This is a genomic window from Escherichia sp. MOD1-EC6842, assembly GCF_002965705.1.
GTDB classification, from domain to species: Bacteria; Pseudomonadota; Gammaproteobacteria; order Enterobacterales; family Enterobacteriaceae; genus Escherichia; species Escherichia ruysiae.
Genome location: NZ_PTRF01000007.1, coordinates 1 through 111,397, shown reverse-complemented (window position 1 = coordinate 111,397; position 111,397 = coordinate 1). Strand labels below are relative to the sequence as shown.

The 111,397-nt window shown below is 48.7% G+C and carries 123 protein-coding genes, 2 tRNA genes, 9 pseudogenes and 1 other annotated feature (1 of these 135 cut by a window edge); of the genes and pseudogenes, 57 read left to right on the top strand and 77 right to left on the bottom strand.

What is annotated here, in order from left to right; translation table 11 throughout:
• The 16 genes and pseudogenes from A7Z29_RS10865 to hokD form a co-directional block, all read right to left on the bottom strand.
• On the bottom strand, positions 1-721 hold the 5' portion of the coding sequence (locus tag A7Z29_RS10865; RefSeq protein WP_105290205.1) for a terminase small subunit. 365 nt of this gene lie to the left of the window's left edge; only the first 721 of its 1,086 coding nucleotides appear in the window; the start codon lies at positions 719-721; its stop codon lies beyond the left edge, outside the window.
• Between the two features lie 3 nt (positions 722-724).
• A complete protein-coding gene (locus A7Z29_RS10860) occupies positions 725-934 on the bottom strand; it encodes a hypothetical protein (protein WP_000126790.1) in 210 nt (69 codons plus the stop codon).
• Positions 912-1,844 carry a GREB1-related protein gene (locus A7Z29_RS10855; RefSeq protein WP_105290252.1) on the bottom strand — a complete coding sequence of 311 codons (933 nt, stop codon included), beginning with the start codon at positions 1,842-1,844 and terminating at the stop codon, positions 912-914. Before A7Z29_RS10855 ends, A7Z29_RS10860 begins: the two co-directional genes overlap by 23 nt.
• 526 nt (positions 1,845-2,370) lie before the next feature.
• Positions 2,371-2,628, bottom strand: a pseudogene (locus A7Z29_RS24050) (ParB/Srx family N-terminal domain-containing protein); the annotation flags it as partial.
• A 268-nt stretch (positions 2,629-2,896) separates the two neighbouring features.
• Positions 2,897-3,265: a hypothetical protein gene (locus tag A7Z29_RS10845; protein ID WP_001009468.1), complete on the bottom strand. Its 369-nt coding sequence runs from the start codon at positions 3,263-3,265 to the stop codon at positions 2,897-2,899.
• A complete protein-coding gene (locus A7Z29_RS10840; RefSeq protein ID WP_001602400.1) occupies positions 3,255-4,040 on the bottom strand; it encodes an enterotoxin A family protein in 786 nt (261 codons plus the stop codon). The genes A7Z29_RS10845 and A7Z29_RS10840 overlap by 11 nt, the downstream gene beginning before the upstream one ends.
• Positions 4,041-4,228: 188 nt before the next feature.
• Positions 4,229-4,782: pseudogene (locus A7Z29_RS10835) on the bottom strand (glycoside hydrolase family 108 protein).
• A 1-nt stretch (position 4,783) separates the two neighbouring features.
• Positions 4,784-5,062, bottom strand: a complete 279-nt coding sequence (locus A7Z29_RS10830; RefSeq protein WP_000950563.1) for a phage holin family protein — start codon at positions 5,060-5,062, stop codon at positions 4,784-4,786.
• Positions 5,056-5,445: a putative holin gene (locus tag A7Z29_RS10825; RefSeq protein ID WP_001602399.1), complete on the bottom strand. Its 390-nt coding sequence runs from the start codon at positions 5,443-5,445 to the stop codon at positions 5,056-5,058. Before A7Z29_RS10825 ends, A7Z29_RS10830 begins: the two co-directional genes overlap by 7 nt.
• Before the next feature lie 2,102 nt (positions 5,446-7,547).
• Positions 7,548-7,622, bottom strand: a tRNA-Gly gene (locus A7Z29_RS10820).
• Between the two features lie 3 nt (positions 7,623-7,625).
• Positions 7,626-7,701, bottom strand: a tRNA-Thr gene (locus tag A7Z29_RS10815).
• 347 nt (positions 7,702-8,048) lie between these two features.
• Positions 8,049-8,591, bottom strand: a complete 543-nt coding sequence (locus tag A7Z29_RS10810) for a DUF1133 family protein (protein WP_105290203.1) — start codon at positions 8,589-8,591, stop codon at positions 8,049-8,051.
• Positions 8,588-8,878, bottom strand: a complete 291-nt coding sequence (locus tag A7Z29_RS10805) for a DUF1364 domain-containing protein (protein WP_105290202.1) — start codon at positions 8,876-8,878, stop codon at positions 8,588-8,590. Before A7Z29_RS10805 ends, A7Z29_RS10810 begins: the two co-directional genes overlap by 4 nt.
• Complete coding sequence (locus A7Z29_RS10800) at positions 8,878-9,477, bottom strand: DUF1367 family protein (RefSeq protein WP_105290201.1); 600 nt, start codon at positions 9,475-9,477, stop codon at positions 8,878-8,880. Before A7Z29_RS10800 ends, A7Z29_RS10805 begins: the two co-directional genes overlap by 1 nt.
• A 38-nt stretch (positions 9,478-9,515) precedes the next feature.
• Positions 9,516-9,804: pseudogene (locus A7Z29_RS10795) on the bottom strand (hypothetical protein).
• Positions 9,805-10,139: 335 nt separating this feature from the next.
• Positions 10,140-10,295: a type I toxin-antitoxin system toxin HokD gene (hokD, locus tag A7Z29_RS10790; protein ID WP_000813255.1), complete on the bottom strand. Its 156-nt coding sequence runs from the start codon at positions 10,293-10,295 to the stop codon at positions 10,140-10,142.
• Positions 10,296-10,709: 414 nt separating this feature from the next.
• Between hokD and A7Z29_RS10785 the strand changes: the two genes are divergently transcribed.
• The 3 genes from A7Z29_RS10785 to A7Z29_RS23475 all read left to right on the top strand — a co-directional run bounded on the left by A7Z29_RS10785 (position 10,710) and on the right by A7Z29_RS23475 (position 11,943).
• The gene (locus tag A7Z29_RS10785) at positions 10,710-11,066 is read left to right on the top strand and encodes a helix-turn-helix domain-containing protein (RefSeq protein ID WP_105290200.1); all 357 of its coding nucleotides are present in this window, start codon (positions 10,710-10,712) and stop codon (positions 11,064-11,066) included.
• A 14-nt stretch (positions 11,067-11,080) separates the two neighbouring features.
• Positions 11,081-11,638, top strand: a complete 558-nt coding sequence (locus A7Z29_RS10780) for an ImmA/IrrE family metallo-endopeptidase (protein WP_105290199.1) — start codon at positions 11,081-11,083, stop codon at positions 11,636-11,638.
• A gap of 161 nt (positions 11,639-11,799) precedes the next feature.
• Positions 11,800-11,943 carry a hypothetical protein gene (locus A7Z29_RS23475; RefSeq protein ID WP_000206095.1) on the top strand — a complete coding sequence of 48 codons (144 nt, stop codon included), beginning with the start codon at positions 11,800-11,802 and terminating at the stop codon, positions 11,941-11,943.
• 4 nt (positions 11,944-11,947) lie between these two features.
• On the opposite strand, the pseudogene A7Z29_RS10775 reads toward A7Z29_RS23475, so the two are convergent.
• The 9 genes and pseudogenes from A7Z29_RS10775 to A7Z29_RS10735 form a co-directional block, all read right to left on the bottom strand.
• Positions 11,948-12,187, bottom strand: a pseudogene (locus A7Z29_RS10775) (hypothetical protein).
• A 323-nt stretch (positions 12,188-12,510) separates the two neighbouring features.
• Positions 12,511-12,822 carry a hypothetical protein gene (locus A7Z29_RS10770; RefSeq protein WP_105290198.1) on the bottom strand — a complete coding sequence of 104 codons (312 nt, stop codon included), beginning with the start codon at positions 12,820-12,822 and terminating at the stop codon, positions 12,511-12,513.
• A complete protein-coding gene (locus A7Z29_RS10765) occupies positions 12,815-13,072 on the bottom strand; it encodes a hypothetical protein (RefSeq protein ID WP_000004330.1) in 258 nt (85 codons plus the stop codon). Before A7Z29_RS10765 ends, A7Z29_RS10770 begins: the two co-directional genes overlap by 8 nt.
• Positions 13,069-13,491: a DUF977 family protein gene (locus A7Z29_RS10760; RefSeq protein ID WP_105290197.1), complete on the bottom strand. Its 423-nt coding sequence runs from the start codon at positions 13,489-13,491 to the stop codon at positions 13,069-13,071. Before A7Z29_RS10760 ends, A7Z29_RS10765 begins: the two co-directional genes overlap by 4 nt.
• A 15-nt stretch (positions 13,492-13,506) precedes the next feature.
• The gene (locus A7Z29_RS10755) at positions 13,507-14,268 is read right to left on the bottom strand and encodes a DUF1627 domain-containing protein (protein WP_105290196.1); all 762 of its coding nucleotides are present in this window, start codon (positions 14,266-14,268) and stop codon (positions 13,507-13,509) included.
• Positions 14,269-14,302: 34 nt separating this feature from the next.
• Positions 14,303-14,764, bottom strand: a complete 462-nt coding sequence (locus tag A7Z29_RS23230; RefSeq protein WP_286135326.1) for a replication protein P — start codon at positions 14,762-14,764, stop codon at positions 14,303-14,305.
• Positions 14,757-15,821 (bottom strand): DUF1376 domain-containing protein, encoded by a 1,065-nt coding sequence (locus A7Z29_RS23225; protein ID WP_000962020.1) that lies wholly within the window; start codon positions 15,819-15,821, stop codon positions 14,757-14,759. The genes A7Z29_RS23230 and A7Z29_RS23225 overlap by 8 nt, the downstream gene beginning before the upstream one ends.
• Before the next feature lie 12 nt (positions 15,822-15,833).
• Positions 15,834-16,256: a toxin YdaT family protein gene (locus A7Z29_RS10740; RefSeq protein ID WP_001585636.1), complete on the bottom strand. Its 423-nt coding sequence runs from the start codon at positions 16,254-16,256 to the stop codon at positions 15,834-15,836.
• Positions 16,240-16,470 carry a Cro/CI family transcriptional regulator gene (locus A7Z29_RS10735; RefSeq protein ID WP_001585634.1) on the bottom strand — a complete coding sequence of 77 codons (231 nt, stop codon included), beginning with the start codon at positions 16,468-16,470 and terminating at the stop codon, positions 16,240-16,242. Before A7Z29_RS10735 ends, A7Z29_RS10740 begins: the two co-directional genes overlap by 17 nt.
• 82 nt (positions 16,471-16,552) lie before the next feature.
• Here A7Z29_RS10735 and A7Z29_RS10730 point away from each other — a divergent pair, with 82 nt between their 5' ends.
• Positions 16,553-16,960 carry a helix-turn-helix domain-containing protein gene (locus A7Z29_RS10730; RefSeq protein WP_001585633.1) on the top strand — a complete coding sequence of 136 codons (408 nt, stop codon included), beginning with the start codon at positions 16,553-16,555 and terminating at the stop codon, positions 16,958-16,960.
• Positions 16,961-17,214: 254 nt separating this feature from the next.
• Here A7Z29_RS10730 and A7Z29_RS24045 read toward each other — a convergent pair whose 3' ends face one another.
• Positions 17,215-17,391: an ECs_2282 family putative zinc-binding protein gene (locus tag A7Z29_RS24045; RefSeq protein WP_459251559.1), complete on the bottom strand. Its 177-nt coding sequence runs from the start codon at positions 17,389-17,391 to the stop codon at positions 17,215-17,217.
• Between the two features lie 245 nt (positions 17,392-17,636).
• Between A7Z29_RS24045 and A7Z29_RS10720 the strand changes: the two genes are divergently transcribed.
• On the top strand, positions 17,637-17,792 hold the full coding sequence (locus tag A7Z29_RS10720) for a YdaF family protein (protein WP_105290251.1): 156 nt from the start codon (positions 17,637-17,639) through the stop codon (positions 17,790-17,792).
• Here A7Z29_RS10720 and A7Z29_RS10715 read toward each other — a convergent pair.
• Entirely contained in the window at positions 17,789-18,277 is a 489-nt protein-coding gene (locus tag A7Z29_RS10715; protein WP_105290193.1) for a superinfection exclusion B family protein, read from the bottom strand. The genes A7Z29_RS10720 and A7Z29_RS10715 overlap by 4 nt on opposite strands.
• 440 nt (positions 18,278-18,717) lie before the next feature.
• Between A7Z29_RS10715 and kilR the strand changes: the two genes are divergently transcribed.
• The 10 genes from kilR to ttcA all read left to right on the top strand — a co-directional run bounded on the left by kilR (position 18,718) and on the right by ttcA (position 26,745).
• Positions 18,718-18,939, top strand: coding sequence for a killing protein KilR (gene kilR, locus A7Z29_RS10705; RefSeq protein WP_000560228.1), 222 nt, complete (start codon positions 18,718-18,720; stop codon positions 18,937-18,939).
• Entirely contained in the window at positions 18,933-19,109 is a 177-nt protein-coding gene (locus A7Z29_RS10700) for a YdaE family protein (RefSeq protein ID WP_000241145.1), read from the top strand. Before kilR ends, A7Z29_RS10700 begins: the two co-directional genes overlap by 7 nt.
• 73 nt (positions 19,110-19,182) lie before the next feature.
• The gene (locus A7Z29_RS10695; protein ID WP_000632298.1) at positions 19,183-19,458 is read left to right on the top strand and encodes a hypothetical protein; all 276 of its coding nucleotides are present in this window, start codon (positions 19,183-19,185) and stop codon (positions 19,456-19,458) included.
• Positions 19,459-19,559: 101 nt separating this feature from the next.
• On the top strand, positions 19,560-22,703 hold the full coding sequence (recE, locus tag A7Z29_RS10690; RefSeq protein WP_105290192.1) for an exodeoxyribonuclease VIII: 3,144 nt from the start codon (positions 19,560-19,562) through the stop codon (positions 22,701-22,703).
• Between the two features lie 11 nt (positions 22,704-22,714).
• The gene (locus A7Z29_RS10685) at positions 22,715-23,767 is read left to right on the top strand and encodes a RecT family recombinase (protein ID WP_105290191.1); all 1,053 of its coding nucleotides are present in this window, start codon (positions 22,715-22,717) and stop codon (positions 23,765-23,767) included.
• A gap of 63 nt (positions 23,768-23,830) precedes the next feature.
• Positions 23,831-24,025, top strand: coding sequence for a type I toxin-antitoxin system endodeoxyribonuclease toxin RalR (gene ralR / locus A7Z29_RS10680; RefSeq protein ID WP_021500490.1), 195 nt, complete (start codon positions 23,831-23,833; stop codon positions 24,023-24,025).
• Positions 24,018-24,206: a DUF1187 family protein gene (locus tag A7Z29_RS10675; protein WP_001602382.1), complete on the top strand. Its 189-nt coding sequence runs from the start codon at positions 24,018-24,020 to the stop codon at positions 24,204-24,206. The genes ralR and A7Z29_RS10675 overlap by 8 nt, the downstream gene beginning before the upstream one ends.
• A 99-nt stretch (positions 24,207-24,305) precedes the next feature.
• Positions 24,306-24,521 carry an excisionase XisR gene (gene xisR / locus A7Z29_RS10670; RefSeq protein ID WP_000079604.1) on the top strand — a complete coding sequence of 72 codons (216 nt, stop codon included), beginning with the start codon at positions 24,306-24,308 and terminating at the stop codon, positions 24,519-24,521.
• Between the two features lies 1 nt (position 24,522).
• Positions 24,523-25,758, top strand: coding sequence for a tyrosine-type recombinase/integrase (locus tag A7Z29_RS10665; RefSeq protein WP_105290190.1), 1,236 nt, complete (start codon positions 24,523-24,525; stop codon positions 25,756-25,758).
• Positions 25,759-25,809: 51 nt separating this feature from the next.
• Entirely contained in the window at positions 25,810-26,745 is a 936-nt protein-coding gene (gene ttcA, locus A7Z29_RS10660; RefSeq protein ID WP_105290189.1) for a tRNA 2-thiocytidine(32) synthetase TtcA, read from the top strand.
• A 94-nt stretch (positions 26,746-26,839) separates the two neighbouring features.
• Here the strand turns inward: ttcA and dbpA are convergent, their stop codons facing one another.
• The 3 genes from dbpA to zntB all read right to left on the bottom strand — a co-directional run bounded on the left by dbpA (position 26,840) and on the right by zntB (position 29,674).
• Positions 26,840-28,213: an ATP-dependent RNA helicase DbpA gene (gene dbpA / locus A7Z29_RS10655; protein WP_000123765.1), complete on the bottom strand. Its 1,374-nt coding sequence runs from the start codon at positions 28,211-28,213 to the stop codon at positions 26,840-26,842.
• A gap of 29 nt (positions 28,214-28,242) precedes the next feature.
• A complete protein-coding gene (gene ynaL, locus A7Z29_RS23685; RefSeq protein ID WP_032225105.1) occupies positions 28,243-28,416 on the bottom strand; it encodes a proline-rich small protein YnaL in 174 nt (57 codons plus the stop codon).
• Positions 28,417-28,690: 274 nt separating this feature from the next.
• Positions 28,691-29,674, bottom strand: a complete 984-nt coding sequence (gene zntB / locus A7Z29_RS10645; protein WP_016158374.1) for a zinc transporter ZntB — start codon at positions 29,672-29,674, stop codon at positions 28,691-28,693.
• Between the two features lie 257 nt (positions 29,675-29,931).
• On the opposite strand from zntB, the gene A7Z29_RS10640 reads away from it, so the two are divergent.
• Positions 29,932-31,164: a sensor domain-containing diguanylate cyclase gene (locus A7Z29_RS10640; RefSeq protein WP_000207188.1), complete on the top strand. Its 1,233-nt coding sequence runs from the start codon at positions 29,932-29,934 to the stop codon at positions 31,162-31,164.
• 20 nt (positions 31,165-31,184) lie between these two features.
• Here A7Z29_RS10640 and smrA read toward each other — a convergent pair whose 3' ends face one another.
• The 3 genes and pseudogenes from smrA to A7Z29_RS10625 all read right to left on the bottom strand — a co-directional run bounded on the left by smrA (position 31,185) and on the right by A7Z29_RS10625 (position 34,470).
• On the bottom strand, positions 31,185-31,748 hold the full coding sequence (gene smrA, locus A7Z29_RS10635) for a DNA endonuclease SmrA (RefSeq protein ID WP_105290188.1): 564 nt from the start codon (positions 31,746-31,748) through the stop codon (positions 31,185-31,187).
• Between the two features lie 232 nt (positions 31,749-31,980).
• Positions 31,981-33,439: pseudogene (locus tag A7Z29_RS10630) on the bottom strand (DHA2 family efflux MFS transporter permease subunit).
• Positions 33,440-33,441: 2 nt separating this feature from the next.
• On the bottom strand, positions 33,442-34,470 hold the full coding sequence (locus tag A7Z29_RS10625) for an HlyD family secretion protein (RefSeq protein WP_000587193.1): 1,029 nt from the start codon (positions 34,468-34,470) through the stop codon (positions 33,442-33,444).
• Positions 34,471-34,566: 96 nt separating this feature from the next.
• Here A7Z29_RS10625 and A7Z29_RS10620 point away from each other — a divergent pair, with 96 nt between their 5' ends.
• Positions 34,567-35,382, top strand: a complete 816-nt coding sequence (locus A7Z29_RS10620; protein ID WP_000156571.1) for an AraC family transcriptional regulator — start codon at positions 34,567-34,569, stop codon at positions 35,380-35,382.
• Positions 35,383-35,554: 172 nt separating this feature from the next.
• Here A7Z29_RS10620 and A7Z29_RS23675 read toward each other — a convergent pair.
• A pseudogene (locus tag A7Z29_RS23675) lies at positions 35,555-35,750 on the bottom strand (LysR family transcriptional regulator); the annotation flags it as partial.
• 20 nt (positions 35,751-35,770) lie between these two features.
• Between A7Z29_RS23675 and A7Z29_RS10610 the strand changes: the two are divergent.
• The 4 genes and pseudogenes from A7Z29_RS10610 to uspE form a co-directional block, all read left to right on the top strand.
• A pseudogene (locus A7Z29_RS10610) lies at positions 35,771-35,902 on the top strand (hypothetical protein); the annotation flags it as partial.
• A 17-nt stretch (positions 35,903-35,919) separates the two neighbouring features.
• Positions 35,920-36,435 (top strand): methylated-DNA--[protein]-cysteine S-methyltransferase, encoded by a 516-nt coding sequence (gene ogt, locus A7Z29_RS10605; protein ID WP_000945016.1) that lies wholly within the window; start codon positions 35,920-35,922, stop codon positions 36,433-36,435.
• Between the two features lie 194 nt (positions 36,436-36,629).
• Positions 36,630-37,382, top strand: a complete 753-nt coding sequence (fnr, locus tag A7Z29_RS10600) for a fumarate/nitrate reduction transcriptional regulator Fnr (protein ID WP_000611911.1) — start codon at positions 36,630-36,632, stop codon at positions 37,380-37,382.
• A gap of 151 nt (positions 37,383-37,533) precedes the next feature.
• Positions 37,534-38,484, top strand: coding sequence for a universal stress protein UspE (gene uspE, locus A7Z29_RS10595; RefSeq protein WP_001262134.1), 951 nt, complete (start codon positions 37,534-37,536; stop codon positions 38,482-38,484).
• 49 nt (positions 38,485-38,533) lie between these two features.
• Here the strand turns inward: uspE and A7Z29_RS10590 are convergent, their stop codons facing one another.
• Positions 38,534-38,791, bottom strand: a complete 258-nt coding sequence (locus A7Z29_RS10590; RefSeq protein ID WP_000605087.1) for a DUF2534 family protein — start codon at positions 38,789-38,791, stop codon at positions 38,534-38,536.
• Positions 38,792-39,034: 243 nt separating this feature from the next.
• Here A7Z29_RS10590 and ynaI point away from each other — a divergent pair, with 243 nt between their 5' ends.
• Positions 39,035-40,066 (top strand): low conductance mechanosensitive channel YnaI, encoded by a 1,032-nt coding sequence (gene ynaI / locus A7Z29_RS10585; RefSeq protein ID WP_000559884.1) that lies wholly within the window; start codon positions 39,035-39,037, stop codon positions 40,064-40,066.
• A 57-nt stretch (positions 40,067-40,123) separates the two neighbouring features.
• Here ynaI and A7Z29_RS10580 read toward each other — a convergent pair whose 3' ends face one another.
• From A7Z29_RS10580 to mppA, 3 genes are all read right to left on the bottom strand, one after another.
• Positions 40,124-42,049 (bottom strand): GH25 family lysozyme, encoded by a 1,926-nt coding sequence (locus A7Z29_RS10580; RefSeq protein WP_024165076.1) that lies wholly within the window; start codon positions 42,047-42,049, stop codon positions 40,124-40,126.
• Between the two features lie 3 nt (positions 42,050-42,052).
• The gene (locus A7Z29_RS10575; protein ID WP_286135325.1) at positions 42,053-43,105 is read right to left on the bottom strand and encodes a glycoside hydrolase family 25 protein; all 1,053 of its coding nucleotides are present in this window, start codon (positions 43,103-43,105) and stop codon (positions 42,053-42,055) included.
• 214 nt (positions 43,106-43,319) lie between these two features.
• Positions 43,320-44,933 (bottom strand): murein tripeptide ABC transporter substrate-binding protein MppA, encoded by a 1,614-nt coding sequence (gene mppA, locus A7Z29_RS10570; RefSeq protein WP_105290187.1) that lies wholly within the window; start codon positions 44,931-44,933, stop codon positions 43,320-43,322.
• A 182-nt stretch (positions 44,934-45,115) separates the two neighbouring features.
• Here mppA and mpaA point away from each other — a divergent pair, with 182 nt between their 5' ends.
• Positions 45,116-45,844, top strand: coding sequence for a murein tripeptide amidase MpaA (gene mpaA / locus A7Z29_RS10565; protein WP_010344731.1), 729 nt, complete (start codon positions 45,116-45,118; stop codon positions 45,842-45,844).
• Here mpaA and ycjG read toward each other — a convergent pair.
• Positions 45,819-46,784, bottom strand: a complete 966-nt coding sequence (gene ycjG, locus A7Z29_RS10560; protein ID WP_105290186.1) for an L-Ala-D/L-Glu epimerase — start codon at positions 46,782-46,784, stop codon at positions 45,819-45,821. The genes mpaA and ycjG overlap by 26 nt on opposite strands.
• Positions 46,785-46,902: 118 nt before the next feature.
• Between ycjG and tpx the strand changes: the two genes are divergently transcribed.
• Positions 46,903-47,409 carry a thiol peroxidase gene (gene tpx, locus A7Z29_RS10555; RefSeq protein ID WP_000078460.1) on the top strand — a complete coding sequence of 169 codons (507 nt, stop codon included), beginning with the start codon at positions 46,903-46,905 and terminating at the stop codon, positions 47,407-47,409.
• Between the two features lie 44 nt (positions 47,410-47,453).
• Here tpx and tyrR read toward each other — a convergent pair whose 3' ends face one another.
• The 8 genes from tyrR to pspA form a co-directional block, all read right to left on the bottom strand.
• Complete coding sequence (gene tyrR, locus A7Z29_RS10550) at positions 47,454-48,995, bottom strand: transcriptional regulator TyrR (protein ID WP_010344747.1); 1,542 nt, start codon at positions 48,993-48,995, stop codon at positions 47,454-47,456.
• A gap of 150 nt (positions 48,996-49,145) precedes the next feature.
• Entirely contained in the window at positions 49,146-50,204 is a 1,059-nt protein-coding gene (locus A7Z29_RS10545; RefSeq protein WP_105280516.1) for a YcjF family protein, read from the bottom strand.
• Positions 50,201-51,598 carry a YcjX family GTP-binding protein gene (locus A7Z29_RS10540; RefSeq protein ID WP_105290185.1) on the bottom strand — a complete coding sequence of 466 codons (1,398 nt, stop codon included), beginning with the start codon at positions 51,596-51,598 and terminating at the stop codon, positions 50,201-50,203. The genes A7Z29_RS10545 and A7Z29_RS10540 overlap by 4 nt, the downstream gene beginning before the upstream one ends.
• Before the next feature lie 118 nt (positions 51,599-51,716).
• The gene (gene pspE, locus A7Z29_RS10535; RefSeq protein ID WP_000473117.1) at positions 51,717-52,031 is read right to left on the bottom strand and encodes a thiosulfate sulfurtransferase PspE; all 315 of its coding nucleotides are present in this window, start codon (positions 52,029-52,031) and stop codon (positions 51,717-51,719) included.
• 74 nt (positions 52,032-52,105) lie between these two features.
• Positions 52,106-52,327: a phage shock protein PspD gene (pspD, locus tag A7Z29_RS10530; RefSeq protein ID WP_001295585.1), complete on the bottom strand. Its 222-nt coding sequence runs from the start codon at positions 52,325-52,327 to the stop codon at positions 52,106-52,108.
• An 8-nt stretch (positions 52,328-52,335) separates the two neighbouring features.
• Positions 52,336-52,695 (bottom strand): envelope stress response membrane protein PspC, encoded by a 360-nt coding sequence (pspC, locus tag A7Z29_RS10525; RefSeq protein ID WP_000907390.1) that lies wholly within the window; start codon positions 52,693-52,695, stop codon positions 52,336-52,338.
• Complete coding sequence (gene pspB / locus A7Z29_RS10520) at positions 52,695-52,919, bottom strand: envelope stress response membrane protein PspB (RefSeq protein ID WP_085460748.1); 225 nt, start codon at positions 52,917-52,919, stop codon at positions 52,695-52,697. Before pspB ends, pspC begins: the two co-directional genes overlap by 1 nt.
• Positions 52,920-52,972: 53 nt before the next feature.
• Complete coding sequence (pspA, locus tag A7Z29_RS10515) at positions 52,973-53,641, bottom strand: phage shock protein PspA (protein WP_000511032.1); 669 nt, start codon at positions 53,639-53,641, stop codon at positions 52,973-52,975.
• A gap of 166 nt (positions 53,642-53,807) precedes the next feature.
• On the opposite strand from pspA, the gene pspF reads away from it, so the two are divergent.
• Positions 53,808-54,785: a phage shock protein operon transcriptional activator gene (gene pspF, locus A7Z29_RS10510; protein WP_105290249.1), complete on the top strand. Its 978-nt coding sequence runs from the start codon at positions 53,808-53,810 to the stop codon at positions 54,783-54,785.
• Between the two features lie 109 nt (positions 54,786-54,894).
• On the opposite strand, the gene puuE is transcribed toward pspF, so the two are convergent.
• From puuE to puuD, 5 genes are all read right to left on the bottom strand, one after another.
• Positions 54,895-56,160, bottom strand: coding sequence for a 4-aminobutyrate transaminase (gene puuE / locus A7Z29_RS10505; RefSeq protein WP_105290184.1), 1,266 nt, complete (start codon positions 56,158-56,160; stop codon positions 54,895-54,897).
• A 37-nt stretch (positions 56,161-56,197) separates the two neighbouring features.
• Positions 56,198-57,478, bottom strand: a complete 1,281-nt coding sequence (puuB, locus tag A7Z29_RS10500) for a gamma-glutamylputrescine oxidase (RefSeq protein WP_105290183.1) — start codon at positions 57,476-57,478, stop codon at positions 56,198-56,200.
• A gap of 1 nt (position 57,479) precedes the next feature.
• Positions 57,480-58,967, bottom strand: coding sequence for an aldehyde dehydrogenase PuuC (gene puuC / locus A7Z29_RS10495; protein WP_105290182.1), 1,488 nt, complete (start codon positions 58,965-58,967; stop codon positions 57,480-57,482).
• Positions 58,968-59,116: 149 nt separating this feature from the next.
• Positions 59,117-59,674 carry an HTH-type transcriptional regulator PuuR gene (gene puuR, locus A7Z29_RS10490; RefSeq protein ID WP_001278727.1) on the bottom strand — a complete coding sequence of 186 codons (558 nt, stop codon included), beginning with the start codon at positions 59,672-59,674 and terminating at the stop codon, positions 59,117-59,119.
• Between the two features lie 26 nt (positions 59,675-59,700).
• Positions 59,701-60,465, bottom strand: a complete 765-nt coding sequence (puuD, locus tag A7Z29_RS10485) for a gamma-glutamyl-gamma-aminobutyrate hydrolase (protein ID WP_010344757.1) — start codon at positions 60,463-60,465, stop codon at positions 59,701-59,703.
• Between the two features lie 212 nt (positions 60,466-60,677).
• Between puuD and puuA the strand changes: the two genes are divergently transcribed.
• From puuA to A7Z29_RS10415, 13 genes are all read left to right on the top strand, one after another.
• Positions 60,678-62,096: a glutamate-putrescine ligase gene (gene puuA / locus A7Z29_RS10480; protein WP_000449634.1), complete on the top strand. Its 1,419-nt coding sequence runs from the start codon at positions 60,678-60,680 to the stop codon at positions 62,094-62,096.
• Positions 62,097-62,246: 150 nt separating this feature from the next.
• Entirely contained in the window at positions 62,247-62,411 is a 165-nt protein-coding gene (locus A7Z29_RS23220) for a YmjE family protein (protein ID WP_123058409.1), read from the top strand.
• Entirely contained in the window at positions 62,401-63,786 is a 1,386-nt protein-coding gene (gene puuP, locus A7Z29_RS10475) for a putrescine/proton symporter PuuP (protein ID WP_024212412.1), read from the top strand. The genes A7Z29_RS23220 and puuP overlap by 11 nt, the downstream gene beginning before the upstream one ends.
• A 133-nt stretch (positions 63,787-63,919) precedes the next feature.
• Positions 63,920-64,165 (top strand): YmjA family protein, encoded by a 246-nt coding sequence (locus A7Z29_RS10470; protein WP_001015108.1) that lies wholly within the window; start codon positions 63,920-63,922, stop codon positions 64,163-64,165.
• A gap of 239 nt (positions 64,166-64,404) precedes the next feature.
• Positions 64,405-66,045 (top strand): ABC transporter substrate-binding protein SapA, encoded by a 1,641-nt coding sequence (sapA, locus tag A7Z29_RS10460; protein WP_105290181.1) that lies wholly within the window; start codon positions 64,405-64,407, stop codon positions 66,043-66,045.
• Positions 66,042-67,007, top strand: a complete 966-nt coding sequence (gene sapB / locus A7Z29_RS10455) for a putrescine export ABC transporter permease SapB (protein ID WP_000583301.1) — start codon at positions 66,042-66,044, stop codon at positions 67,005-67,007. The genes sapA and sapB overlap by 4 nt, the downstream gene beginning before the upstream one ends.
• On the top strand, positions 66,994-67,884 hold the full coding sequence (gene sapC / locus A7Z29_RS10450; RefSeq protein ID WP_001146145.1) for a peptide ABC transporter permease SapC: 891 nt from the start codon (positions 66,994-66,996) through the stop codon (positions 67,882-67,884). Before sapB ends, sapC begins: the two co-directional genes overlap by 14 nt.
• On the top strand, positions 67,884-68,876 hold the full coding sequence (gene sapD, locus A7Z29_RS10445) for a peptide ABC transporter ATP-binding protein SapD (RefSeq protein WP_001128858.1): 993 nt from the start codon (positions 67,884-67,886) through the stop codon (positions 68,874-68,876). The genes sapC and sapD overlap by 1 nt, the downstream gene beginning before the upstream one ends.
• Position 68,877: 1 nt before the next feature.
• Positions 68,878-69,684, top strand: a complete 807-nt coding sequence (gene sapF, locus A7Z29_RS10440) for a peptide ABC transporter ATP-binding protein SapF (RefSeq protein WP_000573415.1) — start codon at positions 68,878-68,880, stop codon at positions 69,682-69,684.
• Positions 69,685-69,754: 70 nt separating this feature from the next.
• Positions 69,755-70,117, top strand: a complete 363-nt coding sequence (locus A7Z29_RS10435; RefSeq protein ID WP_000357908.1) for a DUF559 domain-containing protein — start codon at positions 69,755-69,757, stop codon at positions 70,115-70,117.
• Between the two features lie 489 nt (positions 70,118-70,606).
• Positions 70,607-71,395: an enoyl-ACP reductase FabI gene (gene fabI / locus A7Z29_RS10425; protein WP_000506490.1), complete on the top strand. Its 789-nt coding sequence runs from the start codon at positions 70,607-70,609 to the stop codon at positions 71,393-71,395.
• Positions 71,396-71,538: 143 nt separating this feature from the next.
• Positions 71,539-72,678, top strand: a complete 1,140-nt coding sequence (locus A7Z29_RS10420) for a CMD domain-containing protein (RefSeq protein WP_105290180.1) — start codon at positions 71,539-71,541, stop codon at positions 72,676-72,678.
• Between the two features lie 67 nt (positions 72,679-72,745).
• On the top strand, positions 72,746-74,680 hold the full coding sequence (locus A7Z29_RS10415) for an exoribonuclease II (RefSeq protein ID WP_000485025.1): 1,935 nt from the start codon (positions 72,746-72,748) through the stop codon (positions 74,678-74,680).
• Between the two features lie 65 nt (positions 74,681-74,745).
• Here A7Z29_RS10415 and A7Z29_RS10410 read toward each other — a convergent pair whose 3' ends face one another.
• On the bottom strand, positions 74,746-74,868 hold the full coding sequence (locus A7Z29_RS10410) for a hypothetical protein (protein WP_000221851.1): 123 nt from the start codon (positions 74,866-74,868) through the stop codon (positions 74,746-74,748).
• Between the two features lie 53 nt (positions 74,869-74,921).
• On the opposite strand from A7Z29_RS10410, the gene pdeR reads away from it, so the two are divergent.
• The gene (gene pdeR / locus A7Z29_RS10405) at positions 74,922-76,907 is read left to right on the top strand and encodes a cyclic di-GMP phosphodiesterase (RefSeq protein ID WP_000859925.1); all 1,986 of its coding nucleotides are present in this window, start codon (positions 74,922-74,924) and stop codon (positions 76,905-76,907) included.
• On the opposite strand, the gene A7Z29_RS24040 is transcribed toward pdeR, so the two are convergent.
• A complete protein-coding gene (locus tag A7Z29_RS24040; protein ID WP_225762567.1) occupies positions 76,889-77,017 on the bottom strand; it encodes a hypothetical protein in 129 nt (42 codons plus the stop codon). The genes pdeR and A7Z29_RS24040 overlap by 19 nt on opposite strands.
• A gap of 36 nt (positions 77,018-77,053) precedes the next feature.
• Here A7Z29_RS24040 and A7Z29_RS10400 point away from each other — a divergent pair, with 36 nt between their 5' ends.
• The 3 genes from A7Z29_RS10400 (at position 77,054) to osmB (ending at position 78,552) form a co-directional block, all read left to right on the top strand.
• Positions 77,054-77,227, top strand: a complete 174-nt coding sequence (locus tag A7Z29_RS10400; RefSeq protein ID WP_001288366.1) for a YciZ family protein — start codon at positions 77,054-77,056, stop codon at positions 77,225-77,227.
• An 88-nt stretch (positions 77,228-77,315) separates the two neighbouring features.
• Positions 77,316-78,065 carry a DNA-binding transcriptional regulator YciT gene (gene yciT / locus A7Z29_RS10395; RefSeq protein ID WP_001088636.1) on the top strand — a complete coding sequence of 250 codons (750 nt, stop codon included), beginning with the start codon at positions 77,316-77,318 and terminating at the stop codon, positions 78,063-78,065.
• 268 nt (positions 78,066-78,333) lie between these two features.
• Positions 78,334-78,552: an osmotically-inducible lipoprotein OsmB gene (osmB, locus tag A7Z29_RS10390; protein WP_000498252.1), complete on the top strand. Its 219-nt coding sequence runs from the start codon at positions 78,334-78,336 to the stop codon at positions 78,550-78,552.
• 126 nt (positions 78,553-78,678) lie between these two features.
• Here the strand turns inward: osmB and yciH are convergent, their stop codons facing one another.
• The 5 genes from yciH to pgpB all read right to left on the bottom strand — a co-directional run bounded on the left by yciH (position 78,679) and on the right by pgpB (position 82,334).
• Complete coding sequence (gene yciH, locus A7Z29_RS10385; RefSeq protein ID WP_010344773.1) at positions 78,679-79,005, bottom strand: stress response translation initiation inhibitor YciH; 327 nt, start codon at positions 79,003-79,005, stop codon at positions 78,679-78,681.
• Positions 79,005-79,742: an orotidine-5'-phosphate decarboxylase gene (gene pyrF / locus A7Z29_RS10380; RefSeq protein ID WP_105290179.1), complete on the bottom strand. Its 738-nt coding sequence runs from the start codon at positions 79,740-79,742 to the stop codon at positions 79,005-79,007. The genes yciH and pyrF overlap by 1 nt, the downstream gene beginning before the upstream one ends.
• Positions 79,743-79,936: 194 nt before the next feature.
• The gene (gene lapB, locus A7Z29_RS10375) at positions 79,937-81,106 is read right to left on the bottom strand and encodes a lipopolysaccharide assembly protein LapB (RefSeq protein ID WP_105280527.1); all 1,170 of its coding nucleotides are present in this window, start codon (positions 81,104-81,106) and stop codon (positions 79,937-79,939) included.
• A gap of 6 nt (positions 81,107-81,112) precedes the next feature.
• The gene (lapA, locus tag A7Z29_RS10370) at positions 81,113-81,421 is read right to left on the bottom strand and encodes a lipopolysaccharide assembly protein LapA (RefSeq protein ID WP_000876289.1); all 309 of its coding nucleotides are present in this window, start codon (positions 81,419-81,421) and stop codon (positions 81,113-81,115) included.
• 148 nt (positions 81,422-81,569) lie between these two features.
• Positions 81,570-82,334, bottom strand: a complete 765-nt coding sequence (pgpB, locus tag A7Z29_RS10365; protein ID WP_032225073.1) for a phosphatidylglycerophosphatase B — start codon at positions 82,332-82,334, stop codon at positions 81,570-81,572.
• A gap of 169 nt (positions 82,335-82,503) precedes the next feature.
• On the opposite strand from pgpB, the gene ribA reads away from it, so the two are divergent.
• Positions 82,504-83,094, top strand: a complete 591-nt coding sequence (ribA, locus tag A7Z29_RS10360) for a GTP cyclohydrolase II (protein ID WP_001176295.1) — start codon at positions 82,504-82,506, stop codon at positions 83,092-83,094.
• Between the two features lie 63 nt (positions 83,095-83,157).
• Here the strand turns inward: ribA and acnA are convergent, their stop codons facing one another.
• The 6 genes from acnA to topA all read right to left on the bottom strand — a co-directional run bounded on the left by acnA (position 83,158) and on the right by topA (position 90,622).
• Positions 83,158-85,833 carry an aconitate hydratase AcnA gene (gene acnA, locus A7Z29_RS10355; protein ID WP_105290178.1) on the bottom strand — a complete coding sequence of 892 codons (2,676 nt, stop codon included), beginning with the start codon at positions 85,831-85,833 and terminating at the stop codon, positions 83,158-83,160.
• A gap of 163 nt (positions 85,834-85,996) precedes the next feature.
• Positions 85,997-86,092 (bottom strand): small membrane protein YmiC, encoded by a 96-nt coding sequence (gene ymiC / locus A7Z29_RS23215; protein WP_016158389.1) that lies wholly within the window; start codon positions 86,090-86,092, stop codon positions 85,997-85,999.
• Between the two features lie 116 nt (positions 86,093-86,208).
• Positions 86,209-86,379 carry a hypothetical protein gene (locus tag A7Z29_RS10345; protein WP_000261429.1) on the bottom strand — a complete coding sequence of 57 codons (171 nt, stop codon included), beginning with the start codon at positions 86,377-86,379 and terminating at the stop codon, positions 86,209-86,211.
• Positions 86,380-86,382: 3 nt separating this feature from the next.
• Complete coding sequence (locus A7Z29_RS10340; protein WP_105290177.1) at positions 86,383-86,523, bottom strand: YmiA family putative membrane protein; 141 nt, start codon at positions 86,521-86,523, stop codon at positions 86,383-86,385.
• Between the two features lie 318 nt (positions 86,524-86,841).
• A complete protein-coding gene (gene cysB / locus A7Z29_RS10335; RefSeq protein WP_000776255.1) occupies positions 86,842-87,816 on the bottom strand; it encodes an HTH-type transcriptional regulator CysB in 975 nt (324 codons plus the stop codon).
• Between the two features lie 208 nt (positions 87,817-88,024).
• Positions 88,025-90,622, bottom strand: a complete 2,598-nt coding sequence (gene topA / locus A7Z29_RS10325) for a type I DNA topoisomerase (protein WP_024212414.1) — start codon at positions 90,620-90,622, stop codon at positions 88,025-88,027.
• Between the two features lie 379 nt (positions 90,623-91,001).
• Here topA and A7Z29_RS10315 point away from each other — a divergent pair, with 379 nt between their 5' ends.
• Positions 91,002-91,253 (top strand): YciN family protein, encoded by a 252-nt coding sequence (locus A7Z29_RS10315; RefSeq protein ID WP_001031530.1) that lies wholly within the window; start codon positions 91,002-91,004, stop codon positions 91,251-91,253.
• Positions 91,254-91,288: 35 nt separating this feature from the next.
• Here the strand turns inward: A7Z29_RS10315 and sohB are convergent, their stop codons facing one another.
• The gene (gene sohB, locus A7Z29_RS10310) at positions 91,289-92,338 is read right to left on the bottom strand and encodes a protease SohB (protein ID WP_105290176.1); all 1,050 of its coding nucleotides are present in this window, start codon (positions 92,336-92,338) and stop codon (positions 91,289-91,291) included.
• Positions 92,339-92,556: 218 nt separating this feature from the next.
• Between sohB and A7Z29_RS10305 the strand changes: the two genes are divergently transcribed.
• Both A7Z29_RS10305 and cobO read left to right on the top strand, forming a co-directional pair.
• Positions 92,557-93,315 (top strand): YciK family oxidoreductase, encoded by a 759-nt coding sequence (locus tag A7Z29_RS10305; protein WP_085460781.1) that lies wholly within the window; start codon positions 92,557-92,559, stop codon positions 93,313-93,315.
• Positions 93,312-93,902, top strand: a complete 591-nt coding sequence (gene cobO / locus A7Z29_RS10300) for a cob(I)yrinic acid a,c-diamide adenosyltransferase (RefSeq protein WP_105280531.1) — start codon at positions 93,312-93,314, stop codon at positions 93,900-93,902. The genes A7Z29_RS10305 and cobO overlap by 4 nt, the downstream gene beginning before the upstream one ends.
• Positions 93,903-93,941: 39 nt before the next feature.
• On the opposite strand, the gene rluB is transcribed toward cobO, so the two are convergent.
• From rluB to rnm, 4 genes are all read right to left on the bottom strand, one after another.
• Entirely contained in the window at positions 93,942-94,817 is an 876-nt protein-coding gene (gene rluB, locus A7Z29_RS10295; protein WP_001291217.1) for a 23S rRNA pseudouridine(2605) synthase RluB, read from the bottom strand.
• A 211-nt stretch (positions 94,818-95,028) separates the two neighbouring features.
• Positions 95,029-96,918, bottom strand: coding sequence for a DUF2207 domain-containing protein (locus A7Z29_RS10290; RefSeq protein ID WP_105290175.1), 1,890 nt, complete (start codon positions 96,916-96,918; stop codon positions 95,029-95,031).
• Positions 96,919-96,945: 27 nt separating this feature from the next.
• Complete coding sequence (locus A7Z29_RS10285) at positions 96,946-97,566, bottom strand: L-threonylcarbamoyladenylate synthase (protein ID WP_001295575.1); 621 nt, start codon at positions 97,564-97,566, stop codon at positions 96,946-96,948.
• Positions 97,563-98,444 carry an RNase RNM gene (gene rnm, locus A7Z29_RS10280; RefSeq protein ID WP_105290174.1) on the bottom strand — a complete coding sequence of 294 codons (882 nt, stop codon included), beginning with the start codon at positions 98,442-98,444 and terminating at the stop codon, positions 97,563-97,565. The genes A7Z29_RS10285 and rnm overlap by 4 nt, the downstream gene beginning before the upstream one ends.
• A 137-nt stretch (positions 98,445-98,581) precedes the next feature.
• On the opposite strand from rnm, the gene trpL reads away from it, so the two are divergent.
• The 9 genes from trpL (at position 98,582) to A7Z29_RS10235 (ending at position 106,945) form a co-directional block, all read left to right on the top strand.
• Positions 98,582-98,626: a trp operon leader peptide gene (trpL, locus tag A7Z29_RS10275; protein ID WP_001700591.1), complete on the top strand. Its 45-nt coding sequence runs from the start codon at positions 98,582-98,584 to the stop codon at positions 98,624-98,626.
• Positions 98,603-98,696 (top strand) — a sequence feature (Trp leader region). (Overlaps the previous gene by 24 nt.)
• Before the next feature lie 21 nt (positions 98,697-98,717).
• Positions 98,718-100,280, top strand: coding sequence for an anthranilate synthase component I (trpE, locus tag A7Z29_RS10270; protein ID WP_001194557.1), 1,563 nt, complete (start codon positions 98,718-98,720; stop codon positions 100,278-100,280).
• Positions 100,280-101,875 carry a bifunctional anthranilate synthase glutamate amidotransferase component TrpG/anthranilate phosphoribosyltransferase TrpD gene (gene trpD / locus A7Z29_RS10265; RefSeq protein WP_105290173.1) on the top strand — a complete coding sequence of 532 codons (1,596 nt, stop codon included), beginning with the start codon at positions 100,280-100,282 and terminating at the stop codon, positions 101,873-101,875. Before trpE ends, trpD begins: the two co-directional genes overlap by 1 nt.
• The gene (gene trpCF, locus A7Z29_RS10260; RefSeq protein ID WP_198599422.1) at positions 101,876-103,237 is read left to right on the top strand and encodes a bifunctional indole-3-glycerol-phosphate synthase TrpC/phosphoribosylanthranilate isomerase TrpF; all 1,362 of its coding nucleotides are present in this window, start codon (positions 101,876-101,878) and stop codon (positions 103,235-103,237) included.
• Positions 103,238-103,248: 11 nt separating this feature from the next.
• Positions 103,249-104,442: a tryptophan synthase subunit beta gene (trpB, locus tag A7Z29_RS10255; RefSeq protein WP_000209511.1), complete on the top strand. Its 1,194-nt coding sequence runs from the start codon at positions 103,249-103,251 to the stop codon at positions 104,440-104,442.
• Entirely contained in the window at positions 104,442-105,248 is an 807-nt protein-coding gene (trpA, locus tag A7Z29_RS10250) for a tryptophan synthase subunit alpha (protein WP_105290172.1), read from the top strand. Before trpB ends, trpA begins: the two co-directional genes overlap by 1 nt.
• A gap of 379 nt (positions 105,249-105,627) precedes the next feature.
• Positions 105,628-105,807 carry a con-10 family general stress protein gene (locus A7Z29_RS10245; protein WP_000134812.1) on the top strand — a complete coding sequence of 60 codons (180 nt, stop codon included), beginning with the start codon at positions 105,628-105,630 and terminating at the stop codon, positions 105,805-105,807.
• 85 nt (positions 105,808-105,892) lie between these two features.
• Positions 105,893-106,393: a YciE/YciF ferroxidase family protein gene (locus tag A7Z29_RS10240; RefSeq protein WP_001056502.1), complete on the top strand. Its 501-nt coding sequence runs from the start codon at positions 105,893-105,895 to the stop codon at positions 106,391-106,393.
• Positions 106,394-106,438: 45 nt separating this feature from the next.
• The gene (locus tag A7Z29_RS10235) at positions 106,439-106,945 is read left to right on the top strand and encodes a ferritin-like domain-containing protein (RefSeq protein ID WP_032225064.1); all 507 of its coding nucleotides are present in this window, start codon (positions 106,439-106,441) and stop codon (positions 106,943-106,945) included.
• Between the two features lie 42 nt (positions 106,946-106,987).
• Here the strand turns inward: A7Z29_RS10235 and A7Z29_RS10230 are convergent.
• Positions 106,988-107,128 (bottom strand): annotated as a pseudogene (locus A7Z29_RS10230) (OmpW family outer membrane protein); the annotation flags it as partial.
• A gap of 968 nt (positions 107,129-108,096) precedes the next feature.
• On the opposite strand from A7Z29_RS10230, the gene A7Z29_RS10225 reads away from it, so the two are divergent.
• Positions 108,097-108,639: a cytochrome b gene (locus A7Z29_RS10225; protein WP_105290171.1), complete on the top strand. Its 543-nt coding sequence runs from the start codon at positions 108,097-108,099 to the stop codon at positions 108,637-108,639.
• Positions 108,640-108,713: 74 nt separating this feature from the next.
• Here A7Z29_RS10225 and A7Z29_RS10220 read toward each other — a convergent pair.
• Together A7Z29_RS10220 and A7Z29_RS10215 are read right to left on the bottom strand one after the other, a co-directional pair.
• Positions 108,714-109,221 (bottom strand): annotated as a pseudogene (locus A7Z29_RS10220) (DUF2514 domain-containing protein).
• Entirely contained in the window at positions 109,218-109,751 is a 534-nt protein-coding gene (locus tag A7Z29_RS10215; RefSeq protein WP_105290170.1) for a lysozyme, read from the bottom strand. The pseudogene A7Z29_RS10220 and the gene A7Z29_RS10215 overlap by 4 nt, the downstream one beginning before the upstream one ends.
• Before the next feature lie 127 nt (positions 109,752-109,878).
• Between A7Z29_RS10215 and A7Z29_RS10210 the strand changes: the two genes are divergently transcribed.
• Complete coding sequence (locus tag A7Z29_RS10210; protein ID WP_105285784.1) at positions 109,879-110,196, top strand: hypothetical protein; 318 nt, start codon at positions 109,879-109,881, stop codon at positions 110,194-110,196.
• Here the strand turns inward: A7Z29_RS10210 and A7Z29_RS10205 are convergent.
• The 4 genes from A7Z29_RS10205 to A7Z29_RS10190 form a co-directional block, all read right to left on the bottom strand.
• Positions 110,189-110,386 carry a hypothetical protein gene (locus A7Z29_RS10205; RefSeq protein WP_105290169.1) on the bottom strand — a complete coding sequence of 66 codons (198 nt, stop codon included), beginning with the start codon at positions 110,384-110,386 and terminating at the stop codon, positions 110,189-110,191. The two genes, A7Z29_RS10210 and A7Z29_RS10205, sit on opposite strands and share 8 nt — an antisense overlap.
• Before the next feature lie 40 nt (positions 110,387-110,426).
• Entirely contained in the window at positions 110,427-110,642 is a 216-nt protein-coding gene (locus A7Z29_RS10200) for a class II holin family protein (protein WP_105285782.1), read from the bottom strand.
• Positions 110,643-110,719: 77 nt separating this feature from the next.
• Entirely contained in the window at positions 110,720-111,025 is a 306-nt protein-coding gene (locus A7Z29_RS10195) for a DUF826 domain-containing protein (RefSeq protein WP_105290168.1), read from the bottom strand.
• Between the two features lie 58 nt (positions 111,026-111,083).
• A complete protein-coding gene (locus tag A7Z29_RS10190; RefSeq protein WP_105290167.1) occupies positions 111,084-111,227 on the bottom strand; it encodes a DUF1378 family protein in 144 nt (47 codons plus the stop codon).
• Positions 111,228-111,397: the final 170 nt, after the last annotated feature.

Below are 111,397 nucleotides of genomic sequence, written 5' to 3'. Positions count from 1 at the left end.
CCGGATTGGGTATGGCGTTATCAACAAAGCCAAGGCCTCCATATTCCGGTTCGGGTTTGCCATCTCTGGAAGCCTGCGCCGCTGCCTTGTCGAATTCTGCTATATCGCGCCACTGGTAGAGATGATTCTCGCCCCAGCAATAACGGCAGTTAACACGGCGAAATTGTGCAAGCTGATTGGGGTCGGCCTGGACAATGGCCATCAACTGACTCACCAGTAAATCCAGGTCTGCGGTATAGCGTTTCTGGTACTGATTGCGGAACCATGAAATAGCCCGATAAACCTTAGGATTTCTTAGGAGCTGGCTGGCAGTTACGTAGGCCGCATTCCCCTCTGACTCGTATCCTGCCAGGCGATATGCCTCAACGAGTTTTCTCCCCTGTGCAACCAGCATCGCAAATTTCGTCTGCTGCTCTGAGATGCCGAATTCATCGGGATTGAATAAAATTTCCTGATCATTTCCTGCAACGGGAGAAACAACCACTCTGGATTTTTCCTTCCCCGTTTTGCCGGTTCGCTTTTGCGCAGTTTTCTTTTGCGCACCTTTTTGCGCAGTTTTGCGCACTTCTGCCTGCGCATTTTTCGGAGGTTTTTTGATGTAACGACGGGCTGTTGCGTAATTCAGTCCCCTTGCTTCACACCATGCCACCGGAGATATACCGGAGCGGGTGTATTCAGCAATATACTCCTGCTGCAACGCCCCCCAGTCCGGTCTGCTCATCAGTTAGTCCTGATTTTTATCCACCCTGAGTAGTTCGCGCAGAGCAAAGGCATCCCCTTTTCTGGCAAGCTTAAACAATGCCGCCCGTAACTCGGCTTCACCTTTCGCTCTGCCCTTACGGATGGACGCATAAAAATTTGTCATTGCTTCCCGATTTTCTTTCAGTCGATTCAGATCAACATCCAGAACGTCAGCGATTTGTTGTGCAGTCATCCGGCACGCTGCCAGAGACTCGACTTTCGAATACGGAATCATTTGTCACCCCCATTGATATGCAGGGTGTCTTCTTCCTGTATTTTTCGTGAAGAATTTTTACTGCAGCGTTGTTCCAGGTGACCTGGTGGTGAATGCGTTTATGGCTGGCGCCCATCAGTGAGATTTTTACGCACGACGGTGCATACATGACGGAGTAAAAACTTTTAACGTAGGTTCCGGAATCCAGATACAGCTCGGTCATTCCGCCACTGTTTTTCTGCGTCTGTTTCTGCCCTAACTGGACAGCACCGATCGTCATAAACAATTCTCCACGGCGACCGAGATTCGTGTACGTATTCACATCCTCGTTAATGCGTCCCATGAATGAGAACGGTCGGTCAACCGAACAGATAAAGCTGTTCATTGCCTTACGTTTCACCCATGAAGCATGAGCGCCATTGTCACCAAGAAAATCCCCGCCCTGCGACATAGCGATGGAAAGCGCGGGTATTGATTCGTAATACGCCAGCATTTCAGAAAGGATCGCATCCAGTTTCCTTATCGGAAAATAGGCCTGGTCATAGTTGCGATCCACCCGAAACTGGAACTCGTGATAATCATCATCGAGCTGAATGAAGTATTTACACCCGACCATTTTTGCCAGGTCGAAACAGGCATTACGGGCGTAAAAAATTGAACGGCGGTCACCGAGATTATCGGCTTCGTCAAAACGACTGGCGATATCGGCTTTGGAAAACACCAGCACCTGTTCACCAAATTCAGCTACGTACTGATGCCAGGTCTTGTCTTCATCATCGACAATGATAAAAATTTTCCCGGTATAGCCAGCACGACGCAACGTCCGGTAAGTCAGAACTTTGTCCGGTCGCCCGTGAGTCAGAATAAAGGCGCAAAAATCATCACGCACATTCATCCTCCTCCCCGCCATGCATGATCTCCACCATACGCTGCGTCATCCGGACAAATCCATTTTCAATAGCCTGCTGATAATCAATGATCACCAGCGCCGACTCCTCGAAAAGACACTGAATTTCAGCGGGGGCGTGAGCGTAATAGTCCGCAATTCTGCTGAAATTAAACACCGTGTGACGTTCTGCCGCACACAGGAGGAATTTCTCAATATCAGGAGCAAGGGGCGCCGAACGTATCCGGTTGATCAGCTCCTGAGTTTTCGTATCGTCGTACAGTTCACTGATATCCGGTTTACCGCCCGATGGCTCATAAACAGGCGTATCAATTTTCGTCGTATACGGCTCATCCTCATTTCCTGTACCTGGCAAAACATCCGTCAACAGCTCATCAATTTCTGTCGGGCTGAAGCCTGTCAGGGAGACATCAAAATCAGCATTGATTAACTCCGACAGCTCCATCCGTAACAGTTCTTCATCCCAGCCAGCGTTCAGTGGCAAGCGATTATCTGCCAGGCGATACGCCTTTTTTTGGTAATCCGTCAGACCAGACAGAACAATGACCGGAACGGAATCCATTTTGAGCACTTCAGCCGCCATAACGCGACCGTGACCCGCAATAATTTCGCCCTTTTCATCAATCAGCACCGGATTAGTCCAGCCGAATTGCTTAATGCTTTCTACCAGTTGTGCCACCTGCTCAGGGCTGTGTGTCCTGGCATTGTGTGCATACGGAGACAGTTCTTGTAACGGGCGATAGACGATCTTCAATTTCTCGCTCATACAGCCTCGCTTGATGAATAAAAAAGCTCGCCAACAGCCAGTGCGCTGGGTGCGCGGCGGGTGCTGTTGGTGAACCATGGCATTATAACAGCCCCTCACTAAAGAGCTGTTATAATGCTGATGTGTGGTTACAACATTAATATTTTCAATGCTATATATCCGCTTATATTCGTCCCCTTCAATAATAACATTCACACAATCAACACTTCATAAGCTCATAGAAATAAAAATGCCCCACTCTGGGGCAATAAAACAAAAAACAGCTTAATTATTCCGCATCTAATTCTATAGCCCATATATGATTCGGACTATATGCTTCGCTTGCGCATAAATTCACTTTCATATCTGAAAGTATAGCAGCCATTGCAATTTTCCTCATTTCATCAGCGACATAATTGTCCGGATAGTTTTGCGCCCCAGGAATAATCCAAACACCGCCAGTTGAACTGACAACATATATACCTTTCCTATTAACATTTGCGTCAGCAAAATATTGAGTCAATTTGACTCCCTCTACAATTCTGGCTGTGGTTCCTCCACAGTTAGTTCTAAACTCCTGGCTAACACCTGCAAATGTTTGGATAGATACCAAACTTATCATAAAAACAAAAATTTTAATCAATGCCTTAAAGTTCATCTTTATCTCCATTCTTTACCAGAAAATCATCAATACTTTGCAAAGTCAACAAAGTGGATTTGCGTTTTATGAGCTTCTTAAATTTTAATAAATCAGCTTGCGATAGTTCATTAGTGATAAAATCACAGGTTAAAAAACTATTAGTTTTATTATTTTGATGGCATTGATCTGGCGCAAACTCTATCCAAGGGTACTCTCTCCAGGCTGGGAATTCATCAGGGAATCCCGCAAGATGATACCCATCTTCATTCGGTGCAACAGATAATCCACGAAATAAATCTCTTCGATAATTTCTGTTTCTGTGCATCCCCCCCTCTATCGCACCAAAAGTTACTCTATACCATCCAATTATTTGTGATAATGGAACACCACCTAATGCTGCATACTCATTTTCACTTGGGTATGGGCTGTATGTACCGAGTATGCCGTTCACATCAAATAAATTAGGCGCTGGTGCAATGACATAAATATAATACTCGTTAAAGCTCCCAAGCATATTTTGCCCGATCAAATGAGCCTGTCTTAATGTCGTTGTTGTAGATACATAACCATCATTATATCTGGTATTCCCTGTTACAGTTCCTCGGGCGTGATCATATAAATTAATATTGATTGGCGTACCACGTTCATACGCTTCATCTTGTCCTCGGGGTATTAACCCACCAGAACGTCTCACTTCATCTGGTGATCTGGAGTCTGCTCTATAAAAATCATTAGCATAAGACGTAGAAGATATGAAAACCAAGGTGACAAACCAAAAAACAATTCTATTCATGATACTTATTGTGCGCTCTGAACTATGTACAATGACATTAACGCATCTGCAAAAAAGATAATTGATGCAAATCAATAAATAGAATTAATCAAAAACATAAGACATATATAATTTATCCTGAGATTATAATTTCAGCTATTACGCAAATTTTTTATTTAATTTTGTAATTTCCAACTAAAGTATAAATATCAACAATTGATTCCTGATACGCGCTCTTTAATCCAGCCATATACAAACGACTCGTTAGCCTCCCGTTTCTCTGCCAGCTCCAGGTAACGGTCACCCTGCGTACAGTTCAGTGCGGTCAGCATTACCCGTTCGCCATCCCTGCCACGATTTTTCAGATATGCCCGTAACGCATTAATAGTTCGTGGGCCGATACGTCCGTCTGCATCCATATCCGGATACAGTTTCCCGCGCAGGTTGAAAACGTTCAGCCAGCGTTGAAACATTTTTGACGCCACGGTTGGCCCCATGTTGACGCCTGTGTCGCACAGCTCTGCGGCAATATCCGGGGACAAATTTGCCACTTGGTCAAAACGTGGGCCGTACCAGTAATCCGCCTCGAGTATTTCCAGCGCCTGCCCGCGCGTCAGGTCACGCATATCGCCCTGATATCCGTGCGCCCGGGCGACTTTTTCAGTAATGCCCATTTGGTCGGACCACCTTTATCATCCGGATGGTTGACGTAACCGCCCTCTTTTCCCAGAACTTCGTCAAAAATTTCATCTTTCGACTTCATTTCAGTACCTTCGTAATGCAAGGATTTTTGAAACATTCCCACGTGCACGTATCACCAGCACGCAGAACAGCAGATTAAAAAACACCACCAGCCAGTTCGCCGCTAACAGACGACCACACAGATAGCTGAGTGGCGCAAGGGCATAAAGCAGCATCAGCAGCCAAGCCAGCCATGACATCAGCGGTTTATGCGTGGAATCTTTACGTCGATAAAAAAAGAGCGTCAGCACGATAACCATGCATAACGCCACGTTCAGCAATCCGGGAAGGTTACTTAACATTTGCCGCCTCCTCCGCCCCGCAGGCGGGAGAACAGACCGGACACCAGTGATGCAATATCCTGCTGGTGGATGAACGACAGAATCTTCACCGACACCACTGACACCAGCACTGCACACAATGCGTCGACAGGCGCTCCGTCAAACCCTGTATGCTTTACCAGCCAGGATGCCAGAACCTCTGCACCCAGCACGCCGATAATGAACGACACCAGAAAATGCGCCGCCACACGCCAGGCTGAAAGCGCCTGCGGTATCGTTGCCACAAATAACGCCCCGGCGAACGCACCAAACACAATCCCGAAATCCGTTCCGGTAAAGAGCCCGAATACCGTCGCCCCGCCGAGCGCCGCAGCCGTGCCGGAACCGGATAAGGGTTCAGACATACTTTTTCTCCTGTAAATAAAAAAGGCCACCAGCGGCCCGTAAAAAACAACATCCCATCGAAGGAATCCGCAAATGCCTTTTGTGTGACATAGTCTGATATGAAAAGCGAAGAATTAATGTACGGGAATAAGGATTACCAGAAATTCAGATTAACTTTCCTGTTTAAACGAGAAAAATTAATTTATATACTTTTTGCACTTCCCGAACGGGGGGAGGAACGGAAATTCGTTATGTTTCACGGACTTTGTCCAGCGACCTTAATCCGACGGTCGCGTTTTTTTTGCGTCATATTCATCGTTGACTTACATGGCATTGCCACACGGACATTATCAGTGTCCGTGTATTTTTTTGAATTCAACACAAAAAAAACCGCCTAGTGCGGCGGTTGAACAATGCTGAAGATGAATCATTTTTATTGTAGCGAAATTGAGATGTTGCGGACTTCCCTGAATATCTGACTTTATGCCAGATATTGTGGTTCCAAAAGCAACAATGTAAACCACTCTCATACCGGGAAACATCTCTTTGGTGTTATTTACAACACCGGAATGATGTATTTCCGACTCTCCAAAGAAACACAACATTTCTACCGAAAATACACCATCCCGCTATTGTAAAATAACAACACCAACACCGTGATATTTTGTTTTTATTACAAAACAAAAAGCGACAGTTACGAAAACTTACCACGAATAAAGCGTCAGTACTTAATATAAGTGAGTCTCATCTACTGCCAGAGCGATTCCAGCCACTGACTAGCCAATTACAAATCAGCGATCCTGTTTCCTGAACGATTTTTACTCTTCATATGGATTCTTATCGGGGAATAAGATAACTCTCCCAGAAGACAGGTGTATAATAACAAGGAATAAAATCACTTCAACTGTAATAATCTGAAAAATGATTCTTGCCACATGAAAACACCCACCGGCCGCCCATTATCACGTAGTTTTCCATCATCTTTATTTCAACAATGGGCTTACGGGTTTTCTTTTGAAAATCCCAAACATCGTGACGTTTCCTTTTAGTGGATGAGCCTCCGCCCGGAGTGACCAGCTCAAGTCACACTGATCATCCCGTAAGCTCACCCCTGAAAGGTTATGTGGTTTTTGATGTGCGCCGGGTGTGCGCGAAAAAATGAAATAAGCCTTATCTGAAATTAAGGTTAATCTGAGGATTTAAACCATTCTAAATGCTTAGTAGTATAAACATGTCTCCTGAAGGAGGCAGATACTTATTCTTCTTCATGGACTTTGTCCCGCGGCTTTAATCCGACAGCCGCGCCCTTTTTCGCCAATATAAACCGGATTAAACTCATACAAAATGCTCACCGAAGCGAGCCTGTTAAAAGTATATTTACCATTACAAGTGGACCGTCACCGGGGACTCGAACCCTGCACCACAAAACAACAATATGTGTTATGCACTCTTACCCAATGAGTTAGTGACGGCTTTTTGTTCTGCGGGAATCCAGTCTGACGAACAGAACTATCGGAACACCTTGCAAAAAAAAGCCAGCCACCAGAGACTGGCTGGCAAATTACAAAGTTTAAATGATTCATCATACAAGCGTCGTTACAGGGAAAACCTGCGGTGCAGCAAGATACAGAAATGTAAGCAAACTAACAATAAGCAAGCACAGCATATTCGGAATAAGTTATAAATTTAACGATGTAATGCTTATTCAGCGTACAATTCTGCAAATTATCGAAAAAAAACCGCCTGTTAAGGCGGTGGTCAAATCAGTAAGTGCTGAAGAGTATTATTATAATATAGGTGAGGTGTCGGGTGCCTCCCGAAATACCTGACATACCATCAGATACTGTAGTTTCCCCGCTAAACAACCACTTAAACCACCCCCGCACATGGGGCTCACCTCATTTTGTGATGTTAACAACATCGGGATAGTGCATAATCAGCCCCTGCCAGGAAACATCAAAAAAATCCCACCAATAATGCACTATTCCGATAGTATCAAAAAACACAGCACCGAAATCATAACTGGTCTCCATTATAATTCGGGAGAGCGATAAAGGATATACGAGACCTTTCCCGCGAAAAAAACGCCAGTGCTGAAAAACCTATACCTCATTTGTTTTGCTGGAGCGGGCAGCGGGAATCGAACCCGCATCATCAGCTTGGAAGGCTGAGGTAATAGCCATTATACGATACCCGCATATGGTGCCGACTACCGGAATCGAACTGGTGACCTACTGATTACAAGTCAGTTGCTCTACCTACTGAGCTAAATCGGCATTATTTCCTCAGACAGGAATATATCGCAATTACTCCCCCCTGAAGAACTGCGGCAAATAATACGTTTAAATAATAAAACTGCAATACATCGCAGCGTCAAGTTTTGTAAATTTATTTTTAGATTTCTATTTTGTCAACTTTTTATATAAATTTAAAAACAGTCATAAATGTACACAAAATATATTTTATACGACTATTTAATCGCGCATTTTTTAACCAGGATCCAGAAATAAAAAAACCCGCCAGTGGCGGGTTTTTAAGTTCACGTTTCTGGTTAACCTCGCGATACAGCTTTGCGAAGCGTAACTGAATTGAAGCAGTTTATTGGCAAAAACGCAATGATTTTTTATTGGCTTTCTATGCTTAACGCCAATTTCATTGGTATATACAGAATGTGTTCTGCAACATTTAGCCACGCGTCAATACGATTTCTGCAAGTTTTCAGACTCCAGTCATCGCGATACTCATTTAACTTCTCTGCCATTTTCAGTTTGCTCATCCCCCGCCCTTCATATCGTTGTCGGAGGATGCTAATTAATCCCGGATACTCGACCAGCACTTCGCTAATTACCCGATCAATACATAACGCCTCGGCATCAGTACAATGAGACAACCAGCTTTTCTGCTTACCGTCGAGCATTTCCCGCAAAAATGCCTCCAGTTCCGTCTTATCAATCCCCGCTTTTTTCATCCTGCGCAGAGCTTCATTGATGGCTGTTTTCGTCAATTTTTTGGATGCCAGCAACTGGTTAAACATATTCCCCGTCTTACCGCCGCCAATATACGACCAGCGCCCCCACATGCGCAGTTTTCCCTGAATCCAGACACTTTCCAGCGTGGTGAGACGAAGGTGTTCCCCGCTTTTGCCTGTATTTGTTGGGTAAATCATAAATAACCTTCCTTTCTCCAGATTTCTTGCGTGCGAAAGACACCTTCTGCGTGCATCAGGCGCAATTCTTCTTTGGTGTAATCGCTGGTTTTTGCCCGCCCGTCGATTAAATCGTGGCATGAGCTACAGGCAATTGCAGCCTGCATATCGTGTGGCTTTGTCGCTGTTCCACACGTCCCCGCCAGTCTGTAATGCGCCAGCACGGAAGTTTCGGGATTGTGATTGCAGTAGCCAGGAATTCTGACCTGACACATCTGGCCCCGCGCCGCTTTACGTAAATCTGCCATCACGCAAACTCCAGCAGCTGTGCAGCCACATTTTCGACTTGTTCCGGAGAGGAAAATTTACGGAACAGAATCCAGTTCCACAGCACATTCAGTACAGATTTATAAACCTGCTGAAACTCGGTTTCGTCCATATTCGCAAACGCGATGGATTTCGCCCGACGCCCGCGGTTACCGTCCGGATAAAAATGCTCAGTGTAAAATCCGGCCTGAATGGTTACCCATTCACGGAAGGCGTCAAATGACTTGAGTAATGCCGTATCCTGGGTTCTGCGTGTCGCAACTGTATTCAGATATTGCTCTGCGGCTTCGCTCAGAGCTGGCGTATGTTCCCGACCTACTGATTCGCACAGGTAATCAACGAAACCGGACACCAGTTCTCGTTCGCGAGGCGTGATCGCCCCACCGACCGGAGTCCAGTAATCGAATCCGAGTTGCAGGAGTTTGAAAAAACGCTTGTGGAATGCGTAGTTACGAATACGCTTAAAGTCAGCGTGTATCCACTCGCCTATTTTGATTTGATGCAGAAAATCGCAACTCTCCGGCGTCGCCGGGAGAAGTAAACCAGAAGAAGTTTGTTTGACCAGTTGTATATGTGCCATCGGTTTTCTCCGGTGGCACGGTGTTACTCAGCAGGGGGTCAACCCTGTGCTGAATTGTAGATGAATTCACTCAGTCTCAAAAGCAAAAAATCCAGCCTTAAGTCCTATCTCTTTCAAAGCCTGTAATGATGTGACAAATTCATCTTCACGTAAAATAAAACCGTCCACCATAAGTCCATCCACAAAATAAATTAACACAGCACCGCTCTTCCTTTGCTGGGATTGTAAACATTTAATGCGGCAGTGACTGACAATAGTTCCATTCTCAACGCGCACAGCATAGAGGCCATTTTCACTAAACAATTCATGCAATTCTTCGATTTTCATCTTCAGAATCCTTCCAAATAAATAGCTCTCCCCTTTTCAGGGTTCCATCCATCTTCTCCCTGCGCGCTACTCAAAACGGATGAATTCTAATTAATCTTTATTTCGAAGCAATCGCAAAAGATAAAGCCGAAAATAAAAACAAATACGACAAATACGACAAATACAACAATATCGAAAATTAACTAACCATTCGGACAACAAGGCAATATAATTTCAGTTAAAATTATTAATCCCTTATTCATGAAAAACAAAACCCGCCGAAGCGGGTTAAGTGCGGGTGCGTTGAGGATACCTGACACATCAGAGGTGGCGGGGATTTCTCCCCGCCGAGTCTCTTACTCCTCAGATTCGTAAGCTGTGAAGACAGCGACCTCCGTCTGGCCGGTTCGGATTCGTACCTCGCAGAGGTCTTTCCTCGTTACCAGTGCCGTCACTATGACGGTTAAACAGATGACGATCAGGGCGATTAACATCGCCTTTTGCTGCTTCATAGCCTGCTTCTCCTTGCCTTCCGGCGCGTAAGAGGCTAACCTACATGTGCAAAGCATGAAATTGGCCTCAGATTAATGTTAAGCGTCTTGCCGGACGCGTAATGTTAACTGGGGCTTTTCTCTGTCTGCCTTACAGTGGCATGCCCGAGGCAGACAGCCTCAAGCACCCGCAGCCATTCTACTTAACCTTTTAGCTGTTTCCAACATTTTATCTTTGCACCAAAATTCGCTCGCAACCTATCGATAAATCTAGAATTTTTAAATTAATAGATTGCAATAACATGCGATGTTCTCTTTAACCAAAATCAGGTCACACAAATCCATTCTACAATTTTTGTTGACTAATTATCTGATAATGGTTTAATGTATCTTCAATGGTAGTAAAAGACTACCTCCCTTGATTAGGAGGTCACAATGCAAGTTACAGCTCTTGGTAGGTTCTTACGGAAAATCCGTATTGATAAAGATCAGATATTGAAAGACATGGCAGAAAAACTTGGTGTGAGTGTCGCTCAACTTTCTGCAATTGAATTAGGTAAGCGTTCAATATCTGCTGATTTTGTAGACAAATTCATGAACGTTTATGCAGACACAGTCATCAGCAGAGATGATTTTCAATGTCTTGTGGACGTATCTCAACCAGTTCATAAAGAAGATTTTAAGAATACTTCTGACAAGCACCGAGAATTGTTCGTCACCTTTGCGCGTAAGTATAAAGAGCTTCCAGAAAGTGAAGCAAATGACTGGCTTGAGAAGATAAAAAAAATGTAAGGTCAAAGTCAAAGATGAAACAAAAGCGATTACTGTGTAATAAAGTAAATTTTATTGCTCCTCAAACCATATGGAAAGTTGCTGCCGCCGCGCGCCAAAAAGCAAGGCAGTATCTCCCAGCGACATCGGATCCTTCAATTGACATTGTTAGGTTATTAGACAGGCTAAACGATACCGGTGCAATTTCGATGGAAATTTGTGAAATTCATGAAATGCCGCATGAGTATGCTAAGGCAAGACCTGCAATAGGCGAGTTATACGTACGTAAAGACACTTACATTAATGCAGCAAACGGCGTACCACGTGATCGTTTTACTCTGGCTCACGAATTAGGGCATTTAATTCTTCATGCGGATGTTACGCCTGAATTTGCTTTCTCACAGACATCCTCCAATCATGGCTTTAGAGAGGACGCAGAATGGCAAGCAAACGAATTTGCCGCTTGGTTTCTGGTTGATCCGCAAGAGAAAGGGATGATCAAAACCCCAAAAGAAATTGCTGTTAACTTCAAAGTTAGCCATGAAGTCGCAGGGATCTTGTGGAGGAAATTTCGTGAAAACCAGATCATTTAATCGGCAAAAGAGCGCCAACTCTTTTGCCGATAAGGATAACGATTCTGAGAGCTTACTCACCGCTCTTAGAGTATCACTACCCGCCTACTTAATGATTCACACCTTTAGTGTAGGCGTTTTGGTGATGACTTGTAAAGGTGAGATTTACAGGAAATCAAACCATGACTACAGAAATGAACGCCAAAGGCGAAGAAGTTGTGATTGTGTTTACCCCGTACATTACTCGTGGTGGTAAACGTATTTTTAAGAAAGATGGTGGATATTATCGTCTAGAAATTCCTAAAGACAAGTACCGCCAGCGATGAGCAGCTAATGATGATCTAAGGGGCATTCGCCCCTTTTTATGTAGTCATATCCCTCCCATTTAATTTGCTGAGAACCGTGATTTCTCCAGCGGTTTTGTGCCGCGCTGGGCTTGTTGAGGGAACACATCACAATATCAGTTGTGTTTGTGAACAATCCCATTCTGCGGTTACTGAGTTTTAACCATTACTGGACGCCGCGAGCGTTTCTACAGGTCAAAAGAATTTTTGCTTTACGGTTTTTCATCGTTTTGCTTTCCTGCGTTTCTTTGCTGCACGTCGTGCCGCTGCAATACCGGTATGGCGATTTGGTGCCGGGATGACGTTGCCAGCCATCAGGACATGCGGCATAACTATTAATGCTGCCCCATGAAACCAGACCAGATAAGGCGATATCAGCATTACTCACCCCAACACCCATTCTTTAGTTAATTCTGTCATTTTTATTGCCGCCCTATCGGGCGACCTCCTGATGTATTGAGGGTGCAGGAACCCCTCCGGTTAAGGATTTAATAAAAACCACTTCTGATTTAAATTTTCAGTGTTTTGTTATCAGGTGGTTTATCACCTTTATGCTTCAGCCTTATTTCGCAACCAGACACAAACCGGGCCATCTTCGGTGTCATGTATCGAACCAATAAACCATCCATCGCCCTCTGGTCGTTCCGGTTCCCATGCAGAAATATCAGCATCACACGCATCAAGGTCAGCATATCCTTCGTCTCTGAAGCAGAGGACGCATTGAAGATTATTTTCCGCCATCCAGGCGTTAAACTCTTCCGTTGAAATATATTCCCTACCATCACAGAATTTTTCATATTCAGGATGCGTCCAGCAGCCATATTCATCACGTATTACTGGTATTTCTTTAATTTCATTCATTTCTGTTCTCCCACGTTTTCAGACTTTCACCACAGAACGGGCAAAAACACATTGCAACGCCACGACCGACATATTGACCAGAGTGAATTTGAGCAATGTCTAAGCCTGGCTCGCCAGTGTTTATGTTCACACGCCCCGGGATAAATATACCTTTGCTCTTAAATGTTGGATTTCCATATTCAAGTGCTTTTGCCAATGCCGCACACGGTTCTATCTGATTGCCATTAACCCTGCATTTTGATTCACTCACCGCACCACCTCCTGAAATTTCCCCTGATAAAACGCCAGCACACGCTGCATAGCTTCACTTTTCCTGCACTCGCGACAGATTATGTTCATACGCCTGTCGTAGCGGCGTATTTCTCCGTCTGGTAATGAGCAGATAAGGTCAGGATCAACCACAACCGGTTTCTTCACCTTTGCTCTTGATAGTTTTTTACGGGCGTTTTGCCAGTCCTTACGAGCCTGTTCAGACGGAAATAACCCGTAGCCAGAATTGTATACATCGCCACTGGCAACCAGCTCTCTGGCGAGAACGCTCATAAAATATCTTGTCGCACCTGTCTTAGCTTCCAGTTGTCGTAACGTCTCGCGACCGCTCAGACGTACAAGTTCAACAACCAGCCCTTTAATTTTTTCCCGCTCTTCTTGTGTAAATACTTTTGCCATAAGCGCCTCCGGCAATCACTTTTCCGATGCAACACTGCGGGAAAAATCAGTAATCTGTCGAACAATATCCCTGTGCCTGTTCAACTCCCGCAGCGCGGCGCAGATACGCTCCCACTTCTGGACATGATTTTTCGCCCGACGCAGTTCGCGATTTGCCATATGCAGCGATGGCAAAACCAGGTCATCCGCTTGTGTTTCGGTGTACGATGGCAACGACTGCACAATGTCCGCTACAGTTTCTGTTTTAATATCTTCCTGTGTTGCAGCTTCCTGCACCGGTAACGCAACACCTGCTGGTTGAGGAAAGGCTTTACCATGGGTTTCCGCTATCGATTTAACTTTCGGCTCTGCTGGTAAATTACCGCCCGGCATGCAGTAACGAAATTTACCGTTCTGATTAACGCGAATCAGACGACCTTTGCTGATTGCCATTGCCAGCGTTGAAGCCACTTTGCGGGATGTTGTACCGAACAGCGTAGCCAGTTCATCCGCCGTTTGTGGGCCACGTTGTTCAATCGTCGAAGTTAAATCGCTCTCCGAAATTTTCGTCACTGTTGCCGTAGTGGTTTCTTCCGGCAGCACTGTCTGTGCTGGCTGTTCCTGCTGAACGTTGTTATCAGCCACACGCCAGGTGTATACGCTTTTATCAACGAAGCCAGCCTTTTTCAGTTCCCACAGCTCGTTCAGCACTTCTTCACGACTGATATCAAGTCGCGCTGCCAGTTCTACCGACGTGGCTTTTCCCATTGCTTTCAGTGCGTCAAAAACGGTCTCCATTAAAATTTCCTCCCGGTAAAAATTACTTCTCAACTCAAACAAAACCAGCCGCTTTCCGGCGTTCGTATTCCTGTTTCAGCAACTCAATTGGAGTTGGCCCCGACGGGCGTTCTGGTGCAGTCAGTTGCCGCCGGACTGGCGGAACACTGAGGCCGTCACCAACTTGTTTTGCCCATTTCGCCAGTTGCCGTTCTGCAAGTCGTTTTAACTCCCCTTCGGTCATCTGACGCTCAATCCCTTTTGCCCGCATCTCGAGGCAAATGTGATACAGCACAGGCTGAGACCACGGGTATTTATCGCTTCCGTCGTATCGCCAGGACTCGTTGCGCCAGCGTCGGTACTCCTCCATCACGGCATCCACAGTCAAACCAAACGGATTTGCCCCACTTTCCGAAATCAACGCCACAAACTCTGCCAGGTCAGGAGGCCATGTTTCACCCGCCCGACAACGCTCCATGCACTGGCGGCAGACCTGCCGGATTTGCTGCTCAGTCATCGCGCCAATCTGTGCAATCCAGAGCTTCGAAGGTGCGGCCCCGTTCTTCTGAGTCCAGCGGTTCGAATAAACCTCCCCCATGAGTTCCCACAGCTTCCACGCCGTTTCCGTCGCTGATAAATCCGTTTTCACGTTCCCACTGTTCACGTGCTGCCCGAATTTCCCGAACTGCCCGTGATGCGGTGCCACCTGGTGCTGCTGCATGGCTCACCCCCTTGCTGACTGGTTTAACCTGCGCCCTGACGTGATTTACGTGACGGGCGAATTTCTGCTCCCACTGAACCTGCGTGAAAACTTTCCCCTCCGCCGTCCAGTAGTCCCGGAAGGCAGCAAGTTCGGCATGTGTAAATTCCGGCTCTGGCAGGGCAACGCCCCACAGTGCAGCCCGTCGTCGAAAATCCAGCGACGGATGCCAGCCATCGGTCATCGGAAATTTCCCGATGGGTTCAATCAGGCCGTCAAGATATTCGGGTTCCGTTGTCTGCGATGGCGTACCGTTCGATTCACTTGTCGGAGTACTCTCGCGTACGCGCGCGTTATGTGTGGGGTTTAATTCTTTTAGATCTGTATCTTTATTAGTTGCTTTTGTGTTGGCATCATGTTCAAACACCACTCCAACATATGTTTGAACACCTGTTAAATTTCTCTCTTGTTTTGTTTGAACATCTGCTTCCTTTCTGCTTCTTCTGGCCTGAACAGATGCTTTTCCTGCGGCTGATTTTTTGGTTAACTTTTCCCTGACTGATGCCAGATCTTCCTCAATCCGAAGATGCACCCATTCGTCGCCGTTATCGCAAAAAAACTCCCGCAAGGATGGTTCAACATCAGCCCATCGCTCGTTAGTCAGACGGGCAATTTTTGCCAGCCTGTTTTTGGGTATTGGCTTTCCTGTTTGCCAGTAATTGAACATCAGCAACAAATACGCACCGTGTTCCTCTGCTGACAAATGCATGGTGTCAGCCAGGTAATCAGCTATGTACAGTTGCATGTATGGTAATGCGGCCATAATTGCCCCGTATGATGCTGCCCGGTGGCTTAGAATAAGCACAACCAGCATGGAAACTTTTGCTTAATGAACAATGACAGAATCGTCGGAAGACCCACCGCCGCTAAAATGCGCCTTACGGTAAACGGCCTGGACTGCATCATCATGCGCATCAATTGCCGTACTCAACGCTTCCTGCGCCGCCAGTAATGCTCGGCGTTCCAGGGTATCGAAGATGCAGAGTCGGTGACGCAGCTCGCGCGGAAGAATTGCCAGAATTGCTGGGATCAGCTTCTGAATTTTTTCCCTTTGCGCTTTTGTTTCGCCTTTCAACCAGCGGTGATAGATGTTCTGCTGATTATTCCAGTCCTTGCCTGGTACCAGGGGCAATTCGCCGCCCCCCTGCCGCAGATATTCTTCAGTAATTGCGTTAGCGACCCACGCCTGCCCTTTTTCGGCTGCCAGGGCTAACAGCACTGATTCGATGTGCTCATGCCTGATTTTCATGAATCACCTTCCCAGGTCGTTTTGCCTTACGATATTCGTCATAAACTTTGGGGTCGTACTGAAGCTCCCCGCCAGATGCCTCTTGCAGGCGCATCGCGCGACCTTCAGGTACTAGCTCCCCTTTCCAGCTATAAAGCGAAGCCAAACGAATACCAGCAGCTTGTGCAAGTTTTGTTTTTGAACCGAAATACAAAAGTGCGTCAGTTTTAAGCATTTAAAGCACCCGCTTGTTAGTCATGACTAACAAAATAGATGTTAACAAAAACATAGTCAATAAGATTTAGCATTAGCTAACTATGGATACAAAAAATTTAACCATTGGCGAACGCATTAGGTATCGCCGAAAAAACCTCAAATACACCCAAAGGTCTCTTGCTAAAGCCCTGAAAATTTCTCATGTATCGGTTTCACAATGGGAACGGGATGATAGCGAACCTACAGGGAAGAATCTTTTTGCCCTCAGCAATGTACTGCAGTGCTCGCCAACATGGATTCTATTTGGCGATGAAGACAAGCAGCCATCACCACCTATTGAGGAGCCAGTTGCTTTATCCCCCAAAGAACACGAGCTCCTTGAGCTTTTTAATGCATTGCCTGAATCAGAACAGGATGCTCAGCTCACCGAGATGCGCGCCCGAGTAAAAAATTTCAACAAACTCTTTGAAGAATTATTAAAAGCCCGTCAACGAACAAACAAAAGATAACACAATCAATGTGTTATCTTTTTTGTTGCCATAAATGTTAGTCATGGCAAACAAAAACACTTGACCTAATTGTTAGCCATGACTAATCTTGTTTACATCAAGACACCGCACGGTGTTCTCAGCAAACAGTTCCGCCACCCGGCGTTAAGGGGAAATGAGTGAGGTGATGTATGGCAGAAATGAAAATAGCGCCTATCGAACTTTCTATAGACGCTACGGAAGCGGAGGATCAGCTTAGTGCGATTCTGAAGTTATTAAAACTTCCACCTGCTGCCTTTGAGGGCGTTCCTGAGCATGTCATTGACCTGTTCATGAACAACATTTTTTCCTTGCTTAATAACATCGTCCCTGGTGATTTCTCGACCACATTCGGCGCAACTAACGCCAACGAAATTAGTGTCAAAGTCAAAATCATCGGGCCGCTTGAACATCTCGCTACCGCAATCAGGGCAGGCAACCTTCATGGTTTGATTTTCGAGCATAGAAAAAACCTTCTTAATTAATATCCTTACAGTAAATGACCATTTGTAAGGATATCACCTCACCTGATGTGGTTAAAAGCAGGTCGTAGGCTCCACGTTACGGAGCAACTATGTACAGGCTCTACGCAGGAATGACTGGGATCTCTGTCAGGCAGAAGCCGCTATACGCAGCAACAAGATGTAAGGTCAGCAAAATGCAAAAAATCGACCTCGGCAACAACGAATCTCTGGTATGTGGCGTGTTCCCAAACCATGACGGCACGTTCACCGCTATGATGTATACCAAAAGCAAAACGTTTAAAACCGAAGCTGGCGCGCGTCGATGGTTGGAGAAGCACACAGTAAGCTAACGATTAAAACGCCTACTCCTGCTGTTCCAGAATAACTTCATAAAGTGGGAGTATTTTTCGGTGACGAGATAATAAGAACAGTTTGCGCTATCACTCTGATGTTGAATGATGCCCTTCCGTTCTAATTTTTTCGTAACCGGGTTACGGCAAGGATAAGTGATAATAAGATTTCCTGTTTTAAGGAAATCTTTAAATACAGAGATTTCTTCCTCTGATAAACGAAGCAATACTCGTTGCTCTGGTAGCAATGAATAATGCTTTTGAATATGCGCTCGCAATCTTGAGAAGGAAATAGCGACCACGAAAGAAAAGGCAAAAGCGATAATCTGAAAGAGCCAGGGTATTTCAGTATAAGCATTGAATGCGACAGCAAACTCTTTCGGTATCAACCAGAGAGTGAGGCCGAAAATGATAATCGTGTACATAAGTCTTTCGAGTGGCTCGTTAGCAAAAAGTTTCAACAATGGAGTAAATATCTCCAACATATCAATAAATCTCGACTGTAAGGGTATTGAAATGTTAACACAAGCTCTCGCTGTAGGGGTATAGCAGAGACCACCGAAGCCCGGAGGTGGTGAAATAAAACCGGGCGCAACACGAAGGCGCATTTCCGATATCCATAAAGAGTCGGTCTTGTCTGTTAAATTTAAATGGTGGGAGTGCGCCTCCGGTTGTGAATAACAACACTGCTGTGTGTAGTCTTGGCGGCATCAGTTTTTTCTTGAAGTTCGACTGATGTCCGCCCTTTTTAAAGTGAATTTTGTGATGCGGTGAATGCGGCTAAGCGCACGCGGCACAGTTAAAAGTCATGTTAGTCCTTATTGGTTTGGGTGGGAAAGCCGACTGTAATTGTTAACTGGTTGCAGTCACCTGGAGGCACCAGGCGCCGCATCAACAAAGTTCATTTGTAAAAATGGAGATAATTATGATTGCACATCACTTCGGAACTGATGAAATACCACGTCAGTGTGTGACTCCTGGCGATTATGTTCTTCATGAAGGCCGGACATATATTGCCTCGGCAAATAATATTAAAAAGAGGAAACTTTATATCCGTAGCCTGACCACAAAAACATGCATTACTGACTGCATGATCAAAGTCTTCCTCGGTCGTGATGGTTTACCTGTAAAGGCGGAGTCATGGTGAAGACTAAGAAAATAAAATGTGCTTACCACCTTTGCAATAAAGAAATTGAAGAAAGCAAAAGCATTAAAACACCACTTCATTTCATGCGTGGAGTTATCCCAACGACGGAAATGAAAAAATATTGTAGTGAAATATGTGCCGAAAAAGACCAGATGGCACACGAACTTTAATTAACTGACTATTCGAAACTGAATTTATGCCAGCAATGGCAGGGATTCGCTCAACCTAATTAAGGAGAAAAACATGATTACCAATTATGAAGCCACTGTTGTAACTACCGATGACATTGTTCACGAGGTTAATCTGGAAGGAAAGCGCATTGGCTACGTGATTAAAACAGAAAATAAAGAAACCCCATTCACTGTGGTTGATATCGACGGTCCATCTGGCAACGTAAAAACACTTGATGAAGGTGTCACAAAAATGTGCCTGGTTCACATCGGAAAGAATCTGCCCGCAGAAAAAAAAGCCGGATTTCTGGCAACTCTGATTGCAATGAAATTAAACGGTGAAATCTGAAAGAAATAGCCTGCGTATGGCGCAGGCTATGAACAGTGTGTATCCGGCAAGATCATTCACTGAACAAAACGAATTTTAATCTGAGTTGAGGTTAAAAAACAATGAGCACAAAACCACTCTTCCTGTTACGGAAAGCGAAAAAATCATCCGGTGAACCTGACGTCGTCCTGTGGGCAAGCGACGATTTTGAATCGACCTGTGCCACTCTGGATTACCTGCTCGTTAAGTCAGGTAAAAAACTGAGCAGCTATTTTAAACCTGTTGCCACGAATTTTCCTGTCGTTAATGACCTTCCCCCTGAAGGTGAGATCGATTTTACCTGGAGTGAACGCTATCAACTCAGCAAAGACTCCATGACCTGGGAACTAAAACCGGGAGCAGCGCCAGACGACGTTCACCATCAGGATAATGCACCGGAAATCGAAGAACCGGCGGGAGGCCAGGAAGAAAACACACAGGCAGACGCTCACGGGGATTGCCAGGATTGCGAAGTCTCTGTATCTACTTTGCGGTTCACACAGCGTCTTCTGCACATTTTTACGTATGCGGCCGGGGATCGGAAATACCTGCATCATGCCACCCGAGAACAACGCGAACACATTACTGCTCTTGAGATGGATCAGGAAAACAGCTATGTCCAGAATCTGCTGTTGGCCATACGCGGCATGGCAGAACCGACAACTCTGGATAATGCCGCCCTGCTCCGCCTGACTGATGCAATTAAGGCAGTTTTCTCTATCACGAAAAAACATCAGCCCTATGAATTTAAGAATTTCATTTCAGCCTGGCTGGATACCGAACACATTGATCGCGGTCTTCTGACAAAAGAATGGCGAAAAGGGAATCGTGTTTCACGCATCACTCGCACGGCTTCCGGTGCTAATGCTGGCGGCGGGAACCTCACCGATCGCGGCGAAGGTTTCGTCCACGATCTGACGTCACTGGCGCGCGATGTAGCCACTGGCGTACTGGCCCGTTCAATGGACGTGGACATCTATAACCTTCATCCAGCACACGCTAAACGCATTGAGGAAATTATCGCTGAAAATAAACCGCCCTTTTCTGTTTTCCGCGACAAATTCATCACTATGCCTGGCGGGCTGGATTATTCACGCGCCATCGTGGTTGCGTCCGTGAAAGAAGCACCAATTGGGATCGAGGTCATCCCCGCGCACGTCACTGAATATCTGAACAAAGTACTGACTGAAACCGATCATGCCAACCCTGATCCGGAAATCGTGGATATTGCCTGCGGTCGCTCCTCTGCCCCGATACCACAGCGTGTAACAGAAGAAGGAAAACAGGATGATGAAGAAAAACTACAACCATCTGGAACAATGGCAGATAAACAGGCAACGGCTGAAACAATGGAACCGGACGCAACTGAACATCATCAGGACACGCAGCCGCTGGATGCTCAGTCACAGGTAAACCCTGTTGATGCGGAATACCAGAAAAAGCGGGCAGAACTCCATGAAGCCAGGAAAAACATTCCGCCCAAAAATCCTGTCGATGCAGACAAATTGCTGGCGGCCTCGCGTGGTGAGTTCGTTGAAGGGATTAGCGACCCGAACGATCCGAAATGGGTTAAGGGGATCCAGACTCGCGATTCTGTGTACCAGAACCAGCCAGAAATGGAACAAAACACGCCAGAAACTGAAAAAACTAGCCCGGATGTGAAACAACCTGAGCCAGTAGTGCAACATGAACCGGAAAAAGTCTGCAATGCCTGCGGTCAGACTGGCGGGGATAGCTGCCCTGACTGTGCTGTGGTAATGGGCGACGCAACGTATCAGGAAACCTTTAATGAAGAAAATCTGGATGAATCTCAGGAAAAAGATCCGGAGGAAATGGAAGGCGCTGAACATCTGCACAAGGAGAACGTTGGCAGCGATCCGCATCACAATTGCAGTGATGAAACTGGTGAAGCGTCAGCTCCTGTAGCAACTGAAATCATGTGGCCATCATATTTCGAACCAGGCCGCTATGAAAACCTCCCGAACGAGGTTTATCACTCTGCCAATGGAATAAGCAGCACAATGCTGAAGGATGCTCGTATCAGCCTGATGTATTACCACGGACGGCACATTGCCGGAACTATTCCGAGTGAGGAAAGTGATGCATTGCTGCGTGGGCGGATCATTCACAGCTATGTTCTGGAAACGGATAAGTTCGCTGATGAATATGCTATTCCGGTACCGGTTCCTGAACATGTGGTTACCACTTCTCACGAACTGATCGCCATTATCAAAAAACACAATGCCAGTCTGCCAGCACTGATGACACCAGAGCAGATGAAAGAGTGGATCGAAAGCTACAACAGCACTCTTATCCAGCCACTGTCGGTAAGTGCTGGAGCCGAAGAAACAGGCATCCTTTACGGTTCGCTTCCGGTGGAATTCCAGCGTATTCCGGAGGAGGAGAAACATACTGCATCGGCAATGAAAGCCTGCATTAGAGAATACAATGCAAGCCTCCCTCCTCTGTTGAAAACCAGTGGAACACGGGAGCAACTTCTGGAGCAAATTGAAACTATAGATCCAGAACTGGCGAAAAAAGAACGTGCTAAATCTTTGCCTTACAACATCAGTGGCACGAAAGAGCAATTAACCGAAATCGCCCGGAAAATTCGCCCGGAACTGGTTACCCTGGAGGACTGGCAAAAACGCCAGCAAGAAGAAAACGCCGGGAAAACGTTTATCAGTTCAGATATGTATGAACAGGCAAAAAATATTCACGCTGCACTGCAAAACAATACTGATGCAGCAAGGCTACTCAACCACCCGGATCGCAAATCTGAAATCAGCTATTTCGGGTTTGATGAAGAAACCGGGCTGGAAATCAGGGGCCGTCCTGATATCGAAATCCGACTGCCATACGAAAGCATTTGCGCCGACGTGAAGTCAGTCAGCCTCGGTTATGTGCGACAGGAACGACTGAAAGATCGCCTGCACCGTGAAATTATTGAGCGTGATTATCACCTCAGCGCAGCAATGTATTGCGATGTGGCAAACCTGGACAAATTTTTCTGGATCTTCGTCAACAAAGATGCTGGCTATCACTGGGTGGCAGTCGTGGAAGCCTCGCAGGAACTCCTGGAACTTGGTCGACAGGAATATCGCCGGACGCTACGACAGATAAACGAAGCCCTGGAGACAAACAACTGGCCAGCACCGATTACCGAAAGTTATACCGACGAATTAAACGACTTTGATCTTCGTCGTCTTGAAGCACTGAGCATCTGAGGAAGGACACAATGAACGAATTAACTCAACAAGAAAATATTAACTCTAACGTTGCGGTTTTCAGCCCTCAGTCCCTGGCTGCAATTCAGACATTTTCTCAGGTAATGGCTTCCGGCATGGCTACAGTACCGGAACACCTCCGGGGAAACCCATCAGACTGTATGGCCATCACCATGCAGGCGATGCAGTGGCAAATGAACCCTTACGCAGTAGCTCAGAAAACTTTCGTTGTGAATGGTGTGCTAGGGTATGAAGCGCAACTGGTTAACGCCGTAATCAGCACCCGTGGGCCGCTAACTGGGCGTATTGAATATGACTGGTTCGGACCGTGGGAAAAAATCATCGGAAAGTTTGAAATCAGGAAGAACGACAAAGGAAAGGAATATCGCGTCCCGGGATGGAAACTGGCTGATGAAAACGGGATCGGTGTTCGTGTCCAGGCAACACTACGCGGCGAAAGTAAACCGCGCGTACTGGAATTACTTCTGGCGCAGGCCAGAACACGTAACTCAACGCTATGGGCCGACGATCCTCGCCAGCAGCTTGCCTATCTGGCGCTGAAACGCTGGGCGCGCCTTTATTGCCCTGAAGTGATTCTTGGAGTGTACACCCGGGACGAACTGGACGAACCACAGGAAAAAATCATTAATCCGGTTCAGGAACATAAAAACACATCCGCCTGCCGTGCGGAACGTGAAACAACAATTATTGAGCAGGATGCCGGGGAAAACTGGATCGATGCTTTCCGTGAACGTATTGAGCAGGCACAAAGCACCGGGGAAACAACAGCACTTCGCCAGGAAGTGGAAGAGCATAAAAATACACTTGGCGCTCTCTATACGGAACTTAAAGGAAAAGTGGTTCAGCGTCATCACCGTCTCAATGCTATTGCCCGTATTGAGAAGATGATAAATGACCTTCCTTCTTCAGGTGATCCAGAAGCAGAACAAAAATTTACTGCTCTGGAAAATACGCTGAATGCTGCTCGGCCACATCTGGGTGATTTATATGAGGCGTATAAAACGACACTGACAGATATGAAACCAGAATATATCGGCTCCTGATATTTACTTTGGCGGTGTAGTCCCACCGCCATCAAAAAATTTTATTTTATGAGAGAAAAGACAATGCGGTATGAAAAAGTCAAACCATGCCCTTTTTGTGGTTGTCCATCAGTAACGGTGAAAGCCATTTCAGGATATTACCGCGCGAAGTGTAACGGATGCGAATCCCGAACCGGCTATGGTGGAAGTGAAAAAGAAGCTCTCGAAAGATGGAATAAACGAACTACTGGAAATAATAATGGAGGTGTTCATGTATAAAATTACCGCCACTATTGAAAAGGAAGGAGGTTCTCCTACCAGCTGGACAAGGTACTCAACAACAAAGTTAACCAAATCGGAATGCGAAAAAATGCTCTCAGGGAAAAAAGAAGCTGGTGTTTCCAGAGAGCAGAAAGTAAAACTTATAAATTTTAATTGCGAGAAACTTCAATCTTCGTGAATTGCATTGTATTCAAATTAAAACTTCATAGCTGATTATTAATAATCAACATCGGGCGTCAATTTCAGTCTAACATTGGCGCCTGCCAGAGGTGATGCGATGGCACAAGTAATCTTTAATGAAGAGTGGATGGTTGAATACGGCCTGATGCTTCGCACTGGTCTGGGAGCCAGACAAATTGAAGCATACCGCCAGAACTGTTGGGTAGAAGGCTTCCACTTCAAACGAGTATCTCCTTTAGGGAAGCCAGACAGTAAGCGAGGGATTATCTGGTACAACTATCCAAAGATAAATCAGTTTATCAAAGACTCATGATATGTCTAAATTACCAACAGGTGTCGAGATTCGAGGTAAATACATTCGCATCTGGTTCATGTTTCGAGGAAAACGATGTCGGGAAACATTGAAAGGCTGGGAGGTTACTAACAGTAACATTAAAAAGGCCGGGAATTTAAGAGCGTTGATAGTTCATGAAATCAACTCCGGTGAATTTGAGTATTTAAGACGTTTTCCCCAGTCCAGTACTGGGGCAAAAATGGTGACAACGAGGGTCATAAAAACGTTCGGGGAGCTTTGTGATATCTGGACAAAAATTAAAGAGACAGAGTTAACAACAAACACAATGAAGAAAACGAAATCACAATTAAAAACACTCAGGATAATAATTTGTGAGAGTACCCCAATATCACATATTCGTTATAGCGATATCTTAAACTACCGGAATGAACTGCTGCATGGAGAAACATTTTACCTGGATAATCCAAGATCCAACAAAAAAGGAAGAACCGTGCGCACAGTTGATAACTATATCGCCCTGCTCTGTTCGTTGTTACGTTTTGCGTATCAGTCGGGATTTATATCAACCAAACCATTTGAAGGAGTAAAAAAATTACAGCGAAACAGAATAAAGCCTGATCCGTTATCTAAAACAGAATTCAATGCATTAATGGAAAGTGAAAAAGGACAGAGCCAGAACTTGTGGAAATTTGCCGTTTACTCCGGGCTTCGTCACGGGGAACTGGCTGCTCTGGCGTGGGAGGATGTGGATTTCGAGAAGGGAATTGTGAATGTCAGAAGAAACCTGACGATACTTGATATGTTCGGTCCCCCAAAAACAAATGCGGGGATCCGGACGGTAACACTACTACAGCCAGCTCTTGAAGCACTGAAGGAGCAATACAAACTGACCGGGCATCATCGCAAAAGCGAAATCACTTTTTATCATCGGGAGTACGGCAGAACCGAAAAGCAAAAACTGCATTTTGTTTTCATGCCCAGGATGTGTAACGGAAAACAGAAACCTTATTACTCGGTAAGCAGTTTGGGTGCGAGATGGAATGCAGCAGTAAAACGTGCTGGTATTCGCCGCCGTAATCCGTACCATACGCGACATACTTTTGCCTGCTGGCTGTTGACGGCAGGAGCGAACCCGGCATTTATAGCCAGCCAGATGGGGCATGAAACTGCGCAGATGGTGTATGAAATTTACGGTATGTGGATTGATGACATGAACGACGAACAGGTAGCTATGTTGAATGCGCGGTTATCGTAGTTGCAAAGTTTGCCCCCAATTTGCCCCATTTAGTACCAGAGAACTGAAATAATGCAAGAAAATCAAAAGAATACGAAGAAAGAGATATACAACCTGAACAAATTGCAAAAACGTCTGCGTCGTAACGTAGGCGAAGCCATTGCTGACTTCAATATGATTGAAGATGGCGATCGCATTATGGTTTGCCTCTCCGGTGGTAAGGACAGCTATACCATGCTGGAGATTTTGCGTAATTTGCAGCAAAGTGCGCCAATCAGTTTTTCGCTGGTTGCCGTTAACCTCGACCAGAAACAACCTGGCTTCCCGGAACACGTTCTGCCGGAGTATCTCGAAAAGCTGGGCGTTGAGTACAAGATTGTTGAAGAGAACACTTACGGTATCGTGAAAGAGAAGATTCCTGAGGGCAAAACTACCTGCTCACTGTGCTCTCGTCTGCGTCGCGGTATCCTTTACCGCACGGCAACGGAGCTGGGTGCGACGAAGATCGCGCTGGGTCACCATCGTGACGATATCCTGCAAACGTTGTTCCTGAATATGTTCTACGGCGGCAAGATGAAAGGTATGCCGCCGAAACTGATGAGCGATGATGGCAAACATATCGTGATTCGTCCGCTGGCCTACTGCCGCGAAAAAGATATTCAACGTTTTGCCGATGCGAAAGCGTTTCCGATTATTCCGTGCAACCTTTGCGGTTCACAGCCTAACCTGCAACGTCAGGTGATTGCCGATATGCTGCGTGACTGGGATAAGCGTTATCCGGGGCGAATTGAGACGATGTTCAGCGCGATGCAGAATGTTGTGCCGTCTCATTTGTGCGATACCACTCTTTTCGATTTCAAAGGCATTACCCACGGTTCCGAAGTGGTTAACGGCGGTGATCTGGCGTTTGATCGCGAAGATATCCCACTACAGCCTGCGGGCTGGCAGCCTGAAGAAGATGAGAATCAGCTGGATGAATTACGGCTGAATGTGGTTGAAGTGAAATAACCAGGATAGCGCCCGATGCGCAAGATTATCGGGCAACTGTTGTTTAGGCCGGATAAGACGCAACCAGCGTCGCATCCGGCATTACAACGTTTCATTATTTTAATAACCGCACCCGGCACGTTTTTCCTTTAATCTTCCCGCCCTGTAACTGTTTCCATGCTTTATGAGCAACAGCCTGACGCACCGCGACATAGACATGCGCCGGATGCACGGCGATTTTGCCAATATCTGCGCCATCAAGCCCGATATCTCCTGTCAGCGCACCTAATACATCACCCGGGCGCATTTTGGCTTTTTTCCCACCATCGATACACAACGTTGCCATTTCTGCTTCCAGCGGCACAATGGAACTATTAGATGGCGGCGTTTGCCAGTTAAGTTTTATCTGCAACATGTCAGAAATGATATTGGCCCGCTGTGCTTCTTCCGGAGCACAGAAACTGATCGCCAGACCGCTATTTCCTGCACGAGCTGTACGACCGATGCGATGTACATGAACTTCGGGATCCCACGCCAGCTCAAAGTTCACTACCAGCTCAAGAGATTTGATATCCAGACCGCGCGCTGCGACATCGGTCGCTACCAGCACGCGGGCGCTACCGTTAGCAAAACGTACCAGGGTCTGATCGCGATCACGTTGCTCCAGGTCGCCATGTAACGACAATGCACTTTGCCCTACTTCATTAAGCGCGTCACACACAGCCTGACAATCTTTTTTGGTATTGCAAAACACCACGCAAGAGGATGGCTGATGCAAACTTAATAACCGTTGCAACAGCGGAATTTTGCCTTTGCTGGATGTCTCATAAAATTGTTGTTCAATGGGTGGCAGAGCATCTGTTGAGTCAATTTCAATCGCCAAAGGATCGCGTTGAACACGACCGCTAATCGCGGCAATTGCATCTGGCCAGGTCGCCGAAAACAAAAGCGTCTGACGAGAAACCGGTGCAAAACGGATCACCTCATCAATGGCATCACTAAATCCCATATCCAACATGCGGTCGGCTTCATCCATCACCAGCGTATTCAACGCATCCAACGATACCGTGCCTTTTTGCAGGTGATCCAGCAAACGACCCGGCGTTGCCACGATAATATGCGGCGCATGTTGCAGCGAATCACGCTGCATACCGAACGGTTGACCACCGCACAAGGTCAAAATTTTGGTATTCGGCAGAAAACGCGCCAACCGACGTAACTCCCCGGCAACCTGATCCGCCAGCTCACGCGTAGGACACAGTACTAAAGCCTGGGTCTGAAACAGCGACGCATCAATTTGCTGTAACAACCCGAGGCCAAATGCCGCCGTTTTGCCGCTGCCGGTTTTCGCCTGCACGCGAACGTCTTTTCCAGCAAGGATCGCCGGAAGCGCGGCGGCCTGTACCGGTGTCATGGTTAAATAACCCAACTCATTAAGGTTAGTGAGCTGGGCGGGAGGCAAAACGTTCAGGGTAGAAAAAGCGGTCACAATCTATTCTCGTGGTCATCGACGCAAAATTAGCAGGCGCGTATCCTCGCAGATCTACGCTCACGATGCGACAATTTAATCGGTTCTTCATCTGGCGGCGGGTCGGGCATAGGTTGCGGACGAGGAATCGGATCAGGCACAGGAATGGGATCGCCAGGAATCGGTTCAGGGACAGGAATTTGCAAATAAATGAGTGTCGTCATATTTCCCTCCGGTCATTGGGTGGACTCTTAAAGGGTAGACGCTGACAAATAACAGGCAAAAAAAAGCCGACTCATCTAAGTCGGCGTCGTACGAATCAATTGTGCTATGCAGTAATTCAAAAAAGGAAGTAAGACAATATGGAGCGCAACGCCCATCGCTTGACGTTGCATTCACCTGCGAGGAAGATATTGCCCTGAATGGGTAGAGAGTTTATTGACTTCGCTCAAACTTTACGGCGTTTTTGTATACAGGAAGTAGACAAATTTTCTTTTGTTACAACCATTTACTACGATGCAACCATAAAGCAACACCACCAATAAGAACAACTAACAGAATACAAAAAAGCGAAAAACCGAATTGCCATCCCCCGCCAGGAATACCACCAAGGTTGACACCAAATAATCCCGTTAAAAACGTACTGGGTAAAAAGACCATTGCCATCAAGGACATCGTATACGTGCGACGCGCTAAGTTTTCCTGCATGACCTGGGCGATTTCATCCGCCATCACGCCAGTTCGGGCAATACAAGCGTCAATCTCATCCAGACCACGTCCGAGACGATCGGCAATATCCTGCATTCGGCGGCGCTGGTCGTCATTCATCCACGGCAGGCGCTCACTGGCAAGACGAGCATAAACATCACGTTGAGGCGCCATATAGCGACGCATAACAATTAATTGTTTACGCAGTAGCGCCAGGAAACCGCGCGGAGGAATTTGTTGATCGAGTAGATTATCTTCCAGGTCGATAATTTTATCGTGCAGTTGTTCTATAAACTCACTGGAATGATCGGTCAACGCATCACAAACATCCACCAACCAGCCGCCGCAATCGGTCGGACCAGTGCCCTCTTCCAGATCGCTAACCACATCATCCAACGCCAACACTTTACGTTGTCGGGTCGAGACAATTAACCGTCCGTCCATATAAACACGCATGGCCACCAACTGGTCGGGACGTTCATCAGTACTGCCATTAATGCAGCGCAAAGTAATCAGCGTCCCTTCGCCAAGACGACTGACTCTGGGCCGTGTACTTTCTCCCGCCAGCGCATCGCGCACATTATTTGGCAGCAGTGGTGTCGTCGCCAGCCACTGGGCGCTGTCATGGTGCACATAATTGAGGTGGAGCCAGCAAGGATGCGCTTCATCTATCTCATCTGTATTTTCCAGCGGTTTAACGCCACCTTTGCCATCCAGAATCCAGGCAAATACTGCATCCGGGACATTTACGTCCGCTCCCTTAATCACTTCCACAGTTGCCTCCATCATCAACGGATTATTTTGTAGTCTAGTCTTCTGGTCATGTTACGCAAAATCTCATCACCCCATTACCCTGAAATGATTAATAAAATCCTGTCAAAATTAAATACAGAAAGCAAAATACTTTTCCTGATTTGAAAACGTGTAAAGCGTTAAATAGCGTCTATCATTATCAGAATTATCTGATCATTTGTCGTGGCATTTTTGCGATCAGGTAGCAACAAAAGATTGATAAAAATAACGGGATTTCAATGACTACGCACAACTTCAATACTCTGGACTTATTAACAAGTCCTGTCTGGATCGTTTCCCCTTTCGAGGAAAAATTAATTTATGCCAATAGTGCTGCGCGACTGTTGATGCAAGAACGCACTTTTAGTCAGCTACGTACCGGACTCTATTCCATCTCCTCGCAAAACGAACTGCCAAAATACCTGACAGACCTGCATAACCAGCTTGATATTGTAGAAATCCTCACTGTCCAGCGTAATGGTGAAGATACAGCATTAAGCTGTCGGTTGACCCTCAACGAGATTAGTGACACTGGAAAAGTCATTATATTTGAAGGAATGGAAACACCCGCAACTCTGGGTTTAAAGGCCAGCCGTTCAGCGAATTATCAACGTAAAAAACAAGGGTTTTATGCTCGTTTTTTTCTGACTAACTCCGCGCCAATGTTGTTGATAGATCCCTCGCGTGATGGCCAAATCGTCGATGCTAATCTGGCCGCGCTTAATTTCTATGGCTATAACCATGAAACAATGTGTCAGAAACACACCTGGGAAATTAATATGCTTGGGCGTCGCGTTATGCCTGTCATGCATGAAATTTCACGTTTGCCCGGCGGGCATAAACCCCTCAATTTTGTCCATAAACTGGCAGATGGTTCCGTTCGACACGTACAAACTTATGCTGGGCCAATTGAGATTTACGGTGACAGGTTAATGTTATGTATCGTACATGATATTACTGAGCAAAAACGGCTGGAGGAACAGCTGGAACATGCTGCCCACCATGATGCGCTAACGGGGTTACTTAACCGTCGACAGTTTTACCACATAACTGACCCAGGACAGATGCAGCACCTGGCAATCGCTCAGGACTACAGTTTGTTGCTCATCGACACCGATCGTTTTAAACATATCAATGACTTATACGGTCATCAGAAAGGGGATGAAGTGTTATGCACGCTTGCCCGTACACTCGAAAGCAGCGCCCGCAAAGGCGATTTGGTGTTTCGCTGGGGTGGTGAAGAGTTCGTCTTATTATTGCCCAGAACCCCTCTGGATACTGCACTTTCCTTGGCTGAAACGATCCGCTTGAGCGTGGCAAAAGTGAGCATTTCTGGCTTGCCGCGCTTCACCGTCAGTATTGGCGTGGCGCATCACGAAGGAAATGAAAGTATCGATGAACTGTTTAAACGGGTCGATGATGCGTTGTATCGGGCAAAAAATGATGGACGCAACCGCGTGCTGGCAGCATAAGCCACGGAAGCGTCCCGTGATCAACGGCTGCGTTTAGCGTGGCGCTCCCAGTTTTCCTGCTTCGCCTGCGCCGTTTTACGGAGTGCGACGTAACACGCCCCGCTGCCGCCATGATGCGGTAGCGCGGTACAATATGCCTGGACATCATCAAATTCAGTCAGCCAGCGCGCCACATAGCTGCGAACAATGTTGGCGTGCGATTTATCGTCCCGCCCTTTGCCATGAATAATCAGCACGTTACGTAAACCATCCGCCAATGCCTGTTGAATAAAAATGAACACCATTTTGCGGCACTCTTCCACCGGCTGACGTAGAAGATTCAGGCTGGCCTGCTGCGGATATTTACCGCTGCGTAACTTATCCAGCACCCCATGTTGCAGCCCTTCTCGCCGAAACTCCAGCGGCTGGCCTCGCGGGATGATGTCGAGAAATCCAGTAGTAAGGAAATTATCAAGTTGCAGCGTGTCGATACGCTGCGGCGCACGTTGGTTACGCGTTGGATGCCAGTGGACATCTGTAGCGCGCTTCAGTGGCTGGACATCTTCCATGGCGTCAAGAAACAGCGATTTGTCGTCAAGGTTCATGTAACCTCCTATGCACCTTCACACATCTGATATTTGCGGCATCGTTCACTTCACAGATTGAAACAATACTTTGCTCCATACCTGCTGGTGTCTGCACAGGCGGGGCATTTTATACTAGCCTGGTGACAGTATCGAACAGTTTAGACCGGGTTTAATTCAGCACAGGCATCCGATCAGGGTGATTTGTTCATCGCAGGAGTCAACATAAATGCGATGAGTAACAGACCACTGATTAGCAGAAAGGTATCCGAAAATGCCATAGTTTGTGCCTCCCGCAACATCAATTGACTCAACAATTTGGTTGAAGCCAGTATTTCCGATGTCTGGTCACTTCCACTGCGATTAAAAAATAAAGCACTTCTGGAAATGAAGTCATTTACCGTATGGGGAACAGAAACCATTTTTTCACCCATTCTCAAAAAATGAAAATTAGTTCGGTTATTGAGAATAGTGCCACACAGGGCAATACCAATCGCGCCCCCAAGATTACGTGTTAAATTAAATACACCTGAGGCTAACTTCAACCGTTCTTTGGGAATTCTTCCCAGCGTTAATGTTACGATGGGAGCCATCGCAAACTGCTGCGAAATCCCTCTGATGGCCTGTGGAAACAGTAACTCCTGCCATCCCCATTCGTGGGTTATAGGGGTAAAAAGATACATTGAAAACACAAATCCCCCCAGCCCCGCCATCAACAGCCATCGCAGATTTATTTTTTTAGTTAACCAGAAGTAAAAGGGAACAGAAAGTAACTGGAAGATACCTGTTGTGCAAACGGCAAAACCTATCTCTTCGGCATTTAATCCGCGAACCCGCCCCAAAAATACAGATATTAAATATACAGTAGAGAATATCCCAACTCCTCCTGAAAAAGAAAAAAAACATCCCAGCGTAAAATTTTTATCCTTAAAAGCATGAAGATCCATGATCGGATTGGATATTGTAAGTGTACGCGCAGCAAATAAAATAAAACTCACCAATGCCAGAACTGATGTCAGCAAAATAGTATTGTCATTCAACCATCCCCAGCGCGCTCCTTCTTCAAGGGTATATTCCAGACATCCTAGTGTCAGAGCCAACAGGATAATACCAGGATAATCAGCAACTTTCAGTAAAGAGAGATCAGGTTTATCAAAATTAACCAGAAAAGGAATACTCAAAACTAAATATATGCCCGGTAATATATTGATATAAAATAGCCATCGCCAGTCGAGGTTATCAGTGATCCAGCCCCCCAGAGTTGGCCCTAGCGTCGGTGACAATGAGGCCAGCGCACTGACTACCGCAGCAGCCAACCCCAACTCTTTGCCCTGGTAATAAATAAATGCCGTCGTGAAAACTAAAGGGATCATGGATGCGCCAGCAGCTCCCTGTAAAGCACGAAACAAAATCATGCTCTGAATATTCCATGCAAGACCACAAGCGATACTCATTAAAGTAAATATTCCCGCAGATAGCGTAAAAAGCCAACGAGTGGAAAATACCCGTGACAGCCACCCAGAGAGCGGAATAATAATAATCTCAGCAATTAAATAGCTGGTCTGAAGCCAGGCCATTTCGTCTTTACCTGCGGACAGACCACCACCTATTTCATTTAGGGATGACGAAACAATTTGAATATCAAGCTGAGCAATAAATAACCCAATACACATACTGGCGAAGGCAATATGTTTACGCATAGCCATCCCCATCATCATTTTTCATCAATACTAACAGTGACTGACAACCCCGGACGAAGGAGTTGCTTTAATTCTGTTGGCCTGTCAAAGGCAATCCGTACCGGAACACGCTGGACAATTTTGGTAAAATTTCCGGTGGCATTTTCTATCGGGATCAAACTGAAACTGGCACCTGTCGCTGGGGCGAGACTCTCAACATAGCCCTTGAACACTTTCCCTTTGAGCACATCTGCGCGGATCTCAGCCTTCATTCCAGGCTTCATTCCCGCTATTTGGTTTTCTTTAAAATTTGCATCAACCCACAACTCACTGACTGGTACTAGTGAAACTAACGATGTGCCGCCCTCCACCCAACTGCCTGTATGGGCGCTGCGGTTTGCGACAATGCCATCAATCGGCGCACGAACAAGGGTATATTCCAGATCCAGTAGTGCCTGAGTCAGAGCGGCCTGAACTTCTTCGATACTCGCACGTGCATTTTCTTCCTGAGCAGATAAAACCGCCAGCCGTTGCTTCTCCACCAGGAAATCGTTCGCGGCTTTGCGCTCCTTTGCTGCGGCCTGCTGGTAGTCAAACCTGGCGTTATCAATAATTTGTTGCGATATTGCCGCTGATTGTGCGAGTTTTTCATAACGTTCAGTATCTCGCAGGCGCTTTTGCGCCTCATGTTTTACTGCCTGCCATGTTTCACTGGCACTTTGAATTATCGACTGCTGCATCGCAATAGTGGCTTGAATACTTTCGAGATTGGCTTTGCTACTTTTTATTTTTGCCTCAAGCCTGGCGACATTTGCACGATAATCCCGATCATCGAGACGCAGGATAATATCGCCTTTTTTTACGCTCTGATTATCGAGCACCTCTATAGCAGAAATATAACCAGAAACTTTACTTGCCACCGTGGTGATATTACCACCAATGTAAGCATCATCCGTCGTCTGTATAAATCTTCCTTTGCTTACCCACCAGATAAAAAAGACAACGCCAGCCAAAAGAATACCGATCGCAACCACTCCAATAAGCTGTTTTTTAGAAATTATCATCACTCTTTGCACCGTATATATCCGGAAACTTGCATACGTCATATTTAAAATTTAACATGGCTTATTTGATGATTTCTGACAAAATACCTACTGTAAATGACAATCACACTGCAACCCAAAGCATCACCAGGGCATCACATTATCGGACTGGATTCGGAACATCTGAATGGAGGCACAGTTCCCTGGCATAAACATCTCTATGCCCAGTTGCTTTACCCGGCTGAAGGCGTCGTTCGTGTATGGGCTGGAGAAAGCGTCTGGCTAGTCCATGCCAGCAGCGCGCTTTGGCTGCCTCCACAAATGCCGCATAAGTTTGTTGCGACGGGCAACGTACTTTTAAAAACCGTACTGGTTTCAGAAGCGGAAAGTGAAACGCTGGGAAAAGTTTGCTTCATGACCGGTATTTCCCCCCTGTTAAGGGAATTACTAATTGCAATTAACCAACTTCCACCGTCGCAAAATACCACAGATAAACAACAGTTACGTTTTTCAGCCCTCGAGACACTGATACTTCAGGAAATAAAAATGGGGGTGAAAATGTCACTTGAACTCCCCTGGCCAAATGATGAGCGGCTACAGCAGCTTTGTGAGAATTTGCTAAACAACCAAGGGTATCTGCCAACACTGGATAATCTGGCGGATAAAATTAACGTCAGTAGCCGTACACTCATGCGCTTATTTGTTAAAGAAACGGGATTAACATTTCGCCACTGGGTTCAGCAAATGCACGTTATTTCTGCAGTAACGCTTCTTGATGATGGATATTCGTTGGCCAAAATTGCCCATCGTCTGGGCTATGCCTCAGCCGAATCGTTCGGCAATATGTTTAAGCGTCGAACGGGTTACTCGCCCGGTAAATTTACCAGTCGATTAGCGATGCATGATTATGCAATCACGAGACGAATGATTTAACTTATATTTTCGTGAAATCTGTCACTGAAGAAAATTGGCAACGGATGGGCAAAACCGTTATAACACTGTCACCGGTCACGAGGAACCCAGGCCGGATTTAAGACGCGGATGCACTGCTGTGTGTACTGTAGAGTCTGGCGGATGTCGACAGGCTCTATTTTTTTATTCATTTTTAGCTCTGTAAATAACCACATTCTCGCCGGGATTGGGTGATGAATGACGAGATCAGTGGTGCCTGGCGGCTATCACACTGCTGAATCAAATAACAGGTCGCCTACGGTAAAATTTCGCTGACTGGAATTATTCCAGCCTCGATCCAGGTGATGGATTACCCCCATTTATTCAGGCAAAAAAATCAAAAAATCGCTTTATGCTACCAGACTGCGACAAACCAGACGCGAAACCAGCTACTTACTCTTTGTTAGTCTTAATCTTTTTGGTGGTATGGCTGCTAATGTTGCTGGCGTGGTATCTTATCGGTCTGCCTATTGGTTCGGGGATTTACCCACGTTTGTCTTAAGCCTTAAGAGAGAACGGATGCTGAGATTACTTGAAGAAAAAATTGCCACGCCACTGGGACCGCTGTGGGTGATCTGCGATGAACAATTTCGTCTGCGGGCGGTTGAATGGGAAGAGTACAGCGAACGCATGGTGCAGCTGCTGGACATCCATTATCGCAAAGAAGGTTATAAGCGCATTTCTGCCACCAACCCAGGTGGTTTAAGCGACAAGCTTCGTGACTATTTCGCCGGGAATCTTAGCATTATTGATACGCTTCCTACCGCCACGGGAGGCACGCCATTTCAGCGCGAAGTCTGGAAGGCACTGCGCACTATCCCCTGCGGGCAGGTAATGCATTACGGTCAACTGGCTGAATATCTGGGTCGACCAGGTGCAGCGCGTGCCGTTGGCGCAGCAAATGGCTCTAATCCGATCAGCATCGTCGTCCCTTGCCACCGGGTTATTGGACGAAACGGCACGATGACAGGATATGCAGGCGGAGTGCAGCGAAAAGAGTGGTTATTGCGCCATGAAGGCTATCTGCTACTGTAAACCTTAAACAATTTGTGCCGATTTTTTCACAGTTTTATGTAAAGTTACCCTTAACAATTTAAAGCTTTTCAAAGGGATAGACATAAATTTACATCTATTATCGGAATTCTCCGCTGTTAAGGTTTGCTTAGACTTACTTGCTCCCTAAAAAGATGTTAAAATTGACAAATATCAATTACGGCTTGAGCAGACCTATGATCCCGGAAAAGCGAATTATACGGCGCATTCAGTCTGGCGGTTGTGCTATCCATTGCCAGGATTGCAGCATCAGTCAGCTTTGCATCCCGTTCACACTCAACGAACATGAGCTTGATCAGCTTGATAATATCATCGAGCGAAAGAAGCCTATTCAGAAAGGCCAGACGCTGTTTAAGGCTGGTGATGAACTTAAATCGCTTTATGCCATCCGCTCCGGTACGATTAAAAGTTATACCATCACAGAGCAAGGCGACGAGCAAATCACTGGCTTCCATTTAGCAGGCGATCTGGTAGGTTTTGACGCTATTGGTAGCGGTCATCACCCGAGTTTCGCCCAGGCGCTGGAAACCTCAATGGTATGTGAAATCCCGTTCGAAACCCTGGACGATCTGTCTGGTAAAATGCCGAATCTGCGTCAGCAGATGATGCGTCTGATGAGCGGTGAAATCAAAGGCGATCAGGACATGATCCTGCTGTTGTCGAAGAAAAATGCAGAAGAACGCCTGGCTGCTTTTATCTACAACCTGTCCCGTCGTTTTGCCCAACGCGGCTTCTCCCCTCGTGAATTCCGCCTGACGATGACTCGTGGCGATATCGGTAACTATCTTGGCCTGACGGTAGAAACCATCAGTCGTCTGCTGGGTCGTTTCCAGAAAAGCGGCATGTTGGCGGTCAAAGGTAAATACATCACCATCGAAAATAACGATGCGCTGGCTCAGCTTGCTGGTCATACGCGCAACGTAGCCTGATTTTTCCGCATAATCGACTATCCTTCTGTCATATCATTAAATTTTTCTGATTTATTGATCTGGCAGAAGGTTCATCACTGTTTCATTCACCAGATATGGGTTAATCTTTTAATTACAAACTGCGTTGACAGTTGTTGTAAGGAGACCCTGTATGGCTATGTATCAGAACATGCTCGTTGTTATCGATCCTAACCAGGATGATCAACCGGCATTACGGCGAGCTGTTTATTTACATCAACGGATTGGTGGCAAAATTAAAGCCTTTTTGCCGATTTATGACTTCTCATACGAAATGACTACCCTGCTCTCTCCCGACGAGCGTACCGCTATGCGTCAGGGGGTTATCAGCCAGCGTACTGCCTGGATCCATGAGCAGGCAAAGTATTATCTCAACGCTGGCGTCCCGATTGAAATTAAAGTGGTATGGCATAACCGTCCTTTCGAAGCCATCATTCAGGAAGTGGTTAGCAGTGGGCACGATCTGGTGCTAAAAATGGCGCACCAACATGACCGTCTGGAAGCGGTTATTTTCACCCCTACCGACTGGCACCTGTTACGCAAATGCCCAAGCCCGGTGTGGATGGTGAAAGACCAGCCGTGGCCGGAAGGTGGTAAGGCGCTGGTGGCGGTGAATCTCGCCAGTGAAGAGCCATATCATAATGCGCTCAATGAAAAACTGGTGAAAGAAACGATCGAGCTGGCGGAACAGGTAAATCACACCGAAGTCCATCTGGTTGGTGCCTACCCCGTAACACCTATCAATATTGCCATTGAACTGCCGGAATTTGATCCAAGTGTTTATAACGATGCCATTCGTGGACAACATTTGCTGGCGATGAAAGCCCTGCGGCAGAAATTCGGCATTAATGAAAACATGACGCACGTTGAAAAAGGTCTGCCAGAAGAAGTGATTCCAGATCTGGCCGAACATTTGCAGGCAGGGATTGTCGTTCTTGGCACTGTGGGACGCACCGGTATCTCTGCGGCATTCCTTGGTAATACGGCTGAACAGGTGATTGATCATCTCCGCTGCGATTTGCTGGTGATTAAACCTGACCAGTACCAGACGCCTGTAGAACTGGATGACGAAGAAGACGATTAATTGTTTATCAATTAATTGCAAGGCCCGATATCTCGGGCCTTTCTTTTATTTACTTCTCATCACCACCGAGGAAATAAATTCCCAGCGGGATTGCCAGCAATACAGTAAAGACCAGACTATAAACAAGAATCATCGATGACTGAATCACATACATTGATGTCGTCCAGTCAGAAAGCGGAATATTATATTGTTCGATAACACCGCCGATAGTCGCGCGAGTCACAACTGACGCCGCAATAATGAAAACCGCCAACAGACCAAAGAGAAACTTCTTCCCCTTTGCTGACTTCAGCTTCGCCATGATCATGATGTAATCCTTATGCAGATAAACCCTTTGTTACTTGTGTGTAACAATATCATGACATTTCCTCGTTGTCTGCCCCGAAAGCACGAGATTGTTGTCGTTCAAATCATCAACCCATTGATAAATTCGCTAATGTTGCTACTTCCTTCCCTGTCTATTGATGATATGAATGAATTATCGCGATAAAATACCCCCGCCAGGGGTTTCCGGCATGACATCAATTATCTGGAGGAGCCTGATAAAACAATGATCGCTGAACTGTTTACAAATAATGCGCTTAATCTGGTCATTATTTTCGGTAGCTGCGCAGCATTGATTCTGATGAGCTTTTGGTTTCGTCGTGGAAATCGTAAAAGAAAAGGATTCTTATTCCATGCGGTTCAATTTTTGATCTACACCATAATTATCAGTGCTGTCGGCAGCATCATTAATTATGTTATTGAAAATTACAAACTCAAATTTATCACCCCAGGCGTTATCGATTTTATCTGTACGTCACTGATTGCGCTTATTCTGACGGTTAAGTTATTTCTCCTGATTAATCAGTTTGAAAGGCAACAGATAAAAAAAGGTCGAGATATCACCAGCGCGCGGATTATGTCGCGCATCATCAAAATCAGCATTATCGTGGTGATTGTTCTGCTTTATGGCGAACATTTCGGCATGAGCCTTTCTGGCTTGTTGACCTTTGGTGGTATTGGTGGTCTGGCTGTCGGTATGGCCGGTAAAGATATTCTGAGTAACTTCTTTTCCGGGATTATGCTCTATTTCGATCGCCCCTTTAGTATTGGCGACTGGATCCGTTCACCGGACAGGAATATCGAAGGCACAGTAGCAGAAATTGGCTGGCGTATTACAAAAATCACCACCTTTGATAATCGCCCACTGTACGTACCAAACTCGCTTTTTTCGTCCATTAGCGTAGAAAACCCGGGGCGAATGACCAACCGGCGTATTACTACTACCATTGGTTTACGTTATGAAGATGCCGCAAAAGTTGGGGCTATTGTCGAAGCCGTACGTGAGATGCTGAAAAATCACCCTGCTATCGACCAGCGACAAACCTTACTGGTTTATTTCAACCAGTTTGCCGATTCGTCATTAAATATTATGGTCTATTGCTTTACCAAGACCACGGTCTGGGCCGAATGGCTGGCCGCCCAGCAGGATGTTTATTTGAAGATTATCGATATTGTGCAGTCGCACGGCGCGGATTTTGCGTTCCCCAGCCAGACGCTGTATATGGATAATATTACACCTCCCGAACAGCTTAAATAAAACTCAACAAAACCGGATGACGATAATAATATTCGACATCCGGTTTTATTTATTACCTCAATTTACCGCAGCCAGAGCGACATTATTCTCACCCGCTTTAAACTGGGCATACTGTTCTTCAGTACCAAAGAATACTTCTGACTCTGTGCTGTGACCAATGCCCGGCACCTTTTCGTTTCCTGAATATTGCCAAAGTGTCCAGGGATTACGCCCCTCAAGCTTCACACCAGCTTGTCCCCAATACCCCATCCACACCATATACTGGTCGAACCGACTGTCCATGAAATGGGACAAATTATTATGATTGCCATAAAATATTGGTATTTTATGGTAATTTTTATATATCAGGGCAGCAAAACGTAAAATATCATTCCGTGCATTCACCATTCCCGATTTTTTAAAACAAGCCAGTTGGGTTGTATCTTCACCTTCTGGATTCACCAGTAAAATACCGGGAGGCAACATTTTCGGGTCTTCAGGCAGCAGGCTTTTTGCTGTTTCCAGTTGTGCCTCAGGAGTGCGGCAAAAATCAAATTTAAAATAGCCTCCGCGATCAAATTTTGAATCTGCTAATTGCTTCCAGTGAGCCTTAAACGACGAGTCTGGCCCTCTCCAGCCAACCACTCTCACGTAGACAAAACGCGCAGGTGATTTCTCCTGAAACAATTTCCAGTCGATTTCGCCATCGTTAGACGAGATATCATGGCCACTGATCGGGTAAATATCCGGTGTTTTGAAGATACGGATATCAGGTCGGTTGGGAATTGCACTTACGGGGCCATAAGGAATTTCAATAGGTATTATATCTTTGTTCTTTGGTTCATCTGGCGCAGTAGGCGGTTCTTTAATAGAATATGCGGTCTTATCAACATTCGTAAATTCATCTGCATTCCCGGCTGATAATTGTGTTTTTTTATCCAGATGACTGACCGCAGGATCGTTAATAAAGAAGAATCCACCCGGTCCGGCTGGGTTTTCTGTTGCTCCTATCCAGGCATCACTAAGATGTATTCCTTTCCCTTCCTCGTCCAGTTTTTCATTTATTTTTATATATTGGTCGTTCACATAGATAAACAAACTTAATGTTCGGGTAATGCCCGCGTAGTATTCCTTTTTACCATCAATTTTTACCATATACGATTTCCCGAAGCGTTCGTCGGCAACGCCATCAGCAACTCCTTTTATAAGGGTATCAAAAAATACACTGCCTTTATCTTTTTCCAGGGAATAAACTTCTGTTTTATCATCACCAGCGGCTATCGCATACGCACCTGGTTTACTATACGCGTTTGAATTCCCTGCACCATCTGTCATGCCAAAAAGACCTGAACCAAAACAAGCATTGACTAAAGTCAAAATATGGAAATAACGCTTTGCCAGAATGTTGAGTTGAGCATTCAAAGCTGGCATTTCATACATACCTTTTGAACCATCGATATCTGTAGCATTACTCAAAACAAATGCCGGTGCCTTATCAGAATTACCATTTTGAGTGCCAAAACGCCCATGACCTGAATAAGCAATTAACAAGCGAGCTTTCTTATCAAACATCATCCCTCTGGCAGGGAGATATTCTTTCAGAAAATAATTAATGTTATCCAGTGACGCATCCTGATCTTTCAGTAAAATAACCTCATCAAACTTTTGCCCATTAATAAGAAAATCAGCCATTCGTTGACCGTCTACTGCAGCTGCTGGAATATCTGCATGTAACAGTGGATATTTTGAAATTGAAATAATCAGCCCAATCGCGCGGGTTTTCGCTGCATCCTGATCTGGTATTTTTAACGCATCACTGATTCGGATATCCAGTTTACCAGGAGCCTCAGGCCCATAATGGATAAAAAAACGACAATACTCATCAGGAACCATTGCACCATTTTTACAAATATCATCTGCACGTGCATCTGATATTCCCTGTGATATTCCGGCAACGAATAGCCCCAGAACTGATATACATAAAGTAAGCCATCGTCTGTTCATAAGTTAAAATTCCTGCACGCCCAAAGTGGTATAAAATTCAGCAATTGGACCTTTATAAATACTGGCATCAAACTTCTTACTCGATCCTAAATTAAGCTGTGCTGCGTCGGTGAACTGCCAGATCGCCCATTTTGTCTGGTTGATTGAACGCGGGGTTTCACTGGCCTGAGCCTGATTAGAGTAATCAGCCAGCCACAGTTTGTGATCTGCAACCTGGGCAAAACTATTTTCCCCACCAACGGCATCTTTCCACCAGGCTCGCGCAGTGTAGATAACCGGTTTACGCCCTAAATCGGCTTCGACCTGTGCGGTAAACGCCTTGATCATCGTTATAATTTCAGCAGGTTTACGCTTTTGCCAACGATCCTTACCCGTTGATGAGTCCACATCCCACTCCACATCCACCGCCGGTGGCATATCCGTTGCGCGTAATCCCCCGTTAGCTTTAATAATTTTAACAAACGTCATCGCCTGCTTACGTCCCCATGTTTCAGCGTCGTCTGCCGGTGTACCGCTGGAAAGAAAATGATATGCTCCACGGTGTAATTTTACCCCCCGTTCCGTATCCCCGGCCCGTTGCCAGAAACCGGAAAATTCGGGATCGACATAACGCGTTCCTTGACTGGACTTCATATACAGAAACACAGACTTATTTTTTGCCAACAGTTCGATTGGAAAATTCTTACCGTTATGATGGCTGATATCCACTCCAAATAAAGAACTTGGTCGCGGTTGATTTAATACCGAGTCATAAGAGACATCAGTCGGAAATTTAAAGTATTTTTTTACTGCGAACGTGTCATATTCCATTTCACGGGAAAGATCTGATCCCAGGATTTTTACAAATAACTCCTGTCGTGAGAGATCATGAGTTAAGTTTTCCAGTCCCAGTGATGCGGCATCGGGAAGCGGCTCTGCGGCCAGACTAAAAGAAGAATAATGAGAGAGGAATAGAGAGATAACTAACGGAATAGCAGAGGCTTTTTTCATTTTACACCCCATTTTAGCTGTGTGTTTATTTTCAAATGAAGATGTTTTACAAGTGATGAAATGCATTCACGTTGTAAAAAAAAGTAAAGCACAGCTTATATTTGGAGTATGTAATACAGCAGACAAATAAAATTTATGATTAGAGTTTGTACTTAATATAAACTGGAAATTTCACAGTCTCATCTTGAGAGCAATCTTTTATAGGGTAAATTTAAAAAAGAGAGAAATTTTATCGGGGTTGTAAAATCTGGCGCAACTTTTGCGCCAGATGAGAACATAATCAATGTTTTACAATATACATAGTCCGGCTATAAGCCACATCTTCCGGGTTATTAATTGGATAACCTTTCAGCCACGGCTTGATTAGCCGTCCATTGGTATATTGATAAATTGGCGCAATCGGTGCTTGCTCTATGAGGATTTTCTCTGCCGTGTTGTAATCGGCGTTGCGTGCTTTAACGGTGTTTTCAGTCGATGCCTGAGCCAGCACTTTATCGTATGCCGGATTGTTAAAGCGGGAAATATTTCCTGAGTGTGTTGACGTTAACAGCGTCAGGAAGGTTGATGGTTCATTATAATCCCCCACCCACGAGGCGCGGATAACATCAAAATTGCCGGTATTACGGCTGTCGATATAGGTTTTCCATTCCTGATTTTGCAGTTTGACATCTACGCCAAGATTCTTTTTCCACATCGACGCCACAGCGATAGCAATTTTCTGGTGATTTTCCGAAGTGTTATATAACAGTGTAAGTTTCAACGGTTTCTGTGGACCATACCCGGCGGCGCTCAACAATGTTTTCGCCTGGGCATTCAGTTCTTCCTGACTCATTTGTTCAAACGGCGAAGGTTCTGGCGTAAATCCGGCAGTAACATCTGGCGTGAAATGCCATGCTGGTTTTTCACCTGTACCAAGCACTTTTTCCGTCATCAGGCGGCGATCAATCGTCATACTTAATGCCAGACGCACTCGTTGATCTGCCGTCGGCCCTTTTTGCGTGTTAAATGCATAATAATACGTCCCCAACTGTGGCGGCGTGTAAACCTGCCCTGGAATATCCCTCAACAGTTTCTGGTACATATTTTTCGGGAAGGATTCAGTGATATCAATATCGCCTGCGAGATAACGCTTAGTGGCTGCGGATTCCTGATTAATTGGCAGGAAGGTCACTTTTTGCAGCACCGTTTTGGCGTTATCCCAATAATGGGTATTCGGCACCACGACCAGTTTTTCATTAACTACGCGCTCTTTAAGAACATAAGCACCATTGCCGATCAGATTTCCGGGTTTCGTCCACTCTTTACTGCTTTCTACGTTGGCTTTTTGCACCGGGAAGAAGGCAAAGTTAGCGGTTAAATTCACAAACCACGGCAATGGTTTATCAAGCTGAATTTTCAAAGTATGGGCATCAACTGCGGTGACGCCAAGCTGGTCAGGCGTGGCTTTACCATCAATAATCGCTTGTGCGTTGTTGATTCCCGCCAGCGCGGCAAACCATGCAAATGGCGACAATGTTTTTGGATCCACCAGACGTTGCCAGCTATAGACAAAATCTTGCGCCGTTACCGGTGTGCCATCCGCCCATTTTGCGTTATCGCGCAGGGTAAAAGTCCAGATACGATTGTCATTACTTTTCCACTGCGTGGCGACACCAGGCACTATCTCCCCTTTCTCGTTTTGATTCACCAGACCTTCAAACAAATCGCGAATGACCTGAATCTCCGGCAGGCCCACTGCTTTGGCGGGATCTAACGACGCAGGCTCATCTTTAATGTGGCGCACCAGCTCCTGCTTCTCTGCCAGTACTGTGCCGCTCGGAACTTCTGCAGCATACGACAGGGAAATGCTGCTGACCAACAGCGCACAACACGTGACTGAAACAGAGTGCTTCATAAGTTACCCTCAAACCTGCGTTAATAATGATGCGTAATTATTTGTTTCTCCTTGAAGAAATGCAAATAACTTCCGGCAAAAAAGTGATAAAGGATCGATAACATATCGTTGTCGAAAAGGATTTGATAATCCGCAAAATTTGCACAACACTGCCTGTAATACTTCTTATATTCGAGACGATTATGACCGTGACCCGCCCGCGCGCCGAACGGGGCGCTTTTCCGCCAGGAACCGAACATTACGGACGTTCATTATTAGGTGCGCCGTTGATCTGGTTTCCGGCTTCTGCCGCCAGCAGCGAAAGTGGTTTAATCCTGGCTGGCACCCACGGCGACGAAAATTCTTCCGTCGTCACCCTCTCCTGCGCATTACGCACGTTAACACCGTCTCTGCGCCGCCATCATGTCGTCCTCTGTGTGAATCCTGACGGTTGCCAGCTTGGTCTGCGGGCTAATGCCAATGGTGTGGATCTAAACAGAAACTTTCCGGCGGCGAACTGGAAGGAAGGTGAAACGGTGTACCGCTGGAACAGTGCCGCCGAAGAGCGCGACGTGGTCTTGCTGACCGGCGATAAACCCGGCTCCGAACCTGAAACTCAGGCTTTGTGCCAGCTCATTCATCGTATCCACCCCGCCTGGATTGTCTCTTTTCACGATCCGCTGGCTTGTATTGAAGATCCCCGACACAGTGAATTAGGTGAGTGGCTGGCTCAGGCATTTGAATTGCCGCTGGTGACCAGCGTCGGATACGAAACCCCCGGCTCCTTCGGCAGTTGGTGTGCGGATCTGAACCTGCACTGTATTACCGCCGAGTTTCCGCCCATCTCCTCCGATGAAGCCAGTGAAAAGTATCTCTTTGCAATGGCGAATTTACTGCGCTGGCATCCTAAAGATGCAATTCGCCGGTCGTAAACTGTAGCGCCGGCTCCACATCCACCGCCAGCCAGGTCGGTCCATCAAGATCGGCAAAACTGACCTGCGGCACCAGCGGTAAAGCGGCGCTAATAGCACGAGAGGTACACAACATGCAGCCCAGCATCAGACTAAAACCTTGTGCACGCGCTTCGGTCGCCAATGCCAGGGCTTCGGTCAGTCCCCCAGTTTTATCGAGTTTGATATTAATCATCTCATAGCGCCCTTTCAGCGCCTTCAGATTGCTACGGGTATGACAACTTTCATCAGCACAAATGGGTAACGGATGAATAAAATTCTCCAGCGCCGCATCGTCCTGTGCGGGAAGCGGTTGTTCCAGCATCGCGATGCCTAAGTCAGCCAGCAACTGACATCGCGCTGCCAATCCTTCTGCGCGCCAGGATTCATTCGCATCAACAATCAACGTCGCATCGGGTACAGCCGAGCGAATTGCCACCATCCGCTCGCTAATAAGATGGTTATCCAGTTTCACTTTCAGCAATTTCGCCCCTGCTTGCCATAGTGCCGCAGCACTGCTGGCCATTTGATCAGGCGTACCGATGACAACCGTCTGTGCAGTAGTAATGGTGTCGGGAAGCGTTATACCGATAAATTCAGCCAGCGTCTGCTGCTGTTTACGTGCACAGAGATCCCACAATGCACAATCCAGCGCATTACGCGCCGCGCCCGCTGGCAGTATTTTTTGCAGTTCTTCACGTGTCAGCCCTTTTTCCAGTTGCGGCACAACACTCATAATTTGCGCCATTACTGAAGCGTCACTTTCACCATAGCGCGGATAGGGAGTGCATTCCCCAGCACCTTTAACACCATCTTCTTCCAGTTCAACAACCACCACGCGCGCTTCACTGCGGCTGCCACGAGCAATCACAAACGGGGTATGTAACGGCCAGGCTTCCTCAAATACCTTTACGGTTCTCATCTTTACTCCTTGTTGCCGCGATGGACTGCGGATTAAGCGCAAATAGCGATTGCTGTGTTATTGACAGTTAGCATAAACTAGGCATGACGTTAACTATATGTAAACAGGAAAGATAATCATGTCACAAATCGTTCATTTCCAGGGCAACCCGGTTACAGTCGCCAATTCCATCCCGCAAGTGGGTAGCAAAGCGCAGACTTTTACTCTCGTGGCAAAAGATCTGTCTGACGTCACCCTCACGCAGTTTGCAGGTAAACGCAAAGTGCTGAACATTTTCCCAAGTATTGATACCGGTGTTTGCGCCGCATCAGTACGTAAGTTTAACCAACTGGCGACAGAAATCGACAACACCGTTGTACTGTGTATTTCCGCCGATCTGCCGTTCGCCCAGTCTCGTTTCTGCGGTGCGGAAGGTCTTAACAACGTCATCACCCTTTCCACTTTCCGTAATAGCGAATTTCTGCAAGCTTACGGCGTTGAGATCGCTGAAGGCCCACTGAAAGGTCTGGCTGCGCGCGCAGTTGTCGTAATTGATGAAAATGACAATGTGATTTTCAGCCAGCTGGTGAATGAAATCACCACTGAGCCGGATTACGAAGCAGCTCTGGCGGTACTGAAAGCGTAATTTATTATGCCTGATGGTATTGCGCCATCAGGCATTTTACGTGTTTACTCTTCGCTCTTTTTCTGGCTCAGGCCGTATTCACGCAATTTGTTGGCAATCGCGGTATGTGAAACGCCCAGACGTTTTGCCAGTTTGCGCGTGCTGGGATAATTGCGATAAAGCTGGGTTAACACCGAACGCTCAAATCGACTGGTGATTTCATCCAGCGAACCTTCCATCGCATCTTCGCCCACGGCAACGGTTGTCGCGTCATAATCTGGCAGCAAAATGTCTTGTGGACGCAGTTCGTAGCCGTCCAGTTGGGTGAGTGCACGATAGACAGCATTTTTCAACTGCCTCACGTTACCCGGCCAGCCATAACGTGTCAGCACGGTATTCAGATCGGCAGCCAATTTCGGCCGGGGTACTCCCTGCTCGTCAGCAAAGCGGGCGACGAACAATTCGGTTAACGGCATGATATCCTGCGGACAGTCTCGCAGCGGTGGCAGATTCAGCGTCAACACATTCAGGCGATAATAGAGATCTTCCCGAAATACGCCTTTTTGCACCAACTCAACCAGATTCTTTTGCGTCGCGCAAATCACCCGCACATCGACATGTACCTCGTGATCTTCGCCAACCCGACGGAAAGTGCCATCATTAAGGAAACGCAGCAATTTAGCCTGCATTCGCGGCGACATCTCACCAATCTCATCCAGCAGCACTGAACCGCCGTTCGCCTGCTCAAAGAACCCTTTCTTCCCTTCCGGGGCATGTCCAAACAGTTCGCTCTCAACGGCATCTTCCGGTATAGACGCGCAGTTCAGCGCCAGGTAAGGTTTACCGGCGCGAGGGCTGGCCTGATGACAGGCGTAAGCAAAGAGATCTTTACCAGTACCCGTGTCACCCGTAATCAGCAGTGGCGCGCTTAACATCGCCAGTTTCTGAGCCTGCTCGACAACGTGTTTCATTTTCGGGCTAACGGCGACAATCTGACTAAAGGCGCTGACATCCTGCGCAGCCACATTTTGCAACTGACGCCCCATACGAATCGTCGAGCGCAGCATCACTACCGCACCGGTCAGGACGTGTTGGTCGTGTTCATCCTGCAAATAAACCGGCGTTATCTCCATCAAGAAATTTTGCCCGTTAATCACCACATGTTCGTTATGCGAATCCTGCGGGTCACTCTCCAGCCAGCGTAAAAAATTAAATCCGTTAATCAATTGCGCAGCGGTATGATTGCGCAAACGATCAAGTTTTTGACCAAATAGCTGACAGCTCGCCGGATTCGCCATATCCACTTTGCTTTTCATATCGACCGAAAGCACGGGTTCAGGCAACGCCTCAAGCAATGCGCTCAACGCCAGATGTTCGCGCTCGGAAGGCATCCATGACACAGTGCGCACATCGGTAACACCTGCAATACGGCGAATTTCCGCCATCAGGCTGCTGAAACTGTCAAAATCCAGTTCGGCAAAATTGAGGTAAATCCGCCCGATTGGGTCAATCTCAATACCGCGTAAATCGATGCCTCTTAGAACCAGTAGATCGAGTAATTCGCGGGTCAGACCGAGTCGGTCTTCACAAAAGACTTCCAGACGCATGGGAACCTTCACCTGAGAAAAGAACAATTAATATGATGATATGACACTATTCGAGTGGCAGGAAGATTTCTGTCAACAAAGATTGACACAACGACGGATAATCGGGCACTTCGGCGTAAAGATATCCGATCAGCACCCGATATTGCGTTATTATTCGCTGGTCGTTTTGCCCTTTTGCAGCGTCTCCTTTACCTGACCGATAAGCTGGCGACGAAAATCCCCCAGGCGAGGTTTGTCATCGTCGATCCACGGCAGCGGACGGCAAAGTTCCATAGCTTTAATTCCCAGTCGCGCGGTCAGGAGTCCGGCGCCAATCCCCTGGGCAGCACGCGTTGACAAACGAGCAGCGAGATCTTGTGACATCCAGTCCATCCCCACTTCACGCACCAGCTCGCTAGCACCGGCAAAAGCGATATTCAGCAATACCAGTTTGAACAGGCGCAAACGGCTGTAATAACCCAGTTCAATGCCATAGAGCGTAGCGATACGATTAATCAACCGCAGATTACGCCAGGCAATAAACGCCATATCCACCAGTGCCAACGGGCTTACGGCAATCATCAGGGTAGATTCTGCCGCCGAACGGCTGATTTCTCTGCGCGCCTGCGCATCCAGCACTGGCTGAACCAGATGTGCGTACAGACTGACGACTTCACGATCGTTCTGCGTTTCATGGATTGAGGCATACCAGCGTTGCAGCGCCGGATGCGACTGATCAATACCGGCCTGCTGCGCCAGTTTCTCGCAAAATGCGCGCCCTTTGCCAGTGCCGTGACTATGCAACAAATCGCGCGCTTCATCGCGTTCGTGCGCACGCTGGCGCAAGCGCCATAAGCGTCGCCACTCTGTTACCACTGAGCCAACGCCAGCCCCGATAATCAATGCCCCAGCGGCACAACCGCCCAGTGCTACCCAATCCTGAGTTTGCCAGGCATTCATCGTCCACTGCACGCCCTGGCCAACAACGCTCGCGCCAAACAGCGCCACCCCACCCATGACCATTTTACGCCACAGACTGCGTTTCGGACGCAGCGCCGCATCCATTACCGCTTCGACTTGCCCCTCTTCTTCCGGCGCTTCGTCGAGCGTCGCCGGGGCAAAATTTTGCGCCTGATTTTCATCAAAGGTCTGCTGCGCCTTAAATTTAGGGTTCTGATCGACTTCCAGCGGACCGTCGAAATCAATACGTGGTTTTAACGGTTCGGTCATCGCAATTTATCTCCTATTAAAAATTCCAGCGCGGCATCAAGGCGAATATGCGGCAGCGGTTTATCGACATCCATCACCTGCGGGCGAAACGCTTCAAACTGGAAGCCTTGCTTATCCCAGAACGCCTGACCGGGCAAACGCGCAGGAACTTCACCAGGGTAAACGGTGAGCGGTGCGCCATCGCTCAGTCGATTACCGCGCAGAGCCGGGATTTTCTCGCCGTTGACGTCGATAATGCCGCTGGTGGTCGCCTGTACGGAGGCCAGCCCCAGACAATCCATGCTGATCCCTTCAAACGCCGCATTTTGCCAGGCATCCTGAATCAGTTGTTGCAGTAATGAAACCATATTGGCGTGCTGATCGATGGTCACATGATCCGCTTTCGTCGCGGCAAACAGCAATTTGTCGATAACTGGCGAGAACAAGCGGCGGAAAAGCGTACGTTGCCCGTAGTGGAAACTTTGCATCAACTGCGTCAGCGCCAGACGCATGTCATTAAATGCCTGCGGTCCACTGTTGAGCGGTTGCAGGCAATCCACCAGCACAATCTGGCGGTCAAAACGCAAAAAGTGGTTTTTATAGAACCCCTTCACCACTTTCTCGCAGTAATAATTAAACCGCTCGCGCAGCATTCCGGCGTTGGTATTCTTATCGGCCTGTGCCAGTTTCGATTCGCCCCAGGCATCGACATCCGGCCACGGGAAGAATTGCAGCGCGGGTGCGCCTGCCATATCCCCCGGTAGAACAAAGCGCCCAGGCTGAATAAAGTGCAGCCCCTGCTGTTTGCAGTGGTGGAGATAATCGGTCCACGCGGCGGCGATATCTGCAAGACGGTTTTCGTCGGCAGGCGCTAACGGATCAAGTCCTTCGCACATCATCCGCCATTTTGCCGACCACTCGCCGCGCTGACCATTAAGCAAGCCCGTCATCTGGCGTGACCAACTTAAATAGTCCTGCGCCAGCATTGGCAGATCGAGTAGCCACTCGCCGGGATAATCCACAATCTCCAGATACAGCGTGGAGGTGTCTTTGAAGTGACGCAGTAGCGAATCGTTCGATTTATAACGCAATGCCAGGCGGATTTCGCTGACACCACGCGTTGGCGTCGGCCAGGCGGGAGGGTCGCCGTACAGCTGCGCTAACCCTTCGTCGTAAGTAAAACGCGGAATGCCAAAATCGCGCTGTGGAATACGCTTCACACCCAGCAGGCGCTCTTCACGCACCGCGCTTAACAGCGGCAAGCGTGCTCCTGCATGAATATTGAGCAACTGATTGACCATCGCGGTGATAAACGCCGTTTTGCCACTACGGCTAAGTCCGGTTACCGCCAGTCGCAGGTGCCTGTCGACGCCACGATTCACCAGCGCGTTAAGTTCATTTTTGAGTCGCTTCATTGCTGTCCTGTGCCAGAAAGCTGTAGAAAGGATGAGATGCTGGAGATAATAATGTGGGTTAATTTTGATTTATCAAATGAATAAGCGGCGTTATTTACACCGCTCAATAAGTAATTTGTTAACCTTTGACCTTCGGCATCGCAATGTCTTTAAGACCACCGGCGTTCTCAACGTGGGTATATCCCATTTCGTTGAGGATCTCTTTTGCCTGCCCGGACTGGCGTCCAGCGTTGCAATACACTTTCACGGTGTCGTTTTTATCCGGAACGGCGGTGGCAATGCGCTCTTTCACTTCCTTCAGGGGAATATTGATGGCTCCCTGAACGTGTTCTTGCTGATACTGTTCTGGAACACGAACATCGATCCAGTGTTCAGCAGCAAAAACAGGCAGTGAAAACGCCAGCGTCAGCGCAAGTAAGCCTTTTTTAAACATGTAAGCGTCCTTCTATGGATGAAAATTGCCATCCATTATACGCCTGAGATTTAACAATTTTTGCGAAACTCCCCTCACCTTTTATAACGCTGCGCCAGTTTATTGGCAGCCCGACTTAACAGCGGTTCCAGCGCCACAGCCAACAACATTTTCAGCGGTCGGCGAGCAACAGATTTTATCGCCCAACCCGCCACACCCGCCGGGCCGTAGCGCAGAGCGGTGAGAAGAACCAGCTTGCCTGCTAATTTGAAACCAGGCTTCACCTTTTGCCCAGCTTGTTGCCAGCGAGTATTCATAACTTTCCTCACAATTGACGGAAACGGCTACGCAGTGTGAAGGTATCGGAAGTGACATAACGTTCCATCTCGCGTAAACGCGTTTCACTGGCCGCCAGTTCACGATCGACTTCATCCAGCAATTCGCTGCTGGAAGGTTGTTGTTCACCATACGCCATGTTGTCCGGCATCGGGTCAAGAGCAAATGACAAAATGATGTAAGCAACCAGGGTAAATAGCGCCAGGCCGAAGAAAATCGACAGCACCACGAGGATACGCACCAGTTTTACCGGTACATCAAAATAATTAGCAATCCCCGCGCAGACGCCGCGCACCATGCCCTGCTGTGGAATACGCCATAACTTTTTATTGAGATTAATGCCCGCCATTAGCGATCCCTCCAGTTCGGATGTTCTGCATCAAGAATGGATTCCAGCGCCTGAATGCGTTCGCGCATCCGTTTTGCTTCATCAGCCAGTTGCACTAATCGCTGCTGTTCGCTTTGCGACAATTCACCGCGACTGGATCGGTTGCTGTAATGCAGCCATAACCAGATCGGTAAAACAAACAGCACAAAAATGGTTAACGGAATAGCCAGAAATAGCGCGCTCATAAGTACTCCTTAGACGATGAGCGGCGGCGCGTTCGGACGCCGCCTGGATGTTATTATTGATTGTCTTGCTTCATTTTGGCTTTTAATTGTGCCAGTTGCTCACTGATTGCATCATCGGCTTTCAGTTCGGCAAACTGATCGTCCAGCGATTTTTGTTTGCCGAAGCTGTGGCTTTCGGCTTCCGCTTCCATCTGGTCGATACGACGCTCGAAAGATTCGAAACGCGCCATTGCTTCATCCAGTTTGCCACTGTCCAGTTGACGACGCACATCACGCGACGAGTTTGCTGCCTGGTGACGCAACATCAATGCTTGCTGGCGAGCACGTGTTTCGCTCAATTTGTTTTCCAGCTCACCAATCTCTTTCTTCATACGCTCCAGCGTATCGTCCACCAGCGTCACTTCGTGCTCCAGGCTCTTAATCAGATCGGTCAGTTTCTGTTTTTCAATTAACGCCGCACGCGCCAGATCTTCTCTCTCTTTCAGCAGCGCCAGTTCGGCTTTTTCCTGCCACTCAACTTCACGCGCCGACGCTTGTTCAATACGGCGAGTCAGCTGTTTCTTTTCCGCCAGTGCACGCGCCGAGGTAGAACGCACTTCAACTAATGTATCTTCCATTTCCTGGATCATCAGACGCACCAGTTTCTGCGGATCTTCCGCTTTCTCTAACAGGGCGTTGATGTTGGCGTTCACGATGTCGGCAAAGCGAGAAAAAATACCCATAATGTTGTCCTCTTGATTTCTTCGTTCAGGATTGTCCTGCTGAACTGTTAATACAATTTGCGTGCCAATTTTTTATCTTTTTGATTTATAAAGATCTGATTGAAGATTCAACAGCAACATGCCAGGATGAATTAGCGAATTACACTAACAAGTGGCGAATTTCATCATGGCAGAATACAAAGATAACTTACTCGGTGAGGCGAACAGCTTTCTTGAAGTGCTGGAACAGGTTTCGCATCTCGCGCCGCTGGACAAACCGGTTTTGATTATTGGCGAGCGCGGCACCGGTAAAGAGCTGATCGCCAGCCGTTTGCATTATCTCTCCTCCCGCTGGCAAGGGCCGTTTATTTCCCTTAACTGCGCAGCGTTAAATGAAAATCTGCTGGATTCCGAACTGTTTGGTCACGAAGCCGGTGCGTTTACCGGAGCGCAAAAACGCCATCCGGGACGATTTGAACGTGCCGACGGCGGTACGCTATTTCTTGATGAACTCGCTACAGCACCGATGATGGTGCAGGAAAAATTATTGCGTGTGATTGAGTACGGTGAACTGGAGCGCGTTGGCGGCAGCCAGCCATTGCAGGTGAATGTGCGGTTGGTATGCGCGACGAATGCCGATCTCCCGGCGATGGTCAATGAAGGTACTTTTCGCGCTGACCTGCTCGACCGGCTGGCTTTTGATGTAGTGCAACTGCCGCCACTACGCGAGCGTGAAAGCGACATTATGCTGATGGCGGAGCACTTCGCCATCCAGATGTGTCGGGAAATAAAACTGCCTCTGTTTCCTGGTTTTACCGAGCGCGCCAGAGAAACGTTGCTGAACTATCGCTGGCCGGGAAATATCCGTGAATTGAAAAACGTGGTGGAACGTTCGGTGTATCGCCACGGCACCAGCGATTATCCGCTTGATGAGATCATTATTGATCCCTTTAAACGGCGTCCACCTGAAGACACTATCGCCGTTTCAGAAAACACCTCGCTTCCAACGCTGCCGCTGGATTTACGTGAGTTTCAGCTGCAGCAGGAAAAAGAGTTGCTGCAACTCAGTTTGCAACAGGGGAAATATAACCAGAAGCGCGCGGCTGAATTGCTGGGGTTAACCTATCATCAGTTCCGCGCATTGCTTAAAAAGCACCAGATTTAGTGGAGTTGGGCAATGTGGCTTGCCGGATGAGGCGATCAAGCCTACAAAATCAATACGCCGTTTGTAGGCCTGATAAGCGCAGCGCATCAGGCATTATTGCGTTGGGCTATTAATCTCTCAGCGCATCCTGCAAAATTTTCATTGCCGCATCGAATTGCGCATCCGGGATGGTCAGCGGATACAGGAAACGAATCACGTTGCCGTATGCGCCACAGGTCAACAGTAACAGCCCCTGCGCCAGCGCGCGTTGCTGAATTTTCTGCGCAATGGCGGCTGACGGCTCGCCCGTTTGCGGGTCGTTAAATTCTGCCGCAATCATCGACCCCAGACCGCGTACCGCAGCAATGGCCGGAACGCTTTCTTTGGCCTCAATCAGCGTTTGCGTCAGGCGCTGACCGAGTTGATTCGCACGGTCGCAAAGGGATTCTTTGTCGATAATGTTGAGCACCGCGTGCGCGGCAGCGACCGCCAGCGGGTTCCCGGCGTAGGTACCGCCAAGCCCGCCCGGCGCGGGCGCGTCCATAATGTTGGCATTACCGACCACGCCCGAAAGCGGCATACCACCCGCGAGGCTTTTCGCCATCGTCATTAAGTCCGGCTTATCGGCGTAATGATCCATGGCAAACAGTTTACCGGTACGCGCAAAACCGCTTTGCACTTCATCAGCAATCATCACAATGCCGTGCTCATCGCACAGGCGGCGAATGGCGGCAACCAGCTCTTTTGGCGCCACGTTAAATCCGCCCTCGCCCTGTACCGGTTCGAAAATAATGGCGGCAACCTGCTTCGCTTCGATGTCTGATTTAAACAAACGCTCGATGGCGGCGAGAGAATCTTGCGTCGAAATGCCCTGTAAATCTGACGGATACGGCACGTGATAAACCGAACCGGGGAACGGGCCGAAGCCAATTTTGTACGGCGCGACTTTGCCGGTCAGCGCCATAGTCATATACGTGCGACCGTGGAAGCCGCCGCTAAACGCAATCACGCCAGGGCGTCCGGTATGGGCGCGGGCGATTTTCACTGCGTTTTCCACCGCTTCCGCACCGGTGGTGAAGAACGCGGTTTTAGCCTGACCACTGACCGGCGCAAGGGCGTTGATTTTCTCCGCCAGGGTGACGTAGCTTTCGTACGGCACGATCTGGTACGCCGTATGGGTGAACTGCTGCAACTGCTGTTCCACTGCCGCGACCAGTTCAGGGTGGCGATGCCCGGTGTTCAGCACCGCAATGCCTGCGGCAAAATCGATGTACTCGTTGCCTTCAACATCCTTCAGCGTGGCGTTTTCAGCCGACTGGGCGAAGAAGTTACACATCACGCCCACCCCGCGCGGGGTGGCAGAAAGACGACGCTGATGGAATTCATTGTTGCTCATGTTTCACACCTTTTGACTCTTCACTGTTAATCGGAAATTAAACGCCCAGACGATCGCGCAGGCTGTAATAAGCCGCGCCCATCGCGGTAAACGGCACGCGCAGCGTGCGCCCGCCGGGGAACGGGTAATGCGGCAGATTGGCGAAGGCGTCGAAACGCTCGGCATCTCCGCGCAGCAGTTCAGCAATTAAACGCCCGGCGAGATGGGTACAGGTAACGCCGTGGCCGCTGTAGCCCTGCATGTAGTAAATGTTTTTATCGAGGCGACCAAACTGCGGCATACGCGACAGGGTCAGCAGGAAGTTGCCCGTCCAGCGGTAGTCGATTTTTACGCCCTGCAACTGCGGGAAGGTTTTCAGCAGTTTCGGCACCACCAGGCGCTCAACGTCATCCGGGTCACGTGCGCCATACACCACGCCACCACCGTACAGCAGGCGGTTATCGGCAGTCAGGCGGTAGTAATCAAGCAGATAGTTACAGTCTTCGACACAGTAGTTTTTCGGGATCAGCGAACGGGCTAAATCATCGGAAAGCCGCTCGGTGGTGATTACCTGCGTGCCGCACGGCATACTGCGCTTCGCCAGTTCCGGCTCCACTTTATCGCCCAGATACGCATTCCCGGCGACAATCACATACTTCGCCGTTACCTGACCTTTGGCAGTCCGCACCACGGCTGGCGTGGTGTGCTGGATCTGCGTCACCGCAGAAAGCTCATACACACGTCCGCCGTTCAGACGAATGGCGTCGGCTTCACCAATAGCGAGGTTCAGCGGGTGAATATGCCCGCCGCTGTGATCCAGCAGCGCACCGGTGTAGCGATCGCTGGCAACTTCACGGCGAATGGCACTGGCGTCCAGCAGTTCGAGTTGATTGTTACCATAGCGTTCCCAGTTCTCTTTCTGCTCTTCAAGAGTCGCGAGCTGCTTATCATTCATCGCCACAAACAGGCCGCCGGGGCGGTAGTCGCAGTCAATCTGATAACGTTTGATGCGCTCGCGAATGATCTCGCCACCTTCAAACATCATGCTGCCGAGCATACGGGCGGTGTCCATGCCGTAGCTTTTTTCGATTACGTCGATGTCGCGGCTGTAGGAGTTTACAAGCTGACCGCCGTTACGCCCGCTGGCGCCAAAGCCGATGCGTGAGGCTTCGAGTACCACCACGTCAAAGCCCGCTTCCGCCAGATGCAGTGCAGAGGAAAGCCCGGTGTAGCCGCCGCCAACCACGCAAACATCACACGTGATTGACTCATTCAGCGTGTCGAAAGGCGCATATTTATTCGCACTGGCGGCGTAGTAACTACTGGTATGTTCGGTCATTTCAGGCCTCCAGGCTTATCCAGATGGTTTTCAGTTCAGTGAATTTTTCAAGGGCGTGCAGGGATTTGTCGCGACCGTTGCCGCTCTGCTTATAACCGCCAAACGGTACGGTCATATCGCCATCGTTGTAGTTGTTGACGAAGACGGAACCAGCTTTCAAACGGCGGCTCATGCGGTGCGCGCGGGAGAGATCGCGTGTCCATACCGCCGCACCGAGCCCGTACTGGCTGTCGTTGGCAAGCTGTAGCGCCTGGTCTTCTGATGTGAAACGCGTGACCACCAGCACCGGGCCGAAAATCTCTTCGCGACTTAGAGACGCATTGGGGTCTACGTCGACAAAGATGGTCGGGCCGATGGCCGCAGTCAGTTCAGCGTTACGACCATCCAGCAGCAGTTGCCCTTTGCTTTCGCCTTCACGAATAAAGGTGTGTACCGAGTCGGCATGAGCGCAGTCGATTAAGGTGCCCATCGTGGTTGCAGGATCAAGTGGATGCCCTGGCTGCCAGTTTTGCGCCTGCTGTTTTAACAGGGCTAAAAACTCATCGGCGATGCTCTCTTCCAGCAATAAACGGGTTCCGGCGATGCACACCTGCCCCTGGTTGTAGAAGATGCCTGCGGCGGTCGCGCTTGCCGCCTGTTGCAAATCCGGGCAGTCAGCAAAAACGATGTTGGCGCTTTTACCACCTGCTTCCAGCCAGACGCGTTTCATGTTGCTGTCGCCTGCGTCTTTCAGCAGTTGTTTACCGGTACGCGTGGAGCCGGTAAAGGCGATGGCATCGATATCGTTATGACGAGAAAGCGCCTGCCCCGCCTCATGACCAAAACCAGTTACTACGTTCAGCACGCCATCCGGCAGACCTGCTTCTTTCGCCAGCCCCGCAAGGCGAATCGCACTGAGCGGTGATTTTTCAGACGGCTTCAGGACAACGCTGTTACCTGCCGCCAGCGCCGGGCCGAGTTTCCAGCAGGTCAGCAACAGCGGGAAGTTCCACGGGACGATGGCGGCAATTACGCCGACCGGTTCGCGCACAATCATCGCCAGCTCATGGCTACTGGTGGTCGCCACTTCGCCATACACTTTATCGATCGCTTCGGCGTACCAGCGAATGGCGCGTGCCGCGCCGGGAATATCATCACGCAGGCTGTGACGAATCGGTTTGCCGGTATCGAGCGTTTCCAGCAACGCCAGTTCTTCGGCGTTGGCTTCCATTAAATCGGCGAGTTTATTCAACACCGCTTTGCGTTTTGCCGGGACGGCCTGCGACCAGTCGCCGCGTTCAAATACGCTGCGTGCCGCACTCACTGCGCGGTCGATATCGGCGCTTTTACCGCGCGCAATATTCGCTAGCGGCGCCTGGGTGACCGGATCAACGGTTTCGAAGGTTTCGTTTTCCGCCGCAGCGGTATATTCACCGTTAATAAATAAGCGGGTTTCAATGGCGAGACTTAACGCTTTATCCTGCCAGTAAGCCAGATGATGAAAATTCATTATGACTCCTGTTTCACGTCTATCAGATATATGCAGTTTGTGAACGTCAGGGCGCAGAGATCCCCGAGCCGTATGCCCGTTTATTTCTGGCGACATTCTTTATAGATTGCCGGGCGCATTGCGCTTACCCGGCTTACAGAGCTAAAAGATTAAAACGTGGTGGGTGTATGGGCGCTGATAATTCGGCAAATGCCTGCCGACGTATTGCTGAAACTGTGCGGGATGCCGGTATTAATGGCATAACTTTGCCCCGCAACGAGGTGATAATCCTGTCCATTAATGGTCAGAACAATTTCACCTTCCAGTACAGTGCCTATTTCCTCACCCTGATGCTTAATTCTTTCCCCAGTGGTTGTGCCCGGCTGGTACGTTTCAAAGATCATCGCCAACGTGCGATTCGGGTTACCGTTATGAACCAGCTTCATTGACACACCCTGACTGCCCATTTCAATTAAGTCGTCCTGATTAATGACGACCTGCGGCTCATCAGGTTTTTCCGGCTCGGAAAAGAATTCCGAGAGTGACAGTCCATACACCTTCAGCAGCTTTTGCAGCGTACTGATGGCAGGGCTGACTTTATCCTGTTCTATCGTACTGATAGCACTGTGAGTCAGCCCGGAGAGTTCGGCGGCACGACGTTGTGAAAGCCCCTGCTGCTGGCGGATTTCCGACAAGCGTTTTCCTGGCGCCAGTCCCTCATCACTCATATTTGCATTTCCTTAAACTGTAGTGGTCAGAGTCGCTGTTTTTCAGCGATATGGTGCTGACAAGCGGTGATAAAGCCCTCGAACAATATACGCGAAAGCGCGTACTCGCTACTGTTCCATTCCGGGTGCCACTGTACGCCCAGCGCGAAAGGATGATTGATGACGCTCACCGCCTCAACTAAGCCATCCGGCGAGCGAGCTTCAACACGCAACCGTGGGCTAACAACCTTCGCCCCTTGTCCATGCAGAGAGTTTACCCAAAAGTTGCTACATTCAGGTAACAGCGCAGACAGTAATCCCCCCTCTTCAACCTGAACTTCATGCGACGGCGCATATTGCTGCTCCACCGGCAGTTCGGGATCTTCCCGATGTTCCAGCAATTCAGGCTGTTCGCACAGCTTGCGATGCAACGAACCTCCGGTTGCCACCACCAGTTCCTGTAAACCCCGGCAGATGGCGAAAATGGGGATGCGCCTTTCGAGTGCAGCGTTAATTAACGCCATGCTCAGAAGATCACGCCCGGGATCGGCGTCAGGCTCATCGCCGTTTTCACCATATAGGTGCGGCTGCACATTGCTGGGGCTACCAGGAAGATAAATGCCATCAAGTTTCGGCAAAAGTTCTTCAAGTAATGACGGCTCAGCCAGCGCATGGGGAAGCGCAATCGGCAAACCACCTGCGTGAATGATGGCATTCAGGTACTTTTCTTGCAGAGTCTGGGTCTCATGACCCTTAAGCCTGTTCCTGCACATTACGACACCGATAACAGGATTGTTCATTATATTTTCCATGCTCAATCTCACAAAGTGGACTAAATTATCGCCATTACTGCGGTTTAAATGACCTTTCTGTTCAATATTTTTTCAATCTAGCAGTGAGTTTTCTTTTTTGCAAACTCAATTTAACATTTGACAAACATTTAGTTTGCATACAGATTCGAAGAGTGGTCATTATATTTTACGCTCTGATAACGAGTGGAAAACAAAACCAAAGGCGAAGAATCATGGAAACCAATATCGTTGAAGTAGAGAACTTTGTTCAGCAGTCAGAAGAGAGGCGGGGTAGCGCCTTTACGCAGGAAGTGAAACGCTATCTGGAACGCTACCCGAATACGCAATATGTTGATGTTTTACTTACCGATCTTAATGGCTGTTTTCGTGGAAAACGCGTCCCCTTCTCCAGCCTGAAAAAACTGGAGAAAGGATGCTACTTCCCGGCTTCGGTGTTTGCGATGGATATTCTGGGCAATGTGGTAGAAGAAGCAGGGCTAGGTCAAGAAATGGGCGAGCCAGATCGTACCTGTGTCCCTATTCTCGGTTCTTTAACCCCTTCTGCCGCCGATCCTGAGTTTATTGGTCAAATGCTTCTGACCATGGTCGATGAAGATGGCGCTCCCTTTGACGTTGAGCCGAGGAATGTACTCAACCGCCTGTGGCAACAGCTACGCCAGCGCGGATTGTTCCCGGTCGTAGCGGTAGAGCTGGAGTTCTATTTACTGGATCGCCAGCGCGACGCCGAAGGGTATCTGCAACCGCCCTGCGCGCCCGGCACCGATGACCGCAATACCCAAAGCCAGGTCTACTCTGTCGATAACCTCAACCACTTCGCCGATGTGCTCAATGATATTGATGAACTGGCGCAATTACAGCTGATTCCGGCAGATGGTGCGGTCGCCGAGGCTTCGCCAGGCCAGTTTGAAATCAACCTTTACCATACCGATAACGTGCTGGAAGCCTGCGATGATGCATTAGCCCTTAAACGCCTGGTGCGCTTGATGGCGGAAAAGCATAAGATGCACGCCACTTTTATGGCGAAGCCGTATGAAGAACACGCGGGCAGCGGGATGCATATCCATATCAGTATGCAAAATAATCGTGGCGAGAACGTGCTTTCTGACGCGGAAGGCGAAGATTCGCCGCTGCTGAAAAAGATGCTCGCCGGGATGATAGATCTGATGCCGTCATCAATGGCATTGCTGGCGCCGAACGTGAACTCATATCGCCGCTTCCAGCCGGGCATGTATGTGCCGACGCAGGCATCGTGGGGTCATAACAACCGTACCGTTGCCCTGCGTATTCCGTGTGGCGATCGTCATAACCACCGTGTGGAGTATCGCGTGGCGGGTGCCGATGCCAACCCGTATCTGGTGATGGCGGCGATTTTTGCCGGTATTCTGCACGGTCTTGATAATGAGCTGCCGTTGCAGGAAGAAGTCGAAGGTAACGGGCTGGAACAGGAAGGATTACCCTTCCCGATTCGCCAGAGCGATGCCCTGTGGGAGTTTATCGAGAACGATCACCTGCGCCACTATTTAGGCGAGCGTTTCTGTCATGTGTATCACGCCTGTAAAAATGATGAGCTGTTGCAGTTTGAGCGCCTCATCACAGAAACAGAAATTGAGTGGATGTTGAAAAACGCATAGTGCCCCCTTGCGGGGGTTGCCTCATCGGCCTGAGCGGAGCCAGGCCTGACATTTGCTGGTAATCCAGACATTTCCCGGATGTCGCGTTATGGAGCGCAGGCGGCAACGGGCTTCCGTTAACGATTAAGACTGTGACGAGGAAATGAGATGATGCCGATGATGAAATTCCCGCATGGCGAGGGAGGCTGCGTATGCGCTCCCCCTGCGACTGACCGGACTCCGCCCCCTTTGCTTCCCCTGCTAAACAGGTTTGATTTCAGGTCGACGCGACCGCAAACCCGATTACGCAGTGGAGGCAACGATTATGGCTATTAATTCACCGCTGGACATTGCTGCACAACCGGGCAAAACCCGCCTGCGAAAATCACTGAAATTGTGGCAGGTGGTGATGATGGGTCTGGCCTATCTCACGCCGATGACCGTGTTCGATACCTTTGGCATTGTCTCCGGTATCAGCGACGGCCACGTTCCGGCGTCCTACCTGCTGGCGCTGGCCGGCGTGCTGTTTACCGCGATCAGCTACGGCAAACTGGTTCGCCAGTTCCCGGAAGCTGGCTCGGCCTATACCTACGCGCAAAAGTCGATTAACCCGCACGTCGGTTTTATGGTCGGCTGGTCATCGCTGCTGGATTATCTTTTTTTACCGATGATCAACGTCTTGTTGGCGAAAATCTATCTCTCCGCCCTCTTCCCGGAAGTGCCGCCGTGGGTGTGGGTGGTAACCTTCGTCGCCATTTTAACCGCCGCGAATCTGAAGAGCGTCAACCTGGTCGCTAACTTCAATACCCTGTTTGTACTGGTGCAGATCTCCATCATGGTGGTGTTCATCTTCCTGGTGGTTCAGGGGCTACATAAAGGGGAAGGTGTCGGCACCGTCTGGTCGCTACAGCCGTTTATCAGTGAGAACGCGCATCTGATTCCGATTATTACCGGGGCGACGATCGTGTGCTTCTCGTTTCTTGGTTTTGATGCGGTGACCACGCTTTCAGAAGAGACGCCGGACGCCGCGCGCGTGATCCCGAAAGCCATCTTCCTGACGGCGGTTTACGGTGGCGTTATATTTATTGCCGCGTCGTTCTTTATGCAACTGTTCTTCCCGGATATCAGCCGCTTTAAAGACCCGGATGCCGCGCTGCCGGAGATTGCACTGTACGTCGGCGGCAAGCTGTTCCAGTCGATTTTCCTCTGCACCACGTTTGTGAACACATTAGCGTCTGGCCTGGCTTCACATGCCAGCGTGTCGCGTCTGCTGTATGTGATGGGGCGTGACAATGTGTTTCCGGAGCGCGTGTTTGGCTATGTGCACCCGAAATGGCGTACCCCGGCGCTGAACGTCATTATGGTCGGGATTGTCGCGTTGTCGGCGCTGTTCTTTGATTTAGTCACCGCTACAGCATTGATTAACTTCGGCGCGTTGGTGGCATTTACCTTCGTCAATTTGTCGGTGTTTAATCATTTCTGGCGGCGTAAAGGAATGAATAAAAGCTGGAAGGATCACTTTCACTATTTGCTGATGCCGCTGGTTGGCGCGCTGACGGTAGGCGTGTTGTGGGTTAACCTGGAGTCAACTTCACTGACGCTCGGTCTGGTTTGGGCCTCGTTAGGCGGCGCATATTTGTGGTATCTGATCCGCCGCTATCGCAAAGTGCCGTTGTATGAAGGTGACAGAACACCAGTGAGCGAGACGTAATGTGTTGGATGCGCTGCGTATTGCCCTGCCTGTTGGCAATACGCAGCGCCATTATCCATAAAAAGATGTATGACCCGGATCACGAGTGCTATCATCCGCCCCTGTGCTTAACGCATTAACCCCAGGGCAAATAATGAACCACGATATCCCACTAAAATATTTTGATATTGCCGATGAGTACGCGACCGAATGCGCAGAACCTGTCGCAGAAGCTGAACGCACGCCACTGGCTCACTACTTCCAGTTACTGCTCACCCGTTTGATGAATAATGAAGAGATCAGCGAAGAAGCTCAGCATGACATGGCTGCTGAAGCGGGGATCAATCCCGCACGCATTGATGAGATCGCAGAGTTTTTGAATCAATGGGGTAATGAGTAATCCTTTATTAAGGCCAGTTCGGGCTGGCTTCTTACGAGCAAGTCAAACGGCACCTCGCTAAGTAGTTCTGTGAGTTATAGTTATAAGAAATCACGGGTACGAATGTTGAACAGATGGCGACGTCACCTGTTCAACGACCAACCACACGGCCCTCATTACGACCCCTGAACACAAACGGTAATGGCAAATGTCATTAAATATTAGTAAGATAGCCTCTTTACATAAAATCCCTTAATATTATGCGCCAGGTATTATCGTCTCTTTTGGTGATTGCTGGACTTGTGAGTGGTCAGGCAATCGCCGCGCCTGAACCCACCCCGCACGCTGATATCCGCGACAGCGGTTTTGTCTATTGCGTCAGCGGACAGGTCAACACCTTTAACCCATCCAAAGCGAGCAGTGGGTTAATTGTCGATACCCTTGCCGCCCAGTTTTATGATCGACTACTGGATGTCGATCCTTATACTTATCGTCTGATGCCGGAACTTGCCGAAAGCTGGGAAGTGCTCGACAACGGCGCGACCTATCGCTTCCACCTGCGTCGCGATGTCCCGTTTCAAAAAACCGACTGGTTTACGCCTACTCGCAAAATGAATGCCGACGATGTGGTGTTTACCTTCCAGCGAATTTTTGACCGTAACAACCCGTGGCATAACGTCAACGGGAGCAACTTTCCCTATTTCGACAGCCTGCAATTTGCTGATAACGTGAAAAGCGTCCGCAAGCTGGATAATCATACCATTGAGTTCCGTCTGGCCCAGCCGGATGCTTCTTTTTTATGGCATCTGGCGACCCATTATGCGTCAGTAATGTCTGCCGAATATGCGCAGAAATTAGAGAAAGAAGATCGTCAGGAACAACTCGACCGCCAACCCGTAGGCACCGGGCCGTATAAACTGTCGGAAAATCGCACGGGGCAATATATTCGCCTGCAACGTCATGATGAGTTCTGGCGAGGCAAACCGTTGATGCCGCAGGTGGTGGTGGATTTAGGCTCTGGTGGCACCGGACGTCTGTCGAAACTATTGACCGGTGAATGTGATGTTCTGGCCTGGCCTGCTGCCAGCCAGCTATCCATTTTGCGCGACGACCCGCGTTTGCGTTTAACGCTGCGTCCGGGGATGAACGTCGCCTATCTGGCATTTAACACCGCCAAACCGCCGCTAAATAATCCGGCTGTCCGTCATGCGCTGGCACTGGCGATTAATAACCAGCGCCTGATGCAATCTATCTATTACGGTACGGCTGAAACGGCGGCCTCTATTTTACCGCGCGCCTCGTGGGCTTATGACAACGAGGCTAAAATTACCGAATACAATCCGGCGAAATCACGCGAACAGTTAAAGGCATTGGGGCTGGAAAACTTAACGCTGAAACTGTGGGTGCCAACACGTTCGCAGGCGTGGAACCCCAGTCCGCTGAAAACTGCCGAACTGATTCAGGCGGATATGGCACAGGTCGGCGTGAAAGTGGTGATTGTGCCGGTAGAAGGTCGTTTTCAGGAGGCGCGGTTGATGGATATGAGCCATGATCTGACGTTATCCGGTTGGGCGACGGACAGTAACGACCCGGACAGTTTCTTCCGTCCGCTACTGAGCTGCGCGGCAATTCATTCGCAGACCAACCTCGCCCACTGGTGCGACCCGAAATTCGACAACGTGTTGCGTAAGGCGCTCTCTTCGCAGCAACTGGCGGCGCGTATTGAAGCCTATGACGAAGCGCAAAGTATTCTGGCGCAGGAGTTACCCATTCTGCCGCTGGCCTCATCATTACGCTTGCAGGCCTATCGGTACGATATCAAAGGGCTGGTTCTTAGCCCATTTGGTAATGCCTCCTTCGCTGGTGTATACCGCGAAAAGCAAGAGGTGAAAAAACCATGATTATCTTCACCTTACGCCGCGTTTTATTATTGATCGTGACCCTGTTCCTGCTGACTTTTGTTGGCTTCAGTTTGAGCTATTTCACGCCACATGCGCCGTTACAAGGCGCTTCACTGGGGAATGCCTGGGTATTCTGGTTTAATGGCCTGATTCACTGGGATTTTGGCGTTTCCAGCATTAACGGACAGCCGATAGCCGAACAGTTAAAAGAGGTTTTTCCGGCAACGATTGAGCTATGCATCCTCGCTTTCGGCTTTGCGTTGATTGTCGGCATCCCGGTTGGCATGATTGCCGGGATTACGCGCCATAAGTGGCAAGATAACTTGATCAATGCCATCGCGTTGCTGGGCTTTTCAATCCCGGTTTTCTGGCTGGCGCTTCTGCTGACGCTGTTTTGTTCGCTGACGCTGGGCTGGCTGCCCGTTTCAGGGCGATTCGATTTGCTGTATGAAGTGAAACCTGTTACCGGCTTTGCGTTGATTGATGCCTGGCTTTCGGACTCTCCGTGGCGGGATGAAATGATCATGAGCGCAATACGCCATATGGTATTGCCGGTCATCACCCTGTCGGTTGCGCCAACAACTGAAGTGATCCGATTGATGCGTATCAGCACTATCGAAGTGTATGACCAGAACTATGTGAAAGCGGCGGCGACCCGTGGTTTGTCACGCTTTACTATTTTGCGTCGCCATGTGCTGCATAACGCGCTACCCCCCGTCATCCCTCGTTTGGGCTTGCAATTTTCCACCATGCTGACGCTGGCGATGATCACCGAAATGGTCTTTAGCTGGCCTGGTTTGGGGCGCTGGTTAATTAACGCCATTCGCCAACAAGATTACGCAGCGATTTCCGCCGGTGTGATGGTGTGTGGCTCTCTGGTCATTATTATTAACGTGATTTCTGATATTTTGGGTGCTATGGCTAACCCTCTGAAACATAAGGAATGGTATGCCTTACGATAGCGTATACAGCGAGAAGCGCCCACCGGGCACGCTGCGTACCGCCTGGCGCAAATTCTATGGTGATGCCGCTGCAATGGTCGGCCTGTACGGCTGCGCGGGGCTGGCTGTGCTGTGTATTTTTGGCGGCTGGTTTGCGCCTTACGGCATTGACCAGCAATTTCTCGGTTATCAATTGTTGCCACCGTCATGGTCTCGCTATGGCGAAGTCTCTTTCTTCCTGGGGACTGACGACCTCGGACGCGACGTTTTAAGCCGTTTATTGAGCGGCGCTGCGCCTACCGTTGGCGGCGCATTTGTGGTGACACTTGCTGCTACCATCTGTGGTCTGGTGCTCGGCACCTTCGCCGGTGCGACGCATGGTCTACGGTCAGCGGTGCTTAATCATATTCTGGATACCTTACTGGCGATCCCGTCCCTGCTGCTGGCAATTATCGTTGTGGCATTTGCCGGGCCGAGTTTGTCGCACGCGATGTTTGCCGTCTGGCTGGCGCTGCTGCCGCGTATGGTGCGTTCGGTCTACAGCATGGTGCATGATGAACTGGAAAAAGAGTACGTTATCGCTGCTCGCCTGGATGGGGCAACGACGCTGAATATTCTCTGGTTTGCCGTACTGCCAAACATCACCGCTGGACTGGTCACTGAGATCACCCGCGCACTGTCAATGGCAATTCTTGATATTGCCGCGCTGGGCTTTCTTGATCTCGGCGCGCAACTCCCCTCTCCTGAATGGGGAGCGATGCTCGGCGATGCACTGGAACTGATTTATGTCGCCCCGTGGACCGTCATGCTTCCTGGGGCGGCAATTATGATCAGCGTGTTGTTGGTTAACCTCCTTGGTGATGGTGTGCGTCGTGCAATTATTGCGGGGGTGGAATAATGCCGTTACTGGATATTCGTAACCTGACCATTGAATTTAAAACCGGTGATGAGTGGGTTAAAGCCGTTGACCGCGTGAGTATGACCTTAACCGAAGGCGAAATCCGGGGCCTTGTTGGTGAATCCGGCTCCGGCAAAAGTTTGATTGCGAAAGCGATTTGTGGCGTCAATAAAGATAACTGGCGTGTTACCGCTGACCGTATGCGTTTTGATGACATCGATCTGCTGCGTCTTTCCGCGCGCGAACGGCGCAAGCTGGTTGGGCACAACGTGTCGATGATTTTTCAGGAACCACAATCGTGTCTCGACCCTTCTGAACGAGTGGGGCGTCAGTTAATGCAAAACATCCCAGCCTGGACCTATAAAGGCCGTTGGTGGCAGCGTTTTGGCTGGCGCAAACGCCGCGCCATTGAGCTGCTGCACCGCGTGGGGATTAAAGATCACAAAGATGCGATGCGCAGCTTTCCCTATGAGTTGACCGAAGGTGAATGCCAGAAAGTGATGATTGCCATCGCGCTGGCGAATCAACCACGTCTGCTAATAGCTGACGAACCTACAAACTCAATGGAGCCAACAACACAGGCGCAAATCTTTCGCCTGCTGACGCGTTTGAATCAAAACAGCAATACTACTATTTTGCTTATCAGCCATGACTTACAAATGCTTAGCCAATGGGCGGATAAAATCAACGTGCTTTATTGTGGTCAGACAGTGGAAACCGCGCCAAGTAAGGAGCTGGTAACAATGCCGCATCATCCTTACACCCAGGCGCTGATCCGCGCGATACCGGATTTCGGCAGCGCGATGCCGCATAAAAGTCGCCTCAATACGCTGCCTGGTGCAATCCCGCTTCTGGAACAATTACCCATTGGTTGTCGTCTGGGGCCACGTTGCCCATATGCACAACGAGAATGTATAGTGACGCCGCGCCTGACGGGCGCGAAAAATCATCTCTATGCCTGTCATTTCCCGCTGAATATGGAGAAAGAGTGAGATGATCGAAACGCTGCTCGAAGTGCGTAATTTAAGCAAAACGTTCCGCTACCGAACTGGCTGGTTTCGTCGTCAGACCGTAGAAGCCGTAAAACCCTTGAGCTTTACGCTACGTGAACGCCAGACGCTGGCGATTATTGGTGAAAACGGCTCCGGTAAATCGACGCTGGCGAAAATGCTGGCGGGAATGATTGAGCCAACCAGCGGCGAGTTATTGATTGACGATCATCCGCTGCATTTTGGCGATTACTCCTTCCGCAGCCAGCGGATTCGCATGATTTTTCAGGATCCATCGACCTCGTTGAATCCGCGTCAGCGTATCTCGCAGATCCTTGATTTTCCTCTGCGTTTGAACACCGATCTGGAACCTGAACAGCGCCGCAAACAGATTATTGAAACAATGCGTATGGTCGGGCTGCTACCGGATCACGTCAGTTACTATCCGCATATGCTGGCACCAGGGCAAAAACAACGTCTGGGTCTGGCGCGCGCGCTGATATTGCGTCCAAAAGTTATTATCGCGGATGAAGCTCTCGCCTCGCTGGATATGTCGATGCGTTCGCAGTTGATTAATCTGATGCTGGAGTTACAAGAGAAACAGGGCATTTCTTATATTTATGTTACCCAACATATCGGGATGATGAAGCATATCAGCGACCAGGTTCTGGTCATGCATCAGGGTGAAGTGGTCGAGCGCGGTAGTACGGCTGACGTGCTGGCATCGCCGCTACATGAACTCACCAAACGGCTCATTTCCGGGCACTTTGGCGAAGCGTTGACGGCGGATGCGTGGCGCAAAGATCGTTGATTTTCTGAACCCGCCTTCCAGATAATTCACCTCATTCTGACAAGGGATTAAATCTTGTCAGAATGAGTGGATGGATAAAATAAAATCAAATGCGCGTTATTTAAGACGCAATCTCACCCCGCAGGAACGAAAGCTCTGGCGATATCTTCGCAGCCGACGTTTTGGTGATTTCAAATTTCGCCGTCAACATCCGGTGGGGAGCTACATTCTCGATTTTGCCTGCTGCTCGGCGCGTGTAGTAGTTGAGCTGGATGGTGGGCAGCATGATTCGACAGTTGCCTATGATACCAGGCGCACACGCTGGCTTGAGTCGCAGGGCTGGACCGTGCTGCGTTTCTGGAATAACGAGATTGATTGTAATGAGGAGGCGGTGCTGGAGATTATTCTGCAGGAACTGAGTCGCCTGTCACCCTCACCCCAGCCCTCTCCCTGAAAGGGCGAGGGAGCCGACTGAGTCGGGTAGTTGCTGTGGTGAAAACATGGAGTCGGATGGTGAAGAATATTCGGCAAGGACTGAATCGCCGGTCACCCTCTCCCCAGCCCTCTCCCTGAAAGGGCGAGGAAGCCGACCGAGCCGGGTGGCTGTTGTGGTGAAAATATAGAGGCGGATGATAAAGAATATTCGGCCAGGACTGAACTGCCGGTCACCCTCTCCCTGAAAGGACTAGGGGGCTGTATGTGCCTGTTTGTTGCTGGGGTGACAATATTTGCACAATACGATCCCCTCGCCCCTCTGGGGAGAGGGTTAGGGTGAGGGGAAAAGCCCCACCCTGCCCGCGCCCTGCTCCGGTCGGACCTGGCAACTATAGCCACCCACAGCCAGGTTGATTATAATAACCGTTTATCTGTTCGTACTGTTTATTTAAACGACGAATCGCCTGATTTTCAGGCACAACAAGCATCAACAATAAGGATTAAAGCTATGGGTTTTCTTTCCGGTAAGCGCATTCTGGTAACCGGTGTTGCCAGCAAACTGTCCATCGCCTACGGTATCGCTCAGGCGATGCACCGCGAAGGAGCTGAACTGGCATTCACCTACCAGAACGACAAACTGAAAGGCCGCGTAGAAGAATTTGCCGCTCAATTAGGTTCTGACATCGTTCTGCAGTGCGATGTTGCCGAAGATGCCAGCATCGACACCATGTTCGCTGAACTGGGTAAAGTCTGGCCGAAATTTGACGGCTTCGTACACTCTATTGGTTTTGCACCTGGCGATCAGCTGGATGGTGACTATGTTAACGCCGTTACCCGTGAAGGCTTCAAAATTGCCCACGACATCAGCTCTTACAGCTTCGTTGCAATGGCAAAAGCTTGCCGTTCCATGCTGAATCCGGGTTCTGCCCTGCTGACCCTCTCCTACCTGGGCGCCGAACGCGCTATCCCGAACTACAACGTTATGGGTCTGGCAAAAGCGTCTCTGGAAGCGAACGTACGCTATATGGCTAACGCGATGGGTCCGGAAGGTGTGCGTGTTAACGCCATCTCTGCGGGTCCGATCCGTACTCTGGCGGCTTCCGGCATCAAAGACTTCCGTAAAATGCTGGCTCACTGCGAAGCGGTTACACCGATTCGTCGTACCGTTACCATTGAAGATGTAGGTAACTCTGCAGCGTTCCTGTGCTCCGACCTCTCCGCTGGTATCTCCGGTGAAGTCGTTCACGTTGATGGCGGTTTCAGCATCGCTGCCATGAACGAACTGGAACTGAAATAATCGTTCTGTTGGTAAAGATGGGCGGCGTTCTGCCGCCCGATTTCTCTGTTATACCTTTCTGATATTTGTTATCGCCGATCCGTCTTTCTCCCCTCCCAGCCTTGCGTCAGGATAACGATTTCCTTTACGACCAAGGAGTACCCATGGAACAACGCCACATTACCGGTAAAAGCCACTGGTATCATGAAACGCAATCCAGTACTTCGGAGTATGACGTTTTGCCACTGGTTCCGGGAGCCGCAAAGGTAACCGATCCTTTTCTGCTCGACGTGATCCTTGATGAAGAAACACTTGATCCCTTTCATTCGTGGCTGATCCCGGCGCGTGCTCTTGCTGTAGAGTTCTTCCCCGACCAGCTTGCAGTGACACGCTTACAAACATTCACCGCCTATGAACGCCTGACGACCGCCCTGACGGTTGCCCAGGTCTGCGGCGTCCAGCGGTTATGCAACTACTATTCCGCGCGTCTGACACCGCTTCCCGGGCCAGACTCCTCCAGGGAAAGCAATCATCGGCTGGCGCAAATCACGCAATATGCCCGTCAACTGGCTGGTTCTCCATCTATTATCGACGGTCAGTCCCGCCAGCATCTTAACGATGTCGGGCTTACCGCCTGGGACTGTGTAATTATCAATCAAATCATCGGCTTTGTTGGTTTTCAGGCGCGAGCGATCGCCACATTTCAGGCTTATCTTGAGCATCCGATACGCTGGCTACCCGGTCTGGAAGTGCAAAGCTACGCAGACGGTTCACTTTTTGCTGAAGCATCAACTGGCTGGCGTGCCTGCTACGAAGTGGATAAATATCCGCAAGAGCAAGAGATGAATGCTCTCCGACAGCTACCATCCGAACTCCGCCAACTGATAGCAATATTGAATCTGCACCCTGCCTCACTTTCACTCTTTGTGACGTTGCTATCCAGTTCCTTGGTAACAACAAAATCCAGCCATCAACTTGCTGCCTTACTCAGTGCACGAATTAACGGGAGCGTTGCCTGTTTCACCTCTTTAATTCATTCAAATGTTGAATATAAAGAAGCAATATGCATTCTGCTTCAGGGCGAAAACGAAATAAACCAATGGGCTGACCGTCATTCTGTTGAGCGCGCTACCGTTCAGGCGATACAATGGCTGACACGAGCACCCGATCGCTTTAGCACCGCCCAGTTTAGCCCATTACTCGAACATGAAATATCATCAGCTCAGGTTATCAATCTGCTGGTATGGAGCGGGTTTTGTGGTTGGATAAATCACTTAAAAATCGCGTTGGGTGAAACACATTAACCTTGCTGCGTCAGGCAGAATCGCGTAAAACTGTCAGCCGCTCTAATGGCCACCAAAATAGACAATTATGTTTCAGGACAACCCGCTGCTAGCGCAGCTTAAACAGCAACTGCATTCCCAGACGCCCCGCGCTGAAGGGGTGGTAAAAGCCACTGAAAAAGGCTTTGGCTTCCTGGAAGTCGACGCACAGAAAAGTTATTTCATTCCGCCGCCGCAGATGAAAAAAGTCATGCATGGCGACCGAATTATCGCGGTGATCCACAGTGAAAAAGAACGTGAATCCGCAGAGCCAGAAGAACTGGTTGAACCGTTTCTGACTCGTTTTGTGGGGAAAGTTCAGGGCAAAAATGACCGTCTGGCCATCGTTCCTGATCATCCACTCTTAAAAGACGCCATTCCTTGTCGCGCGGCTCGTGGCCTGACCCATGAGTTTAAAGAAGGCGACTGGGCGGTTGCCGAAATGCGCCGCCATCCGTTGAAAGGCGATCGCTCATTCTATGCGGAACTGACACAATACATCACTTTTGGTGACGACCATTTCGTGCCGTGGTGGGTAACCCTGGCACGCCATAATCTGGAAAAAGAAGCGCCAGACGGTGTCGCTACCGAAATGCTCGATGAAGGTCTGGTACGTGAAGACCTGACTGCACTGGACTTTGTCACCATTGACAGCGCCAGCACGGAAGATATGGATGATGCCCTCTTCGCCAGGGCGCTGCCGGATGACAAACTACAGTTGATTGTGGCGATTGCCGACCCAACCGCGTGGATCGCAGAAGGCAGCAAGCTGGACAAAGCCGCGAAAATTCGTGCGTTCACCAACTATCTGCCAGGCTTCAATATCCCAATGCTGCCACGGGAACTTTCCGACGATCTCTGCTCCCTGCGTGCCAATGAAGTGCGTCCGGTGCTGGCATGTCGGATGACGCTATCCGCTGACGGCACCATTGAAGACGACATCGAATTTTTTGCTGCCACCATCGAATCCAAAGCGAAACTGGTTTATGACCAGGTTTCCGATTGGCTGGAAAACACCGGTGACTGGCAGCCAGAAAGTGATGCGATTGCGGAACAAATCCGCCTGTTAGCGCAAATTTGCCAGCGTCGCGGCGAATGGCGTAATAACCATGCGTTGGTGTTTAAAGATCGCCCGGATTACCGTTTTATTCTGGGTGAAAAAGGTGAAGTGTTGGATATCGTCGCTGAACCGCGTCGTATTGCCAACCGTATCGTCGAAGAAGCGATGATCGCCGCCAACATATGTGCGGCTCGCGTGCTGCGCGATAAGCTCGGTTTCGGTATCTATAACGTGCATATGGGCTTTGATCCGGCAAATGCCGACGCGCTGGCAGCATTACTGAAAACGCACGGCCTGCATGTTGACGCCGAAGAAGTGCTCACACTGGACGGCTTCTGCAAACTGCGCCGTGAGCTGGATGCGCAACCGACTGGTTTCCTTGACAGCCGCATTCGCCGTTTTCAGTCTTTTGCAGAAATCAGCACCGAACCTGGCCCTCACTTTGGTCTCGGTCTGGAAGCGTATGCCACCTGGACTTCACCGATTCGTAAGTATGGCGACATGATCAACCATCGTCTGCTGAAAGCGATCATCAAAGGCGAAACAGCGACGCGTCCACAGGATGAGATCACCGTCCAAATGGCAGAGCGTCGCCGCCTCAACCGAATGGCAGAACGTGATGTCGGCGACTGGTTATACGCACGTTTCCTGAAAGATAAAGCCGGAACCGATACCCGTTTTGCGGCGGAAATCGTCGATATCAGCCGTGGCGGTATGCGTGTGCGGCTGGTCGATAACGGCGCAATCGCCTTTATCCCTGCACCATTCTTACACGCCGTGCGCGATGAACTGGTTTGCAGTCAGGAAAACGGCACCGTACAAATTAAAGGTGAAACGGTTTACAAGGTAACCGACGTTATCGACGTCACCATCGCAGAAGTACGCATGGAAACCCGTAGTATTATTGCGCGCCCGGTCGCGTAATCCCCTTTCACGGCCCGTTCATTACGGATGGGCCGTTTGCTTTTCCCCCTCCCTTCGCCTTCGTTTTATCTCAGCAGATTTTTTTTAATGACTTCCGTTTGAAAACTGGCGTTTTCCCAAAACTGGATTACAAATAAATATATAAATAAAACAATACGTTTAGCCGACATTAATTTCATGTAAGTCATGTTGAACCTTTCATTTAATGGTGAGCTTCGCCGTTAACCGTAGGGTATGCATCATGAAAACCGTTAGGGAGTCCACAACGTTGTACAACTTTCTCGGCTCGCACAACCCATACTGGCGGTTGTCGGAAAACAGTGATGTTTTGCGCTTTTCCACCACTGAAACAACAGAACCTGAACGTACTCTGCAGTTATCTGCCGAACAGGCTGCTCGTATCCGGGAAATGACGGTCATCACCTCCAGCCTGATGATGAGCCTGACAGTCGATGAGAGCGACCTTTCTGTCCATCTGGTGGGACGAAAAATCAATAAGCGCGAATGGGGTGGCAACGCGTCGGCATGGCATGACACACCAGCGGTTGCTCGTGATTTATCACACGGACTTTCCTTTGCTGAACAGGTGGTTTCTGAAGCACATTCCGCAATAGTGATTCTGGATAGCCGAGGGAATATCCAGCGTTTTAATCGGTTATGCGAAGAATACACAGGGCTGAAAGAACACGATGTCATTGGGCAAAGTGTGTTTAAATTATTTATGAGTCGCCGTGAAGCCGCGATCTCCCGGCGTAACAACAGCAGTTTTTTTCGTAGTGGCAACGCCTATGAAGTCGAGCGTTGGGTACAGACGCGCAAAGGTCAGCGACTGTTTCTGTTTCGCAACAAATTTGTCCACAGCGGTAGCGGCAAAAATGAGATCTATTTAATTTGTTCCGGCACCGATATCACCGAAGAACGTCACGCCCAGGAACGATTGCGAATCCTGGCTAACACTGACAGCATCACCGGGCTACCGAATCGTAACGCAATGCAGGAATTAATCGACTACGCCATTAATGAGGCCGACGAGGGTAAAGTCGGAGTGGTTTATCTCGATTTAGACAATTTTAAAAAAGTGAACGATGCCTACGGGCATTTGTTTGGCGACCAGCTGTTACGCGAGGTTTCACTGGCTATTTTAAGCTGTCTTGAGCAGGATCAGGTGTTAGCACGTCTTGGCGGCGATGAATTTCTGGTACTCGCACCAAACACCTCGCAAAGTGCCCTGGAAGCAATGGCATCGCGGATTTTGACCCGCCTGCGCCAACCCTTTCGCATCGGTTTAATCGAAGTTTATACCGGCTGTTCAATTGGTATTTCACTTTCACCGCAACATGGATCAGACAGCGCGGCGATTATTCGCCATGCCGATACGGCAATGTACAGTGCCAAAGAAGGCGGACGAGGACAATTTTGCGTCTTTTCGCCGGAAATGAATCAACGGGTATTCGAATATCTGTGGTTGGATACCAACCTGCGTAAAGCTCTGGAAAACGATCAGTTAGTTATTCACTATCAGCCGAAAATCACCTGGCGGGGTGAAGTACGCAGTCTGGAAGCCCTGGTACGCTGGCAGTCTCCCGAACGTGGCTTAATTCCCCCCCTGGACTTTATTTCCTATGCCGAAGAGTCCGGTCTGATTGTGCCTCTAGGCCGTTGGGTTATTCTCGACGTCGTGCGCCAGGTAGCAAAATGGCGAGATAAAGGCATTAATCTTCGGGTTGCGGTGAATGTCTCAGCACGCCAACTTGCCGATCAAACCATTTTCACTGACCTGAAACAGGTACTCCAGGAACTTAAATTTGAGTATTGCCCTATTGATGTCGAGCTGACTGAAAGCTGTCTGATTGAAAACGATCAGTTGGCGCTTTCCGTTATTCAGCAATTCAGTCAATTAGGCGCACAGGTTCATCTGGATGATTTCGGCACGGGTTACTCTTCTCTTTCCCAACTGGCACGATTCCCCATCGATGCTATAAAACTCGACCAGGTTTTTGTCCGTGATATTCACAAACAGCCAGTCTCGCAGTCACTGGTACGTGCGATCGTCGCCGTGGCTCAGGCGCTCAATCTTCAGGTGATTGCCGAAGGTGTAGAGAGTGCAAAAGAAGATGCCTTTTTGACCAAAAATGGCATCAATGAGAGACAAGGATTTTTGTTTGCTAAACCGATGCCTGCCGTGGCTTTTGAACGCTGGTATAAACGTTATCTGAAGCGCGCATAAAGAGACGAATATATAAATGTAACAGTATATAATTCCATTACATATCGTATTAATGAATGATAATTAGCCTTTGCCGTTAAACACTTCTCTTTTAGCGGCAATTTTTGCATTATTCATTTTCACTTTTTTGCCTTGAGGATACCCTGATGTCTGAATTTGATGCCCAACGCGTTGCCGAACGTATTGATATTGTGTTAGATATCCTTGTGGCGGGCGATTACCACTCTGCGATCCATAATCTCGAGATACTTAAAGCAGAACTGTTGCGCCAGGTTGCTGCATCTACGCCAGACATCCCGAAGGCACCGTGGGAGATTTAACAATCGTGCTTTCAGGTTTCCCTATTTAAGGATGCCCGGCGCGTCAGCATTTTTTATTTAGTATTATAACGTTATAAGAATTACAGCGATGAATTCCCGACAACAAACTATTCTACAGATGGTCATTGAGCAGGGTCAGGTTAGTGTAACCGATCTGGCAAAAGCCACTGGAGTTTCCGAAGTTACCATTCGCCAGGATCTCAACACCCTCGAAAAACTTAGCTATCTACGCCGTGCACATGGCTTTGCTGTTTCGCTTGATAGTGATGACGTCGAAACCCGTATGATGAGTAATTATACGCTGAAGCGTGAACTCGCCGAGTTTGCCGCCTCACTGGTTCAACCGGGTGAAACCATCTTTATCGAGAATGGTAGCAGTAATGCCCTTCTGGCTCGCACATTAGGTGAGCAGAAGAAAAATGTCACCATCATTACGGTCAGCAGCTATATAGCGCATTTACTGAAAGACGCGCCTTGTGAAGTCATTTTACTTGGCGGCGTGTACCAGAAAAAAAGCGAAAGTATGGTTGGCCCACTGACACGTCAGTGCATCCAACAGGTGCATTTCAGTAAGGCATTTATTGGTATCGATGGCTGGCAACCTGAAACTGGATTTACAGGTCGCGACATGATGCGTACCGATGTGGTCAATGCCGTGTTGGAAAAAGAATGCGAAGTCATAGTCCTGACTGACAGTTCTAAGTTTGGTGCCATACACTCTTACTCCATCGGTCCTGTGGAGAGAATCAAGCGTGTTATAACCGATTCGAAGATTCGCGCCAGCGATACGATGCATTTAGAACACAGTAAATTAATCGTTCACGTCGTTGACATGTAATCATTTTCCTTCCCTACGGATGATTTACCCTGACGCAAATCATCCGCTCTAAGATGATTCCTGGTTGATAATTAAGACTATTTACCTGTTATTAACATCCTAAAGTTATAAACTTATTATCAGCGATATAACAGGAAGTCACTATCACCTGCGTGATATAACCCTGCGCGCGAGAGGATTTCACGGAATTATTTTAACGGATGTATTCTGAACTATTATAGTTATAGAGAGCTTACTTCCGTGAATCATAAATTCAGGAGAGAGTATTATGTTTGTAACGAGCAAAAAAATGACCGCTGCTGTTCTGGCAATTACACTGGCAATGTCTCTAAGCGCCTGTTCTAATTGGTCTAAACGAGATCGCAACACCGCAATCGGTGCGGGTGCAGGGGCTTTAGGTGGTGCAGTACTGACTGATGGCAGCACGCTGGGTACATTAGGCGGGGCAGCAGTTGGTGGTATTATCGGTCACCAGGTCGGTAAATAATCGTAAATAAATGTCGATAAGCGACTCGCAATTATAATACGCTTGACTATGTTCATTACGAAATAACTGAATAGTACACACAGTAAAATAAACGAAAGCCACGGAATATTTCCGTGGCTTTTTTTGTTACCCGCCCGCGAGTTTTACTTTCATTCCTTTCGCTTCAAGGAGTGATTTTAATAAATCACGCTTATCTCCCTGGATTTCGATAATTCCGTCTTTTACTGCTCCGCCGCAGCCGCATTTTTTCTTCAGTTCAGCCGCCAGTTTTGCCAGCTCGGTATCATCGAGATCGACTCCGGTGATCAGGCAAACGCCCTTTCCTTTACGTCCACTGGTTTGACGTTGAATGCGCACCACGCCGTCGCCTTTAGGGCGTACAGGGGCCGCTTTTGGCTCATCAATACGTCCGGTTTCCGTTGAGTAAACCAGACGGCTGTTGGAATCACTCATCATGCACTCCGTTGTAATGAGGCGTTGATCGCTTTCAGCGTTTGCGCTGGATCTGCCGATTGCGTTACCGGGCGACCAATCACCATATAATCAACTCCAGCCGCCAACGCCTGTTCTGGCGTCATAATGCGGCGCTGGTCACCAGCGTCACTCCCCTGCGGACGAATGCCCGGCGTAACCAGTTTGAACTCCTGACCGAATACCTGTTTAAAACGCACAGCTTCCTGAGCAGAACACACCACACCATCAAGGCCACATTTTTGCGTCAATGCCGCCAGACGTTCTGCATAATCCGCTGGTGACAGTGTCACTCCAAGATCGGCCAGGTCGCTGACTTCCATGCTGGTCAATACAGTCACAGCAATTAATAGCGGTGCATCTTTACCAAACGGAACCAGCGCCTCACGTGCTGCGGTCATCATACGTGCCCCACCTGAGGCATGAACGTTCACCATCCACACGCCTAAGTCAGCCGCTGCTGCCACAGCGTGCGCTACGGTGTTGGGAATGTCGTGAAATTTCAGATCGAGGAAAATATCAAAACCGCGATGTTGCAATTCATGCACAAACTGCGGCCCAAACAGCGTAAACATCTCTTTGCCGACTTTCAGACGACAATCACGTGGGTCGATCTTGTCGACAAATGCCAGCGCGGCGTCACGATTATGGTAATCAAGGGCAACAACGACAGGAGAATTCGTAACAGCGTGGGAAGAAGATGAAGCAGTTAACGTCATGACCAGACCTTCTTGATGATGGGCACCGGAAGTGGCGCGAAACAGGTAAACGGCGAGCATTCTACCCGTGGAAATAAAAAATTAACAGTTGCGATTTCTCCCCTGTCAGGCTTTTCTACGCTGGAGTTGCCGAAGCAAAATGTGAGAGTAGTAACAATAAGGATGTTGTAACTAAAGTTGGATTTTTTTAGAAGTTACAGTCCATCAAGGCCGCGAATGGGTTTAATGGTTGACCAGGCCCGACATGACGGACAATGCCAGTAGAGCGTATATGCGGTAAAACCACACTTCTGGCAACGATAACGCGGCTTACTACGCACCTTCTCACCAACCATGTCACGCAGCACCATCAGGCTCTCTTTAGCGCGCCCTTCTTCTGCTTCATTCAGGTGGTAATCCATTAACTTGTGGAACACGCGCATGGTCGGGTGACGTTGTAGTTGGCGCGTAATATAGACCTGAGCGGCATCACTGCCCTCGCGCGCTTCGATGATGTCTGCAAGCATCAACTCAGCATCGGCACCGGTGTTCTCTTCCACCGCGCGCTGCAGGAACTCTGCCCACTCGGAAGTTTTACCCAGTTGCTGATAGCAGGTTTGCAGCATTTCCAGCGTTTCGCTGACCAGTTCTCTGTCCTGGGAAATGACGCGTTGCAGGCTTTCGACCGCTTTGGCGTATTCTCCTTTCGCCATAAACACACGTCCCATCATGATGGATACGCGGGCGCTGTTTTTATCTGCCGCCGCCCCTTTTCTCAACAAGGTCATAGCGCGATCAAGATCGTCGCTGGCCATATGCTGGAGCGCCAGTTCACAGTAGAAATGGGCAATCTCGACGCGTTGCTTATCTTTGCCCAGCTTCACCAGGCGTTCTGCAACATCAATTGCTTTCTGCCATTCACTGGTAGACTGATAGATTTGTAACAGCTGTTGCAATGCGCCAACACGGAAGTCAGTTTCATCGGTCAGTTGATTAAACATATCTTCCGCGCGATCGTATAAACCCGCCGCCATGTAATCACGCCCCAGTTGTTGAATTGCCAGCAAGCGTTGCTCATAAGTCAACGAGGCACTTTCCATTAAGGTTTGATGAATACGAATCGCGCGATCGACTTCGCCACGCGAACGGAACAGATTTCCGAGCGTAAGATGGGCTTCAACGGTGCCGGTGTCCTCTTTGAGCATATCGAGGAACAGATCAACCGCTTTATCCTGTTGATTACTAAGCAGGAAGTTAACCCCTGCTACGTAATCGCGTGACAGGCGGTTGGCTTCATCTTGCTTGTTTTGTTGCGCACTTCTGCGGCCCATATACCAGCCATAGGCAGCGGCTACAGGCAAGAGCAGAAACAACAACTCCAGCATAGAAAGTTATTCCTTCGCCACTGACGAATCAGGCGCTACCGTCACGCCAGTCGCAGGTGAAAGCTGGTTTTCCAGTCGCTTTATTTTACGTTCAGCGCGCGCCAGAGAAACACGAACTCGCAGCCAGAACAGGCCACAAATCAACCAACCGATAGCAAAGCCCGCAGCAAACAATACCGCCAGCAAAGTAGAGATACGATACTCCCCTTGCGCTAACAGATAATTAAATGTTACCTGTTGATCATTCTGCGCACCTAATGTGACGGAAATCACAAAAATCGCTAACACCAGTAAGAAAATGAGTAAATATTTCACATTACTTCCCGTTATGTGGTTAGAGCGAATAAATTATGGTCAACTTACCGCAATAGCCCTTTAAATTACCATTTTCACGACGTCTGCGAAATGGTAGCCACAATCATTGTTGATGATTTGAGGGTTAAATTCAGAAATTCAACCAGTATTAACTTTCTTGTTCTCGTTGCGCTATCTCACGATTTTCTTCCGGTGGTGGTGTTAATGGCCCACAAATACGTTGTGCAAGCCAGGTTGCTACCGCGACCAGCGCCCACGAAATCAACGTAGCCACCACCAGGTCGCGCGGCCAATGCATCCCAAGCAACAGGCGACTTCCCATGACTCCCGTTGCCCAAACCAGCAAGAGTGCAATGGTTACGGTTCGCCGACGCGGCCATAACAGCCCAACGGCCAGCAGAGCCCAACTGGCAGCAAACATTGTGTGACCAGAAGGAAAGGCAAAACCGGTCTCTTTCTGCCAATGAGTTCGCAAATATTGCGGGATATTTTTCTCTTCAGCCAACTGTTCTTTCACTAAATTTCCGCGCTCTGCACGCTTTAAAGTGTAGAACTCATCAACCGGAATATGATGTGTTTTTTCCAGCCAGATAACAAACGGGCGCGGTTCCTGAACTTTGTCTTTAATCCAGGATTTTACCGCTTGTCCGACCAGGATCGCCGTAGCCAGTATGGCAAACAACATAATTGCCGCTTTGATCCGAAAACGCAGGCACCAAAGGAACCAGCCGAATAAAATCAGATGCGTAATAACGCCCCAGGGCTGAGTGACAGTTTCAGTGACCCAAAAAGCCGCCTTTAACACCCCATTCTGCTCTCCTGGTTGCCAACGCCAGCCAGAAATCCATACCGCTACAGGCATGATAAGTAATAGTGCAGCTCCAACTGCGGTACGTCTGGCAATCGAACGCATGGTCTCTCCTTTCTTATAAGTCTCACAATCATAACTGAAAATGCCCTGACCTGGAAAAATTGACAGATTTGTGCCATTCAGTGAACGATCGACGCGTCGTGATTAGGTGAACGCCTTCGCGTTATGGCAAAATAAGCCAATACAGAACCAGCATTATCTGGAGAATTTCATGCAGCTTAAACGTGTGGCAGAAGCCAAACTGCCAACCCCATGGGGCGATTTCCTGATGGTGGGATTTGAAGAACTGGCAACCGGACACGATCATGTCGCGCTAGTCTATGGCGATATTTCCGGGCATACCCCGGTACTTGCGCGCGTCCATTCCGAATGTCTGACCGGTGACGCCCTGTTCAGCTTGCGCTGCGATTGTGGCTTCCAGCTGGAAGCGGCGCTGACGCAAATCGCCGAAGAAGGCCGTGGTATTTTGCTGTATCACCGCCAGGAAGGTCGTAACATTGGTCTGCTGAATAAAATTCGCGCTTACGCATTGCAGGATCAAGGTTACGACACCGTAGAGGCTAACCACCAGTTAGGCTTCGCTGCAGATGAGCGCGACTTCACTCTTTGCGCTGATATGTTCAAACTCCTTGGTGTCAATGAAGTCCGTTTGTTAACCAACAACCCGAAAAAAGTCGAAATTCTGACCGAAGCCGGGATTAATATTGTTGAACGCGTGCCGTTGATTGTTGGTCGTAACCCCAATAACGAACATTATCTCGATACCAAAGCCGAGAAAATGGGGCATTTGCTGAACAAATAACCCACTTACGTTGTAAAGTTAATTTGCTTGCCGGTTATCTTACTTCCGGCAAGCAAATACTCGTTACTTCAACATATTACGAATAACATAATGCAAAATACCGTCGTTCTGGTAATAGGTTAATTCCGTCGCGGTGTCGATGCGACAACGGCACGGCACAACTTCCTGGCTACCATCAGCACGCGTCAGCGTCACCGGAACCGTCGCGCCCGGTTGTAGATTTTGCAGATCGACAATATCAATCTTCTCTTCCCCGGTCAGCCCTAATGTTTTACGCGTCACGCCTTGCTGAAATTCCAGCGGCAGAATGCCCATGCCAATTAAATTCGAGCGGTGAATTCGTTCAAACGATTCGGCAATAACCACCCGGATACCAAGCAGACGCGAACCTTTTGCCGCCCAGTCACGGCTGGAGCCAGAACCATATTCTTTACCGGCAATCACCGCCAGAGGCGTTTTCTCCTGCTTATAGCGCATCGCTGCATCATAAATAGAAACGACATCGCTGGCAGGTAAATGCCGCGTCATTCCACCTTCAACACCGGGCACCATTTCGTTACGAATGCGAATATTGGCGAATGTGCCGCGCATCATCACCTCATGGTTACCGCGCCGCGAACCGTAGGAGTTAAAGTCTTTCCGCTCAACACCTCGACCTTGTAGATATCGACCCGCCGGACTGTCGGGCTTAATACTGCCCGCCGGAGAGATATGGTCAGTGGTGACTGAATCCCCCAGCATTGCGAGGATCCGCGCACCGTGAATATCTTCCACAGGTGCTGGTGTTGCCTGCATTTCATCAAAGAACGGCGATAAGCGAATATAGGTCGAATCATCCTGCCAACCGTAGGTATCGGATCGCGCAACGTTAATTTCTTTCCACTCAGCTGTCCCTTCGAAAACTTCTGCGTACTCTTTACGGAACATCTCTGTAGAGACCTGTTCTACTGCGCGGGCAATTTCTTGTGCCGATGGCCAGATATCTTTCAGATATACCGGATCGCCTTTACGATCATGGCCGATAGGCTCTGAAGCCAGGTTGATATTCATATTTCCCGCCAGCGCATAGGCAACCACCAACGGCGGCGAAGCCAGCCAGTTGGTTTTAACCAGCGGATGAATACGGCCTTCAAAGTTACGGTTGCCGGACAGCACCGCACCAACGGTTAAATCGCCTTTTTTGATTGCAGTTTCGATAGGAGCGGGCAACGGACCAGAGTTACCAATACAGGTGGTACAGCCATATCCCACAAGGTTGAAGCCAAGTTCATCGAGATACGGAGTCAGTTTGGCTTTTGCCAGATAATCAGAAACCACTTTCGAACCCGGTGCCAGCGACGCTTTGACCCACGGTTGCCGCTTCAGGCCCAGAGTTACGGCTTTTTTAGCCAGCAAGCCTGCGGCCATCAGTACACTTGGATTAGAGGTGTTGGTACATGACGTGATGGCAGCAATAACCACTGCGCCATCAGGCAACTGATACTGATGTCCGTTCATAACATAATCGACCGGTTGGCGATCTTTATGCGTGGCATTCACTTCCAGCTCGTTACTGGCGGCAAAAGCTTTTGGTACATCGGGCAGTGCAACGCGATCCTGTGGGCGTTTTGGCCCCGCCAGACTCGCTTCAACGTCATTCATATCCAGTTCTAACGTACTGGTAAAAATCGGTTCATCGCCCGGGTTACGCCACATGCCCTGCGCTTTAGCATATTTTTCGACCAGCTCGACCTGATCTTCACTGCGCCCGCTTAAACGCATGTAATCGAGGGTGACCGCATCGATTGGGAAGAAGCCGCAGGTCGCGCCATATTCTGGCGACATATTGGCAATGGTGGCGCGATCTGCCAGCGGCAGCGAATCCAGCCCATCGCCGTAAAATTCGACGAATTTCCCCACCACGCCATGTTTACGCAGCATCTGAGTGACGGTAAGAACCAGGTCTGTGGCGGTGATACCTTCACGTAATTTTCCGCTGAGTTTAAAGCCCACTACATCCGGGATAAGCATGGAAACCGGCTGACCTAACATTGCGGCTTCCGCTTCGATCCCGCCAACGCCCCACCCCAGCACGCCAAGACCGTTGATCATCGTAGTGTGTGAGTCGGTGCCGACGAGCGTATCCGGATAAGCAATCCATTCACCATCCTGCAATTCGCTCCACACTGCTTTGCCGAGATATTCGAGGTTAACCTGATGGCAAATCCCTGTACCTGGCGGCACAACGCTAAAACGGCTGAAGGCCTGCTGTCCCCATTTCAGGAATACATAACGTTCGTGGTTTCGCTCCATTTCCAGACGCACGTTTTCCTCGAATGCCTCATCATCGCCAAAACGATCGACGGTCACCGAATGGTCAATGACCAGATCAACCGGTGAGAGTGGATTCACTTTCGCGGTATCGCCGCCGAGACGTTTTACCGCTTCTCGCATCGCCGCAAGATCCACGACAGCGGGCACGCCGGTAAAGTCCTGCATTAACACTCTTGCCGGGCGGTAGGCAATTTCACGGTCAGCATGGGCATTTTTCAACCAGCCCGCCAGCGCGTGGATATCCTCTTCGATAACCGAGTTACCATCCTGCCAGCGGAGCAGGTTTTCGAGCAGAACTTTGAGTGACTTAGGCAGACGGGTGATATCGCCCAGTGATTTAGCAGCAAGTGGCAGGCTGTAGTAATGGTAAGTTTTATCTTTGGCCTGCAACGTATCCTTACTGGCTTCTCGTAGGGTTGACGACATAGCTCCTCCTTAATAACAGGGTTGCGATGCCCTGATTCTCTTCAGGGTGAATATTAAAGATAACACAAACATTGCGTAACGATTTGATAACAACCCAAATTGATAAAAGAGGAGAAATCTTGCGGATAAGAAAAGAAAAACCTCGCCACAGCGAGGTCAGAGATTAGTGAGCAACTATCCAGATGAGTTCAACCCAGAAGAGCATCGACAGAGAAAATGCGCCCATCCAGGACCAATATTTCATATTTGTGGTGATCATAGGCTACACCCCTCACTTGTTATTACTTTCTGTTGAAATTATTCAACCTTTTATTGCTGTGGTGTATTAAAAACCGTTTAATTCACGAATATATCGAATAATAAGAATGATGATAATTATTGTTTCTGCTGCTCATCTTCAGCAAACATCTCTATAAACGCTTGCTGTTGCGACGTCAGTTTCCAGCCATCCGGAATAACGACTGAACATTCCCGTTTCGTTTCCGTTTCATTGTCACTATGCTGAGACAGTGGCAAAGCAATCTGATGCTGCTCCTGAACGACCATGCTTTACCCCCACACTTTCCAAATTAGCAGTGCGACAAGCACCCAGAAGAGCGCAGAACCAAGAAATACCGCAAGCCAGGCTTTGCGTTTCAATTCAGGGTCCCTGCGGGGTTCCTGCTTTCCAGAAGGCATTGCTAACCTCATATAATCGCCATCACTTATCAGTAATACGCTAAACGATTGGTATAATTAATCAATTGATGAGACAAATCCTAATGAAACTTTAGTCAAAAATCCAGCTAATTTACGAATCGTCTCCAGTGAATAATTCAATCTTTTGACCTGAAATAGATATTTGAAGGCTGGAGTTTGCGAGGCAGGTAATTAGACACTACTTTACGTCCGATTTACCATAAAGATTTGAGGGATAATTATATTGTGAGCGGTGTACAAATAAGAAAGAACAAAGGATATATTCCGGCACCCCGAAAACATAAAAGGTGCCGGAAATAATGCAGGTAATTATTTTTCCGGCAATTTGATATCTTTAAACATGATCTCAATTTCTTCATTGGAACGCAATGCTACGGCGGCATCAACGACATCGCGGGTTAAATGCGGCGCAAAACGCTGAATGAAATCATACATATAACTGCGCAAAAACGTACTGCGACGAAAACCAATTTTGGTTGTGCTATGGCTGAAAATGTCATGCGCATCAACACGAACCAGATCAGGGTCAGAAACCGGGTCCACCGCCATGCTGGCAATTACCCCAACACCCAGCCCTAAGCGAACGTAAGTTTTAATCACGTCAGCATCGGTAGCCGTGAAAACAATACGCGGCGTCAACCCTGCGCGGTTAAAGGCGGTATCCAGCTCGGAGCGTCCGGTAAAACCGAAGGTATACGTCACCAACGGATACTGCGCCAGTTCTTCAATGGTAATTGCTTTTTTGCCCGCCAGCGGATGGTCAGGTGTCACCACAATAGCCCGATTCCAGTGATAGCATGGCAGCATCACCAAATCTTCATACAAATGAAGTGCTTCCGTGGCGATAGCGAAATCGGCATTACCTTTAGAGACGGCATCGGCGATTTGTGTCGGCGATCCCTGATGCATATGCAAAGAAACGCGAGGATAACGCTCAATGAAACCTTTGATGACATTCGGTAATGCATAGCGCGCCTGAGTATGCGTGGTGGCGATATACAGCGAGCCTTTATCAGGCCAGGTATGCTCTCCGGCGACCGATTTAATAGCATCAACTTTCGACAGAACTTCACGAGCGATACGAATTATTTCCTGCCCGGCTGGAGTAACCTGCGTCAAATGCTTACCGCTACGGGAAAAAATTTGAATACCCAGCTCATCTTCCAGCATTCTGACTTGCTTACTGATCCCAGGTTGTGATGTGTAAAGTCCTTCAGCCGTTGATGAGACGTTCAGGTTATGATTGACGACCTCAACAATATAGCGAAGTTGTTGTAATTTCATGTTAAACCATCCAATTAGACGCCATCAGAACATCGTTTTTTCGTCACTCCTGACGGGTGACTAATACGATTTAATAATAAAAAAGGTGCTAACTATAACCACTATATCATTTATAGCTTTAGTGTATAGGTGTGGAGATAAAATAATATGCAATAAAAAAGGGTCGCTTTTGCGACCCTTTGTTTTAAAAACCAGAAAGAATTAAAGGTTATTTTTTCCCTTCAACCCATTTGCCATCAACATAAAATGCTGACCAGCCAGTTGCCTTTCCGTCTTTTTCCGAAGAGACATATTGCTGCCTGGTTTTCCGGCTAAAACGAACCATTGTCTTATTACCTTCTGGATCTTGCTGTGGCGCATCAGCCAGATAACGCAATTTTTCTGGTAAACGGTCGCGGAAGCGATAAAGCTCTTCCACCAGCGGCGCACGCGTTTCACGTGATTTCGGGAAAGTATTGGCCGCCAGGAACACGCCGGCAGCGCCGTCACGCAACACGAAATAAGCATCCGATTTTTCGCACGGTAATTCTGGCAGCGGAACCGGATCTTCTTTCGGCGGCGCGACTTCACCGTTACGTAAAATCTTACGTGTGTTTTTACACTCTTCATTGGTGCAAGCCATGTACTTACCGAAACGCCCCATTTTCAGGTGCATTTCAGAACCACATTTTTCACACTCAACGATCGGGCCGTCATAACCTTTAATACGGAATTCGCCCTCTTCGATCTCGTAACCGTCGCAGGTTGGATTATTACCACAGACATGCAACTTACGTTTTGGATCGATGAGATAGCTGTCCATCGCTGTACCGCATTTCGGGCAACGACGTTTGGCGCGCAGCGCGTTGGTTTCAGCGTCTTCGCCTTCCAGCACGTTAAGCACTTCGTTTTCCGGCACCAGGTTGATGGTGGTTTTGCAACGCTCTTTCGGCGACAGCGCATAACCGGAACAGCCCAGGAATACCCCGGTGCTGGCGGTGCGAATCCCCATTTTTCGACCACAGGTCGGGCAGTCAATGCTGGTCAGAACCATCTGGTTCGGGCGCATACCGCCCTCTTCCGGATCTTTTTCCGCTTTATCTAACTGCTGAGTGAAATCAGAGAAGAAGTGATCCAGTACAGCTTTCCACTCTGCTTCGTGATTTGCCACCTGGTCGAGGCTGTTTTCCATCTGCGCGGTAAAGTCGTAATTCATTAACTCGCGGAAATTTTCTTCCAGGCGATCGGTAACGATCTCACCCATTTTTTCCGCATAGAAGCGACGGTTTTCCACACGCACATAGCCGCGATCCTGAATGGTCGAAATGATCGACGCATAGGTAGACGGACGACCGATCCCGCGTTTTTCCAGTTCTTTAACCAGTGAAGCTTCGCTAAAACGGGCTGGCGGCTTGGTAAAGTGCTGCGCAGGCGTCAGTTCAACAAGCGACAGGGAGTCACCTTTATCGACAGCCGGTAAAATACGATCTTCATCGCCTTTACGCAGAGCTGGCATAACTTTCGTCCAGCCGTCGAAACGCAGAATACGACCGCGCGCTTTCAGGCGGAAGTCACCCGCGCCAACGGTCAGCGTGGTGGAGTCATATTTCGCTGGGGTCATTTGACAGGCAACAAACTGACGCCAGATTAACTGGTACAGTTTCTGCGCATCTGCTTCCATATCTTTCAGCGATTCCGCCATCACATTGACATCTGAAGGACGAATCGCTTCGTGCGCTTCCTGTGAGTTTTCTTTGCTGGCGTATTGGTTCGGGCTTTCCGGCAGATATTTATTACCAAAATTATCGCTGATATAACCGCGAACCATGTTTACCGCGTCCTGACTCAGGTTAGTGGAGTCGGTACGCATGTAAGTGATATAGCCAGCTTCATACAGACGCTGCGCCATCATCATGGTTTTTTTCACGCCAAAACCAAGACGGGTGCTGGCAGCTTGTTGCAGCGTAGAGGTAATAAAAGGAGCGCCTGGTTTACTGGTTGTCGGTTTGTCTTCACGTTCCAGCACGCTGTAGCGCGCTTTTTCAAGCAGACTTACCGCAGCCTGAGTTTGTTCTTTGTTGACCGGGCGGAACGGTTTATCGTTCTGATGAGTCACCTGCAAAGCCAACGCTTCACCAGACGGCGTAGTCGTACTGGCATCGACTTCCCAGAATTCTTCCGGCACGAACGCTTTAATTTCACGCTCACGCTCAACCACCAGGCGAACCGCTACGGATTGCACACGCCCGGCGGAAAGACCGCGAGCGATCTTTTTCCACAACAGCGGAGAAACCATATAACCCACGACGCGATCCATAAAGCGACGCGCCTGCTGGGCATTAACACGATCAATATTCAGTTCGCCGGGTTTGTTGAACGCCTGGCGGATCGCGTTTTTAGTAATTTCGTTAAACACCACTCGGCTATAGCGAGCTTCATCACCCCCAATCACTTCCCGCAGGTGCCATGCAATGGCTTCCCCTTCGCGGTCAAGGTCGGTTGCGAGATAGATGTGGTCGGCTTTTTCAGCCAGTTGTTTCAGTTCAGAGACGACCTTCTCTTTACCAGGCAACACTTCATAGTGCGCCTCCCAATTGTGCCACGGGTCAACCCCCATACGGTTGACGAGAGCGCCACGTTCATCCTTTTTAGGCTTTTTAGCCGTTTTGGTGGAGGTAGAGTCGGCACTCTTTTTAGCAGCTGAGCCACTGGTCGGCAAATCGCGGATGTGACCGACACTGGATTTCACCACGTAGTCACTACCCAGATACTTGTTGATCGTTTTGGCTTTTGCCGGGGACTCAACGATGACAAGAGCTTTACCCATATTCACCTTACCTAATTTGATTCTTCCAGGAATGCGTCGCACATTGATAAACCTTCCACTGGCAACGAGTTACCGATATGGACTCGCTCTCTGCGGATATCAACCCCTTGTCGTGACTCTGTTCACGAAAATTCCGGTGACTGAGTTAACAGGTCTTGGCCTACAGGCGCTATAGCACGACGGAATTTTGGTCGAATGTCAAGCAAATCTATTGCCAGATTGACGAAAGCGTCACACTGTACCTGATAAAATCCGTTACGCAACTTTATTAGCATGCAAAATCCAAAGTTGCCAGTAAGGCGCTCCTGACGCCAGCGTGGTATATTTGTCTGCATGCCATGCCTGGCGTAGACTAATGTCCTTGTTTAAGGAGTAAATAATGAACAAAGAGACACAACCCATCGACCGCGAAACGCTGTTGAAAGAGGCCAACAAAATCATTCGTGAGCATGAGGACACACTCGCAGGAATTGAAGCCACCGGCGTCACGCAGCGTAATGGCGTGCTGGTGTTTACTGGCGATTACTTTTTAGATGAGCAAGGGCTGCCGACAGCGAAAAGCACTGCGGTGTTTAATATGTTCAAACACCTGGCACACGTGCTCTCGGAAAAATATCATCTGGTAGATTAAAGCAAAACGCGAGGCCTGAACCTCGCGTTTGTCTTTTACATCAAAGGCTTTTGCCCACGCTGCCACCAGCGTAGCAACAATCGGTCGACGCTCTCTGCCGCACTGCCGGTAAACCGATCGATTAACCGTTTACGCTGCATATAACGCACATTGACCACTTCTCGACCGTCCATCAGATTAAGAATCACTTCATCACTGGTGTTGATTTCGTCAACCAGGCCTTTCTCTACCGCCTGTTGCCCGTACCAGTGTTCACCGGTAGCCACCTCTTCAATATCCAGAGATGGACGCATACGTTTTACAAAATCTTTAAATATCTGATGTGTTTCGTTCAGTTCTTCGCGGAATTTTTCGCGCCCTTCTTCAGTATTTTCACCCAGCAATGTCAGCGTGCGCTTATATTGCCCGGCAGTATGCAGTTCAATATCAATATCTTTACTTTTCAGGAAGCGGTTAAAGTTGGGCATTTGCGCTACCACACCGATGGAACCAACAATGGCAAACGGCGCAGAAACAATTTTGTCCGCCACACAGGCCATCATGTACCCGCCGCTGGCAGCCACTTTGTCTACCGTAACGGTTAAAGGAATGTTTTTATCGCGCAGACGCCGCAATTGTGAGGCTGCCAGGCCATAACCATGAACCATACCGCCGGGGCTTTCCAGACGCAAAACAACCTGATCCCGTGGCTTAAATGCCGCGAGTACTGCGGTTATCTCTTCACGTAATGAGTTAACTTCATGCGCGTCCATGCTGCCTTTGAAATCCAGTACCCAGACGCGGGGTTTACTGTCAGTCACCACCTCACCCAGTTTGGCTTTTGCTTTCGCTGCTTTCGCTTCTTGCTTGTGCTTTTTCTTCTGCGCTTTGTGCCACTGCTTTTGCTGATGCGGATCCATCAGCGCTGCTGCCAGTTCTTCTTTCATCTCCTTATATTGTTCGCTGAGATTGTTAACCCGTAACTCGCCACGCTGGCGTTTATTACGTTGCGCAACATTGACAATAATGGCGGCAACAGCCGCAATCGCCACAACAACAGTGACAATTTTCGCCAAAAACAAACCATATTCAGACAACAATTCCACGAGTCCCACCTTGGTTAAACAACGCTTTGCCTCACAGTTTACAACAGGCACGTTAAGCCGTCTCGCAGAGATATTCTTGACGAGAAAGTATGACAAAGTATTCATTTTGCGGCGTTATCGCCCCAGGCCGATTGAAATGCGCCTCTGTTTAAGGCATAACCCCTCAAAGTCATAAAGTACACTGGCAGCGCGACTGATGATGTCGTTGAGGAGTAGCCATGCATTACCAACCAAAACAAGATTTACTCAATGATCGTATTATCCTGGTAACCGGCGCCAGCGACGGCATTGGTCGTGAAGCCGCTCAGACTTATGCGCGTTATGGCGCGACAGTGATTTTACTGGGTCGTAATGAAGAAAAATTACGTCAGGTCGCCCAGCGTATATTCGAAGAGACCGGACGTCATCCACAGTGGTTTATTCTCGATTTACTGACCTGCACATCCGAAGATTGCCATCAACTGGCACAGCGCATTGCCGTTAATTATCCGCGTCTGGACGGCGTTTTGCATAATGCCGGATTGCTTGGCGAAGTTTGCCCGATGAGTGAACAAAATCCGCAGGTCTGGCAGGATGTCATGCAGGTCAACGTTAATGCCACCTTTATGCTGACCCAGGCACTGCTTCCTTTATTACTCAAATCGGACGCCGGTTCGCTGGTCTTTACCTCATCAAGCGTCGGGCGTCAGGGTCGGGCTAATTGGGGTGCATACGCTGCCTCAAAATTTGCCACCGAAGGAATGATGCAGGTACTGGCCGATGAATATCAACAGCGCCTGCGCGTGAACTGCATTAACCCAGGCGGTACGCGCACCGCCATGCGTGCCAGCGCCTTCCCGACGGAAGATCCGCAGAAACTCAAAACCCCCGCTGATATCATGCCACTTTACCTCTGGCTGATGGGCGATGATAGCCGCCGTAAAACCGGCATGACCTTTGACGCCCAACCGGGCCGTAAACCAGGAATTTCCCAATGAGTGATGAACGCTACCAACAGCGTCAGCAGCGAGTTAAAGAAAAAGTGGATGCCCGTGTGGCGCAGGCCCAGGATGAACGCGGCATTATTATCGTTTTTACTGGCAATGGAAAAGGCAAAACCACAGCGGCATTTGGTACGGCAACACGCGCAGTAGGTCACGGAAAAAAAGTGGGCGTCGTGCAATTTATTAAGGGCACCTGGCCTAATGGCGAACGAAATCTGCTGGAGCCGCACGGCGTTGAGTTTCAGGTAATGGCAACTGGCTTCACCTGGGATACGCAAAACCGTGAGTCTGATACCGCTGCCTGCCGCGAAGTCTGGCAACATGCAAAACGAATGCTGGCGGATTCCTCACTGGATATGGTTTTGCTCGATGAGCTGACGTATATGGTGGCGTATGACTATTTGCCACTGGAAGAAGTGGTGCAGGCGTTAAATAAACGTCCACATCAACAGACGGTGATTATCACGGGTCGTGGTTGTCATCGGGATATTCTTGAATTGGCGGATACGGTAAGTGAATTACGCCCCATCAAACATGCGTTTGATGCCGGTGTAAAAGCGCAGATAGGGATTGATTACTAATCTGTAAAAATGCCGGATATGACGTCCGGCATACTTTGATTAACCGTTATTATTACGTCCGCCAGAACGACGACCGCCGCTCACCTGACTGTGACGTTTCACCGCACGACGAATCTGATTCGCCTTCATGCGACGACGGTCTTTTTCTACAGCGACTTTAGAGCTGGTTTCTGGCGGTAGCTCCACCAGTTCGCGCAGATAGTTAGTCTGGGCGAGGTCCAGCTCCGTCCAGCCACCGCGTGGCAGACCTTTTGGCAGTGGGATATCACCGTAACGAACACGGATCAGGCGGCTTACCTGCACACCAACCGCTTCCCACAAACGACGAACTTCACGGTTACGGCCTTCGGTCAGAGTAACGTTGTACCACTGGTTGATCCCTTCGCCGCCGCTGAACTTAATGGTTTTAAAGGCTGCCGGACCATCTTCCAACTGCACGCCACGACTCAAATCACGCAGTTTCGCGTCGTCAACCTGACCAAATACACGCACGGCATATTCACGTTCAACTTCACGGCTTGGGTGCATTAAACGGTTTGCCAGTTCACCGTCGGTGGTGAACAGCAACAGACCACAGGTATTAACGTCGAGACGACCTACGGCAATCCAGCGTGCGCCACGCAGCTTCGGCAGACGGTCAAACACTGTTGGACGCCCTTCCGGGTCGTTACGGGTACATAACTCACCTTCCGGCTTGTAATAGGCCAGCACGCGACAAATTTGCTCAGCGGACTCACGCACCGAAATCAGGTGACCATCGATACGAATTTTCAGTCCAGGAGTAACTTCAACGCGATCGCCGAGTTTAGCAATTTTGCCATCAACACTCACACGACCGGCTTCAATAATAGATTCGATTTCACGGCGAGAACCGTGGCCGGCACGCGCCAGCACTTTCTGTAGCTTTTCGCTCATAGAGCTTCCTTTTGGTGTCGCCTTCCCAGGCGTCTGATATGCTTTGTGCAACAGTGAGTCAGAACTTACATCTGACTCACTGATAGTAAAGTCTGTTCGAACTCTTCCAGCCTTAAGTCAACGACATGACGTTTTAACTGGCCTGGCTTTGAGGCGCAACATACTACACTATCTTTAGGGTTAAAGCTTGTTTCGATTAACATCAGCTTGATTACCAGCCACCACCGCCTGCGCCACCGCCACCGGCACTACTACCGGAATAACTTCGCCCCAACAAACTGGTATTAGCTCCCAGACTCAGGTGCATCTGTAATGAGAATAAAACGCCGCTACGGGCAATTTCCGGAGCGCGAACAGCCGCTGTAAGTGACGGAGTGATACGTGCTGCCCATTCTCTGCCAAGGTTTGCCGAGACCGCCCAACCTAACAAAGTGTAATCCAGTTTCCGTGTTTCCCCTTTCCGCCGCCGCCCACTGTGCGTTGCCGCCTCTTTACGCGCAAGATAGTTGACGATAGCCTCGCCGTGGGCATAACGTTGCTGCCCAGTTTGTGTAAACTGTGGCAGAAAAATATACCCCAGGGCGGTGAGATACCCCGTCAGGAAAACGGCACTAAAATAACCGGCTGGCATATACCAGTAAAAGAACACATCTCCGACATTGATGTAGAGAGAATAGAAAGCCACGCCTGAACAAATCAGTGGTAAAAACAAAGTGATGATTACACGATTAACGCAAGGCTTGTCATCATCGCGGGCAAACAAAAGCGCAAGGGAAGAAAACAAAAAAGGAAGAAGCCAGCAGGTCATGATAAACATATCAGCCACCAGACTCATACCTGCCCAGCCAACGGGACTCAGGTTTCCATAAAAAATGACTGCTAATATCGCCAGTCCGCCCCATTGCAAAAACGCATCCGGTCGGTAAAACGAAGACTTTTTACGCGGCAGATAAAATTTCTGCATCCGTAAAAATGCCCTGCGTAAGACTCTGTTGCGTCTCCCCGTAAGAACGACCTTATCGCCTTTACGAAATAACTCTTCCAGTAATAACTGCTCTGCGGGCAGTAATACCTCATTATTTCTGGTCGCGCCTTCATTAACACAAATCAGGATTTGCTGGTTCTTATCATACTGATCTTCCAGATGAATTTTTCCTTTCACAATCAGATTTACGATATCGGCACAAAAACCTTTATCGTCGTAAACCAGCTTCGCATCGAGACGTAACATTCCGGGCGTGTAATCTGGCGGAATGACATCGGTTTCAATCACATCTACCGGCGTAAATTGCGGCCTGCGCTTCCAGAGATATAACCATCCACAAACCAAGAACAGACACGGAAACCAAATTAACAACGATGACGTGGAGGGTAAAAGAAGATGGCTGAAAATATTCGTCGTTTGTGGAGCCGGGGCATTGCTAAGTAAAGCGTGAGGCCAGCGGTAGAGTACCGTGAAATCTTCACGATAAAACGGATCGCGGGATTCAATTCTTCCGTCCTCAAGGATGCGGCCATTTCGATATGTGTCGCCCTCTTCTCCAGTAAAGAGATCGATTTCGCGAAATGGATTACCCGCAATATCAGGGAACTTGAGTGAAAATCGGGTCTTATAGATTTCAAACGGCCAGTGGTTACCCGTCACGTTCCAGATTAACAGATCTGAATCTCCCTCACGCAGGAAAGCATTTTTAACCTGATAATGAATTTGATAATGATTGTCGCCTTGAGGCAAGAAACGTTGTTTATCGCCCACGACAATACTCATTAACCCGATATGCCAGTCAAGATGCCAGGGTTCAGGAATACCATCACGGGTGACGTCAACAATATGATAGTTCAGCAGTGCAGCGTCCCCATCAGGCTGCATCCAGAGTCGTGGTAAATCACGATAAAATCCGTGCTTAATCTGCTGATTTCGCGCCTGAAAATGAATATTTTCTTTGATGTCGAGCACCCCATCCGGTTGCAGAGTGGCTTCAACATCAAAGAGCGAGATCCCTTCTTCATAAGAAGGGATCTCCGTGTTTTTCGCATAACTCAACGAAGAGAAAAAAAGCCCAACTATCAACAGCAAAATGCAGCGATCTATCCCTGCCATAATCTTCCATCCGTGGAACGCAATTTGTTATAAGAACGGCTTCACATCACCTACGCCTTCACGCACCACGACCGGCGTATCATCGGTAAGATCAATAACCGTTGTTGGTTTCTGCCCGAGATAGCCGCCGTGAATAATCAAATCTACCTGTTTTTCCAGACGGTCTTTAATTTCTTCCGGATCGGATTCGGTAAATTCGCTGCCTGGCAGCATTAGCGAAGTGGAAAGCATCGGTTCGCCCAGTGCTTCAAGCAACGCCTGCGCAATCGGGTTAGAAGGCACACGCATCCCGATGGTTTTGCGTTTTTCCTGCAACAGACGGCGTGGCACTTCCTTCGTCCCCTTCAGGATGAAGGTATAGTTGCCCGGCGTGTTGTTTTTCATTAAACGAAACGCAACGTTATCGACAAATGAATAGGTCGAGAGTTCAGAAAGATCGCGACACATCAGGGTAAAGTTGTGACCGTCCGGCAGCTGGCGAATACGACAAATACGCTCCATCGCGTTTTTATCTTCAATTTTACAGCCGAGCGCATAGCCGGAATCAGTTGGATAAACAATCACCCCGCCTTTACGCACGATCTCCACCGCCTGGTTGATCAGACGTTGCTGCGGGTTATCAGGATGAATATAAAAAAACTGGCTCATAATTCCCTCTCTGTGGTGTTCTGCGGCTGTTCCCATAGCTGCCAGACGCCTTCAACGCCTGCGGGCAGCCAGAGTTTACGACCCAGTTCGATCCACGGGCATGGCTGATGAAAATCAGATCCTTGTGATGCCCATAAATGATGCTGACGCGCAAGTGTCGCCAGCTGGGTGCGTTCATTGGGCGATTGCTGGCACTGCGCGACTTCCATCGCGTCGCCGTGGTGTTCGGCAAAATGCGCAACCAATCTTTTCAGCCATTTAGCACTAAGATTGTACCGCCCAGGATGAGCTAGCACCGCCTTACCGCCAGAATGATGAATGACATCAATAGCTTGTTTTATTGTACACCACTGTGGCGGAACGTATCCGGTTTTCCCGCGCGCCAGATACTTTTTAAAGACATCCGCCATTGAACTGGCTTTGCCGCACTCAACAAGGAAACGCGCAAAATGACCGCGCGTCACTGCGCCGCCCTGCGCCAGTCGTTGTGCGCCTTCCAGCGCCCCAGGTATTTGCGCTTTTTCAAGTCTTTCGGCAATTTGCTGCGCCCGCTGATTGCGCCGTTCTGTCTGCTGCGCGAGGAACTCACACATTAGCGGATGAGTAATATCAATATTCAGCCCGACAATATGAATTTCATGATTTTCCCAGACCGTGGAAATTTCCACGCCGGGAATAAGATTCAGCGCCAGTCCCGAACGTGAAATTTCCTCTCTTGCTGGCGCGATTGCAGCTGTGGTGTCATGGTCGGTGATCGCCAGGGTGCCGACGCGCATCTCGACTGCACGGTGCACCAATGCTTCTGGCGTCAGACAGCCATCGGAAGCTGTCGTATGGCTGTGCAGGTCGTAAATCACTGCGTAATTCGTGTCGCTCAAGGCGCACTCCCGTTCTGGATAATGTTTTTTGCGCCGACATCATAACGGTTCTGGCAAATATTCTGAAATGAGCTGTTGACAATTAATCATTGAACTAGTTAACTAGTACGAAAGTTCACGCAAAAAGGGTATCGACAATGAAAGCAATTTTCGTACTGAAAGGTTGGTGGCGCACTTCCTGAAACGGGCAGTGTATTCACCATGCGTAAAGCAATCAGATACCCAGCCCGCCTAATCAGCGGGCTTTTTTTTGAACAAAATTAGAGAATAACAATGCAAACACAAAAACCGAATCTCGAATTGCTAACCTGCGAAGGCGCTTATCGCGACAATCCCACCGCGCTTTTTCACCAGTTGTGTGGGGATCGTCCGGCAACGCTGCTGCTGGAATCCGCAGATATCGACAGCAAAGATGATTTAAAAAGCCTGCTGCTGGTAGACAGTGCGCTGCGCATTACAGCATTAGGTGACACTGTCACAATCCAGGCGCTTTCCGGCAATGGCGAAACCCTGCTGACACTACTGGATAACGCCCTGCCTGCGGGGGTGGAAAATGAACAATCACCAAACTGCCGTGTGCTGCGCTTCCCCCCTGTCAGTCCACTGCTGGATGAAGACGCCCGCTTATGCTCCCTTTCGGTTTTTGACGCTTTCCGCTTATTGCAGAATCTGTTGAATGTACCGAAGGAAGAACGGGAAGCGATGTTCTTTGGCGGCCTGTTCTCTTATGACCTGGTCGCGGGGTTTGAAGATTTACCGCAATTGTCAGCGGAAAATAACTGCCCTGATTTCTGTTTTTATCTCGCTGAAACGCTGATGGTAATTGACCATCAGAAAAAAAGCACCCGCATTCAGGCCAGCCTGTTTGCGCCGAATGAAGAAGAAAAACAGCGTCTCACTGCACGCCTGAACGAACTACGTCAGCAACTGACCGAAGCCGCGCCGCCGCTGCCAGTGGTTTCCGTACCGCATATGCGTTGTGAATGTAATCAGAGCGATGAAGAGTTCGGTGGCGTAGTGCGTTCGTTGCAAAAAGCGATTCGCGCCGGAGAAATTTTCCAGGTCGTCCCCTCTCGCCGTTTCTCACTACCCTGCCCGTCACCGCTGGCAGCCTATTACGTGCTGAAAAAGAGTAACCCCAGCCCGTATATGTTTTTTATGCAGGATGATGATTTCACTCTGTTCGGTGCGTCGCCGGAAAGTTCGCTCAAGTATGACGCCACCAGCCGCCAGATTGAAATCTACCCGATTGCAGGAACACGCCCACGAGGTCGTCGCGCCGATGGTTCACTGGACAGAGACCTCGACAGCCGCATAGAACTGGAGATGCGTACCGACCATAAAGAGCTTTCGGAACATCTGATGTTGGTGGATCTCGCCCGTAATGATCTGGCACGCATTTGCACCCCCGGCAGCCGCTACGTTGCCGACCTCACCAAAGTTGACCGTTACTCTTACGTGATGCATCTCGTCTCCCGCGTTGTCGGTGAATTGCGCCACGATCTTGACGCCCTGCACGCTTATCGCGCCTGTATGAATATGGGCACATTAAGCGGTGCGCCGAAAGTGCGCGCCATGCAGTTAATTGCCGAAGCGGAAGGTCGTCGACGCGGCAGTTACGGCGGCGCGGTAGGTTATTTCACCGCACACGGCGATCTCGACACCTGCATTGTGATCCGCTCGGCACTGGTGGAAAACGGCATCGCCACCGTGCAGGCCGGTGCTGGCGTGGTTCTTGATTCTGTTCCGCAGTCGGAAGCCGACGAAACCCGTAATAAAGCCCGCGCTGTACTGCGCGCTATCGCCACCGCGCATCATGCACAGGAGACTTTCTGATGGCTGACATTCTGCTGCTCGATAATATCGACTCTTTTACTTACAACCTGGCAGATCAGTTGCGCAGCAATGGTCATAACGTGGTGATTTACCGCAACCATATTCCGGCGCAGACCTTAATTGAACGCCTGGCGACGATGAGCAATCCGGTGCTGATGCTTTCTCCTGGCCCCGGTGTGCCGAGCGAAGCGGGTTGCATGCCGGAACTGATTACTCGTCTGCGCGGCAAGCTGCCGATTATTGGCATTTGCCTCGGTCATCAGGCGATTGTCGAAGCCTATGGGGGTTATGTCGGCCAGGCGGGCGAAATTCTGCACGGTAAAGCGTCAAGCATTGAACATGACGGTCAGGCGATGTTTGCCGGGTTAACAAACCCTCTGCCAGTGGCGCGTTATCACTCGCTGGTGGGCAGTAACATTCCGGCCGGTTTAACCATCAACGCCCATTTTAATGGCATGGTGATGGCGGTTCGTCATGATGCGGATCGCGTCTGTGGATTCCAGTTCCATCCGGAATCCATTCTCACCACCCAGGGCGCTCGCTTGCTGGAACAAACGCTGGCCTGGGCGCAGCAAAAGCTGGAACCCACCAACACGCTGCAACCGATTCTGGAAAAACTGTATCAGGCGCAGACCCTTAGCCAGCAGGAAAGCCACCAGCTATTTTCAGCAGTGGTACGTGGTGAACTGAAGCCGGAACAACTGGCGGCGGCGCTGGTGAGCATGAAAATTCGTGGCGAACACCCGAACGAAATCGCCGGAGCAGCAACTGCGCTTCTGGAAAACGCTGCGCCGTTCCCGCGCCCGGATTATCTGTTTGCCGATATTGTCGGCACCGGCGGTGACGGCAGCAACAGTATCAACATTTCTACCGCCAGTGCTTTTGTTGCAGCAGCCTGTGGGCTGAAAGTGGCGAAACACGGCAACCGCAGCGTCTCCAGTAAATCGGGTTCTTCGGATCTGCTGGCGGCGTTCGGTATTAATCTTGATATGAACGCCGATAAATCGCGCCAGGCGCTGGATGAGTTAGGCGTCTGTTTCCTCTTTGCACCGAAATATCACACCGGATTCCGCCACGCGATGCCGGTTCGTCAGCAACTGAAAACCCGCACTCTGTTCAACGTGCTGGGGCCATTGATTAACCCGGCGCATCCGCCGCTGGCGTTAATTGGTGTTTATAGTCCGGAGCTGGTACTGCCGATTGCCGAAACGCTGCGCGTGTTGGGGTATCAACGCGCAGCGGTTGTGCACAGCGGCGGAATGGATGAAGTTTCGTTACACGCACCAACGATTGTTGCCGAGTTGCACGATGGCGAAATTAAAAGCTATCAGTTGACCGCAGAAGATTTTGGCCTGACGCCCTACCACCAGGAACAACTGGCAGGCGGAACGCCGGAAGAAAACCGTGACATTTTAACACGTTTGTTACAAGGTAAAGGCGACGCCGCCCATGAGGCAGCCGTCGCGGCGAATGTCGCCATGTTAATGCGCCTGCATGGCCAGGAAGATCTGCAAGCCAATGCGCAAACCGTTCTTGAGGTACTGCGTAGTGGTTCCGCTTACGACAGAGTCACCGCACTGGCGGCACGAGGGTAAATGATGCAAACCGTTTTAGCGAAAATCGTCGCGGACAAGGCGATTTGGGTAGAAGCCCGTAAACAGCAGCAACCACTTGCCAGTTTTCAGAATGAAATTCAGCCGAGCACGCGACATTTTTATGATGCGCTACAGGGTGCACGTACCGCATTTATTCTGGAATGCAAGAAAGCGTCGCCATCAAAAGGCGTGATCCGTGATAATTTCGATCCGGCACGCATTGCCTCGATTTATAAGCATTACGCTTCGGCAATTTCGGTGCTGACTGATGAGAAATATTTCCAGGGAAGCTTTGATTTCCTCCCCATCGTCAGCCAAATCGCGCCACAGCCGATTTTATGTAAAGACTTTATTATCGACCCTTACCAGATCTATCTGGCGCGCTATTACCAGGCTGATGCCTGCTTATTAATGCTTTCAGTGCTGGACGACGAATCGTATCGCCAGCTTGCAGCCGTCGCCCATAGTTTGAAGATGGGTGTGCTGACCGAAGTCAGTAATGAAGAGGAACTGGAGCGCGCCATTGCATTGGGGGCAAAGGTCGTTGGCATCAACAACCGCGATCTGCGTGATTTGTCGATTGATCTCAACCGCACGCGCGAGCTTGCGCCAAAACTGGGGCACAACGTGACGGTGATCAGCGAATCCGGCATCAATACTTACGCTCAGGTGCGCGAATTAGGCCACTTCGCTAACGGCTTTTTGATTGGCTCGGCGCTGATGGCGCACGACGATCTAAACGCCGCCGTGCGCCGGGTGTTGTTGGGTGAGAATAAAGTGTGTGGCCTGACGCGTGGGCAAGATGCTAAAGCAGCTTATGACGCAGGCGCGATTTACGGTGGGTTGATTTTTGTTGCGACATCACCGCGTTGCGTCAGCGTTGAACAGGCGCAGGAAGTGATGGCTGCGGCACCGTTGCAGTATGTTGGCGTGTTCCGCAATCACGATATTGCCGATGTGGCAGGCAAAGCTAAGGTGTTATCGCTGGTGGCAGTGCAACTGCATGGCAGTGAAGATCAGCAATATATCGACGCACTGCGTGATGCTCTGCCAGCAAACGTTGCCATCTGGAAAGCATTGAGTGTTGGAGAAACCCTGCCCGCGCGCGATTTTCAGCACGTTGATAAATATGTTTTCGATAACGGCCAGGGCGGAAGCGGGCAACGTTTCGACTGGTCACTGTTAAACGGTCAATCGCTTGGCAACGTTCTGCTGGCGGGTGGCTTAGGCGCAGATAACTGCGTGGAAGCGGCACAAACCGGCTGCGCCGGGCTTGATTTTAATTCTGCTGTAGAGTCGCAACCGGGCATCAAAGACGCACGTCTTTTGGCCTCGGTTTTCCAGACACTGCGCGCATATTAAGGAAAGGAACAATGACAACATTACTTAACCCGTATTTTGGTGAGTTTGGCGGCATGTACGTGCCACAAATCCTGATGCCTGCCCTGCGCCAGCTGGAAGAAGCCTTCGTCAGCGCACAAAAAGATCCAGAATTTCAGGCGCAGTTTAATGATCTGCTAAAAAACTATGCCGGACGCCCGACCGCGCTGACTAAATGCCAGAATATTACGGCCGGCACTAACACCACGTTGTACCTGAAGCGTGAAGATTTACTGCACGGCGGCGCACATAAAACAAACCAGGTGCTGGGTCAGGCCTTACTGGCGAAGCGGATGGGTAAAACCGAAATCATCGCCGAAACCGGTGCCGGTCAGCATGGTGTGGCGTCTGCCCTTGCCAGCGCCCTGCTTGGCCTGAAATGTCGAATTTATATGGGTGCCAAAGACGTCGAACGTCAGTCGCCCAACGTTTTTCGTATGCGCTTAATGGGCGCGGAAGTGATTCCGGTACATAGCGGTTCCGCGACGCTGAAAGATGCCTGTAACGAGGCGCTGCGCGACTGGTCAGGCAGTTATGAAACCGCGCACTATATGCTGGGCACCGCAGCTGGCCCGCATCCTTACCCGACCATTGTGCGTGAGTTTCAACGGATGATTGGCGAAGAAACCAAAGCACAGATTCTGGAAAGAGAAGGTCGCCTACCAGACGCCGTTATCGCCTGTGTTGGCGGCGGTTCGAATGCCATCGGGATGTTTGCTGATTTCATCAACGAAACCGACGTTGGCCTGATTGGCGTGGAGCCAGGCGGTCACGGTATCGAAACCGGCGAGCACGGTGCACCATTGAAACATGGTCGTGTGGGCATCTATTTCGGTATGAAAGCGCCGATGATGCAGACAGAAGACGGGCAGATTGAAGAATCTTACTCCATCTCAGCCGGGCTGGATTTCCCGTCTGTCGGCCCGCAACACGCGTATCTCAACAGCACTGGACGCGCTGATTATGTCTCAATTACCGATGATGAAGCACTGGACGCCTTTAAAACGCTGTGCCTGCATGAAGGGATTATTCCGGCGCTGGAATCCTCCCATGCCCTGGCTCATGCGCTGAAAATGATGCGCGAAAACCCGGAAAAAGAGCAGCTGCTGGTGGTTAACCTTTCCGGTCGCGGCGACAAAGACATCTTCACCGTTCACGATATTTTGAAAGCACGAGGGGAAATCTGATGGAACGCTACGAATCTCTGTTTGCCCGTTTGAAGGAGCGCAAAGAAGGCGCATTCGTTCCTTTCGTCACGCTCGGTGATCCGGGCATTGAGCAGTCGCTGAAAATTATCGATACGCTAATTGAAGCCGGTGCTGACGCGCTGGAGTTAGGCATCCCCTTCTCTGACCCGCTGGCAGATGGCCCGACGATTCAAAACGCCACACTGCGTGCTTTTGCGGCGGGTGTGACCCCGGCACAATGTTTTGAAATGCTGGCACTGATTCGCCAGAAACACCCGAATATTCCCATTGGCCTTCTGATGTATGCCAACCTGGTGTTTAACAAAGGTATTGATGAGTTTTATGCCCAGTGCGAGAAAGTCGGCGTCGATTCGGTGCTGGTTGCCGATGTGCCCGTGGAAGAGTCTGCGCCCTTCCGCCAGGCTGCGTTGCGCCATAACGTCGCACCTATATTTATCTGCCCGCCGAATGCCGACGATGATTTGCTGCGTCAGATAGCCTCTTATGGTCGTGGTTACACCTATTTGCTGTCGCGTGCGGGCGTGACCGGAGCTGAAAACCGCGCAGCGTTACCCCTCAATCATCTGGTCGCGAAGCTGAAAGAGTACAATGCTGCGCCTCCGTTACAGGGGTTTGGTATTTCCGCCCCGGAACAGGTAAAAGCAGCGATTGATGCAGGAGCTGCGGGCGCGATTTCTGGTTCGGCCATTGTTAAAATCATCGAGCAACATATTGATGAGCCAGAGAAAATGTTGGTGGCATTGAAAGCTTTTATACAACCGATGAAAGCGGCAACACGCAGTTAATCCCACAGCCGTCAGTTCTGCTGGCGGCATTTTGTATTCCTTTAACGAAGCCAGAAAAATCTTAATTTTATTTATTATTTGCCTTTTTACCGTTTCGCTTAACCTAACATACGTCAACTTACGTCATTTTTCCGCCCAACAGTAATATAATCAAACAAATTAATCCCGCAACATAACACCAGTAAAATCAATAATTTTTCCTAAGTCACTTATTCCTCAGGCAATTGCTAATATATCCAGAACCTTCCTCAAAATATATTTTCCACTCTCCTTCTTGTTACGCTTAATTTGACTAATTCTTATTAGCGACTAATTTTAATGAGTGTCGACACACAACACTCATATTAATCAAACAATGCAACGCAACGGGAGAAATAACATGACCGAACATCGTGGTGGTTCAGGAAATTTCGCCGAAGATCGTGAGAAGGCATCCGACGCAGGTCGTAAAGGTGGTCAGCACAGCGGCGGTAATTTTAAAAACGATCCACAACGCGCATCCGAAGCGGGTAAAAAAGGCGGTCAACAAAGCGGTGGTAATAAATCAGGAAAATCCTGATCCACCGTTAATTATTAATATCAGCTGATAAAGATAATTGTATCTGCGAGCCGTATGGCTCGCAGTGATTTCACTGGAGAAAAATATGAATATGAAGACCATTGAAGATGTATTTATTCACCTGCTTTCAGACACCTACAGCGCAGAAAAACAGTTAACTCGCGCGCTGGCAAAACTTTCCAGAGCGACATCAAACGAAAAACTAAGTCAGGCTTTTCATGCGCACCTTGAGGAAACTCATGGACAGATAGAACGTATTGATCAAGTCGTAGAATCCGAATCAAATCTTAAAATTAAACGCATGAAGTGCGTAGCAATGGAAGGACTCATTGAAGAAGCTAATGAGGTCATTGAGAGCACAGAAAAAAACGAAGTGCGTGACGCCGCGCTCATTGCTGCTGCACAGAAAGTCGAGCACTATGAGATCGCCAGTTACGGGACCTTAGCAACGTTGGCTGAACAATTAGGTTACCGTAAAGCAGCGAAGCTTCTGAAAGAAACTCTGGAAGAAGAAAAGGCCACCGACATCAAACTGACTGATCTGGCTCTTAATAACGTAAATAAGAAAGCCGAAAATAAAGCCTGAAATATGAACTTCAACTTTCAGTAATTTTATAAAGAGGACATTTTCATGAATCGTATTGAACATTATCATGACTGGCTACGTGACGCCCACGCAATGGAAAAGCAAGCCGAATCTATGCTTGAATCCATGGCCAGCCGCATAGATAATTATCCTGATTTACGCGCACGTATTGAACAACATCTTAGCGAAACTAAAAACCAGATTGTTCAATTGGAAACTATTCTTGACCGTAATGACATTTCGCGTTCAGTCATTAAAGATTCCATGAGTAAAATGGCGGCGCTTGGGCAGTCTATCGGTGGTATTTTTCCTTCTGATGAAATTGTCAAAGGTTCCATTAGCGGCTATGTCTTCGAGCAATTTGAAATCGCCTGCTATACCTCACTATTAGCTGCGGCAAAAAATGCCGGTGATACAGCCTCTATTCCGGTCATCGAAGCGATTTTAAATGAGGAAAAGCAGATGGCCGACTGGCTAATTCAGCATATTCCGCAAACAACTGAGAAATTTTTAATTCGTGCTGAAACTGATGGCGTAGAAGCGAAGAAATAATACCCTTTATACCATGTCCTTATTGACCCCGTAATTACGGGGTCATTTTTGCGGGGAATTAAAACGATATCCTGCTGAGAACATAAACACCCACGGATCGAGGCGTACACTGTCGTGTTGCTGTGCACCGCCCAGTTTATAATTTGCGGTAGTATCGATATCCATGTACCAGACTGGTAGATTTTGAAAAAGGTAATAACCATTTGTTTATAAAAAGAAAAATAAGACTTTTAGTCGCTTTTTTATACCAATTTCCTGCTACATTAACTGTTTGATTTCGTTGAACTCTTTTTTAGTTTTGCAGGGGCTTATTCCTGTCAAATTGGTCTTCTCCCACCCGATACATCCACATATCGGTTGTTTGCCATACCAACGAATTTTCAGTATCCATAAAATGTTCATTTTTGTAGCGCAAAGCCCTGAATATTTAATCAGGGCTTTTTATGTAATGGAATGCATTCAACCGCGCCAGACTCGCCATTATCATCAAAAAATCTGCCCCCCTGCCGTGCAAAAATGCGAACAACATCACTCCACTAATCAGCCTGTTATGGCATGATTAGCACGCTGACCATTATAAAAACCTGATATGTAGTGGCACACTAAATTTGGTCACCTGATTAATGTTTAGCGATATTACAACAGGCACTCAATGAATACATGTTGTAAGGCTCTCGCTCAGGAGCACTGAATCGTTCCATTCCTGAATTAAATTTCTGCGACTCTTCCATCACTATCTCCTGATAAATAATATCATGCGACCACGGTCGCACGGCTCTGAATACACGTCCTGTTTATCCCCCCTCACACAGGACTGGCGAGCATGAGGGACAAACTCGCGAATCATAAACGCGGTAAAAAACCGGTGTGCATCGTTTTTGATTATCCCCGCACACTCGCGCAGAGGAGTATCCCGTAATGGCTGCGGTCTCTGTTAATGCGGGAACACGGCGACGATACAGCGCCAGTTATGAGTATGAAAATCCTCACTATCGCAAAGCTATATCAACCTGTAGTGATGCGAAATTACCCGTAGCAAAAGGTGTCTCCGCACATCTGCAAGAACACAGCCTTAAACACTCAGATGAAATAATGATTTGTTAAGATTTATATTATATGTTCGACATGGTACAACACTTAAGGGATGAAATATGAACAGATACTCTAAACTTCAAATTCAATTACATTGGCTGACTCTCGTATTAATAGCTATAGCCTGTGCTGTCATGGAACTTCGAGGTTTGTTTCCTAAAGGGTCTTCCGCCTATTTGCTTATGAGAGAAACACATTACAATGCTGGTATATTTATCCTTCTACTGATGATAATAAGAGTAATTATCAATAATAAATATATAACACCAGCTATTACGCCGCCCCCACCTGCATGGCAAATGATATCAGCCAAATTCATGCAAACCCTGTTATACATATCTTTTTTGGTGTTACCAATATCAGGACTTGCAATCATGGTTTTTGGAGGTAAAGCATGGAGCCTTCTGGGGATTGATATTCCCACTTTCGCTAACACCGACGGAGAAGTAAAATCCGTAGCCAAGACTATTCATGAATCACTTGCAAACATTGGTTATTTATTAATCACACTCCATGCTGGCGCTGCATTAATTCATCATTATATTCAGAAGGACAATACACTTGTCAGAATGCTCCCTGAGCACCAGCATGATAAAAAGTGAGGAAGAGAAGAACCATCACTCTGACAGGTATTTTATAATACCTGTCACACTCTGTACCTCAGTTACAGTGACTATTAGTACGTCTCTGTCAGATAATTTGAATCTCTGACTGAATTATAAATGCGTTCACATGTCAATCCAGCGCGGTAATTTTCGTCAGCTCGTTTAGCATAATATCCAGCTTCTTCTGCAAGGCTTCCGGGCATGTCGGCGAGCATTGCGACGTTGCTTTCGATTGTTTTGCTTCTGACGGTAGCGGCAATATTTGCGGTATGCTCTGCCGATTCCAGTCTGACTGGTAAGCTTTGTTGCTTTTTCCCGTAACTGACTAACAGTGGCAGATAAACCAGCAGCAGTAGCATTGGCTTTGACAGCTTTCTCTTGTGCATCTTTGACAGCCTCATCACGGGCAACAATACGCCCCTGTTCAATCATCCTGGTAGCAATCTGCGTATTAACAATCTGCGACGACTCTTCACTGTCCCGCTCAGCCCATTTCGTTTGCCATTCTCTTTTACACCAGACATTTCCGGCAATAAATGAGCCAATTGACAGCAATACAATGGCCACAAGCTTAATCAATTATCTATCCCCCAGCACGTCAGCATGCTTTCCTGGTCACGCCGTGATACCTGACCGTAGCAGTTGTTTGAGCGAATACGGCAGTCTTTGCCACCATCCTTAATCCACCAGCGAAACGCCTCGCAGGCACCTTTACGATCACCGGCATTAAGCTGCTTATAAAACGTCGACGGGAAACACTTACCTGGGCCAATGTTGTACGGACAGAACGACGCGATACCTGCTTTCTGCGGCTCAGTCAGCGATACCTGGATATTTTCCTCCACCCACGCCAGCGCCTTATTGCGCTCGATGGCGTTCACCTGCTCGCATTTTGTCTTCGTCAGTTTCATGCCAGGAACGACAGGCTTACCGTCCACCATTGTGGCTCCACGGCAGATGGTCCAGATACCCGTACCATCACGGTATGCTGTTATGTGGTTGCCTTCCTTTTTATCCAGAAACTGGTCGAGAATTTCAGGCGCAGAAGCCCCTGCGGCAATCATCGCCAGAACGGCAGCCGACAGGCCGCATTTGATTTTTGCACTCATGGATATTTATCAGGATTTATCGGTTTCTCATTCCATGGTATGTCTGGTGCGTAATCCAACATTCACAACACATATAATCAATATACTCACCGGGACACATCAGATAACAACAAATGAGATTTTATAAATGAATAACAAAGACAATTTACGCAGGGAGTTTTTGCAGGTAATGAATGAAAATATTAAGTCAGAGCTCCGGAGACTTATCACGGATAATAGCGAAACCACTAGAGCCATTCTCGCAGAGCCTTACGGCAAACTGTCAACAGAAACGATGGATATCGTCATCACCACATTAACACCATTAATGCTTCAGCATCTGAAACACCATATTAACAAATGGGTTAATGAGGAATTCAGTCGCCCTGATTGCCCATGGGATAAGAATTATGCATGCCTGCAAAAAAAGCGAATTTTCAATAATCTATCATTAAAATTCAGATAGCCAGAAACCTGTAGTACCCCTTTTTCCCTTGGTTCCCATGACAGGCACAAACCATAATGTACTTTACTGAATGGTGGTTATCAGAATCACAAAGAAGAGTCTTCATCAGCGATGCTTCCTTTTCTGCACCACTGACCAGTGCTTCAATCCCCGCAGCAACCTGAAAATCCCCCATTATCCAGGCAATCATGTATCCCTTTAACAACCAGTTAGTATTTTTTATTCATCACCTACTCTCCACGCGCCGCCTTACGACGATCATCTTTAATTTTGAAATACAGATTCGTCAGGTACGTCAGCAAACCAAACAGCAGACTCCCCAGCACACCTATTGCCGCCCACTGAGACGGGGATAGCCTGTCCAGCAACTGCAGAAACCAGTATCCCGTCCCCACCGCAGACGTGGTGTATGACACTCCTGTTGTGATTTTTTCCATCTGGTACATATCCCCGCCTCCCGTTCACCGAAAGTGCACGATAACAAAAGACCACCGCGATATGCTGGTGGCCTGTGCGTCATGTATCACAGCATGGTCGCTGGTTCAGGCTGCAGTACATCAGCCGGTTGTTCTCCAGCACCGGGTTGTGCCTCAGGTTGTTCGCTGCTGTTTTCCACCGGAGAGTCTGCTGTATTCTCACCATCCCCTGCCTGTGGCGCAGTTGCCTCCTCAGCAGGTCCGATAAGCTCATCCAGAATCGCTTCCACATCAGCATCAATCTGAGCCTCAAACGTTTTACGGATAGATGCTTTCAGCGTACCGCGTACTTCTTCAGTGCGCAGCGCAGACTTCACTGCATCAGCAGTGACAAGTTTTTTCATTTCTGTCATGGGATTTTCTCGCTGTGAGATGTGATTACGGGAGGGGTGGAGCTTTTGGCTCAGCTGACTAACTGGCGCTGATTTTTTCAGCCGCCATTGCATCAATTTTTTTACGGATGTAGTTACGGATGATTTTATAACCGCCACTCACCAGATATAAGACACATACCACCGTGCAGAAATACAATAAAATAAGCTGTAAAAATATCATTATCCCTCCCAATTATTGATATGGTGTTGACATCGTTAATACCTGTTGGTTAAAAAAGCGTCCTGCATTTTTTGCTTTGGACATAACGACCTCTGCCGCCGGTTTCCTTGTTTTCCCTTTCCCGGCGGCATTTTTTTATCCTGCTGACGGGTTATTCACTTCCACCAAAA

Excerpts from the sequence above, each read along its gene's own strand:
- A7Z29_RS10860 (WP_000126790.1), bottom strand. The coding sequence starts at position 934 with ATGACTGCACAACAAATCGCTGACGTTCTGGATGTTGATCTGAATCGA.
- A7Z29_RS10845 (WP_001009468.1), bottom strand. The coding sequence starts at position 3,265 with ATGAACTTTAAGGCATTGATTAAAATTTTTGTTTTTATGATAAGTTTG.
- A7Z29_RS10840 (WP_001602400.1), bottom strand. The coding sequence starts at position 4,040 with ATGAATAGAATTGTTTTTTGGTTTGTCACCTTGGTTTTCATATCTTCT.
- A7Z29_RS10830 (WP_000950563.1), bottom strand. The coding sequence starts at position 5,062 with ATGTTAAGTAACCTTCCCGGATTGCTGAACGTGGCGTTATGCATGGTT.
- A7Z29_RS10825 (WP_001602399.1), bottom strand. The coding sequence starts at position 5,445 with ATGTCTGAACCCTTATCCGGTTCCGGCACGGCTGCGGCGCTCGGCGGG.
- A7Z29_RS10810 (WP_105290203.1), bottom strand. The coding sequence starts at position 8,591 with ATGATTTACCCAACAAATACAGGCAAAAGCGGGGAACACCTTCGTCTC.
- A7Z29_RS10805 (WP_105290202.1), bottom strand. The coding sequence starts at position 8,878 with ATGGCAGATTTACGTAAAGCGGCGCGGGGCCAGATGTGTCAGGTCAGA.
- A7Z29_RS10800 (WP_105290201.1), bottom strand. The coding sequence starts at position 9,477 with ATGGCACATATACAACTGGTCAAACAAACTTCTTCTGGTTTACTTCTC.
- hokD (WP_000813255.1), bottom strand. The coding sequence starts at position 10,295 with ATGAAGCAGCAAAAGGCGATGTTAATCGCCCTGATCGTCATCTGTTTA.
- A7Z29_RS10785 (WP_105290200.1), top strand. The coding sequence starts at position 10,710 with ATGCAAGTTACAGCTCTTGGTAGGTTCTTACGGAAAATCCGTATTGAT.
- A7Z29_RS10780 (WP_105290199.1), top strand. The coding sequence starts at position 11,081 with ATGAAACAAAAGCGATTACTGTGTAATAAAGTAAATTTTATTGCTCCT.
- A7Z29_RS23475 (WP_000206095.1), top strand. The coding sequence starts at position 11,800 with ATGACTACAGAAATGAACGCCAAAGGCGAAGAAGTTGTGATTGTGTTT.
- A7Z29_RS10770 (WP_105290198.1), bottom strand. The coding sequence starts at position 12,822 with ATGAATGAAATTAAAGAAATACCAGTAATACGTGATGAATATGGCTGC.
- A7Z29_RS10760 (WP_105290197.1), bottom strand. The coding sequence starts at position 13,491 with ATGGCAAAAGTATTTACACAAGAAGAGCGGGAAAAAATTAAAGGGCTG.
- A7Z29_RS10755 (WP_105290196.1), bottom strand. The coding sequence starts at position 14,268 with ATGGAGACCGTTTTTGACGCACTGAAAGCAATGGGAAAAGCCACGTCG.
- A7Z29_RS23230 (WP_286135326.1), bottom strand. The coding sequence starts at position 14,764 with ATGACTGAGCAGCAAATCCGGCAGGTCTGCCGCCAGTGCATGGAGCGT.
- A7Z29_RS23225 (WP_000962020.1), bottom strand. The coding sequence starts at position 15,821 with ATGCTGGTTGTGCTTATTCTAAGCCACCGGGCAGCATCATACGGGGCA.
- A7Z29_RS10740 (WP_001585636.1), bottom strand. The coding sequence starts at position 16,256 with ATGAAAATCAGGCATGAGCACATCGAATCAGTGCTGTTAGCCCTGGCA.
- A7Z29_RS10735 (WP_001585634.1), bottom strand. The coding sequence starts at position 16,470 with ATGCTTAAAACTGACGCACTTTTGTATTTCGGTTCAAAAACAAAACTT.
- A7Z29_RS10730 (WP_001585633.1), top strand. The coding sequence starts at position 16,553 with ATGGATACAAAAAATTTAACCATTGGCGAACGCATTAGGTATCGCCGA.
- A7Z29_RS24045 (WP_459251559.1), bottom strand. The coding sequence starts at position 17,391 with ATGTTCAAGCGGCCCGATGATTTTGACTTTGACACTAATTTCGTTGGC.
- A7Z29_RS10720 (WP_105290251.1), top strand. The coding sequence starts at position 17,637 with ATGCAAAAAATCGACCTCGGCAACAACGAATCTCTGGTATGTGGCGTG.
- A7Z29_RS10715 (WP_105290193.1), bottom strand. The coding sequence starts at position 18,277 with ATGTTGGAGATATTTACTCCATTGTTGAAACTTTTTGCTAACGAGCCA.
- kilR (WP_000560228.1), top strand. The coding sequence starts at position 18,718 with ATGATTGCACATCACTTCGGAACTGATGAAATACCACGTCAGTGTGTG.
- A7Z29_RS10700 (WP_000241145.1), top strand. The coding sequence starts at position 18,933 with ATGGTGAAGACTAAGAAAATAAAATGTGCTTACCACCTTTGCAATAAA.
- A7Z29_RS10695 (WP_000632298.1), top strand. The coding sequence starts at position 19,183 with ATGATTACCAATTATGAAGCCACTGTTGTAACTACCGATGACATTGTT.
- recE (WP_105290192.1), top strand. The coding sequence starts at position 19,560 with ATGAGCACAAAACCACTCTTCCTGTTACGGAAAGCGAAAAAATCATCC.
- A7Z29_RS10685 (WP_105290191.1), top strand. The coding sequence starts at position 22,715 with ATGAACGAATTAACTCAACAAGAAAATATTAACTCTAACGTTGCGGTT.
- ralR (WP_021500490.1), top strand. The coding sequence starts at position 23,831 with ATGCGGTATGAAAAAGTCAAACCATGCCCTTTTTGTGGTTGTCCATCA.
- A7Z29_RS10675 (WP_001602382.1), top strand. The coding sequence starts at position 24,018 with ATGTATAAAATTACCGCCACTATTGAAAAGGAAGGAGGTTCTCCTACC.
- xisR (WP_000079604.1), top strand. The coding sequence starts at position 24,306 with ATGGCACAAGTAATCTTTAATGAAGAGTGGATGGTTGAATACGGCCTG.
- A7Z29_RS10665 (WP_105290190.1), top strand. The coding sequence starts at position 24,523 with ATGTCTAAATTACCAACAGGTGTCGAGATTCGAGGTAAATACATTCGC.
- ttcA (WP_105290189.1), top strand. The coding sequence starts at position 25,810 with ATGCAAGAAAATCAAAAGAATACGAAGAAAGAGATATACAACCTGAAC.
- ynaL (WP_032225105.1), bottom strand. The coding sequence starts at position 28,416 with ATGACGACACTCATTTATTTGCAAATTCCTGTCCCTGAACCGATTCCT.
- A7Z29_RS10640 (WP_000207188.1), top strand. The coding sequence starts at position 29,932 with ATGACTACGCACAACTTCAATACTCTGGACTTATTAACAAGTCCTGTC.
- smrA (WP_105290188.1), bottom strand. The coding sequence starts at position 31,748 with ATGAACCTTGACGACAAATCGCTGTTTCTTGACGCCATGGAAGATGTC.
- A7Z29_RS10625 (WP_000587193.1), bottom strand. The coding sequence starts at position 34,470 with ATGATAATTTCTAAAAAACAGCTTATTGGAGTGGTTGCGATCGGTATT.
- A7Z29_RS10620 (WP_000156571.1), top strand. The coding sequence starts at position 34,567 with ATGACAATCACACTGCAACCCAAAGCATCACCAGGGCATCACATTATC.
- ogt (WP_000945016.1), top strand. The coding sequence starts at position 35,920 with ATGCTGAGATTACTTGAAGAAAAAATTGCCACGCCACTGGGACCGCTG.
- fnr (WP_000611911.1), top strand. The coding sequence starts at position 36,630 with ATGATCCCGGAAAAGCGAATTATACGGCGCATTCAGTCTGGCGGTTGT.
- uspE (WP_001262134.1), top strand. The coding sequence starts at position 37,534 with ATGGCTATGTATCAGAACATGCTCGTTGTTATCGATCCTAACCAGGAT.
- A7Z29_RS10590 (WP_000605087.1), bottom strand. The coding sequence starts at position 38,791 with ATGATCATGGCGAAGCTGAAGTCAGCAAAGGGGAAGAAGTTTCTCTTT.
- ynaI (WP_000559884.1), top strand. The coding sequence starts at position 39,035 with ATGATCGCTGAACTGTTTACAAATAATGCGCTTAATCTGGTCATTATT.
- A7Z29_RS10580 (WP_024165076.1), bottom strand. The coding sequence starts at position 42,049 with ATGAACAGACGATGGCTTACTTTATGTATATCAGTTCTGGGGCTATTC.
- A7Z29_RS10575 (WP_286135325.1), bottom strand. The coding sequence starts at position 43,105 with ATGCATTTCATCACTTGTAAAACATCTTCATTTGAAAATAAACACACA.
- mppA (WP_105290187.1), bottom strand. The coding sequence starts at position 44,933 with ATGAAGCACTCTGTTTCAGTCACGTGTTGTGCGCTGTTGGTCAGCAGC.
- mpaA (WP_010344731.1), top strand. The coding sequence starts at position 45,116 with ATGACCGTGACCCGCCCGCGCGCCGAACGGGGCGCTTTTCCGCCAGGA.
- ycjG (WP_105290186.1), bottom strand. The coding sequence starts at position 46,784 with ATGAGAACCGTAAAGGTATTTGAGGAAGCCTGGCCGTTACATACCCCG.
- tpx (WP_000078460.1), top strand. The coding sequence starts at position 46,903 with ATGTCACAAATCGTTCATTTCCAGGGCAACCCGGTTACAGTCGCCAAT.
- tyrR (WP_010344747.1), bottom strand. The coding sequence starts at position 48,995 with ATGCGTCTGGAAGTCTTTTGTGAAGACCGACTCGGTCTGACCCGCGAA.
- A7Z29_RS10545 (WP_105280516.1), bottom strand. The coding sequence starts at position 50,204 with ATGACCGAACCGTTAAAACCACGTATTGATTTCGACGGTCCGCTGGAA.
- A7Z29_RS10540 (WP_105290185.1), bottom strand. The coding sequence starts at position 51,598 with ATGAAGCGACTCAAAAATGAACTTAACGCGCTGGTGAATCGTGGCGTC.
- pspE (WP_000473117.1), bottom strand. The coding sequence starts at position 52,031 with ATGTTTAAAAAAGGCTTACTTGCGCTGACGCTGGCGTTTTCACTGCCT.
- pspD (WP_001295585.1), bottom strand. The coding sequence starts at position 52,327 with ATGAATACTCGCTGGCAACAAGCTGGGCAAAAGGTGAAGCCTGGTTTC.
- pspC (WP_000907390.1), bottom strand. The coding sequence starts at position 52,695 with ATGGCGGGCATTAATCTCAATAAAAAGTTATGGCGTATTCCACAGCAG.
- pspB (WP_085460748.1), bottom strand. The coding sequence starts at position 52,919 with ATGAGCGCGCTATTTCTGGCTATTCCGTTAACCATTTTTGTGCTGTTT.
- pspA (WP_000511032.1), bottom strand. The coding sequence starts at position 53,641 with ATGGGTATTTTTTCTCGCTTTGCCGACATCGTGAACGCCAACATCAAC.
- pspF (WP_105290249.1), top strand. The coding sequence starts at position 53,808 with ATGGCAGAATACAAAGATAACTTACTCGGTGAGGCGAACAGCTTTCTT.
- puuE (WP_105290184.1), bottom strand. The coding sequence starts at position 56,160 with ATGAGCAACAATGAATTCCATCAGCGTCGTCTTTCTGCCACCCCGCGC.
- puuB (WP_105290183.1), bottom strand. The coding sequence starts at position 57,478 with ATGACCGAACATACCAGTAGTTACTACGCCGCCAGTGCGAATAAATAT.
- puuC (WP_105290182.1), bottom strand. The coding sequence starts at position 58,967 with ATGAATTTTCATCATCTGGCTTACTGGCAGGATAAAGCGTTAAGTCTC.
- puuR (WP_001278727.1), bottom strand. The coding sequence starts at position 59,674 with ATGAGTGATGAGGGACTGGCGCCAGGAAAACGCTTGTCGGAAATCCGC.
- puuD (WP_010344757.1), bottom strand. The coding sequence starts at position 60,465 with ATGGAAAATATAATGAACAATCCTGTTATCGGTGTCGTAATGTGCAGG.
- puuA (WP_000449634.1), top strand. The coding sequence starts at position 60,678 with ATGGAAACCAATATCGTTGAAGTAGAGAACTTTGTTCAGCAGTCAGAA.
- A7Z29_RS23220 (WP_123058409.1), top strand. The coding sequence starts at position 62,247 with ATGCCGATGATGAAATTCCCGCATGGCGAGGGAGGCTGCGTATGCGCT.
- puuP (WP_024212412.1), top strand. The coding sequence starts at position 62,401 with ATGGCTATTAATTCACCGCTGGACATTGCTGCACAACCGGGCAAAACC.
- A7Z29_RS10470 (WP_001015108.1), top strand. The coding sequence starts at position 63,920 with ATGAACCACGATATCCCACTAAAATATTTTGATATTGCCGATGAGTAC.
- sapA (WP_105290181.1), top strand. The coding sequence starts at position 64,405 with ATGCGCCAGGTATTATCGTCTCTTTTGGTGATTGCTGGACTTGTGAGT.
- sapB (WP_000583301.1), top strand. The coding sequence starts at position 66,042 with ATGATTATCTTCACCTTACGCCGCGTTTTATTATTGATCGTGACCCTG.
- sapC (WP_001146145.1), top strand. The coding sequence starts at position 66,994 with ATGCCTTACGATAGCGTATACAGCGAGAAGCGCCCACCGGGCACGCTG.
- sapD (WP_001128858.1), top strand. The coding sequence starts at position 67,884 with ATGCCGTTACTGGATATTCGTAACCTGACCATTGAATTTAAAACCGGT.
- sapF (WP_000573415.1), top strand. The coding sequence starts at position 68,878 with ATGATCGAAACGCTGCTCGAAGTGCGTAATTTAAGCAAAACGTTCCGC.
- A7Z29_RS10435 (WP_000357908.1), top strand. The coding sequence starts at position 69,755 with ATGGATAAAATAAAATCAAATGCGCGTTATTTAAGACGCAATCTCACC.
- fabI (WP_000506490.1), top strand. The coding sequence starts at position 70,607 with ATGGGTTTTCTTTCCGGTAAGCGCATTCTGGTAACCGGTGTTGCCAGC.
- A7Z29_RS10420 (WP_105290180.1), top strand. The coding sequence starts at position 71,539 with ATGGAACAACGCCACATTACCGGTAAAAGCCACTGGTATCATGAAACG.
- A7Z29_RS10415 (WP_000485025.1), top strand. The coding sequence starts at position 72,746 with ATGTTTCAGGACAACCCGCTGCTAGCGCAGCTTAAACAGCAACTGCAT.
- A7Z29_RS10410 (WP_000221851.1), bottom strand. The coding sequence starts at position 74,868 with ATGACTTACATGAAATTAATGTCGGCTAAACGTATTGTTTTATTTATA.
- pdeR (WP_000859925.1), top strand. The coding sequence starts at position 74,922 with ATGAAAACCGTTAGGGAGTCCACAACGTTGTACAACTTTCTCGGCTCG.
- A7Z29_RS24040 (WP_225762567.1), bottom strand. The coding sequence starts at position 77,017 with ATGCAAAAATTGCCGCTAAAAGAGAAGTGTTTAACGGCAAAGGCTAAT.
- A7Z29_RS10400 (WP_001288366.1), top strand. The coding sequence starts at position 77,054 with ATGTCTGAATTTGATGCCCAACGCGTTGCCGAACGTATTGATATTGTG.
- yciT (WP_001088636.1), top strand. The coding sequence starts at position 77,316 with ATGAATTCCCGACAACAAACTATTCTACAGATGGTCATTGAGCAGGGT.
- osmB (WP_000498252.1), top strand. The coding sequence starts at position 78,334 with ATGTTTGTAACGAGCAAAAAAATGACCGCTGCTGTTCTGGCAATTACA.
- yciH (WP_010344773.1), bottom strand. The coding sequence starts at position 79,005 with ATGAGTGATTCCAACAGCCGTCTGGTTTACTCAACGGAAACCGGACGT.
- pyrF (WP_105290179.1), bottom strand. The coding sequence starts at position 79,742 with ATGACGTTAACTGCTTCATCTTCTTCCCACGCTGTTACGAATTCTCCT.
- lapB (WP_105280527.1), bottom strand. The coding sequence starts at position 81,106 with ATGCTGGAGTTGTTGTTTCTGCTCTTGCCTGTAGCCGCTGCCTATGGC.
- pgpB (WP_032225073.1), bottom strand. The coding sequence starts at position 82,334 with ATGCGTTCGATTGCCAGACGTACCGCAGTTGGAGCTGCACTATTACTT.
- ribA (WP_001176295.1), top strand. The coding sequence starts at position 82,504 with ATGCAGCTTAAACGTGTGGCAGAAGCCAAACTGCCAACCCCATGGGGC.
- acnA (WP_105290178.1), bottom strand. The coding sequence starts at position 85,833 with ATGTCGTCAACCCTACGAGAAGCCAGTAAGGATACGTTGCAGGCCAAA.
- ymiC (WP_016158389.1), bottom strand. The coding sequence starts at position 86,092 with ATGATCACCACAAATATGAAATATTGGTCCTGGATGGGCGCATTTTCT.
- A7Z29_RS10345 (WP_000261429.1), bottom strand. The coding sequence starts at position 86,379 with ATGGTCGTTCAGGAGCAGCATCAGATTGCTTTGCCACTGTCTCAGCAT.
- A7Z29_RS10340 (WP_105290177.1), bottom strand. The coding sequence starts at position 86,523 with ATGAGGTTAGCAATGCCTTCTGGAAAGCAGGAACCCCGCAGGGACCCT.
- cysB (WP_000776255.1), bottom strand. The coding sequence starts at position 87,816 with ATGAAATTACAACAACTTCGCTATATTGTTGAGGTCGTCAATCATAAC.
- topA (WP_024212414.1), bottom strand. The coding sequence starts at position 90,622 with ATGGGTAAAGCTCTTGTCATCGTTGAGTCCCCGGCAAAAGCCAAAACG.
- A7Z29_RS10315 (WP_001031530.1), top strand. The coding sequence starts at position 91,002 with ATGAACAAAGAGACACAACCCATCGACCGCGAAACGCTGTTGAAAGAG.
- A7Z29_RS10305 (WP_085460781.1), top strand. The coding sequence starts at position 92,557 with ATGCATTACCAACCAAAACAAGATTTACTCAATGATCGTATTATCCTG.
- cobO (WP_105280531.1), top strand. The coding sequence starts at position 93,312 with ATGAGTGATGAACGCTACCAACAGCGTCAGCAGCGAGTTAAAGAAAAA.
- rluB (WP_001291217.1), bottom strand. The coding sequence starts at position 94,817 with ATGAGCGAAAAGCTACAGAAAGTGCTGGCGCGTGCCGGCCACGGTTCT.
- A7Z29_RS10290 (WP_105290175.1), bottom strand. The coding sequence starts at position 96,918 with ATGGCAGGGATAGATCGCTGCATTTTGCTGTTGATAGTTGGGCTTTTT.
- A7Z29_RS10285 (WP_001295575.1), bottom strand. The coding sequence starts at position 97,566 with ATGAGCCAGTTTTTTTATATTCATCCTGATAACCCGCAGCAACGTCTG.
- trpE (WP_001194557.1), top strand. The coding sequence starts at position 98,718 with ATGCAAACACAAAAACCGAATCTCGAATTGCTAACCTGCGAAGGCGCT.
- trpD (WP_105290173.1), top strand. The coding sequence starts at position 100,280 with ATGGCTGACATTCTGCTGCTCGATAATATCGACTCTTTTACTTACAAC.
- trpCF (WP_198599422.1), top strand. The coding sequence starts at position 101,876 with ATGATGCAAACCGTTTTAGCGAAAATCGTCGCGGACAAGGCGATTTGG.
- trpB (WP_000209511.1), top strand. The coding sequence starts at position 103,249 with ATGACAACATTACTTAACCCGTATTTTGGTGAGTTTGGCGGCATGTAC.
- trpA (WP_105290172.1), top strand. The coding sequence starts at position 104,442 with ATGGAACGCTACGAATCTCTGTTTGCCCGTTTGAAGGAGCGCAAAGAA.
- A7Z29_RS10245 (WP_000134812.1), top strand. The coding sequence starts at position 105,628 with ATGACCGAACATCGTGGTGGTTCAGGAAATTTCGCCGAAGATCGTGAG.
- A7Z29_RS10240 (WP_001056502.1), top strand. The coding sequence starts at position 105,893 with ATGAATATGAAGACCATTGAAGATGTATTTATTCACCTGCTTTCAGAC.
- A7Z29_RS10235 (WP_032225064.1), top strand. The coding sequence starts at position 106,439 with ATGAATCGTATTGAACATTATCATGACTGGCTACGTGACGCCCACGCA.
- A7Z29_RS10225 (WP_105290171.1), top strand. The coding sequence starts at position 108,097 with ATGAACAGATACTCTAAACTTCAAATTCAATTACATTGGCTGACTCTC.
- A7Z29_RS10215 (WP_105290170.1), bottom strand. The coding sequence starts at position 109,751 with ATGAGTGCAAAAATCAAATGCGGCCTGTCGGCTGCCGTTCTGGCGATG.
- A7Z29_RS10210 (WP_105285784.1), top strand. The coding sequence starts at position 109,879 with ATGAATAACAAAGACAATTTACGCAGGGAGTTTTTGCAGGTAATGAAT.
- A7Z29_RS10205 (WP_105290169.1), bottom strand. The coding sequence starts at position 110,386 with ATGATTGCCTGGATAATGGGGGATTTTCAGGTTGCTGCGGGGATTGAA.
- A7Z29_RS10200 (WP_105285782.1), bottom strand. The coding sequence starts at position 110,642 with ATGTACCAGATGGAAAAAATCACAACAGGAGTGTCATACACCACGTCT.
- A7Z29_RS10195 (WP_105290168.1), bottom strand. The coding sequence starts at position 111,025 with ATGACAGAAATGAAAAAACTTGTCACTGCTGATGCAGTGAAGTCTGCG.
- A7Z29_RS10190 (WP_105290167.1), bottom strand. The coding sequence starts at position 111,227 with ATGATATTTTTACAGCTTATTTTATTGTATTTCTGCACGGTGGTATGT.